General features: G+C 68.7%; 110 protein-coding genes (2 of these 110 only partly in view). 51 read left to right on the top strand and 59 right to left on the bottom strand.

Translation table 11 applies throughout. The features are described from left to right. The 3 genes in view from QTH86_RS09330 to QTH86_RS09320 are tightly spaced (at most 53 nt apart) and all read left to right on the top strand, a layout consistent with a single transcriptional unit that may run on beyond the window. Positions 1-612: the 3' portion of a hydroxymethylglutaryl-CoA lyase gene (locus QTH86_RS09330; RefSeq protein ID WP_286644953.1), read on the top strand. 336 nt of this gene lie to the left of the window's left edge; only the last 612 of its 948 coding nucleotides appear in the window; its start codon lies off the left edge, out of view; it ends in the stop codon at positions 610-612. Further along, the gene (locus QTH86_RS09325; RefSeq protein WP_286644954.1) at positions 609-1,805 is read left to right on the top strand and encodes a CaiB/BaiF CoA transferase family protein; all 1,197 of its coding nucleotides are present in this window, start codon (positions 609-611) and stop codon (positions 1,803-1,805) included. The genes QTH86_RS09330 and QTH86_RS09325 overlap by 4 nt, the downstream gene beginning before the upstream one ends. 53 nt (positions 1,806-1,858) lie before the next feature. Further along, on the top strand, positions 1,859-2,857 hold the full coding sequence (locus QTH86_RS09320; RefSeq protein WP_286644955.1) for a Bug family tripartite tricarboxylate transporter substrate binding protein: 999 nt from the start codon (positions 1,859-1,861) through the stop codon (positions 2,855-2,857). Between the two features lie 99 nt (positions 2,858-2,956). On the opposite strand, the gene QTH86_RS09315 is transcribed toward QTH86_RS09320, so the two are convergent. Continuing rightward, the gene (locus QTH86_RS09315) at positions 2,957-3,448 is read right to left on the bottom strand and encodes a beta/alpha barrel domain-containing protein (protein WP_286644956.1); all 492 of its coding nucleotides are present in this window, start codon (positions 3,446-3,448) and stop codon (positions 2,957-2,959) included. A 248-nt stretch (positions 3,449-3,696) separates the two neighbouring features. On the opposite strand from QTH86_RS09315, the gene QTH86_RS09310 reads away from it, so the two are divergent. Beyond that, entirely contained in the window at positions 3,697-3,984 is a 288-nt protein-coding gene (locus QTH86_RS09310; RefSeq protein ID WP_286644957.1) for a winged helix-turn-helix transcriptional regulator, read from the top strand. 241 nt (positions 3,985-4,225) lie between these two features. On the opposite strand, the gene QTH86_RS09305 is transcribed toward QTH86_RS09310, so the two are convergent. Beyond that, positions 4,226-4,747, bottom strand: a complete 522-nt coding sequence (locus tag QTH86_RS09305; protein ID WP_286644958.1) for a hypothetical protein — start codon at positions 4,745-4,747, stop codon at positions 4,226-4,228. 125 nt (positions 4,748-4,872) lie between these two features. Next, positions 4,873-5,790, bottom strand: coding sequence for an AEC family transporter (locus QTH86_RS09300; RefSeq protein WP_286646731.1), 918 nt, complete (start codon positions 5,788-5,790; stop codon positions 4,873-4,875). A 96-nt stretch (positions 5,791-5,886) separates the two neighbouring features. On the opposite strand from QTH86_RS09300, the gene QTH86_RS09295 reads away from it, so the two are divergent. The 9 genes from QTH86_RS09295 to QTH86_RS09255 all read left to right on the top strand — a co-directional run bounded on the left by QTH86_RS09295 (position 5,887) and on the right by QTH86_RS09255 (position 14,998). Then, positions 5,887-6,861, top strand: coding sequence for a tripartite tricarboxylate transporter substrate binding protein BugE (locus QTH86_RS09295; protein ID WP_286644959.1), 975 nt, complete (start codon positions 5,887-5,889; stop codon positions 6,859-6,861). A 64-nt stretch (positions 6,862-6,925) separates the two neighbouring features. Continuing rightward, the gene (xerD, locus tag QTH86_RS09290) at positions 6,926-7,861 is read left to right on the top strand and encodes a site-specific tyrosine recombinase XerD (protein WP_286644960.1); all 936 of its coding nucleotides are present in this window, start codon (positions 6,926-6,928) and stop codon (positions 7,859-7,861) included. After that, positions 7,858-8,604: a DUF72 domain-containing protein gene (locus tag QTH86_RS09285; protein WP_286644961.1), complete on the top strand. Its 747-nt coding sequence runs from the start codon at positions 7,858-7,860 to the stop codon at positions 8,602-8,604. The genes xerD and QTH86_RS09285 overlap by 4 nt, the downstream gene beginning before the upstream one ends. Positions 8,605-8,637: 33 nt before the next feature. Next, positions 8,638-9,612: a Bug family tripartite tricarboxylate transporter substrate binding protein gene (locus QTH86_RS09280; RefSeq protein ID WP_286644962.1), complete on the top strand. Its 975-nt coding sequence runs from the start codon at positions 8,638-8,640 to the stop codon at positions 9,610-9,612. Positions 9,613-9,649: 37 nt separating this feature from the next. Next, positions 9,650-10,642, top strand: coding sequence for a Bug family tripartite tricarboxylate transporter substrate binding protein (locus QTH86_RS09275; RefSeq protein ID WP_286644963.1), 993 nt, complete (start codon positions 9,650-9,652; stop codon positions 10,640-10,642). 62 nt (positions 10,643-10,704) lie between these two features. Next, positions 10,705-11,280, top strand: coding sequence for a TetR/AcrR family transcriptional regulator (locus tag QTH86_RS09270; protein ID WP_286644964.1), 576 nt, complete (start codon positions 10,705-10,707; stop codon positions 11,278-11,280). An 88-nt stretch (positions 11,281-11,368) separates the two neighbouring features. Next, positions 11,369-12,502, top strand: a complete 1,134-nt coding sequence (locus QTH86_RS09265; RefSeq protein WP_286644965.1) for a thiolase family protein — start codon at positions 11,369-11,371, stop codon at positions 12,500-12,502. A gap of 41 nt (positions 12,503-12,543) precedes the next feature. Further along, the gene (locus QTH86_RS09260; protein ID WP_286644966.1) at positions 12,544-13,020 is read left to right on the top strand and encodes a MaoC family dehydratase; all 477 of its coding nucleotides are present in this window, start codon (positions 12,544-12,546) and stop codon (positions 13,018-13,020) included. Positions 13,021-13,189: 169 nt separating this feature from the next. After that, a complete protein-coding gene (locus tag QTH86_RS09255) occupies positions 13,190-14,998 on the top strand; it encodes a methyl-accepting chemotaxis protein (RefSeq protein WP_353505983.1) in 1,809 nt (602 codons plus the stop codon). Here the strand turns inward: QTH86_RS09255 and QTH86_RS09250 are convergent. Further along, on the bottom strand, positions 14,985-15,788 hold the full coding sequence (locus tag QTH86_RS09250) for a ferritin-like domain-containing protein (RefSeq protein ID WP_286644967.1): 804 nt from the start codon (positions 15,786-15,788) through the stop codon (positions 14,985-14,987). The genes QTH86_RS09255 and QTH86_RS09250 overlap by 14 nt on opposite strands. Positions 15,789-15,825: 37 nt before the next feature. Here QTH86_RS09250 and QTH86_RS09245 point away from each other — a divergent pair, with 37 nt between their 5' ends. Beyond that, positions 15,826-16,350, top strand: coding sequence for a gamma carbonic anhydrase family protein (locus tag QTH86_RS09245; protein WP_286644968.1), 525 nt, complete (start codon positions 15,826-15,828; stop codon positions 16,348-16,350). Positions 16,351-16,367: 17 nt separating this feature from the next. Further along, on the top strand, positions 16,368-17,366 hold the full coding sequence (gene hslO, locus QTH86_RS09240) for an Hsp33 family molecular chaperone HslO (protein ID WP_286644969.1): 999 nt from the start codon (positions 16,368-16,370) through the stop codon (positions 17,364-17,366). A 10-nt stretch (positions 17,367-17,376) separates the two neighbouring features. On the opposite strand, the gene QTH86_RS09235 is transcribed toward hslO, so the two are convergent. The 8 genes from QTH86_RS09235 to pyrG are packed head-to-tail and all read right to left on the bottom strand — an operon-like array spanning position 17,377 to position 24,052. After that, positions 17,377-18,336 (bottom strand): hypothetical protein, encoded by a 960-nt coding sequence (locus QTH86_RS09235; RefSeq protein WP_286644970.1) that lies wholly within the window; start codon positions 18,334-18,336, stop codon positions 17,377-17,379. A 13-nt stretch (positions 18,337-18,349) separates the two neighbouring features. After that, the gene (locus QTH86_RS09230) at positions 18,350-19,012 is read right to left on the bottom strand and encodes an AAA family ATPase (RefSeq protein WP_286644971.1); all 663 of its coding nucleotides are present in this window, start codon (positions 19,010-19,012) and stop codon (positions 18,350-18,352) included. Beyond that, the gene (pnuC, locus tag QTH86_RS09225; RefSeq protein WP_286644972.1) at positions 19,009-19,626 is read right to left on the bottom strand and encodes a nicotinamide riboside transporter PnuC; all 618 of its coding nucleotides are present in this window, start codon (positions 19,624-19,626) and stop codon (positions 19,009-19,011) included. Before pnuC ends, QTH86_RS09230 begins: the two co-directional genes overlap by 4 nt. A gap of 10 nt (positions 19,627-19,636) precedes the next feature. Further along, a complete protein-coding gene (gene ftsB / locus QTH86_RS09220; protein ID WP_286644973.1) occupies positions 19,637-19,912 on the bottom strand; it encodes a cell division protein FtsB in 276 nt (91 codons plus the stop codon). A gap of 17 nt (positions 19,913-19,929) precedes the next feature. Continuing rightward, complete coding sequence (gene eno / locus QTH86_RS09215; RefSeq protein WP_286644974.1) at positions 19,930-21,213, bottom strand: phosphopyruvate hydratase; 1,284 nt, start codon at positions 21,211-21,213, stop codon at positions 19,930-19,932. 27 nt (positions 21,214-21,240) lie between these two features. Beyond that, positions 21,241-21,531 (bottom strand): DUF1330 domain-containing protein, encoded by a 291-nt coding sequence (locus QTH86_RS09210; RefSeq protein WP_286644975.1) that lies wholly within the window; start codon positions 21,529-21,531, stop codon positions 21,241-21,243. Next, entirely contained in the window at positions 21,528-22,385 is an 858-nt protein-coding gene (kdsA, locus tag QTH86_RS09205; RefSeq protein WP_286644976.1) for a 3-deoxy-8-phosphooctulonate synthase, read from the bottom strand. Before kdsA ends, QTH86_RS09210 begins: the two co-directional genes overlap by 4 nt. After that, a complete protein-coding gene (gene pyrG / locus QTH86_RS09200; protein WP_286644977.1) occupies positions 22,382-24,052 on the bottom strand; it encodes a CTP synthase in 1,671 nt (556 codons plus the stop codon). The genes kdsA and pyrG overlap by 4 nt, the downstream gene beginning before the upstream one ends. 132 nt (positions 24,053-24,184) lie before the next feature. On the opposite strand from pyrG, the gene coaBC reads away from it, so the two are divergent. The 4 genes from coaBC (at position 24,185) to QTH86_RS09180 (ending at position 27,019) form a co-directional block, all read left to right on the top strand. Continuing rightward, positions 24,185-25,411, top strand: a complete 1,227-nt coding sequence (gene coaBC, locus QTH86_RS09195) for a bifunctional phosphopantothenoylcysteine decarboxylase/phosphopantothenate--cysteine ligase CoaBC (protein ID WP_286644978.1) — start codon at positions 24,185-24,187, stop codon at positions 25,409-25,411. Continuing rightward, positions 25,408-25,890 carry a hypothetical protein gene (locus tag QTH86_RS09190; RefSeq protein WP_286644979.1) on the top strand — a complete coding sequence of 161 codons (483 nt, stop codon included), beginning with the start codon at positions 25,408-25,410 and terminating at the stop codon, positions 25,888-25,890. Before coaBC ends, QTH86_RS09190 begins: the two co-directional genes overlap by 4 nt. A 4-nt stretch (positions 25,891-25,894) precedes the next feature. Next, on the top strand, positions 25,895-26,341 hold the full coding sequence (dut, locus tag QTH86_RS09185; RefSeq protein ID WP_286644980.1) for a dUTP diphosphatase: 447 nt from the start codon (positions 25,895-25,897) through the stop codon (positions 26,339-26,341). Positions 26,342-26,515: 174 nt separating this feature from the next. Then, positions 26,516-27,019: a glycine zipper 2TM domain-containing protein gene (locus QTH86_RS09180; protein ID WP_286644981.1), complete on the top strand. Its 504-nt coding sequence runs from the start codon at positions 26,516-26,518 to the stop codon at positions 27,017-27,019. Positions 27,020-27,164: 145 nt separating this feature from the next. Here the strand turns inward: QTH86_RS09180 and QTH86_RS09175 are convergent, their stop codons facing one another. Then, on the bottom strand, positions 27,165-27,689 hold the full coding sequence (locus QTH86_RS09175) for an FKBP-type peptidyl-prolyl cis-trans isomerase (RefSeq protein ID WP_286644982.1): 525 nt from the start codon (positions 27,687-27,689) through the stop codon (positions 27,165-27,167). A gap of 14 nt (positions 27,690-27,703) precedes the next feature. Between QTH86_RS09175 and QTH86_RS09170 the strand changes: the two genes are divergently transcribed. The 3 genes from QTH86_RS09170 to QTH86_RS09160 all read left to right on the top strand — a co-directional run bounded on the left by QTH86_RS09170 (position 27,704) and on the right by QTH86_RS09160 (position 29,662). Beyond that, entirely contained in the window at positions 27,704-28,843 is a 1,140-nt protein-coding gene (locus tag QTH86_RS09170; protein ID WP_286644983.1) for a cupin domain-containing protein, read from the top strand. Further along, on the top strand, positions 28,833-29,345 hold the full coding sequence (locus tag QTH86_RS09165; protein ID WP_286644984.1) for a hypothetical protein: 513 nt from the start codon (positions 28,833-28,835) through the stop codon (positions 29,343-29,345). Before QTH86_RS09170 ends, QTH86_RS09165 begins: the two co-directional genes overlap by 11 nt. A gap of 77 nt (positions 29,346-29,422) precedes the next feature. Further along, a complete protein-coding gene (locus QTH86_RS09160; RefSeq protein ID WP_286644985.1) occupies positions 29,423-29,662 on the top strand; it encodes a hypothetical protein in 240 nt (79 codons plus the stop codon). Positions 29,663-29,751: 89 nt separating this feature from the next. Here the strand turns inward: QTH86_RS09160 and QTH86_RS09155 are convergent, their stop codons facing one another. From QTH86_RS09155 to QTH86_RS09140, 4 genes are all read right to left on the bottom strand, one after another. Then, positions 29,752-29,922, bottom strand: a complete 171-nt coding sequence (locus QTH86_RS09155; protein WP_286644986.1) for a hypothetical protein — start codon at positions 29,920-29,922, stop codon at positions 29,752-29,754. 100 nt (positions 29,923-30,022) lie between these two features. Then, the gene (locus QTH86_RS09150) at positions 30,023-30,979 is read right to left on the bottom strand and encodes an aldo/keto reductase (RefSeq protein ID WP_286644987.1); all 957 of its coding nucleotides are present in this window, start codon (positions 30,977-30,979) and stop codon (positions 30,023-30,025) included. Between the two features lie 18 nt (positions 30,980-30,997). After that, a complete protein-coding gene (locus tag QTH86_RS09145; RefSeq protein ID WP_286644988.1) occupies positions 30,998-31,597 on the bottom strand; it encodes a chromate transporter in 600 nt (199 codons plus the stop codon). Beyond that, positions 31,594-32,202, bottom strand: a complete 609-nt coding sequence (locus QTH86_RS09140) for a chromate transporter (protein ID WP_286644989.1) — start codon at positions 32,200-32,202, stop codon at positions 31,594-31,596. Before QTH86_RS09140 ends, QTH86_RS09145 begins: the two co-directional genes overlap by 4 nt. Before the next feature lie 101 nt (positions 32,203-32,303). Here QTH86_RS09140 and QTH86_RS09135 point away from each other — a divergent pair, with 101 nt between their 5' ends. Then, a complete protein-coding gene (locus QTH86_RS09135; protein ID WP_286644990.1) occupies positions 32,304-33,203 on the top strand; it encodes a YihY/virulence factor BrkB family protein in 900 nt (299 codons plus the stop codon). A 14-nt stretch (positions 33,204-33,217) separates the two neighbouring features. On the opposite strand, the gene QTH86_RS09130 is transcribed toward QTH86_RS09135, so the two are convergent. After that, positions 33,218-33,760, bottom strand: a complete 543-nt coding sequence (locus tag QTH86_RS09130; RefSeq protein WP_286644991.1) for a DUF924 family protein — start codon at positions 33,758-33,760, stop codon at positions 33,218-33,220. A 47-nt stretch (positions 33,761-33,807) separates the two neighbouring features. On the opposite strand from QTH86_RS09130, the gene QTH86_RS09125 reads away from it, so the two are divergent. Together QTH86_RS09125 and QTH86_RS09120 are read left to right on the top strand one after the other, a co-directional pair. Continuing rightward, complete coding sequence (locus QTH86_RS09125) at positions 33,808-35,007, top strand: DUF3734 domain-containing protein (protein WP_286644992.1); 1,200 nt, start codon at positions 33,808-33,810, stop codon at positions 35,005-35,007. A 99-nt stretch (positions 35,008-35,106) separates the two neighbouring features. After that, positions 35,107-35,889 (top strand): 3-hydroxybutyrate dehydrogenase, encoded by a 783-nt coding sequence (locus QTH86_RS09120; RefSeq protein ID WP_286644993.1) that lies wholly within the window; start codon positions 35,107-35,109, stop codon positions 35,887-35,889. 7 nt (positions 35,890-35,896) lie between these two features. On the opposite strand, the gene QTH86_RS09115 is transcribed toward QTH86_RS09120, so the two are convergent. Continuing rightward, positions 35,897-36,838 (bottom strand): bifunctional helix-turn-helix transcriptional regulator/GNAT family N-acetyltransferase, encoded by a 942-nt coding sequence (locus QTH86_RS09115; protein ID WP_286644994.1) that lies wholly within the window; start codon positions 36,836-36,838, stop codon positions 35,897-35,899. 170 nt (positions 36,839-37,008) lie between these two features. Between QTH86_RS09115 and QTH86_RS09110 the strand changes: the two genes are divergently transcribed. Both QTH86_RS09110 and fusA read left to right on the top strand, forming a co-directional pair. Further along, positions 37,009-39,411 carry a YgiQ family radical SAM protein gene (locus QTH86_RS09110; RefSeq protein WP_286644995.1) on the top strand — a complete coding sequence of 801 codons (2,403 nt, stop codon included), beginning with the start codon at positions 37,009-37,011 and terminating at the stop codon, positions 39,409-39,411. Between the two features lie 189 nt (positions 39,412-39,600). After that, positions 39,601-41,661: an elongation factor G gene (gene fusA / locus QTH86_RS09105; RefSeq protein ID WP_286644996.1), complete on the top strand. Its 2,061-nt coding sequence runs from the start codon at positions 39,601-39,603 to the stop codon at positions 41,659-41,661. Positions 41,662-41,958: 297 nt separating this feature from the next. Here the strand turns inward: fusA and QTH86_RS09100 are convergent, their stop codons facing one another. The 4 genes from QTH86_RS09100 to QTH86_RS09085 all read right to left on the bottom strand — a co-directional run bounded on the left by QTH86_RS09100 (position 41,959) and on the right by QTH86_RS09085 (position 44,765). After that, the gene (locus QTH86_RS09100; protein ID WP_286644997.1) at positions 41,959-42,708 is read right to left on the bottom strand and encodes a P-loop NTPase family protein; all 750 of its coding nucleotides are present in this window, start codon (positions 42,706-42,708) and stop codon (positions 41,959-41,961) included. Positions 42,709-42,768: 60 nt separating this feature from the next. Next, positions 42,769-43,197, bottom strand: a complete 429-nt coding sequence (locus QTH86_RS09095) for an energy transducer TonB (RefSeq protein WP_286644998.1) — start codon at positions 43,195-43,197, stop codon at positions 42,769-42,771. Positions 43,198-43,484: 287 nt separating this feature from the next. Next, a complete protein-coding gene (locus tag QTH86_RS09090) occupies positions 43,485-44,030 on the bottom strand; it encodes a DUF4256 domain-containing protein (RefSeq protein WP_286644999.1) in 546 nt (181 codons plus the stop codon). Positions 44,031-44,117: 87 nt separating this feature from the next. Continuing rightward, positions 44,118-44,765 (bottom strand): hypothetical protein, encoded by a 648-nt coding sequence (locus tag QTH86_RS09085; protein ID WP_286649354.1) that lies wholly within the window; start codon positions 44,763-44,765, stop codon positions 44,118-44,120. Between the two features lie 269 nt (positions 44,766-45,034). Between QTH86_RS09085 and QTH86_RS09080 the strand changes: the two genes are divergently transcribed. Then, positions 45,035-47,140: an esterase-like activity of phytase family protein gene (locus tag QTH86_RS09080; protein ID WP_286645001.1), complete on the top strand. Its 2,106-nt coding sequence runs from the start codon at positions 45,035-45,037 to the stop codon at positions 47,138-47,140. 3 nt (positions 47,141-47,143) lie between these two features. Here the strand turns inward: QTH86_RS09080 and QTH86_RS09075 are convergent, their stop codons facing one another. The 9 genes from QTH86_RS09075 to QTH86_RS09035 form a co-directional block, all read right to left on the bottom strand. Continuing rightward, complete coding sequence (locus QTH86_RS09075) at positions 47,144-47,833, bottom strand: DUF1294 domain-containing protein (protein WP_286645002.1); 690 nt, start codon at positions 47,831-47,833, stop codon at positions 47,144-47,146. Between the two features lie 103 nt (positions 47,834-47,936). Next, positions 47,937-48,188, bottom strand: a complete 252-nt coding sequence (locus QTH86_RS09070) for a hypothetical protein (RefSeq protein WP_286645003.1) — start codon at positions 48,186-48,188, stop codon at positions 47,937-47,939. Between the two features lie 147 nt (positions 48,189-48,335). Next, the gene (locus QTH86_RS09065; protein ID WP_286645004.1) at positions 48,336-49,238 is read right to left on the bottom strand and encodes a CoA transferase; all 903 of its coding nucleotides are present in this window, start codon (positions 49,236-49,238) and stop codon (positions 48,336-48,338) included. 7 nt (positions 49,239-49,245) lie between these two features. Continuing rightward, positions 49,246-49,635, bottom strand: a complete 390-nt coding sequence (locus QTH86_RS09060) for a DUF488 domain-containing protein (RefSeq protein ID WP_286645005.1) — start codon at positions 49,633-49,635, stop codon at positions 49,246-49,248. 23 nt (positions 49,636-49,658) lie between these two features. Then, positions 49,659-51,530 (bottom strand): PhoX family protein, encoded by a 1,872-nt coding sequence (locus QTH86_RS09055; RefSeq protein WP_286645006.1) that lies wholly within the window; start codon positions 51,528-51,530, stop codon positions 49,659-49,661. After that, positions 51,520-52,188 (bottom strand): nitroreductase, encoded by a 669-nt coding sequence (locus tag QTH86_RS09050; protein WP_286645007.1) that lies wholly within the window; start codon positions 52,186-52,188, stop codon positions 51,520-51,522. Before QTH86_RS09050 ends, QTH86_RS09055 begins: the two co-directional genes overlap by 11 nt. Before the next feature lie 203 nt (positions 52,189-52,391). Next, on the bottom strand, positions 52,392-52,595 hold the full coding sequence (locus QTH86_RS09045; RefSeq protein ID WP_286645008.1) for a hypothetical protein: 204 nt from the start codon (positions 52,593-52,595) through the stop codon (positions 52,392-52,394). 145 nt (positions 52,596-52,740) lie between these two features. Continuing rightward, positions 52,741-55,104 (bottom strand): hypothetical protein, encoded by a 2,364-nt coding sequence (locus tag QTH86_RS09040; protein WP_286649418.1) that lies wholly within the window; start codon positions 55,102-55,104, stop codon positions 52,741-52,743. 897 nt (positions 55,105-56,001) lie between these two features. Beyond that, positions 56,002-56,874, bottom strand: coding sequence for a LysR family transcriptional regulator (locus tag QTH86_RS09035; RefSeq protein WP_286645010.1), 873 nt, complete (start codon positions 56,872-56,874; stop codon positions 56,002-56,004). Between the two features lie 155 nt (positions 56,875-57,029). Here QTH86_RS09035 and QTH86_RS09030 point away from each other — a divergent pair, with 155 nt between their 5' ends. Next, on the top strand, positions 57,030-58,262 hold the full coding sequence (locus QTH86_RS09030; RefSeq protein WP_286645011.1) for a YbfB/YjiJ family MFS transporter: 1,233 nt from the start codon (positions 57,030-57,032) through the stop codon (positions 58,260-58,262). On the opposite strand, the gene QTH86_RS09025 is transcribed toward QTH86_RS09030, so the two are convergent. Then, entirely contained in the window at positions 58,259-59,536 is a 1,278-nt protein-coding gene (locus QTH86_RS09025) for an MFS transporter (protein ID WP_286645012.1), read from the bottom strand. The genes QTH86_RS09030 and QTH86_RS09025 overlap by 4 nt on opposite strands. Before the next feature lie 132 nt (positions 59,537-59,668). On the opposite strand from QTH86_RS09025, the gene QTH86_RS09020 reads away from it, so the two are divergent. Further along, on the top strand, positions 59,669-60,397 hold the full coding sequence (locus QTH86_RS09020; protein WP_286645013.1) for an ArsR/SmtB family transcription factor: 729 nt from the start codon (positions 59,669-59,671) through the stop codon (positions 60,395-60,397). Here the strand turns inward: QTH86_RS09020 and QTH86_RS09015 are convergent. The 9 genes from QTH86_RS09015 to apaG form a co-directional block, all read right to left on the bottom strand. After that, on the bottom strand, positions 60,387-60,695 hold the full coding sequence (locus QTH86_RS09015) for a GNAT family N-acetyltransferase (RefSeq protein ID WP_286645014.1): 309 nt from the start codon (positions 60,693-60,695) through the stop codon (positions 60,387-60,389). The two genes, QTH86_RS09020 and QTH86_RS09015, sit on opposite strands and share 11 nt — an antisense overlap. Before the next feature lie 20 nt (positions 60,696-60,715). After that, positions 60,716-61,204: a nuclear transport factor 2 family protein gene (locus tag QTH86_RS09010; RefSeq protein ID WP_286645015.1), complete on the bottom strand. Its 489-nt coding sequence runs from the start codon at positions 61,202-61,204 to the stop codon at positions 60,716-60,718. A gap of 13 nt (positions 61,205-61,217) precedes the next feature. Further along, entirely contained in the window at positions 61,218-61,715 is a 498-nt protein-coding gene (locus tag QTH86_RS09005; RefSeq protein WP_286645016.1) for a CinA family protein, read from the bottom strand. A 37-nt stretch (positions 61,716-61,752) separates the two neighbouring features. After that, positions 61,753-62,247 carry a phosphatidylglycerophosphatase A family protein gene (locus tag QTH86_RS09000; RefSeq protein WP_286646732.1) on the bottom strand — a complete coding sequence of 165 codons (495 nt, stop codon included), beginning with the start codon at positions 62,245-62,247 and terminating at the stop codon, positions 61,753-61,755. A gap of 87 nt (positions 62,248-62,334) precedes the next feature. Next, on the bottom strand, positions 62,335-63,309 hold the full coding sequence (gene thiL / locus QTH86_RS08995; RefSeq protein WP_286645017.1) for a thiamine-phosphate kinase: 975 nt from the start codon (positions 63,307-63,309) through the stop codon (positions 62,335-62,337). Between the two features lie 5 nt (positions 63,310-63,314). Then, the gene (locus tag QTH86_RS08990) at positions 63,315-64,481 is read right to left on the bottom strand and encodes a YbdK family carboxylate-amine ligase (RefSeq protein ID WP_286645018.1); all 1,167 of its coding nucleotides are present in this window, start codon (positions 64,479-64,481) and stop codon (positions 63,315-63,317) included. Beyond that, complete coding sequence (locus tag QTH86_RS08985) at positions 64,478-65,752, bottom strand: cation:proton antiporter (protein WP_286645019.1); 1,275 nt, start codon at positions 65,750-65,752, stop codon at positions 64,478-64,480. Before QTH86_RS08985 ends, QTH86_RS08990 begins: the two co-directional genes overlap by 4 nt. Further along, positions 65,749-67,716, bottom strand: coding sequence for a transporter-like protein TlpB (gene tlpB, locus QTH86_RS08980; RefSeq protein ID WP_286645020.1), 1,968 nt, complete (start codon positions 67,714-67,716; stop codon positions 65,749-65,751). Before tlpB ends, QTH86_RS08985 begins: the two co-directional genes overlap by 4 nt. A gap of 37 nt (positions 67,717-67,753) precedes the next feature. After that, positions 67,754-68,149, bottom strand: coding sequence for a Co2+/Mg2+ efflux facilitator ApaG/CorD (gene apaG / locus QTH86_RS08975; protein ID WP_286645021.1), 396 nt, complete (start codon positions 68,147-68,149; stop codon positions 67,754-67,756). Positions 68,150-68,197: 48 nt separating this feature from the next. On the opposite strand from apaG, the gene rpe reads away from it, so the two are divergent. Then, positions 68,198-68,899 (top strand): ribulose-phosphate 3-epimerase, encoded by a 702-nt coding sequence (gene rpe, locus QTH86_RS08970; RefSeq protein WP_286645022.1) that lies wholly within the window; start codon positions 68,198-68,200, stop codon positions 68,897-68,899. On the opposite strand, the gene QTH86_RS08965 is transcribed toward rpe, so the two are convergent. Then, positions 68,889-69,167 carry a hypothetical protein gene (locus tag QTH86_RS08965; protein WP_286645023.1) on the bottom strand — a complete coding sequence of 93 codons (279 nt, stop codon included), beginning with the start codon at positions 69,165-69,167 and terminating at the stop codon, positions 68,889-68,891. The two genes, rpe and QTH86_RS08965, sit on opposite strands and share 11 nt — an antisense overlap. Positions 69,168-69,254: 87 nt before the next feature. Between QTH86_RS08965 and QTH86_RS08960 the strand changes: the two genes are divergently transcribed. The 3 genes from QTH86_RS08960 to ligD all read left to right on the top strand — a co-directional run bounded on the left by QTH86_RS08960 (position 69,255) and on the right by ligD (position 73,852). Continuing rightward, positions 69,255-70,211, top strand: a complete 957-nt coding sequence (locus QTH86_RS08960; RefSeq protein WP_286645024.1) for a M14 family metallopeptidase — start codon at positions 69,255-69,257, stop codon at positions 70,209-70,211. A gap of 91 nt (positions 70,212-70,302) precedes the next feature. Further along, entirely contained in the window at positions 70,303-71,292 is a 990-nt protein-coding gene (gene ku / locus QTH86_RS08955) for a non-homologous end joining protein Ku (protein WP_286645025.1), read from the top strand. Between the two features lie 13 nt (positions 71,293-71,305). After that, positions 71,306-73,852 carry a DNA ligase D gene (ligD, locus tag QTH86_RS08950; RefSeq protein ID WP_286645026.1) on the top strand — a complete coding sequence of 849 codons (2,547 nt, stop codon included), beginning with the start codon at positions 71,306-71,308 and terminating at the stop codon, positions 73,850-73,852. 6 nt (positions 73,853-73,858) lie between these two features. Here the strand turns inward: ligD and QTH86_RS08945 are convergent, their stop codons facing one another. Next, complete coding sequence (locus QTH86_RS08945; RefSeq protein WP_286645027.1) at positions 73,859-74,680, bottom strand: transglutaminase-like domain-containing protein; 822 nt, start codon at positions 74,678-74,680, stop codon at positions 73,859-73,861. A 320-nt stretch (positions 74,681-75,000) separates the two neighbouring features. Here QTH86_RS08945 and QTH86_RS08940 point away from each other — a divergent pair, with 320 nt between their 5' ends. After that, the gene (locus QTH86_RS08940; protein ID WP_286645028.1) at positions 75,001-75,147 is read left to right on the top strand and encodes a hypothetical protein; all 147 of its coding nucleotides are present in this window, start codon (positions 75,001-75,003) and stop codon (positions 75,145-75,147) included. A gap of 53 nt (positions 75,148-75,200) precedes the next feature. Further along, positions 75,201-77,381: a catalase HPII gene (gene katE / locus QTH86_RS08935; RefSeq protein WP_286645029.1), complete on the top strand. Its 2,181-nt coding sequence runs from the start codon at positions 75,201-75,203 to the stop codon at positions 77,379-77,381. Positions 77,382-77,429: 48 nt separating this feature from the next. On the opposite strand, the gene QTH86_RS08930 is transcribed toward katE, so the two are convergent. From QTH86_RS08930 to QTH86_RS08900, 7 genes are all read right to left on the bottom strand, one after another. Further along, positions 77,430-77,681: a hypothetical protein gene (locus QTH86_RS08930; RefSeq protein ID WP_286645030.1), complete on the bottom strand. Its 252-nt coding sequence runs from the start codon at positions 77,679-77,681 to the stop codon at positions 77,430-77,432. A gap of 87 nt (positions 77,682-77,768) precedes the next feature. Continuing rightward, positions 77,769-78,857 (bottom strand): hypothetical protein, encoded by a 1,089-nt coding sequence (locus QTH86_RS08925; RefSeq protein ID WP_286645031.1) that lies wholly within the window; start codon positions 78,855-78,857, stop codon positions 77,769-77,771. Positions 78,858-78,965: 108 nt separating this feature from the next. Then, positions 78,966-79,670: a glutathione S-transferase N-terminal domain-containing protein gene (locus QTH86_RS08920; protein WP_286645032.1), complete on the bottom strand. Its 705-nt coding sequence runs from the start codon at positions 79,668-79,670 to the stop codon at positions 78,966-78,968. Positions 79,671-79,754: 84 nt separating this feature from the next. Beyond that, positions 79,755-80,333: a nucleotidyltransferase family protein gene (locus QTH86_RS08915; protein WP_286645033.1), complete on the bottom strand. Its 579-nt coding sequence runs from the start codon at positions 80,331-80,333 to the stop codon at positions 79,755-79,757. 55 nt (positions 80,334-80,388) lie between these two features. Continuing rightward, entirely contained in the window at positions 80,389-82,383 is a 1,995-nt protein-coding gene (locus tag QTH86_RS08910; RefSeq protein ID WP_286645034.1) for an ATP-binding response regulator, read from the bottom strand. Further along, entirely contained in the window at positions 82,380-83,258 is an 879-nt protein-coding gene (locus QTH86_RS08905) for an ABC transporter substrate binding protein (RefSeq protein ID WP_286645035.1), read from the bottom strand. The genes QTH86_RS08910 and QTH86_RS08905 overlap by 4 nt, the downstream gene beginning before the upstream one ends. Before the next feature lie 192 nt (positions 83,259-83,450). Beyond that, complete coding sequence (locus tag QTH86_RS08900) at positions 83,451-85,370, bottom strand: ATP-binding response regulator (RefSeq protein ID WP_286645036.1); 1,920 nt, start codon at positions 85,368-85,370, stop codon at positions 83,451-83,453. 126 nt (positions 85,371-85,496) lie between these two features. Between QTH86_RS08900 and phnD the strand changes: the two genes are divergently transcribed. Next, entirely contained in the window at positions 85,497-86,555 is a 1,059-nt protein-coding gene (phnD, locus tag QTH86_RS08895) for a phosphate/phosphite/phosphonate ABC transporter substrate-binding protein (protein ID WP_286645037.1), read from the top strand. Between the two features lie 22 nt (positions 86,556-86,577). Further along, complete coding sequence (locus QTH86_RS08890) at positions 86,578-87,624, top strand: phosphate/phosphite/phosphonate ABC transporter substrate-binding protein (RefSeq protein WP_286645038.1); 1,047 nt, start codon at positions 86,578-86,580, stop codon at positions 87,622-87,624. 37 nt (positions 87,625-87,661) lie between these two features. On the opposite strand, the gene QTH86_RS08885 is transcribed toward QTH86_RS08890, so the two are convergent. Next, positions 87,662-88,570 (bottom strand): LysR substrate-binding domain-containing protein, encoded by a 909-nt coding sequence (locus QTH86_RS08885; protein WP_286645039.1) that lies wholly within the window; start codon positions 88,568-88,570, stop codon positions 87,662-87,664. Between the two features lie 109 nt (positions 88,571-88,679). Here QTH86_RS08885 and QTH86_RS08880 point away from each other — a divergent pair, with 109 nt between their 5' ends. From QTH86_RS08880 to QTH86_RS08845, 8 genes are read left to right on the top strand one after another with little or no spacing between them, the layout of a single operon-like run. After that, entirely contained in the window at positions 88,680-89,657 is a 978-nt protein-coding gene (locus QTH86_RS08880; protein ID WP_286645040.1) for a tripartite tricarboxylate transporter substrate binding protein, read from the top strand. 5 nt (positions 89,658-89,662) lie between these two features. Then, positions 89,663-90,532 carry an HTD2 family dehydratase gene (locus tag QTH86_RS08875; protein ID WP_444813654.1) on the top strand — a complete coding sequence of 290 codons (870 nt, stop codon included), beginning with the start codon at positions 89,663-89,665 and terminating at the stop codon, positions 90,530-90,532. 4 nt (positions 90,533-90,536) lie between these two features. After that, a complete protein-coding gene (locus QTH86_RS08870) occupies positions 90,537-91,706 on the top strand; it encodes an acyl-CoA dehydrogenase family protein (RefSeq protein ID WP_286645042.1) in 1,170 nt (389 codons plus the stop codon). Positions 91,707-91,713: 7 nt separating this feature from the next. Beyond that, on the top strand, positions 91,714-92,895 hold the full coding sequence (locus QTH86_RS08865; protein ID WP_286645043.1) for a CaiB/BaiF CoA transferase family protein: 1,182 nt from the start codon (positions 91,714-91,716) through the stop codon (positions 92,893-92,895). Then, complete coding sequence (locus QTH86_RS08860; protein WP_286645044.1) at positions 92,895-94,250, top strand: MmgE/PrpD family protein; 1,356 nt, start codon at positions 92,895-92,897, stop codon at positions 94,248-94,250. The genes QTH86_RS08865 and QTH86_RS08860 overlap by 1 nt, the downstream gene beginning before the upstream one ends. Beyond that, complete coding sequence (locus QTH86_RS08855) at positions 94,247-95,110, top strand: HpcH/HpaI aldolase/citrate lyase family protein (protein ID WP_286645045.1); 864 nt, start codon at positions 94,247-94,249, stop codon at positions 95,108-95,110. Before QTH86_RS08860 ends, QTH86_RS08855 begins: the two co-directional genes overlap by 4 nt. A gap of 59 nt (positions 95,111-95,169) precedes the next feature. Next, a complete protein-coding gene (locus QTH86_RS08850; RefSeq protein WP_286645046.1) occupies positions 95,170-96,162 on the top strand; it encodes a tripartite tricarboxylate transporter substrate-binding protein in 993 nt (330 codons plus the stop codon). A 21-nt stretch (positions 96,163-96,183) separates the two neighbouring features. Continuing rightward, positions 96,184-97,164: a quinone oxidoreductase family protein gene (locus QTH86_RS08845; RefSeq protein WP_286645047.1), complete on the top strand. Its 981-nt coding sequence runs from the start codon at positions 96,184-96,186 to the stop codon at positions 97,162-97,164. On the opposite strand, the gene QTH86_RS08840 is transcribed toward QTH86_RS08845, so the two are convergent. The 5 genes from QTH86_RS08840 to QTH86_RS08820 are packed head-to-tail and all read right to left on the bottom strand — an operon-like array spanning position 97,161 to position 102,136. Then, positions 97,161-98,024 carry an endonuclease/exonuclease/phosphatase family protein gene (locus QTH86_RS08840; RefSeq protein WP_286645048.1) on the bottom strand — a complete coding sequence of 288 codons (864 nt, stop codon included), beginning with the start codon at positions 98,022-98,024 and terminating at the stop codon, positions 97,161-97,163. The two genes, QTH86_RS08845 and QTH86_RS08840, sit on opposite strands and share 4 nt — an antisense overlap. Further along, a complete protein-coding gene (locus QTH86_RS08835) occupies positions 98,021-98,857 on the bottom strand; it encodes a carbohydrate ABC transporter permease (protein WP_286645049.1) in 837 nt (278 codons plus the stop codon). The genes QTH86_RS08840 and QTH86_RS08835 overlap by 4 nt, the downstream gene beginning before the upstream one ends. Continuing rightward, positions 98,854-99,750 carry a carbohydrate ABC transporter permease gene (locus QTH86_RS08830; protein ID WP_286645050.1) on the bottom strand — a complete coding sequence of 299 codons (897 nt, stop codon included), beginning with the start codon at positions 99,748-99,750 and terminating at the stop codon, positions 98,854-98,856. Before QTH86_RS08830 ends, QTH86_RS08835 begins: the two co-directional genes overlap by 4 nt. A gap of 16 nt (positions 99,751-99,766) precedes the next feature. Beyond that, the gene (locus QTH86_RS08825; RefSeq protein WP_286645051.1) at positions 99,767-101,065 is read right to left on the bottom strand and encodes an ABC transporter substrate-binding protein; all 1,299 of its coding nucleotides are present in this window, start codon (positions 101,063-101,065) and stop codon (positions 99,767-99,769) included. Between the two features lie 51 nt (positions 101,066-101,116). Then, positions 101,117-102,136 (bottom strand): ABC transporter ATP-binding protein, encoded by a 1,020-nt coding sequence (locus tag QTH86_RS08820; protein ID WP_286645052.1) that lies wholly within the window; start codon positions 102,134-102,136, stop codon positions 101,117-101,119. A 133-nt stretch (positions 102,137-102,269) separates the two neighbouring features. On the opposite strand from QTH86_RS08820, the gene phbB reads away from it, so the two are divergent. Next, positions 102,270-103,007: an acetoacetyl-CoA reductase gene (gene phbB, locus QTH86_RS08815; protein WP_286645053.1), complete on the top strand. Its 738-nt coding sequence runs from the start codon at positions 102,270-102,272 to the stop codon at positions 103,005-103,007. Between the two features lie 127 nt (positions 103,008-103,134). After that, complete coding sequence (locus QTH86_RS08810) at positions 103,135-104,826, top strand: cation:proton antiporter domain-containing protein (protein WP_286645054.1); 1,692 nt, start codon at positions 103,135-103,137, stop codon at positions 104,824-104,826. A gap of 18 nt (positions 104,827-104,844) precedes the next feature. Here QTH86_RS08810 and QTH86_RS08805 read toward each other — a convergent pair whose 3' ends face one another. Next, positions 104,845-105,249: a hypothetical protein gene (locus tag QTH86_RS08805; RefSeq protein ID WP_286645055.1), complete on the bottom strand. Its 405-nt coding sequence runs from the start codon at positions 105,247-105,249 to the stop codon at positions 104,845-104,847. A 248-nt stretch (positions 105,250-105,497) separates the two neighbouring features. Between QTH86_RS08805 and QTH86_RS08800 the strand changes: the two genes are divergently transcribed. From QTH86_RS08800 to QTH86_RS08790, 3 genes are all read left to right on the top strand, one after another. Continuing rightward, on the top strand, positions 105,498-105,716 hold the full coding sequence (locus QTH86_RS08800; protein ID WP_286645056.1) for a hypothetical protein: 219 nt from the start codon (positions 105,498-105,500) through the stop codon (positions 105,714-105,716). 74 nt (positions 105,717-105,790) lie between these two features. Then, on the top strand, positions 105,791-106,789 hold the full coding sequence (gene dusA, locus QTH86_RS08795) for a tRNA dihydrouridine(20/20a) synthase DusA (RefSeq protein ID WP_286645057.1): 999 nt from the start codon (positions 105,791-105,793) through the stop codon (positions 106,787-106,789). Positions 106,790-106,896: 107 nt separating this feature from the next. Beyond that, complete coding sequence (locus QTH86_RS08790; protein WP_286645058.1) at positions 106,897-108,450, top strand: methyl-accepting chemotaxis protein; 1,554 nt, start codon at positions 106,897-106,899, stop codon at positions 108,448-108,450. 7 nt (positions 108,451-108,457) lie between these two features. On the opposite strand, the gene QTH86_RS08785 is transcribed toward QTH86_RS08790, so the two are convergent. Further along, a protein-coding gene (locus tag QTH86_RS08785) for a bifunctional protein-serine/threonine kinase/phosphatase (RefSeq protein WP_286645059.1) crosses the window boundary here: on the bottom strand, positions 108,458-109,897 show its 3' portion. It continues 297 nt past the right edge of the window; the window shows 1,440 of its 1,737 coding nt (coding positions 298-1,737); its start codon lies off the right edge, out of view — the gene reads right to left on this strand; it ends in the stop codon at positions 108,458-108,460.

Genomic DNA, 109,897 nt, shown 5'->3' with positions numbered 1-109,897 from the left:
AGCCATGCCCACAGCCTGGCCAACCTGAGAAAGACGCCGGACGAGGTGGTGCAGGACATCGCCCGCATCCGCGATGCACGCGACGCGCGCGGCGCCCGCACGCGCATCGAGGTCGGCATCAGCACCGCGTTCGGCTGCACGATCCAGGGCCGCGTCGAACCCGAGGAAGTCGTTCGGCTGGTCGAAACCGTGGTCGCCGAAGGCGTGGACGCGGTCAGCCTTGCCGACACGGTCGGCTATGCCGATCCGGCGATGGTGCAGGCGCTCTTCGCGCAGGTGCTGCCCGTGGCGCGCGGCAAGCTGGACTGCGGGCACTTCCACGACACGCGCGGCCTGGCGCTTGCGAACGTGTTCGCGGCCCTTGAACTGGGCATCACGCGTTTCGACGCCTGCATCGGCGGCATCGGTGGCTGCCCCCATGCGCCGGGCGCCAGCGGCAATGCCGCGACCGAGGACCTGGCCTACATGCTGGCGAGCATGGGCATCGAATCCGGACAGGACATCGAAGCGCTGCTCGCATTGCGCAAGCGGGTCGAGGAATGGCTGCCTGGCGAAACCTTGCACGGCACCCTCTGGCGTGCTGGCCTGCCGAAGACGATGGAGCCGGCATGAGCGGGCAGGCTGCACAGCCCCTGCAGGGCCTGCGGGTGGTCGAGTTCACCCACATGGTGATGGGGCCGACCTGCGGCATGGTGCTGGCGGACCTGGGCGCCGAGGTGATCAAGATCGAACCTGTGGCGGGTGAACACAGCCGCCGCCTCATGGGCGCCGGCGCGGGTTTCTTCCCGATGTTCAACCGCAACAAGAAGAGCATTGGCATCGACCTTCACACCGAGGACGGCGCCGAGACCGCGCGCCAGCTGACGGCGACGGCCGATGTCGTGGCGGAGAACTTCAAGCCGGGCACCATGGCGAAGTACGGCCTCGACTACGCAGCGTTGTCGCAGGTCAACCCGCGGCTTATCTACGCGAGCCACAAGGGATTCCTGCCCGGTCCCTACGACCATCGGACCGCGCTCGACGAAGTCGTGCAGATGATGGGCGGTCTGGCCTACATGACCGGACGTCCCGGCGATCCGCTTCGCGCGGGCACGAGCGTCAACGACATCATGGGCGGGCTCTTCGGTGCCATCGCCGTTCTCGGCGCGCTGATCCAGCGCGGCATCACCGGCCGGGGCATGGAGATCCAGTCGGCACTGTATGAGAACAACGTCTTCCTGATGGGCCAGCACATGCTGCAGTACGCGGTGACGGGCAAGCATCCCGCGCCGATGCCTGCGCGCGACAACCCGTGGGCGGTGTATGACGTGTTCACCGTCAAGGACGGCGAGCAGATCTTTCTGGCGGCGGTGAGCGACGCGCAGTGGCGCGTGTTCTGCGACGCGCTGGGTCTGGACGCATTGAAGGCCGAACCCGCGCTTGCCACCAACAACCAGCGCATTGCGCACCGGCCGCGCCTGCTTCGTTCGATCGGCGAGCACATCGGCGAGCGCAGTGCGGCCGAACTGGCCGCGATCATGGAGAAGGCCGGCCTGCCGTTCGCACCCATCCGCAAGCCCGAGGATCTCTACGATGACGAGCACCTGCTGGCGACCGGCGGTCTGGCGGACCTGCGCCTGTCCGACGGGCCGCAGGCCGGCAAGACGGTGAAGACCACGCTGTTTCCTTTCACGATGGAAGGCCGACGTCTCGGCGTGCGGCTCGATCCACCGCGCATCGGCGAACACACGGACGAATTGCTCCAAAGCCTGGGCTTCACCACCGACGCCATCACCGACCTCCGCGCGCGAAGCATCGTGGCCTAGACCGCGTGCGCCCCGGGCCACCATGGCCTCTTAGAACGATGGAGACAAACCACATGATCGAATCGCTACGCCCATCCCGTCGTGCGCTGCTGGCAGCGGCCGCTGCCACCACGCTCACGCTCGACCCCTTGGGTCTCTTCCGACAGCGGGCCCAGGCGCAGCACGGCACGGTTCGCCTCGTCCTGCCGAACGCCGCCGGCTCCGGCGTCGACGCCATCGCTCGTGCCGCGCAACCGGGGCTTTCCAAGGCGCTCAACACGGCCGTCGTGATCGACAACCAGCCCGGTGCCGGCGGTGTGGTCGGCCTGCAGGTGCTGGCGCGCTCGGTACCGGACGGCAACACGCTCTCGATGGTGTCGAACAATGTCGTGATCTTCCCGAGCGTGATCAAGTCACTGTCCTTCGACATGCCCGGAGACTTCACGCCGATCGCGATCGTCGGGTCGACGCCGATGGTGCTGGTGGTGAACCCGAGCAAGGTCGCGGCCATCAATTCCAAGGAGTTCGTCGCGCTGCTCCGGAGCAAGCCGGGCATGCTCAACTTCGCCTCGGGCGGGACCGGCACCATCCTGCACCTGGCCACGCAACTCTTTCTCGAGGAAGCCGGCGTGTCGGCCAGGCACATCCCTTACAAAGGGGTCGGACCGATGGTCAGCGATCTGATCGGCGGGCAGGTCGATTTCGGCACGGCTGGCCTTCCGAGCGTGCAGGCGCACCTCAAGAGCGGTGCCCTGCGTGCGATCGGCATGCTCGGCGCCCAGCGCTCGCCCGCCGCGCCTGAAATCCCGACCTTCGTCGAGCAGGGCCTGCCGAACCTGATTGTCGATGCATGGTTTGCGGTGATCGGTCCAAAGAACATGAGCACCGCAACGGTCAAGAAGACGCACGATGCGCTTGTCGTCGCGTTCGATGATCCGGCCGTCAAGGAAGCGATGGCCAAACAGGGCAACATCATCGCCATCACATCGCCGGAGCAGGCCAAGGCCGAGTTCCGCAGCGAACTGGCGAAGTACGCGAGCCTGGTGAAAAAGGCCGGCATCGAACCGCAGTGATATGCGGGCGCGCCGGACCGTCACGTCTATCCCTGGTGCGGAGAATCGGCCGTCAATGAAGGCGGCTGATCAGCGACGGGGGCCCCGCGTCGGGTTCGCTCAGACCAGTGCACTCAATGCTGCGGCGTCAAAGCCCTTCAGGTTGGTGTAATCACCCGATTGAATCTTGGAGATCCAGTCCGGATCGCCGAGCAATGCACGGCCGACGGCAATCAGGTCGAACTCGTTGCGTTCCATGCGTTCGACCAGTCGCTGCACGCTCGCCGCCTTCGATCCCTTGCCGGCAAAGGCGTTCAGGACGTCGCCATCCAGGCCCACGGAGCCCACGCTGATCGTGGTGGCACCGGTCAGCTTCTTGGCCCAGCCCGCGCAGTTCAGGCCGTTCACGCCGTCGAGTTCCGGAAATTCCGGCTCCCAGAAACGCCGCTGCGAACAATGCAACACATCCACGCCAGCCTCCACGAGGGGCAGCAGCCAATCCGTCATGTCCTGGGGGGGGGCGAGACGTACGGTCAGGTCCTGCTGCTTCCATTGGCTCACGCGCATGATGATCGGAAAGTCGGGACCGACCGCCTTGCGGGTGGCGGCCACGATCTCGCGGGCGAACCGCGAGCGCTCCCCTTGGCATCTGCCGCGGCTGCCGCGAACGCCGCCACGGTGTCCGCAATCGCTTCCTCGGTCATGGCTTCACCGCGCGGCTGGTCCGGTGCGTCCAGGCCCGACGGGCTTTCCACCGGCGAATCGGGTTCCACCGATCATGGTCGGTTTCCGCTTCAATGCTTTGCCGCCGATTGCCCCAGCCGTGCCTTGCTCGATCAGATTGCGGACAAGTGGTCGATATGGTGCTGCACGTGTTCGCAGACGGCCCGCTGCGCTTCAACGTGATCAAGCGGCAGCTCGAAGGCATCACGCAGAAAGCGCTCACCCAGTGCCTGCGGCGGCTCGAACGCAACGGGCTCATCTCGCGCCGCGTGATACCGGTGTCACCCGTCGCCGTGGAGTACGCAGTCACGCCGCTCGGCCGCACGCTGGAGCAGCCGTTCAAGGCGCTGCATGGCTGGACGCTGTCCAATATCACGGAGGTCGAGAAGGCACGGAAAGCCTTTGATCTTCGGCTGGAGGAGTGAGACGTCGAAAGTGACCCCGGCACTTTGCGCTTCGCAAAGCAGCACGCAGCAGCCCGTGAAATGCATGCCAAGGGGAGGCCGCCTGACGCTCTAGAGGAAGCCACACTTGCGACGTCTGAGTAATTTTCGGCCTGAATTTGAGCGTGGATACGCCCACGCCTAGCACGGGCTGCGTCGCAGGCCGGCATCCGGAGCGAGTATCCGGACTGCAACCGACGGGGAGGAGAGGGCGGGGAGCCGGCTAGATTTCGCCGCGCCGCCGGCGCGCGACCTTCACCGCGTCGACCCAGAAGTCGACGTTGAAGCGCTGCCCGGTATCGGCGATGCGCGCCGCCTTGATGGCGTGGAGCGGCACGACGTGCTGTTCGCCGGGCAGATCGCCGTAGCCGGCGAGGTAGCGCTTGCGCAGGTCGATCTTCTCGACCTTCATCGTGCATTCGGCCTTGCGGCCTTTCGGGTCGCGGTAGCGCAGGTGGATGCGCGGGTGCTCGTCGACCACCGCATGCTCGCCTTTGCCCTGAATGAACCACCCGGGCAGGGTGTCGGGCTCGCCGTCGTCGCCGATCGTTCCCAGGCCGCCGCGCACGGTCGGAATCTCGAGCGGGACGTGGCCGGAGCGCACGCGCGCGGCTTCGATGCGCCGACGGGCTTCGCGCCAGGCCGCGATGCGGCGCCATGCCATCCAGCAGACAGCGATCAGCAGCAGCAGACCCACGGTCCATGCCGCCGCCATCCCCTGGATTACGTCGAGACTGAAACCCATGCCATCTCCTGGTGCGCATGGACGCCGAACGGCGCCGCTCGATGTCGCCCGTCGATGCTAGGCCTTGGGTACCCAGGGGGCCATTACCAGAACGGCGTATGCCATGGCGCCGATCGTGCGCCGGTTCAGCGCGGCAGCGACAGCGCGAACGGCAGGCTGAGCACCCCCAGGATGGTCGAGAGCGTGACCAGCCCCGCCACGTACGGCCCGTTGTAGCCCATGCGCGCCGCCAGCACGTAGGCGCTCGATGCGGTGGGCACCGCCGCGAAGGCCATCAGCACGGCCGATTGCGCCGGGTCGAGGTGCAGCGCGCGCGCCAGGCCCCAGCCGATCAGCGGCAGGATCAGGTGCCGGATGGACAGCAGCGACACCGCCAGCACCTTGCTCTGCGCCAAAGTCGCGAACTGCATGCCCGCGCCTGCGGCCATCAGCCCCAGTGCCAACGACGCCGCGCCGATGCGGGTGAGCGAGGGCTCCATCCAGCCCGGCACCGTGATGCCGAGCAGGTTGACCACCAGGCCGGAGGCGGTCGCGATGATCAGCGGGTTGCGCAGCAGCTGCCGCACGAAGCCGGTCTGCGCATGCCGCGCCATGGGCCACACGGCGGCCACGTTCATCAGCGGCACGCACACCCCGATGAGCACCGCGATCAGCAGCAGGCCCTGCGCCCCGGCCAGCCGATCGGCCATGGCCAGGCAGATGAAGGAGTTGAAGCGGAAGGCAATCTGCGCGCCGCCCGCGTGCTCGCGCCGGTCGATGTGCCGGCCGAGCCACGGCAGGTGGGGCAGGGCGTACGACAGCACGACGCCGATCACGCTGACCCCCAGGCCCGCCGCCAGCAGGTTCGACGTGGCGCCGAAGTCGATCGGGCTGCGCACGATCGAATGGAACAGCAGCACGGGAAAGAGAAAGTAGTAGACCAGCGACTCGACCTGGTCCCACACGCGGCGGTCGAGGGCGGTGTAACGGCAGAGCAGCCAGCCGCAGGCGATGAGGGAAAAGTCGGGGAAGAGGAGTTGCGCGTAGTTCACCGCGTCGAGGATAAACCGGCGGTTCCGTGGGTAATCCTGGGAACGGCCGATGGGATGGACCCGCTAGCATCAGGGTTTCGTGTTTTTCGACTTACCAGGAGTTTGCAGATGCAACGTCGTCAATGGAATGCCCTCGCGGGTGCCGCTGCGCTGGTCGCTGTCGCCGGCCCGGCGCTGGCGCAGGGCTATCCGAACAAGCCGATCGAACTGAGCGTGCCTTTCGCACCCGGCGGCACCACCGACATCGTGGCGCGCGTCGTGGCCGATCCGCTGGGCAAGGTGCTGGGCCAGCCCGTGATCGTGGTGAACCGCGCCGGCGGCGGCGGCATCGTGGGGGCGGCCGAAACCGCGCGTGCCCCGGCCGACGGCTACAAGCTGGGCATCGCCACCGTGTCGAGCACGGCGGCCAACCCGGCCATCAACCCCAAGACGCCGTACGACCCGATCAACGACTTCACGCCGATCATCAACATCGCCGCGACGCCGAACATCATCGCGGTCAACCCAAACTTCCCGGCCAAGAACTACGCCGAGTTCGTGGCCGAGCTGAAGAAGAACCCCGGCAAGTACTCGTACTCGTCGTCGGGCACCGGTGGCATCGGCCACCTGCTGATGGAGCTGTACAAGAGCCTGACGAACACCTTCGTCACGCACATCCCGTACCGCGGTGCCGGCCCGGCACTCAACGACACGGTGGCCGGCCAGGTGCCGATCATCTTCGACAACCTGCCGTCGGCGCTGCCCTTCATCAAGGCCGGCCGCCTCATCCCGATCGTGGTGAGCGCGCCCAACCGCGTGGCCGCGTTGCCGAACGTGCCGACCTTCAAGGAAGTCGGCCTGGAGCCGGTGAACCGCATGGCCTACTACGGCATCCTGGGCCCCAAGGGCCTGCCGAAGGACGTTGTCGACAAGGTCAACGAAGGTGTGAAGAAGGCGCTGGCCGACCCGGCCGTGAAGAAGCGCATCGAGGACACCGACTCGATCGTCGTGGCCAACACGCCCGAGCAGTTCGCCGCGCAGATCAAGGCCGAGTACGAGATCTACAAGCAGGTCGTGGCCAAGCAGAAGCTCACGCTCGAGTAAGCGGCGCTGCCGTCTCGACAACGAGCCGCCTCCGGGCGGCTTTTTGTTTGTTATCTTGTGCGCGATGTCCGAGCCTGTTTCATCTGCCGCGCCTGCCACCCCCGAGATCGATGATTTCGTCGATGCGCTGTGGCTGGAGGACGGGCTGTCGAAGAACACGCTGGCCGCCTACCGGCGCGATCTGGCGCTGTTCGCGCAATGGCTGCAGGCCGAGCGCCATACCGGGCTCGACCGCGCCGCCGAGCATGACGTGCAGGCCTACATGGGCGCGCGGTTGGCGCGCGGCGGGCGCGAAGGCAAGACCGGCAAGGCCACGTCCGCCAACCGTCGGCTCACCGTCTTCAAGCGCTACTACCGATGGGCCTTGCGCGAGAACCGCATCACGGCCGACCCGACGCTGCGGCTGGCCCCGGCGCGGCAGGCGCCCCGCGCCATCAAGCTGCTGTCTGAGAAGCAGGTTGACGATCTGCTGAACGCACCCGACGTCAACACGCCGCTCGGCCTGCGCGACCGCGCGATGCTCGAGCTGATGTACGCGAGCGGCCTGCGCGTGAGCGAACTGGTGACGCTCAAGGTCTTCGAGCTGAGTCTGAACGACGGCGTGCTGCGCGTGACGGGCAAGGGCAGCAAGGAACGGCTGGTGCCCTTCGGCGGCGAGGCGCGCCGCTGGATCGAGCGCTACATGGACGAAGCCCGTCCCGAGATCCTCGGTGGACAGCAGACGCCCGACCTGTTCGTGACCGCGCGCGGCGCCGGCATGACGCGCGTGATGTTCTGGATCATCGTGAAGAAGCAGGCCGAGGCCGCGGGCATCCGCGTGCCGCTGTCGCCGCACACGCTGCGCCACGCCTTCGCGACGCATCTGCTCAACCACGGCGCGGACCTGCGCGCGGTGCAGCTGCTGCTGGGCCACGCCGACATTTCCACCACGACGATCTACACCCACGTGGCGCGCGAGCGGCTCAAGCAGCTGCACGCGCAGCACCACCCGCGCGGATGACGCTGCACCCCGGCCCACCCTCGTTGCGCATCGGCTGCGCCGGTTGGAGCCTGCCGCGCGACCAGTGGCCGCACTTTCCGGCCGAGGGTTCGCACCTCGAGCGCTACGCGACACGCTTCGATGCGGTGGAGATCGACACCTCGTTCTACCGACCCCACCGGCTCGAGACCTACGCGCGCTGGGCGGCCAGCACGCCGGCGCATTTCCGCTTCGCGGTCAAGCTGCCCAAGACCATCACGCACGAGCGGCAACTGGTCGATGCGATGCCACCGTTCGACGACTTCCTCGCGCAGATTGCCGGCCTCGGCGACAAGCTGGGCTGCCTGCTGGTCCAGCTCGCGCCCCGCTTGGGCTTCGATGCGGCCGTCGCGCGGCGCTTCTTCGACGGCGTGCGCCAGCGTTATCCCGGCCACGTGGCGCTGGAGCCGCGCCATGCCAGCTGGTTCACGGCCGACGCCGATGCGCTGCTCGCCGGCTATCGGGTTGGCCGCGTGCTGGCCGACCCGGTCTTGCACGACGGCGCAGCCGCACCCGGCGGCTGGCCCGGGCTGGTCTACGTGCGCATGCACGGCACGCCGCGCGTCTACTGGTCGGCTTACGACGATGCGCTGCTAGAGCGCGTCGCGCAGCGTCTGCGGCAGGCGCGTGACGCGGGGGCCGAATGCTGGTGCGTGCTCGACAACACGGCAGGTGGCGCGGCGGTGGGGAACGCGCTCACGCTGCAGCGGCTGGCGGCAGAATAAGTGCCACACAAGAACCATCGGAGACCGATCACCATGAGTTTCAAGCGCATCCCGGCCTTGCTGGCCTTCACGGCATTGACGGCCGCCGGACTTGCGTCCGCGCAGGGCTATCCCTCGACCAAGCCCATCCGCCTGATCGTCGGCTATCCACCTGGCGGCGGCATCGACTTCGCGGCGCGCACGGTGCAGGTGCCGTTGCAGGAGGCCCTCAAGCAGCAGATGGTGGTCGACTACAAGCCCGGTGCCAGCGGCATGATCGCCGCCACCGAGCTCACCCGGCAGGCGCCCGACGGCTACACGCTGCTGCTGGCCAACACCGGCCCCTTCGCCATCGCGCCGTACCTGCAGTCGAAGCCGCCCTACGACCCGGTCAAGCAGTTCACGTACATCGGGCAGATCAGCCAGGGCAGCTACATCGCGGTGACGCGGCCCGACCATCCGGCCAAGGACCTGAAGGCCTTCGTCGCCTGGGCCAAGGGCCAGCCGGGCAAGGTGAACTTCGCCTCGGGCGGCGCGGGCACCTCGACCCACCTCAACGGCGAATTGATGAACCAGGTGACGGGCCTCGACATGACGCACGTGCCCTACAAGGGCAGCGCGCCGGCCGTGCAGGACCTGATCGGTGGGCAGACGCAGATCCTCATCGACGCGGGCAGCGTGCTGCTGCCGCAGGTCAAGGGCGGCAAGCTGAAGGCGCTGGCCGTGACCGGCCCGAGGCGCGACCCGCAACTGCCCGACGTGCCGACCGTGAAGGAATTGGGCCTGGGCGGCATGGAATCGGTCGGCTTCCAGGGACTGGTCGGCCCGGCCGGGATGCCGAAGGACGTGGTCGACCGGCTGTCGACGGAGCTGGCCAAGGTGTTGGCGCAACCCGACATCCAGGCCAAGTTCGCCACGGCCGGTGCCGAGGTGCATTCGCTCGGCCCCACCGAGTTTTCTGCGTTCGTGAAGGCGGACAACGAGAAGTGGGCGAAGCTGATCCGGGAACGCAAGCTGCAACTGGACTGACCGCACACGACCCCCAACCCTGACTGAGAAAGATCGAATGGACTCCCGAATTTCGCGGCGCGCCGCGCTGGCCTGGTCCGCCGTGGCGCTCGCCGCTGTCGGCACGCTGTGCGGCACAACGGCGGTGGCGCAGACCCTTCCCAAAACCCTGCGCATCATCGTGGCCTACCCCGCCGGCGGCGTGAGCGACGCGGTGGCGCGTGCCCTGGCCGACAAGCTGGCGGCGCAGATGAACATCGCGGTCGTGATCGAGAACAAGGCCGGCGCGAGCGGCAGCATCGGCATGGACGCGGTCGCCAAGGCCGCGCCCGACGGCGCCACGCTGGGCTTCTCGGCGATCAGCCCGCTGGTGCTGAACCCGCACCTGGGCCGCTCGCCCTTCGATCCGCTCAAGGACATCCTGCCCATCGCCAGCGTCATGTATTCGCCCGTGCTGCTGATGGCGACTTCGGCCAGCACGAGCAAGGACTTCGCCGGCCTACTGGCCGACGCCAGGGCCAAGCCCGGCGCGATCCGCTGGGCCACCTCGGGCCAAGCCTCGCTCGGCCACATCATGCTGGAGCAGCTGCGTGCCGCCGCGCGCATCGAGGTGACGCACGTGCCGTACAAGGGCGGCGGCCAGCAGATGAACGACGCGCTGGGCGGTCAGTTCGAGGTGCTGTCGACCAATGCCGGTGCCACGCTGTCGCAGCACATCCAGGCCGGCAAGCTGCGGCCGCTGGCCGTCGGCGCACCGGCGCGGCTCGACAGCCTGCCCAACGTGCCCACGCTGGCCGAACTGGGTTACCCGGCCGCCAACCTGTCGTCGCTGTTCGGCGTGTTCGCGCCGGCCGGCTTGCCGCAGCCGCTGGCCGCGCGCTACAACGCCGAGATCAACAAGGCGCTCGCCACCCCCGACCTGCGCGCCAAGCTGACCGCCACCGACAACGTGCCGACCGGCGGTGCTGCGGCGGATTTCGCCAAGGCGATCGCCGCCGAGTACGAGGCCGACGGCCGGGTCATCAAGGCGGCCGGCATCAAGGCCGACTGAGGCGCAGGGGCATCGGCCGGCGACCGCTGGCGATCGACATCAGCCTACCTTATAGTAGGCTGATGTCCAGCGCCTCCCTGGCCGTTCCGGCCGAATCCACCCGCGCGCAGATCCTGCGCGTCGCGCGCCAGCTGATCCAGACGCGCTCGTACCTAGGCTTCAGCTTCCAGGACCTGGCCGACCAGATCGGCATCCGCAAGGCGAGCCTGTACCACCACTTCCCGACCAAGGAAGCGCTCGGCGTCGAGGTGCTGCGCGAGGCCGGCCAGGGCTTTCGCGACTGGGCCGCCAAGCCGCGTGCCGCCGAGGTCGCGCTCGAGGCTTACTTCCGCATGTATCGCCAGGCGATGAAGGCCGGAGCGGCTGTGTGCCCCGCGGGTGCCCTGGCGCCGGGCTGGGACTGCATCAACGAAGAGCTGCGCCAGACCGTGCGCGAACTGCGCAGCACGCAGGTGATGTGGCTCACCGGCGTGCTCGGTGCACTGGTGCACGACGCGAAGCCGCCGGTGTCGGCCGGTGCGCTGGCCGCATATGTGTTCGCAGCCTGTCAGGGGGCGCTGCTGTCGGCGCGGATGACCGGCCGTGTCGAGGATTTCGACGAGGCCATCGCGCAACTCAGGCAATCGATCCCGCGCTGATGTCGTCATTCCCGGCACGCTTCGGCGTGCTTTTGTTTGTCCCGTAAAACTACCGATGGGTCGGTAGGCTAGACCAAGGAGCGAATTCATGAAAGCCGTCATCGCCGCCTACGCGCGCACTCCCTTTCACTTTGCCCGCAAGGGCGCGCTCGCCGAGGTGCGGCCCGACACGCTCGCCGCGCAGGCAGTGAGTGGCCTGCTCAAGCGCACCGACCTCGACCCGGCGCTGATCGAGGACGTGATCCTCGGCTGTGCCTACCCCGAAGCCTCGCAGGGCAACAACCTAGCGCGCATCGTCGGGCTGCTCGCCGGCCTGCCGCAGGAGGTCGGCGGCATGACGGTCAACCGCTTCTGCGGCTCGTCGATGCAGGCGGTGCACATCGCCGCCGCGCAGATCGAGGCGGGCATGGGCGAGGCCTTCCTGTGCGTGGGCGTGGAGTCCATGACGATGGTGCCGCAGGGCGGTTTCAACTTCTCGCCCAACCCCGAGTTGCTGGCGAACACGCAGGCCTACATCTCGATGGGCGAGACCGCCGAGAACGTGGCCGCGCGATGGCACGTGAGCCGTGCCGATCAGGAGGCGCTGGCCGTCGAGTCGCACCGCAAGGCGACCGCGGCGCGCACCGAAGGTCGCCTGGCCGCAGAGATCATTCCGGTGCAGCTGGCCAACGGCGACGTGATCGACGCCGACGGCTGCATCCGGCCGGCCACCTCGCTCGAAGCGCTGGCGGGCCTGAAGCCGGCCTTCCGGCCCGACGGCTCGGTGACGGCCGGCACGTCGTCGCCATTGACCGACGGCGCGGCCGTGGTGCTGGTCACCAGCGACGCCTTCGCCGAGAAGCATGGGCTCGCGCCGATGGCGCGCGTCCGGTCCTTCGCGTCGGTCGGCGTCGATCCGGCCATCATGGGCATCGGCCCGATCCCCGCCACGCGCAAGGCGCTGGCACGCGCCGGGCTCACCGTCGCCGACCTCGACGTGATCGAGATCAACGAGGCCTTCTCGTCGCAGGCGCTGGCCTGCATCCGCGACCTCGGGCTGGACCCGGCCACCGTCAACCTCGATGGGGGCGGCCTCGCCATCGGCCACCCGCTGGGCGCGACCGGCGCGCGCATCACCGGCAAGGCGGCGTCGCTGCTGGTGCGCGAGAACGGGCGCTATGCCCTGTCGACCCAGTGCATCGGCGGCGGGCAGGGCATCGCGACGGTGCTCGAGCGCGTCTGATGCCAAGATAGGCGCAACTTCCAAACAAAAAGGAGACCTCCATGGCCGAGACGCATTCGCCCGCAGCGCCCCGCCGCAGCCTCTACCTCGACGACCTGTCGGTCGGCGACCGCTTCATCAGTGGCGAGCACGCGCTCGATGCGGCGCAGATCGTTGCCTTCGCGGCGCAGTTCGATCCGCAGCCCTTCCATACCGACCCCGACGCCGCCGAAGCCACCTTCTTCCGTGGCCTGGCCGCGAGCGGCTGGCACACGGCGGCGCTCACGATGAAGCTGCTGGTCGAGAGCGGCCTGCCGCTGGCCGACGGTGTGATCGGTTCCGGCGGCGAGTTGCAATGGCCGCAACCGACGCGACCGGACGACGTGCTGCACGTCGAAGCCGAGATTCTGGAGATCGTGCCGTCGCGTTCCAAGCCGGGGCGCGCCATGGTGCAGGCGCGCTGCGAGACGAAGAACCAGCGCGGCGAGGTGCTGCAGCGCTTCACGCCCAAGCTGGTGGTGGTCGGGCAGTCCGTTTAGCGGTTTCCTGGAACGAGAATTTCGCACGGTGCGTGAGTGCAGAAGCGCCACGTGACTTCAGTTTCCCTGAGGCGGTGCCGATAGCCATATGGGCCCCGGGCGCAGTGGATCTGCGTGCATGCCGGGCCCATCGCCGTCGCGGCAGCGCGCAAACCCTCAAAGGAAACGAATGTTCAAGAATCTGAAAGTGGCGACCCGGCTCACGCTGGGATTTGGTGCGGCAGTGGCGCTGGGGGTCTGCATCGCGGTCATCGCAGCGGTCCAGATGAGCAGTCTGAACAGCCAAATCGAGAAGATCGCCAACGACCGGATGGTCAAGGTCCAGAAGTTCACCGCGGTCAGGGACAACCTCAATGGCATCGCGCTCGCCATTCGAAACATGCTCCTGTCGGACGACCCGGTCTTCGAAGCGGCGGAGAAAAAGAAGATCGATGCGCTCGCGGCCCAGACCACCGAGATGCTGGTGTCTCTCGACAAGACGATGGCCGCGCCGAAACCGCGCGAGCTTCTCAAGATCATCCAGGACAACCGTCCCCGCTACAACGCGCAGATGAGCGAGATTGCGGCGCTTGACGCCAAGGGGGATCGCGAGGGCGCCGCGAAACTGCTCAACGAGACGCGCGCGCTGCAGGACACGATCTTCCGAGCCGTCGACGATTCGACCGAAATTCAGCAGCAGATCGCAAGCGCGGGGGCTGCGGACGCCAGGAGCGACGCAAAGCGAGCCATGCTGATGATGATCGCCTTGGCGGTGGCCCTGGCTGGCGTCGGCCTCGTCGTCACCTGGCTGCTGGTGCGCAGCCTGTCGCGCGCGCTCGGCGCAGAACCTGGAGAACTGGGCACGGCGGCACAGCGCGTGGCGAGCGGTGACCTGAGCCCGGTCCTGGGGGCCGACCGTGCACGTGAAGGCAGTGTCCTGCTGTCCCTGGGCGAGATGCAAACCAGCCTGGCCCGCATCGTCGGGCAGGTTCGCGCCAGCAGCGACAACATCGCCACCGGCTCAGCGCAGATCGCCAGCGGCAACCAGGACCTGAGCCAGCGCACGGAAGAGCAGGCCAGCAACCTCGAGCAGACAGCCGCCTCGATGGAAGAGCTGGCCAGCACCGTCAAGAACAGCACGGAAACCGCAGCACAAGCCAAGCAACTGGCCGCCCATGCATCGGCAGCGGCGGTGAGCGGCGGCGAGGTCGTGGGATCGGTGGTGAGCACGATGCAGGAGATCGCGGCCTCGTCGAAAAAGATCGCCGACATCATCGGTGTGATCGACAGCATCGCGTTTCAGACCAACATCCTGGCCTTGAACGCAGCGGTGGAGGCCGCGCGTGCGGGCGAGCAGGGTCGCGGTTTCGCGGTGGTAGCCAGCGAGGTGCGCAGTCTGGCCAGCCGCTCGGCCGATGCGGCCAAGGAAATCAAGCAACTGATCGGTGCCAGTGTCGAGAAGGTCGAGACCGGCTCGCGACAGGTCGATGCGGCCGGCATGTCGATGAGTGAGATCGTCTCGCAGGTTCAACGCGTGAGCGACCTCATCGGCGAGATCTCCACCGCCAGCGCTGAGCAGTCCACCGGGCATCAGCCAGATCGGCGACGCGGTGAACCAACTGGACCAGGTCACGCAGCAGAACGCGGCGCTGGTCGAGGAGAGTGCCGCTGCCGCCGAAAGCCTCAAGCAGCAGGCGGCCACACTGGTCGAGGTTGTCAGCATCTTCAAGGGCGTCGGCCAGCAGGACCGCCTCGACGCTCCAGCCATCGCGGCCGTCCCGGCCATCCCGGTTCGCGCGCGGGCCGTCGCGGCGGCGCCACGCACCGCGCGCCGGGCCTCGGGTGTGGTGCGCACGCCCGCCAAAGTCAAGGCCGCTCCTGGACGCGCGTTGGCGACGGCGGGCAGCGACGACTGGGAAAGCTTCTGAGAGACGACGGCCCCGGGGTGCGGGCCAAGGCGCCGCTGACCGTGTCGTCGCTGCGCGTCAGCCGGCGGTGAGGTCGGCCAGTTCTTGTTCGGTGAATCCGGCGCGGGCCCGCGCCTCGAGGTTGAACGGCGCTTTCAGCCGCGGCGCCTCGTGCCGGCGGTACAGCACGCGGTAGCGCGCGATCGGGTCGACGCCGTCGCGCGCGCACAGCCAGCGGTACCAGTGGTTGCCGATGGCCACGTGGCCCACCTCGTCGCGCAGGATGAGGTCGAGGATCGCGATGGCCGCGTGAGCATCGGGTGTGTTCACGCGCCGCAGCTTGGCCTGGATCAGCGGCGTGGCGTCGAGCCCGCGCGCCTCCAGCGTGCGCGGCACCAGCGCCATGCGGGCCAGCACGTCGTGCTTCGTCTTCTCGCACATCGACCACAGGCCGTCGTGGCCGGTGAAGTCGCCGTAGCGGAAGCCCAGCGTCTGCAGGTGCGCGTGCAGCAGCGTGAAGTGCTGCGCCTCCTCGTCGGCCACGCGTAGCCAGTCGCGGTAGTAGGCCTCGGGCATGCCGTCGAAGCGCCACACCGCGTCGAGCGCCAGGTTGATCGCGTTGAACTCGATGTGGCAGATGGAATGGACCAGCGCCGCGCGACCGTCGGGCGTGAAAGGCGAGCGCTTGCCCACGTCCATGGCCGACACCGTCAGCGGACGCTCGGGCCGGCCAGGCACGCCGTCGTCGTCACCGGGTTGCCGCACCGCGATGTCCGATATCGGCGCCGCCAAGCTGGCCGCGGCAAGCGCGCGCGTCGCCGCCACCTTGGCATCGGGGTCGGTGAGGCGAAGCGCGGCGAGGGCGCCGAGACGGGGGTGCATCCCTACAATTCTAGTTTTCGACCCACGGAGACACACGATGGCCTTGTACGAACTCGACGGCGTGGCGCCGCAACTGGCAGACGGCACCTGGGTGGCGGACAGCGCGCAGGTGATGGGGGCGGTCGTGCTCGGCGAGAACGTCAGCGTCTGGTTCGGCGCCGTGCTGCGCGGCGACACCGAGCCGCTCACCATCGGCCGCAACAGCAATGTGCAGGATCTGTCGGTGCTGCATGCCGACGTGGGCTGCCCGCTGACCATCGGCGAGAACGTGACGATCGGGCACCAGGTCATGCTGCATGGCTGCACGGTGGGCGACAACTCGCTCATCGGCATCCAGGCGGTGGTCTTGAATAACGCCAGGATCGGCCGCAACTCGATCGTTGGCGCCGGCAGCGTGGTGACCGAAGGCAAGGAGTTTCCGGACAACTCCCTCATCATCGGTGCGCCGGCCAAGGTGGTGCGCACGCTGGACGACGCCGCGGTCGCCAAGCTGCGCGCCAGCGCGGAACACTATGTGGACAACGGCCGTCGCTTCGCGAAGGGCCTCAAGAAAATCTCCTGAGGGAGCGAAGGACTGTTTTGAGCGAGCTGCACAAATTCCTGTTCGACGGCATGCCGGTGCGCGGCATGATCGTGCGTTTGACCGATGCCTGGCAGGAAATCCTGGCACGGCGCGCGGCGAACACGACGACCGGCGCCTACCCACCGCCGGTGGCCGAGCTGCTCGGCGAAATGACCGCCGCCGCCACGCTGATGCAGTCGAACATCAAGTTCAACGGCTCGCTCATCCTGCAGATCTTCGGCGACGGCCCGGTCAAGGTGGCGGTGGCCGAGGTCAGGCCCGACCTGAGCCTGCGCGCCACGGCCAACGTGGTGGGCGAGCTGCCCGCCGATGCGCGTCTGCCCGACATGGTCAACGTCAACAACAAGGGCCGCTGCGCGATCACGCTCGAGCCCAAGGGCCGCGTGCCAGGCCAGCAGCCCTACCAGGGTGTGGTGCCGCTGTTCGGTGACGACGGCGAGAAGCTGGGCAAGCTGAGCGACGTGCTGCAGCACTACATGCTGCAGAGTGAGCAGCTCGACACCACGCTGGTGCTGGCGGCCGACGACAAGGTGGCGGCGGGCCTCCTGATCCAGCGTCTGCCGGTCAAGGGCGAAGGCAACCTCGAAGGCACCTCGGGCGGCGACAGCAATCCGGCTAACGAAGACGAGATCGGCCTGAACGAGGACTACAACCGCATCTCGATCCTGGCCTCGACGCTCACGCGCGACGAGCTGCTGACGCTCGACGTCGAGACCATCCTGCGCCGCCTGTTCTGGGAAGAGAAGCTGCTGCGCTTCGAGCCGCAGAAAGGCCTCTTGGGCCCGCACTTCGCCTGCACCTGCGGGCGCGAGCGCGTGGCCCAGATGATCCGCGGCCTGGGCGTGGAGGAGGCCGAGGGCATCCTTGCGGAGCGGGGCGACATCGAGGTCGGCTGCGACTTCTGCGGCAAGCAGTACCGCTTCGACGCGATCGACGCTGCGCAGATCTTCCGTCCGCCGGGCGACCAGCTGCCGGGGACGCCGACCGTCCAATAGCTTTTGCCGCTCAGCGTCCGGCCGCTTCGAAGTCGTGGAAGCGAAGGTCGGGCGCGCTGGTGTTGTGGCGCGACGGGATGCTGCGGCCGAAGCGCACGTCGGTCGCCTCGATGCGCTGCACGGTTTCCAGCGGCTGGACTTGCAGCGCTGCATTTGCATCCTGTCGCCAGCGGATCTCGCTCACATCGGCGTTGTCCGGTGCGACATGCATCGAGCGCAGGGTGGCGAACGGCGTCGCGCGATGCCATGGAGGCGCAAACGACACGTCCAGCGCCGTGCGCTCCCGACTGGCTTCCGCCACCGCGACGCGCGCTTGTCCGCCATCGGCGAAGCGCAGACGAAGAACTAGCGGCCGTGTCTCGATTCGGATCGATGCGATGTTCACCACCGGTCGGCCGTCGTCCACCACCGGCCCGAGCAGGAACGACGAGCCGTAGACCCCGTCGCCGAAGCGCGGCGCGGGCACCGGCTTGATGCGCCAGTAGCCATCGGCCGGGTAGAGCACCAGCACCTCGCGCGGCGACGACGCGTCGCCGGTCTTCGCGAACACCTGCAGCAGATGGATGCCGCGCACCGTGCGCTGGCCGAGGCGCACCGGCACCCGCTGCGGGCGCCAGAAGGTCGGCAGCGTGAGCCCGACGATGCGCCATCGCGGGCCGTCGTGCAGCACGACTCTGCCCTCGCGAAAGCGGTAGGCCGGGTCGGTCGGATGCGCGCTGCCGTCGAAGGTGCAGCCCGAGAAGTCGGGGGTGGTGATGTCGCGATCGACCCGGTCGAGGTAGGGGGGTGGCAGCGCCTCGACGCGCAAGCGCGTGATGCCTGGCGCCCACAGGTGCAGCGAGACGTTGTCTTCCTCGGCGCAGGCCGTGGCGCGGCTGTGGTTGCTGACCGTGACCGATGCCGGCGCCGCGATGCCCTGGGACATGACGACGGCCAAGGACAGCAGGAAGAGGGTGCGACCGCAGACCATGGCGGCGGCGCCCTCAGCTGCGCCGCGACAGCAGATCGGTGAACAGCCGGTGCTCGCACACCGGATCGGAGCATTTCTCGCAGGACCAACCCCAAGCCTCGCCCGCTGTCCGGCGCGCTGCCGTTGCTTCGGCATCGCTGGCGAGATTCAACGCCGTCCAGGCACTGGCGAGGCGTTCGGGCCCGCGGCCATGCACCACGGCGTACGAGACGCCGGCGCGCGCCAGCGCGGCACGCACCAGCGCGTCGACCGGCTCGCGCACATGCGGCCCGTCGCGCTGCAGGCCGTCGGCCACCCAGGGCAGGTCGAGCGCCGTCAGCAGCGTCATCGCGTAGCCGGCCTGCGCGGCGAGCGCGTCGGGGTAGAGGGCTCGATCATCGAACAGCATGTCGCTGTAGACAGCGGTCATCAGCGCCGTCGTGTCGGCTACCACCACGCCGTGGCGTGCGGCCTCGGCGATGCGGCGCGTCTGCTCGTCGGCGATGGCCGCCTGCTCGTGCGGGCGCGGTGTGCGGCCTTCGCGCACGCACCAGTCGCGCAGCACCTCGGGCACGAGCGTTGTCGCAATGCCGCGCTGCGTCAGCCGCTCGGCCAGCAGGCGTGCGAGCTCCGTCTTGCCGGTGCTTTCGGCACCGACCACGGCGATCACATTTCCAGAGATGAGCGACGGCGTCATGCGGCCGAGGGCGCCAGCCGCCGGCGCCAGGCGAGGTAGCCCGCCACGCTGAGCACGGCGAACACCGCGTACAGGCCGACCGTGAGCCACAGGCCCTTGTGGATGAAGAGGCCGATGCTCACCAGATTCACGGCGAGCCACACCCACCAGTTCTCGATGAACTTGCGTCCCAGCAGGAACTGGCCGACCAGGCTCAGCCCGGTGGCGAAGCCGTCCCACCAGGGCACGTCGGTGTCGGTGAAGCGGCGGAGAAAGAGGGCGACCGCCGGCCAGGCGATGGCGCAGGCCAGGAGCGCCAGGGCGAGGCCGTTCGGGGAAAGCCGGGCGACGCGCAGGGGGCCGCCGTCACCGCGGTGTCCGCGCAGCCACTGGAACCAGCCCCAGAAGGCGACGACGGCGAAGAAGATCTGCAGCGAGGCGTCGCCGTAGATGCGTGCCTCGAAGAACACGAAGCCGTAGAGCAGCGAGCTGACGATGGCCAGCGGCCATCCCCAGTGGATCTCGCGCATGTTGCAGCCGACCATGGCCAGGGCCAGCGACGCGGCGATCACTTCGAGCCAGCTGGTCGGGGCGCCCCACAGCACGAAGGCCGGCGCCGAAAGGAGCTCGGGCATCCTGGCCCGGTCAGTGCGTGATCTGGACGAAGACCTCGTCCGGCTTGACCATGCCCAGTTCCTGCCGGGCACGTTCCTCGACCATCTCCAGACCTTCCTTGAGGTCGTTGACCTCGGAGGCCAGCCGGTCGTTGGCTACGGCGGCGCGCGCGTTCGATTCCTTCTGCGCGCTCAGCTTGTCTTCCAGCTTGGACACCTCGGGCACGCTCCCGCGCCCCGTCCACAGCTGCCACTGAAGGATCAGCAGCAGCAGGGCCAGGACGATGGGAACGACGCGCGAGCGCATGCCTCAGAGGCCGAGGATCAGCGCAGGTTGTAGAACGCGCCGCGGCCAGGGTAGCTGGCGATGTCGCCGAGGTCTTCCTCGATGCGCAGCAGCTGGTTGTACTTGGCGATGCGGTCCGAACGCGACAGCGAGCCGGTCTTGATCTGGCCGGCGTTGGTGCCCACGGCGATGTCGGCGATGGTCGAGTCCTCGGTCTCGCCCGAGCGGTGCGAGATGACGGCCGTGTAGCCGGCGCGCTTGGCCATCTCGATGGCGGCGAAGGTTTCGGTCAGCGTGCCGATCTGGTTGATCTTGATCAGGATCGAATTGGCGATGCCCTTGTCGATGCCTTCCTGCAGGATCTTGGTGTTGGTGACGAACAGGTCGTCGCCCACCAATTGCACGCGCTTGCCGAGGCGCTCGGTCAGGTGCTTCCAGCCGTCCCAGTCGCCTTCGTGCATGCCGTCTTCGATGCTGATGATCGGGTACTTGTCGACCCAGGTGGCCAGCATGTCGGTCCAGCTCTCGGCCGACAGCGAGAGGTTCTCGCCGGCCAGCACGTACTTGCCGTCCTTGTAGAACTCGCTGGCCGCGCAATCCAGGCCCAGGGCGATCTGCTCACCGGCCACGTAGCCGGCCTTGTCGATCGCTTCGAGGATCAGCTGGATCGCCGCTTCGTGGCTCTCGACGCTGGGGGCGAAGCCGCCTTCGTCGCCGACCGCCGTGCTGATGCCGCGGTCGCCCAGGATCTTCTTGAGTGCATGGAACACCTCGGCACCGTAGCGCACCGATTCGCGGAAGCTCTTGGCGCCCACGGGGATGATCATGAATTCCTGCAGGTCCAGGCTGTTGTTGGCGTGCGCGCCGCCGTTGATGACGTTCATCATCGGCACCGGCAGCTGCATGCCGCCCATGCCGCCGAAATAGCGGTACAGCGGCAGGCCGGACTCTTCGGCGGCGGCGCGGGCCACGGCCATCGACACGGCCAGCGTGGCGTTGGCACCCAGCCGGCCCTTGTTGTCGGTGCCGTCCAGGTCGTTCAGCGTGCGGTCCAGGAAGGCCTGCTCGCTGGCGTCGAGGCCCAGCACCGATTCGGAGATCTCGGTGTTGATGTTCTCGACGGCCTTGAGCACGCCCTTGCCGAGGTAGCGGCCCTTGTCGCCGTCGCGCAGCTCGATGGCTTCGCGCGAGCCGGTGGACGCGCCCGAAGGCACGGCCGCGCGGCCCATGGTGCCGCTTTCCAGCAGCACGTCGCATTCGACGGTGGGGTTGCCGCGGCTGTCGAGGATTTCGCGCCCGACGATGTCAACGATTGCACTCATTGCGTCTCTTTCTCAAAACAAAAAAACTTAAACGCCTTCGACCACGATCATCCGCATGATCGCGGCGCCCTGGCGCGCCGCGCGCGCCTTGCCGTATTCGGGGGAACTGTCGAATGCCTTGGCGGCTTCAACGGAGGGGAACTTGAGGATCACCAGGCGCTGCGGCGCCCAGTCGCCTTCCAGCACTTCGACCTTGCCGCCGCGCACGCACACCTCGGCGCCGTGCGCCTGCATGGCCGCGGTCGACCACTTCTTGTAGTCCTCGTACTGCGTCGGGTTGGTGACTTCGACGTTGGCGATGATGTAGGCGCTGGTCATGACTGAAAGATGTCCTCGAGGAAAGCGTTCTTCTTGGTGACGCGATCGAGCGCGACGAGCGTCTCGAGCAGCGCCTTCATGTGCCTGAGCGGCACGGCGTTGGGGCCGTCGCTCAGGGCTTTCGACGGATCGGGGTGGGTCTCCATGAAGAGGCCCGCCACGCCGACCGCCACCGCGGCCCGCGAGAGCACCGGCACCATCTCGCGCTGGCCGCCGGATGTCGTGCCCTGGCCGCCCGGCAGCTGCACCGAGTGCGTGGCGTCGAACACCACCGGCGCCTTGGTCTCGCGCATGATTGCCAGCGAGCGCATGTCGGAGACGAGGTTGTTGTAGCCGAAGCTCGCACCGCGCTCGCAGGCCATGAAGCTGTCTTCGTCGAGGCCGGCTTCCCTGGCGGCCGCGCGCGCCTTGTCGATCACGTTCTTCATGTCGTGCGGCGCGAGGAACTGGCCCTTCTTGATGTTTACCGGCTTGCCCGACTGCGCCACGGCGCGGATGAAGTCGGTCTGGCGGCACAGGAAGGCGGGCGTCTGCAGCACGTCGACCACCTTGGCGGCCTCGGTGATGTCCTCGTTGGTGTGGACGTCGGTCAGCACTGGCAGGCCCAGCTCGCGCTTGACCTTCGCCAGGATCTCCAGGCCCTTGTCGCGGCCGGGGCCGCGGAAGCTGGTGCCCGACGAGCGGTTGGCCTTGTCGAAGCTGCTCTTGAAGATGAACGGGATGCCGAGCGCCGAGGTGATGTCCTTCAGCGTGCCGGCGGTGTCCATCTGCAGCTGTTCCGACTCGACCACGCAGGGGCCGGCGATCAGGAAGAAGGGCTGGTCCAGGCCGATGTCGAATCCGCAGAGTTTCATGCAACGACCTTCAGTGCTTTCTTGTCGGCGCCCTGGTGGTCCAGCGCCGCCTTGATGAATGCGTTGAACAACGGATGACCACTCCAGGGCGTGGACTTGAATTCGGGGTGGAACTGCACGCCCATGAACCACGGGTGCACGTCCTGCGGCAGTTCGACGATTTCGGTGAGGTGCTCGCGCTGCGTCAGCGCCGAGATCACCAGGCCGGCGCGGCGCAGCTCGTCGAGGTAGTTGACGTTGGCTTCGTAGCGGTGGCGGTGGCGCTCGGTCACCACGTCGCCGTAGATGCTGTGCGCCAGCGTGCCCGGGGCCACGTCGGAGCTTTGCGCGCCCAGGCGCATGGTGCCGCCCAGGTCGGACTTCTCGTCGCGCGTCTTGATGCTGCCGTCGGCGTCCTTCCACTCGGTGATCAGCGCGATCACGGGGGTCGGGGTCGTCGGGTCGAACTCCGTGCTGTTGGCGTTCTTCAGGCCCGCCACGTTGCGGGCGTACTCGATGGTCGCGACCTGCATGCCCAGGCAGATGCCCAGGTAGGGCACCTGCGTCTCGCGGGCGAACTTGGCGGCGGAGATCTTGCCTTCCACGCCGCGCTGGCCGAAGCCGCCCGGCACCAGTACGCCGTCGTACTTCGACAGGCGCGACACGTCCTGCGGCGTGATGGTTTCCGAATCGATGTAGTCGATCTTCACGCGGGCGTGGTTCTTCATGCCGGCGTGGCGCAGCGCCTCGTTCAGCGACTTGTAGCTGTCCGACAGGTCGACGTACTTGCCGACCATGGCGATAGTGACTTCGCGCTGCGGGTGCTCCACCTCGTACACCAGGTCGTCCCAGCGCTGGAGCTTGGCGGGCGGCGTGTTGATGCGCAGCTTGTCGCAGATCAGGCCGTCCAGGCCCTGCTCGTGCAGCATGCGCGGCACCTTGTAGATGGTGTCCACGTCCCACATCGAGATCACGCCCCATTCGGGCACGTTCGAGAACAGCGAGATCTTGGCGCGCTCGTCGTCGGGAATGGGCCGGTCGGCGCGGCACAGCAGCACGTCGGCCTGGATACCGATGGCGCGCAGCTCCTTGGCGGTGTGCTGGGTCGGCTTGGTCTTGAGTTCGCCGGCCGCGGCGATCCACGGCACGTACGACAGGTGCACGAAGGCCGAGTTGTTGGGGCCGTTGCGCAGGCTCATCTGGCGCACCGCTTCGAGGAAGGGTAGCGACTCGATGTCGCCGACCGTGCCACCGATCTCGACGATGGCCACGTCGACCTCGTGCGCCGTGCCGATGCCGGCGCCGCGCTTGATGTATTCCTGGATCTCGTTGGTGATGTGCGGGATCACCTGCACCGTCTTGCCGAGGTAGTCGCCGCGGCGTTCCTTCTCGAGGACCGATTTGTAGATCTGGCCGGTCGTGAAGTTGTTGGCCTTGCGCATCCGCGTGTTGATGAAGCGCTCGTAGTGGCCGAGGTCGAGGTCGGTCTCGGCGCCGTCGTCGGTGACGAACACCTCGCCGTGCTGGAACGGCGACATCGTGCCGGGATCGACGTTGATGTACGGATCCAGCTTGATGAGGGTGACTTTGAGGCCGCGCGATTCGAGGATGGCGGCGAGAGAGGCGGAGGCGATTCCCTTGCCCAGGGAAGACACCACACCGCCGGTGACGAAGACGAATTTGGTCATGCCATTTCCAGACTTTCAAGTCCGGTCAGTGGGAAATGAGGATTATAGGTGGCGCCAGCCCCCCGGCCGACGCTGGGGGCATCCCGGAATCTGCGCGGGTGCGCGGGATTCGGCCTGAGCAACAATACCGGCATGCAAGACCTCGCCGGCAAACACATCGTTCTGGGACTCACGGGCGGCGTCGCCTGCTACAAGTCGGCCGAGCTCTGCCGGCTCTTCGTCAAGGCCGGCGCGACGGTGCAGGTGGTCATGACCGAGGCGGCGACGCAGTTCATGACGCCGGTCACCATGCAGGCGCTGTCCGGCCGCCGGGTCTACACCTCGCAGTGGGACCCGCGCGAGGACAACAACATGCCGCATATCAACCTCAGCCGCGAGGCCGACGCGATCGTGCTGGCGCCGTGCAGCGCCGACTTCATCGCACGGCTGGCCGAGGGGCGCAGCGACGAGCTGCTGAGCCTGATGTGCCTGGCCCGGCCCACGGAGCGCGTGCCGCTGCTGATCGCCCCCGCCATGAACCGCGAGATGTGGGCCCACCCCGCCACCCAGCGCAACCTGCAGCAGGTGGCGGCCGACGGCGCCACGATGCTGGGCGTGGGCAGTGGCTGGCAGGCCTGTGGCGAGACCGGCGACGGGCGCATGCTCGAGCCGGCCCAATTGCTCGAGGACATCACGGCCTTCTTCCAGCCCAAGCTGCTGGCGGGCCACCGGGTGCTGGTCACGGCCGGCCCGACCTTCGAGGCCTTGGACCCGATCCGCGGCATCACCAACCATTCATCCGGAAAGATGGGTTTCTCCATCGCCCGCGCCGCGCGCGAGGCCGGCGCCGAGGTCACGCTGATCGCCGGCCCGGTGCACCAGACCACCCCGCGCGGCGTGCGGCGCATCGACGTGATGTCCGCGCTGGAGATGCGCGACGCGGCCGAGCGCGAGGCCCGCAGTGCGTCGGTCTTCGTCGCCACGGCGGCGGTGGCGGACTGGCGGCCGGCCTCGCACAGCGAGCAGAAGATCAAGAAGGATGGCAGCGGCCAGCCGCCGGTGCTGCATTTCGTCGAGAACCCGGACATCCTGGCGACGATCGCGCAAAGCGCCCGCGGACGCAGCGGCGAACTGTTCTGTGTCGGCTTCGCGGCCGAGAGCGAGAACCTCGCCGAACATGCCAAGGCCAAGCGCGCGCGCAAGGGCATCCCGCTGCTGGTAGGCAACATCGGCCCGCTGACTTTCGGGCAGGACGACAACAGCCTGCTGCTGGTCGATGCCGACGGCGTGCGCGAGTTGCCGCGCGCCCCCAAGCTGCAACTCGCGCGTGAGTTGATCGCCGAGATCGCCGTGCGCCTGCCGGCGACGAAGCCGACATGAACCCGCAATGGAACACGCCGCCGGACGGCGACTTCGCGCGCTACGTCGAGCAGCTGTCCGCCCGTTCGGCCACGGCCCGTCGTGCCGCCGAGGCCGATGGCGACCATGCGCTCGACGTCGGCATGGCGCCGACGAACGAGCCGTCCGATGGCCTGTCGCCGCAGCGCGGCGTGGCGCGAGCGCGCCCGGTCGTCGTGCGCACGACGGCAGGGGACGGAGCCCCTGGCGCCGCTCGCCCGGCGGCGGTGGACCTGATCCGCGGTGCCGTCCTCGTCTGGGTCGGCCTGCTGGTCGCGATGATCGTGGCCGACCTGCCCTTCGGCCTGGTGCTGCTCGTTCTCGGGGGCGGCCTCTGGCTGGCCCACCGGTTCCGCCGGCGCCTCCTGCCGCCCGGCATCGATACATGGCGCACCTGGCTGGAAGACATGGCCCGCCAGGCCGCCGAGAAACAGCAACAGCAACGACCCAAAGGCAAGTGAATCCGTGAACGTCGACGTCCGCATCCTCGATCCGCGCATGGCGGACCAACTCCCCGCCTATGCCACGCCCGGCAGCGCCGGCCTCGATCTGCGCGCCTGCCTCGATGCGCCGATCACGCTCGAGCCCAACGCGTGGCAACTGGTCGGCACCGGCATCGCCATCCACTTGGCCGACCCCGGCTACGCGGCCCTGATCCTTCCGCGCTCGGGCCTCGGCCACAAGCACGGCATCGTGCTGGGCAACCTGGTCGGGCTGATCGACAGCGACTACCAGGGCGAATTGAAGGTCAGCGCCTGGAACCGCAGCGACACGGCCTTCGTGCTGCAGCCCATGGAGCGGCTGGCCCAGCTGGTGATCGTGCCGGTGGTGCAGGCGCAGTTCAATGTGGTGGCCGAGTTCCCGCCGAGCGAGCGCGGCGAGGGCGGCTACGGCTCCACCGGGCGAAGCTGATTCGCACCGCGCGCTGCGAATGTGTCCCTGGTGCAAAGCCGGGAACTCCTTACAAAGCGGTCTCCTCGAACTCTCCATGATCCGCCAGCAGAATGAGCGGTCATCGGACCGCACGCCGGCGCGTTAAGAGAAGCCGAGAGTGTCCCGTTCAACAGGTTTCGTGGAGTAACACACATGAAGAAACAACTTCGCATCCTTTCACTCACTGCAGCCGTGGTGGCCCTCGCCACCTTGACCGCCTGCGTGGCACCGCAACCGGTCTACGAGACCGCCCGCTATCCCTACCACCCGCATGCGCAGCCGGCGTACGCGGCACCCCAGGGCCCGTACGCCGAATACGGCCAGATCGCCAACATCGAGGTGGTTCGCAGCGAAACACGCGGCGCGGCACCCGGCGGCGGCGGAGCGGTGGCCGGCGGCGTGATCGGCGGTGTGCTGGGCAACCAGATCGGCCACGGCGGTGGTCGCGCGGCGGCCACGGCTCTGGGCATCGTCGGCGGTGCGCTGCTGGGCAACAACATCGAGGCCAACAACAATGCGCCGCGTGCCTACGAAAGCTACCGGATCTCGGTGCAGATCGATCGCGGCGGCTACCGGGCTTTCGACGTGCCGACGCCGGGCGACCTGCGGATCGGCGACCGGGTGGTGATCAACGGCGGGCAGATTTCTAGATATTGACCCACCCCCGAAGCGGCGCACTGCGTGTCGCCGCCTCCCCCTCAAGGGGGCGATACCAGTGGCCCGGCAGAGCCGGTTCCACGGTATCCCTGGAACAAGAAAGCCCCGCATCGCGGGGCTTTCTGTTGGGGCGTTTCTTGTCGGTTCAGTGCAGCGTGTCGCTGCCGGGCGTGGCCGAGGCCAGTTTGAAGAAGCCGGTCCCGGCGGAGCCGCGGCCGATCTCTTCCTCGGTGGCTTCGCGCACGGAGCGCACGGTCATGTCCAGGCGCAGGGCGATGCCGGCGAGCGGGTGGTTGCCGTCGAGCACGAGGTGGCCGGGGTAGATCTCGGCGACGGTGTAGATCACGTCCTTGGGCATGTCGGGGTTCACGCCGTCGGGCAGGGCGGCACCGTCGAAGGTCATGCCTTCCTCGGTGCCTTCGGGGAAGAGCGTACGCGGTTCGAGGAAGAGCAGCTGGTCGTTGAAGTCGCCGAAGGCCTGCTCGGGTTCGAGTTGCACCTGCACCCGCGCGCCGGGTTCGTGGCCCTGCAGCACCGCTTCGATCGCGTAGAAAAGATCGTCGCCGCCGACGAGGAACTCCACCGGTTCATCCAGCACGTCGAGCACGTCGCCGAGGGTGTCTTTGAGCGTCCAGGTCAGGCCGACCACGCATTGTTCAGAAATTTCCATTGCAGAATTCTCCCATGGACATTCATTCCCCTCTCGCGCTCCTGGGCGGACTCACGGCGGCGCAGTTCATGCGCCGCCATTGGCAGAAGAAGCCGCTGCTGGTGCGACAGGCCGTGCCGCAGATGGTGCCGCCGGTACCGCGCAGCGCGCTGTTCGAGCTCGCCGCACAGGAAGATGTGGAGTCGCGCCTGATCCGGCAGAGCCCGAAGGGCTGGTCGCTCAAGCATGGCCCTTTCGCGCGGCGCGCCGTGCCGTCGCTGCAGCAGCCTGGTTGGACGCTGCTGGTGCAGGGTGTCGACCTCCACCATCCGGGCGCCCATGCGCTGATGCGCGAGTTCCGCTTCCTGCCCGATGCACGGCTGGACGACCTGATGATCAGCTATGCCAGCGACACCGGCGGCGTCGGCCCGCACTTCGACAGCTATGACGTGTTCCTGCTGCAGGCGAGCGGGCGTCGCCGCTGGTCGATTGGCCGGCAGCGCGACCTGCGCCTTCAGCCCGACGTGCCGCTCAAGATCCTCGAACACTTCGAGCCGGAAGATAGCTTCGTGCTCGAGGCCGGCGACATGCTCTACCTGCCGCCGCGCTATGCGCACGACGGCGTGGCGGTCGGCGGCGACTGCATGACGTACTCCATCGGCCTGCGCGCCCCGGCCGCGGCGCCGCTTGGCGCCGACCTGCTGGCGCGCATGGCCGAGGCGCAGGCCGATGCCCTGCAGGACGCGGCGGACCGTCCGTCGCTGCACTACCGCGACCCCGGTCAGGCGGCGGTCGAGCATCCGGCCGCCATGCCCGGCGCGCTGCAGGCCTTCGCGCGGCAGGCCGTCGAAGCGGCGCTGCGCGACCCCGACGCGATCGACCGCGCGCTGGGTGAATCGATGACCGAGCCCAAGTCCAACGTGTGGTTCGACGCAGGCGAGGCCCCCGACGCGCAGCAGGGCGTGCGGCTCGACCGCCGCACCCGCATGCTCTATGACGCGCGGCACCTCTACATCAACGGCGAGAGCTTCCGTGCCGGCGGCCGCGACGCGACCCTGATGCGCCGCCTGGCCGACCAGCGCGCCCTCGATACGCGAGACCTGGCGCGTGCCAGCGACGACGCGCGGGCCCTCCTGAGCGACTGGTGCGAGGCCGGGTGGGCCCATGCCGACTGACACGCCGCCCGTCGATGGGCCTGCCTTGCCCGACGGCCCCTTCGATGGCCGCGTGGCCTTCGATGCGCACCTGCGCAGCGCCTTCGACGCGGCGGCGCAGCAGGGCTGGCGCGAGATCGTCTTCAGCGATCCCGGCTTCGCCGACTGGCCCCTGGGCGAGCGCCGCAGCATCGCCGCCCTGCAGGCCTGGGCGGCGAGCGGCCGCAGCCTGCTGCTGCTGGCCGAGAACTTCCAGGTCTTCGACCGCTCGCATGCGCGCTTCGTCGAGTGGCGCCGGCTGTGGAGCCACGTGGTCGATGCACGCGCCTGCAGCGGTGCGGGCGCGCCCTCGGTGCCGAGCCTGATCCTCACGCCGACTTGGTCGCTGCACCGCATCGACCCCGAGCACAGCCGCGGCGTGTGCAGCCACCAGGCCGACAGCCGACGCGCCTTGCGCGAGCGGATCGACGAATGCCTTCGCCATGCGCGGCCGGCCTTTCCAGCCACCACGCTGGGCCTGTAAGCCGAGGCCGCGCTCACGTTTTGATGCAGGAATGCGCTCCTAGAATTTTTGTTCATGCATTCATTCAAGGAGACGCCATGAACAAATCCGTCCTGATCGCCGCTGTCATCGCCGCGGCCGCCCTGGTCGCCTGCGGCAAGAAGGAGGAGCCGGCGCCCGCGGTGGTGACGCCGCCGCCGGCCTCGGTCTCGCCGGCACCGGCAGCACCGGCTTCGTCCGAGCCAGCGGCTGCGCCCTCGTCGTCTGCCTCGTCGGCCCTCGACGCGGCCAATGCCGCCACCGAGGCGGCACGCAACGCCGCCTCCGCGCCCAAGTAAGTCGGCGTTCTGGCACCCAAGAAAAAGCCCGCCCGGGTCGAACCGGGCGGGCTTTTTCTTGGGCGAGCGTCAGCCGCGTGGGCCGATGATCAAGACGGGTCCTTGCCGCGTGTGCGGCCCACGCCGCTGAAGATGCCGATCCCCAGCAGGACGAGCGCGCCGATCCCGATGTACAGGGTCGGCACCCCGGCGACCGAAGCGCCCCAGGCGAGGCCGGCCAGGAAAATCACGAAACCGATCATGTAAAGCGCGAAGGACATGGTTCTCTCTCCTAATTTTTGGATGAAGGAACTATGAGCCTTCGCGACCGTCTCCGGCAGGCGCCGGAAGCGCCAACCCGTGTCGGAGCGAGCCTACTGGTCAGCCTTCCCGACTGGCGGCGTCCAGGGCCGCAATGGATGCATCGTCGAGCTTCAGCGTGGCGGCTTTCGTCAGCTCGTCGAGCTGCGCGGTCGAGGTGGCGCTGGCGATCGGTGCCGTCACCGCCGGCTGCGCGATCTGCCAGGCGATGGCGACCTGGGCGGGTGTCGCGCCATGCGTGGCCGCCACCGCATCGAGCGCGGCGAGGATGCGGAGGCCTCGCGCGTTCAGGTACTTCTTGGTGGTGTTGGCGCCGCGTGCGCTCTTGCCCGCGTCGGCCTCGCTGCGGTATTTGCCGGTCAGGAAGCCGGCGGCCAGCGCATAGAAATTGATCACGCCCACACCGCGCTCCAGGCACAGCGGCGCCAAGGCGTCTTCGAACACCGCGCGGTCGTACAGGTTGTAGAGCGGCTGCAGGCTTTCGTAGCGCGGCAGGCCGAGGCGCTCGGACACGTCCAGCGCTTCGGCCAGGCGCGGCGCGCTGTAGTTCGATGCGCCGATTGCGCGGACCTTGCCCGCCTTGATGAGGCCGGCGAAGGCTTCCATCGTCTCTTCGAGCGGCGTGCCCGCATCGTCGTCGTGCGACTGGTAGAGGTCGATGTGGTCGGTCTTGAGCCGCATCAGCGACGCATCGACCGCCTCGCGGATGTACGCCGCCGACAGCCCCACCTTGCCGTCCCCCATCGGCTTGCCGACCTTGGTGGCGAGCACGATGCGGTTGCGCTTGCCGCTCTGGCGCAGCCACTTGCCGATGATCGTTTCCGACTCGCCTCCCACGTGGCCCGGCACCCAGCGGGAATAGACGTCGGCCGTGTCAACGAAGTTGAAGCCCGCATCGAGCCAGGCATCGAGCAGGCGGAAGGACTGGGCCTCGTCGACGGTCCATCCGAAGACGTTGCCACCGAAGGCCAGCGGGGACACCTGGAGGCCGGAGCGGCCGAGTTCGCGAAGTTGCATGGGTTTCTCCTGAGAAGGTCAGACAAGTCCGAAGGCGCCCAGCAGTGCTCCGGCGCCGAGCAGCCAGAGCAGGTGCACGCGGGTGCGCCAGACGATGAGGGCGGTGACGGCGGTCAGCAGCCACAAGCGCCAGGCCGGCACGCCGGCGGTGACGTTGCCGGCGGCCAGCACCCAGCCGGTGGCGATCAAGAGGCCGACCACCACCGGCGCCATGCCCTGCTTGAAGGCGCGCACCTCGCGCCGCTCGCGGTTGCGATGGCCCCAGCGGGTGGCGAAGTAGGTGAGGGTGGTGCTCGGCACCATGATGCCGACCATGGTCACGGCCAGGCCGAACAGGCCCAGCAGCCAGGCGTGCGGACCGGCGCCGATGCCGCCGCCCGCGTTCAGCCCGACGTTCCAGCCCATCAGGCCGACGAACAGCACGTTGGGGCCGGGCGCCGCCTGCGCGATGGCGACCGACGAGGTGAACTGCGCCTCGGTCAGCCAGCCGTGCTGGTCGACCAGGTAGCGGTGCATGTCGGGCACGGTGGTGATCGCGCCGCTGACCGAGAGCATCGACAGCATCAGGTACTGCGCGAGCAGCGCCAGCCAGTCGTGCCAGTGCATCGTGATGGTCATGGCGCGGGCCCTTTCACGGGCCGCAGGCGCCGCCAGGTTTCACCGCAGGCCACGCCGCCCACCACGATCAGCACCCAACCGAGCGGAATGCGCAGCCAGGCAATGGCGGCGAGGACGACCGCGACGATTGCCAGCGACAGCCCGAAGCCGAGCGGCAGTCGGCGCAGCGCCGGGATCAGCTTGATGCCGGTGGCGGCGATCAGCCCCGCGGCCACGGCGCCCATGCCGCGCAGCGCGCCCGCCACCTGCGGGTTACCGGCGAAGTGCGCGTACAGCACCGCCAGCGCGAGGATCACGACCAGCGGCACCGTGAGCATGCCGGCCAGTGCCGCCGCGGCGCCGCGCACGCCGAAATAGCGGTCGCCGATCATCACCGACAGGTTGATCACGTTGGGCCCCGGCAGCACCTGGGCGACGGCCCAGTCCTCCAGGAATTCCTCGGGCGTGAGCCACTTCTTCTTCTCGACGACCTCGCGCTGCACGATGGCCAGCACGCCGCCGAAGCCCTGCAGGGCCAGCCAGGTGAAGGAGACGAAGAGATCGCGTGGCGATCGGGGGCGGGGGCGGTCGGTGGCCGTGGCGGCGTCCGGGGCGAGCAGCTGCATAGGCGATCGATTATGGGCGGGCCGGGGTGGTCGTGCTGCCGTCGGTGGCACGGGCACTGCGCCGACAGGCCCGCGCCCGGCGCGCTGCCACACTGGCGGCCATGCAACTGCGTGCACTCATCGATCTCTCCCAGCAGGCCTTCCTTTCCTGGAAGAAGGACTACGCGCCCAGCATGGGGGCCGCACTGGCCTACTACACGGTGTTCTCGGTGGCCCCGCTGCTGCTGATCGTGATCTCGGTGGCCGGCCTGGTGTTCGGCCAGGAGGCAGCGCGTGGCGAGATCTTCGCGCAGCTCTCGGGGCTGATGGGTGCCCAGGGCGCGCTGGCGGTGCAGGGCATGCTCGAGGCGGTCAACAAGCCGCGCGAGGGCATCATCGCCACCGTGATCGGCCTGGCGCTGCTGGTGGTCGGCGCTACCACCGTCTTCGGCGAACTGCAGGACGCGATGGACCGCATCTGGCGGGCGCCGGCACGCGACACCGGCGGCGGAGTCTTCGGCCTGCTGCGCGTGCGCCTGCTGTCCTTCAGCATGATCATGGGCATCGGCTTCCTGCTGATCGTGTCGCTGGTCGCGAGCGCGGCCATCGCGGCGCTGGGCAAGTGGTGGGCGCCGGTCTTCGGCGGCTGGGAGGTGCTGGCGCAGGGCGTGAACTTCGTCGTCAGCTTCGGCATGGTCACCGTCATCTTCGCGATGATCTACAAGCTTATGCCGCGGGTGAAGGTCGAATGGCGCGACGTGTGGGTGGGCGCGGGCGTCACGGCGCTGCTCTTCACCGTCGGCAAGCACCTCATCGGCCTGTACATCGGCAAGAGCAGCGTGGCCTCGGGCTATGGCGCGGCGGGTTCCCTGGTGGTGGTGCTGGTGTGGGTCTACTACTCGGCCCAGATCTTCCTGCTGGGGGCGGAGTTCACCTGGGTCTATGCCCATAAGTACGGCTCGCTGCGGGGCAAACCGCAGCCCCAGGAACACGTGCCGCAGCAGCCCACGCCGTTGCGGTGAAGGGGTGAAGGCCGTCAGCCCGCGAAGCCGCCCTCGTCGAGAAAGCGCTGTTCCTCCGGCGTCGTCGTTCGCCCGAGCGCGGCATTGCGGTGCGGAAAGCGGCCGAAGCGCCGGATGATGTCGCGGTGCAGGATGGCGAAGCGAAGGTTGTCCGGCAGGTCGGCGCAGAGCTCGACGCAGCGTTCCTGGTCGGCGAGCGACTCGGAATGCATGAAGGGCATGTAGAAGAAGGCGCGCAGCGCATCGTCGATCCGGCGGTCGAAACCGGCGTCGACGGCGGCACGGGCCACGGCCAGTGCCTTGCCGTCGGTCGCGAACATGTGGCCGCTGCCGCGCCAGGCATTGCGCGGCAGCTGGTCGAGCAGGATCAGCAGGGCGAGGGCGCCATCAGGCGCCGACGCCCAGTCGTCGAACGCATCGGTCGCGGCCGCGTGGTGCGCCCCTTCGAAGCGCGCCTTGAAATCCGCGTCGAAGGCGGCGTCTTTCTTGAACCAGCGCTGGGGGCCGGCGTCTCGCCAGAAGCGCGTGACATCGTCGGGGGAGGGCTGTGGGTTCATGCGCGGGATGATGCCATCGGCAGGCGGCTTGGTGTCCAATGTCAGGCATGACCTCCACCCCCCGCCCGAAGACCCGCCGATCGGCCTCGCGCCTGGACATCACGAAGGCGCGCCGCGCCCTGGTGCTGCAGGGCGGTGGCGCACTCGGTGCCTACCAGGCCGGCGTCTATGCCGGCGTCACCGAAAAGCACAAGCAGCTCGACTGGGTGGCCGGCGTGTCGATCGGTGCGGTCAATGCGGCGCTCATCGCCGGCAACCCGCCGGAGAAGCGCGTCGAGCGGCTCAAGGAGTTCTGGCACCTGGTGTCGTCCGGTCCGGCGCAGCGCCTGCCGAGTTGGGCCGGCGAGCGCACCTGGCGCAACCAGTGGAGCGCGAGCGCGGCCACGCTGTTCGGCATTCCCGGCTTCTTCGAGCCGCGGCGTTCTCCGGCCCTGCTGCTGGGCAGCGCGGCACCGGTGCTCAGTTACTACGACACCGCGCCGCTGCAGGCCACGCTCGAGCGGCTGGTCGACTTCGACCGCATCAACGACGGCGGCATCCGCTTCAGCGTGGGCGCGGTCAACGTGCGCAGCGGCAACTCGGTCTACTTCGACAACACGGTGCAGCGCATCGGGCCCGAGCACATCATGGCCAGCGGCGCGCTGCCGCCGGGCTTCGCGCCGGTGCACATCGACGGCGAGGACTACTGGGATGGGGGCATCGTGTCGAACACACCGCTGCAGTACGTGCTCGACACCCACCCGCGCACCGAGCCGCTGATGGTGCTGCAGGTCGACCTCTTCAGTGCCCATGGCGATATGCCGCGTACGTTGGCCGAGGCGATGGAGCGGCAGAAGGACATCACCTATTCGAGCCGCACCCGCATGAACACCGATGCGATGGCCGCCAACATGAACCTGCAGCAGGCCATCGCCGACCTGATGGCCAAGATGCCGGAGCGCCTGCGCAAGGACCCGGCGGTGGCCGCCATCTGCGCCGAACTGACGCATCAGCCGATCGAGATCGTCCACCTGATCTACCGCGACAAGCACTACGAGCTGGAATCGAAGGACTACGAGTTCTCGCGCGCGTCGGTCGAAGACCACTGGGAGGCCGGCCTGCGCGACATCCGCAACACGCTGGACCACCCGGAACTGCTGCAGGAAGCCTCCCAGGTCAACGGTGTCACCACCTTCGACCTGACCGAGCCGAACGCCCACCGTGTGCGCCGTCCGCTCCAGCTGCCAGCCGTGCGTGCGGCGCGCTGAGCCGGTCAGCTTCGTCAAAGGCACGCCGCGTAGGCTCTCTCATCCCCGGCACGCGGCTTGCACGCTGGCCACACCCTTTCACGTCAACAAGGACATCCCATGCAACTCAAGGACAAGGTCGCCTTCATCACCGGCTCGGCCAGCGGCATCGGCAAGGAAATCGCGCTCCTGTTCGCGCAGGAAGGCGCGAAGATCGTGATCGCCGACCTCAACAAGGCCGCGGCCGATGCCACGGCGTCCGAGCTTCAGGCCAAGGGTGCGCAGGCCATCGGCGTGGCGGTCGACGTCACCAGCGAAGAGCAGGTCGACGCGGCCGTCGAGGAGGCGGCCAAGGCCTTCGGCGGCATCGACATCCTGGTGAGCAACGCCGGCATCCAGATCGTCCACCCGGTGGAGGAATTCAGCTTCGCCGACTGGAAGAAGATGCTCGCCATCCACCTCGACGGTGCCTTCCTCACGACCAAGGCCTGCCTCAAGCACATGTACGCGCAAGGCCGCGGCGGCAGCGTGATCTACATGGGCTCGGTGCATTCCAAGGAAGCGTCGGTGCTGAAGGCGCCTTACGTGACGGCCAAGCACGGCCTCATCGGCCTCTCGAAGACCGTGGCCAAGGAAGGCGCCAAGTACGGCGTTCGCTCCAATGTCATCTGCCCGGGCTTCGTGCGCACGCCGCTGGTCGAGAAGCAGATTCCCGAGCAGGCCAAGACCCTCGGCATCACCGAGGAACAGGTCGTCAAGAACGTGATGCTCAAGGACACGGTCGATGGCGAATTCACGACGACCGACGATGTCGCGCGCGTGGCCTTGCTGTTCGCCGCGTTCCCGACCAATGCGTTGACGGGCCAGTCGCTCATCGTGAGCCACGGGTGGAGCATGGAATAAGCCTGCGCTACAGCCGCAGTTCCCAGGTCTCGCCGACGAGCTGCTGTCCGAAGCCCTCGTAGGGCTCGGACTTGACCAGCCGGAAGCCGCGCTTCGCGTAGATCGCGCGCGCCGCCGTGAGGCAGCTGTTGGTCCACAGCACCATCTTCCGGTAGCCCTTGGCGCGCGCGAAGGCGATGCATTCATCGGTCAGCCGGGCCCCCAGGCCCAGGCCGCGCGCCTGGGGCGTGAGGATGAGCATCCGCAGCTGCGCCGTGGTGGCCGATTTGCGCACCAAGAAAATCGCGCCGACCCGCTCGCCGTCGAGCTCGGCGATCCAGCACTTCTCCCAGTCGGGCTGGAACTTGCGCACGAAGTCGGCCGCGATGCCGGCAACCAGTGCCTCGAAACGCATGTCCCATCCGTAGTCGCGGGCGTAGAGCGCGCCGTGCTGCTGCACGACCCAGCCGATGTCGCCCGGCACCGGATCGCGCAACATCACTTGGCGGGAGGCCGTCGGCGCGTCGGCGAGCAGTGCTTCGACCCGGGCCATGGCGTCGACCAGTTGCTGCCGCGGGCCGGCCGGCAGGGGCCGGAGCAGGGCGGCCGCTTCGTCGCGGGAGCGCTGCTGCAGCGGTGCGAAGGCGGCGTGACCGGCCTCGGTCAGCGCCAGCAGGCTTTGGCGCGCATCCGCGGGGCTGGGGTTGCGCGTGAGCCAGCCGTCGGCCTCGAAGCGCTTGAGGATGCGGCTGAGATAGCCCGCGTCCAGCCCCAGCTCGTGCATCAGGTCGCGTGCCACGACGCCCGGCCGGTGGGCCAGTTCGTACAGCACGCGGACATCGGTCAGCGACAGCGCGCTGCCCAGGTACGGCTCGAGCACGCCGATGCGGCGTGTGAAGAAGCGGTTGAAGCGGCGCACCGCCTTGACGGCTTCGGGTGCGACAGAGGCGGGCAGGGTGGCGTCGGACATCGGCGATTCTGTGGTCAGAAAGTTGACAAAGTCAAACAAATCAAGACCTGTGTCGGCGCGGGACACTCGGTCAGGGGCGACAGAAACGACCCGGCCGCCTACAATCGCGGGTTGCCCTCCGCAGGCCCGAAGGCCGAGGCCGCCTTCCAGGTCTCACAGAACACTCCCCGATGAACGCCCCCGTCGACGTCTCCTTTTTCGCGCGCGCCGCCAAGCCGCTGACCAGCTACCGCAAGTACTGGGCGGCGCGGTTCGGCACGGCGAAATTCCTGCCGACCTCGCGCCAGGAAATGGACGCGCTCGGCTGGGACAGCTGCGACATCATCGTGGTCACCGGCGATGCCTACGTCGACCACCCGAGCTTCGGCATGTCGGTGATCGGCCGCATGCTGGAGGCGCAGGGCTTTCGCGTCGGCATCATCGCCCAGCCCGACTGGCAGAGCGCGGACCCCTTCAAGGTGTTGGGCAAGCCGAACCTGTTCTTCGGCGTGACCGCCGGCAACATGGATTCGATGATCAACCGCTACACGGCGGACCGCAAGATCCGTAGCGACGACGCCTACACGCCCGGCGACGTCGGCGGCGCGCGGCCCGACCGTGCGGCCATCGTCTACTCGCAGCGCTGCAAGGAGGCCTGGAGCGACGTGCCGATCATCCTCGGCGGCATCGAAGGCAGCCTGCGCCGCATCGCGCACTACGACTACTGGTCGGACAAGGTCCGCCGTTCGATCGTGGTCGATTCGAAATGCGACCTGCTGCTGTACGGCAACGCCGAGCGCGCCATCGTCGAGATTGCGCACCGCCTGGCCGCCAAGGAGCCCGTGCAGCAGATCACCGACGTGCGCGGCACCGCCTTCGTGCGGCGCGAGACGCCGGAAGCCTGGTTCGAGATCAACTCGACCAGCGTCGACGAACCCGGCCGCGTCGAGGCGCATGTGAACCCCTACCTGATGGTGTCGGACCAGGCCAAGGCCAATGGCGCCACCTGTGCGAAGGAAGACGAGGCCCAGGTCGTGGCCGCCACGGCCGAAGCGGCCGGTGCCCAGGCCCTTGCTGCGGTGCGTGCGCGCACGGCCGATGTGAACCCGGCCATCAAGCCCATCACCTTCGTCGCCAACCCCTCGGTCAAGCTCAAGGTGCCGCCGCGCGACCGCTCGGTGATTCGCCTGCCGTCGTACGAGCAGGTGCGCGCCGACCCGGTGCTCTACGCCCACGCCAACCGCGTGCTGCACCTCGAGACCAACCCCGGCAACGCGCGCGCGCTGGTGCAGGCGCACGGCGAAGGCCACACGGCGCGCGATGTGTGGATCAACCCGCCGCCGATCCCGCTGACCACGGCAGAGATGGACCACGTGTTCGACCTGCCGTATGCGCGCAGCCCGCATCCGCGCTATGCGGACGAGAACGGCAGCCACGACGGCGCGACCAAGATCCCGGCCTGGGAGATGATCCGCTTTTCCGTGAACATCATGCGCGGCTGCTTCGGCGGCTGCACCTTCTGCTCGATCACCGAGCACGAGGGCCGCATCATCCAGAGCCGCTCCGAGGAATCGATCATCAAGGAGGTCGAGGCCATCCGCGACAGCGTGAGCGGCTTCACCGGCACCATCTCCGACCTGGGCGGCCCGACGGCCAACATGTACCGGCTCGGCTGCAAGAGCCCCGAGATCGAGGCCGCCTGCCGCAAGCCCAGCTGCGTGTACCCAGGCATCTGCTCGAACCTCGGCACCAACCACGACCCGCTCATCAAGATCTACCGCCGCGCGCGTGCGCTCAAGGGCATCAAGAAGATCCTGATCGGCTCCGGCCTGCGCTACGACCTGGCCGTGCAGAGCCCCGAGTACGTCAAGGAACTGGTGCAGCACCACGTCGGCGGCTACCTCAAGATCGCGCCCGAGCACACCGAGCAGGGCCCGCTCACCAAGATGATGAAGCCCGGCATCGGCAGCTACGACAAGTTCAAGCAGATGTTCGAGAAGTTCTCGGCCGAGGCGGGCAAGAAGCAGTACCTCATCCCGTACTTCATCGCGGCACACCCGGGCACCAGCGACGAGGACATGATGAACCTCGCGATCTGGCTCAAGAAGAACGGCTTCCGTGCCGACCAGGTGCAGACCTTCTACCCGTCGCCCATGGCCACGGCGACGACGATGTACCACACCAACAAGAACCCGCTGCGCAAGATCACGCGCGAGAGTGAAACGGTGGACATCGTGCGCGGCGACAAGCGCCGCCGCCTGCACAAGGCCTTCCTGCGCTACCACGACGCCAACAACTGGCCGCTGCTGCGCGAGGCCTTGAAGAGCATGGGCCGCGCCGACCTGATCGGCAACGGCAAACACCACCTGATCCCGACCTGGCAGCCGCTGACCGACGGCGGCTACACCAGCGCGCGGCGCAAGAACTCGACCGCCGTCCCGCCTGCGGCCAAGGCCGCGCCGGTCAAGCTCACGCCGGTGAAGCCGTCGAAGGGCCGCATCCTCACGCAGCACACCGGCCTGCCGCCGCGCGAGACCGGCGCTGCACGTGCGCCGAGCGGCGTGCCTGGCAAGGGCTTCCGCAAGGCGCGTTGAGCGCGCGGCGGCTTGCGAGGGCGCCACTGCGGCGCGCGACCTTTGTGAGGGCTGTCGAAAGCTTGCGCGGTCACTGTGATGACTTGCATCGGCGAGGCCAATCCCGTACGCTGGTCCGGCGTTAGCGCGCAACACCCGAGCCCTTGGGGCCGCCGGGCCGACCTTGCGAACGCGCAAAGGAGTCCTTCCATGCCAAGCCGATCGAACGGCCTCACGGCCGAAATGGAAGCAGTGCGAACGCTGGCGCTCGTCGGCGCCGCGGCCGCCGGCAAGAGCTCCCTCGCCGAGGCCTTGCTGTACAAGGCGGGCGCCATCGGGGCCTGCGGCAGCATCGAGCGCGGCAGCACCGTCAGCGACCACGACCCGCTCGAGCGCCGCATGCAGCACTCGCTCAACGCATCGGTGATGCACCTCACGCATGCCGGCACGCGCATCCACTTCATCGACACGCCCGGCGGCGCCGACTTTCTCGGCCAGAGCCTGCCGGCGCTGGAGGCGGTCGAGACGGCGGCGGTGGTCGTCAATGCCGCCACCGGCATCGAGCCGATGACGGTGCGCATGATGGCGTACGCGGCCTCGCGCCACCTCGCCCGCGTGATCATCGTCAACAAGATCGACTCGCAGGGCGTCTCGCTGGCGGGACTGCTGGCCGACATCCAGGCCACCTTCGGCCGCGAATGCCTGCCGCTGAACCTGCCCGACGGGGTCGGCAGGCAGGTGGTGGACTGCTTCTTCAACCGCTTCGGGCAGTCCGACTTCGGCCCCGTCGAAGTGGCGCACCGCGCGCTGGTGGAGCAGGTGGTGGAGGTCGACGCGGCCTTCGTCGACCGCTACCTCGAGGAGGGCGACGTGGACCCGGCCGAGCTGCACGCACCGCTCGAGCAGGCGCTGCGCGAAGGCCACCTGATCCCCGTGTGCTTCGTCTCGTCGCGCAGCGGCGCCGGCGTGGCCGAGCTGCTGGACGTGATCGTCAAGCTCCTGCCCGACCCGACCGAGGCCAACCCGCCGGACTTCATCGTCGGCGAGGGCGCGGAGGCCAAGCCCATGCAGGCCTCGCCCGACCCGGCGCTGCACGTGCTGGCGCACGTGTTCAAGGTCACGATCGACCCTTATGTCGGCAAGATGGGCATCTTCCGCGTACACCAGGGCACGCTCACGCGCGACAGCCAGCTCTACATCGGCGACGGCCGCAAGCCTTTCAAGGTGGGGCACCTGTTCATGCTCCAGGGCAAGGACCATGTGGAGGTGTCGCACGCGGTACCCGGCGACATCGTGGCGGTGGCCAAGGTGGAGGAGATCCATTTCGACGCCGTGCTGCACGACGCGGCGGAAGACAGCCATGTCCATCTAGCGCCGCTGGCGTTCCCGGTGCCGGTGTATGGCCTGGCCGTGGAGCCCAAGCGCCATGGCGACGAGCAGCGCGCCTGGGAGATCCTCGGCAAGCTCACCGCCGAGGATCCGTGCCTGCGCATCGAGCACGTGGCCGCGACCAACGAAACGGTCCTCTACGGGCTTGGCGAGCTTCACCTGCGCATCGTGCTCGACCGCCTGCGCGAGGTGTACCGCTTCGAGGTCCAGACGCGGCCGCCGCGCATTGCCTACCGCGAGAGCGTGACCGTGCCGGCCGAAGGCCACCACCGGCACAAGAAACAGACCGGCGGCGCCGGCCAGTTCGGCGAGGTCTTCCTGCGCATCGAGCCGCTGGCGCGCGGCGCGGGCTTCGAGTTTGCCGACGAGGTCAGGGGCGGCGCGATCCCGGGCCAGTTCATCCCCGCGGTCGAGAAGGGCGTGCGCGAGGTGCTGATGTGCGGCGCAATCGCCGGCTACCCTGTGGTCGACGTGCGCGTCGTGGTGCACGACGGCAAGCACCACAGCGTCGACAGCAAGGACATCGCCTTCGCGACCGCCGGCCGCAAGGCCTTCATGGCCGCGATCCGCGAGGCCCGGCCGGTCGTGCTCGAGCCGATCGTCCAGATTGAGATGGACGTGCCGGAGTATTCCGTCGGCGATGTCACGAGCGACCTGTCGTCGCGGCGCGGCCTGGTCACCGGCACGTCGGCCCTCGGGGGCGGCACCGTGACCGTCGGCGGGCAGGTGCCCATGGCCGAGCTGGCCAACTACCAGTCGCGGCTCAATGCGATGACCAGCGGCCAGGGCCGCTACACCATCGCGTTGTCGCACTACGAAGCGGTGCCGCCGACCGTTCAGCAGACGCTGGTGGGCCAGTACCGGGTGCGCGAAGACGAGTAGGAGAAGCTCAGAGCAATTCGAGCGCGATGCCCTGTGCGCCCCACAGCACCTTGTTGCCGAGCGAACGCAATTGTTCTTTGCACTGTGCCTCTCGCTACGACCCGCAGATGACGCAGACGCGATTTTGCTGAACTGGCTGACCAGGCAGCCCTGTCGCTCTTCTTGCACGCGCGCCGCCGAGCAATCGGCCAGGGCGTACCGTGAGGTCAAATGCTTCCTCACTCGTGCTATTGAGATCACTCTAATTTTTGTGGCTCGTGTCCGGTATGCAGCGGATTCTGCCTTTGAACATGCACCTCAACTGGCGCTTTGTGCACCGTCCAGACCGAGCCGTTCGCAGACCTGCTGGTTGTACCGCGCCCAGTCGCGCGCCGAGTTCTCGATGACCATCGTTTCCAGCGTCAGTCGGTCGAACAGCGCGTCCGTCATGCGTCGATAGTCTTGGTACAGCGTGATGAGGCCCTCGAGACCGACCAAATTCCGGCGCACCGCGTACGGCCCCTTCAACTTCCAGTCGACCTGGTACCGCACCCAAGCTTCCCCCCGCTCGGCGGAAATGGTGCGCACAGCGAGCTCCACGTTCTCCTGCCGCAGGTAGACGACGAGCGGGCGCAAGGGCCTGATGAGCTGGGCCAAGCTCTCGCAATAGGCCGCGAGTTCGTCAAAGCCTGCCTCCATCAAGAAGAGATTTGTCAGGTCGCCGTGGAAGAGCTGGCCGTCCAGCACTGGCACCGAAGTGCCAGGTTGAACCTCCTCAACAAACGAGCGCCACTTTGAAATGGCTCGACTCGCTAGCTGTTCAGCCGTGGATTCGCGCCAAGGTTCGAACCAGTGCTGGAGCTCATCGGTCGCTCGGACAGGATGTGGGTCAGCGCGCTCGTGCACACCGAGTGCCGGTCGGCCGGCCTCTTCAAGCGTCTTCGCGACGAACCTCATGGTCGTCGACTTTCCGGAGCCCATGATGCCCTCGATGACGACGAGTCCATGGTGCTCGGAGGACCGTTGGGCGGGCCATGCGACGGGGTTCATGCGGATGTTGTAGCTCATTCAGGCGGCGGTCCCGACCGTCCGCTCCTGGCCGCGTGTGGTCACAGGCTCATCCTGTACTCAGCAATCCAAAGGGCTCAATCCACGGCACTGCGCAGAAGCCTTGACGCCCATCGGCATCAGTGTGGTCACGGCCACTGCCTCTCCCGCTTCACGGTACGGAACGAACTTGGCACCGACAAGTGCTCGCGCTGCTGCGCTATCTAAGACGGCGTCTCCACTGCTACTGACAAGCAGAGTCTTGCGCACGATGCCGCGTTCGTCCACATGTAACCGAAGAACGGCAGTACCGCTGGGCATTGGGTCGTTCATGTTTCGCCGGGGCATCTTCAGCTGCAGCGGTTCGGCCGGTCGTAACTGGTTTGCAGATACGACTTTGGCCGGCCAAGCGTCCGACTCACCGCCACCGCCAGTCGCGCAACCTTCCATGCCGAGCATGCAGCAGAGAAGAGCGGCGATAGCAAAACCTTTTATGTGCTGAGTTTTCATTGTTGTACGAATCCTCACTTGTGTCGCCTACACCGGCTTACTGCTCCCTGTCCTTTCGGGTTGCCAGCAACTGCTGAGCCAGCGAACTCAACAACAGTCGACAGACCCAGAGCGACGACTACGGCACCGGGTACTCCGACAGCGAACAGGCATAGGACAACGACACAAGTTATCGAAAGCCGTGAACGAATGTCAAGTGCTGTCTCCGACGGAATGCGACACCACCATTATTCCGGAACGAAGCTCTTTCCCCAACTTCCGCTTCTGGCCGTCTCCAGCCCTTCGCCTCAGACACTGATCGAGCCTCTGAAGCCTCGCGCGGCGTAGTACGACTCAGCGCCGTTGTGATACACGAAAACCTTGCCGTACCGTCTGTCGCAAAACAGGGCGCCGCCCAGCTTTCGGACCTCAGGCGGCGTTGCCACCCAGCTGGATGTCTTCAAGTCGAACTCACCGAACTGCTGAAGGGCGCGATATTGCGCCTCCGTCAGCAGCGAGATGCCCATGACGGCAGCCACGTCGATCGCGCTGCCTGTCGGCTTGTTCTGTTTCCGGGAATGCAGAGCTTCTGCGTCGAAGCAAAGGCTCCTGCGCCCCTGCGGACTTTCGACCGCGCAATCGCAGAAGAGGTAGGTGCCGCCATCGTCCGCTGCCCCGGTGACATCCGGTTCTCCTCCTGTCGTCTCCATCACATGGAGCGACTTCAGCTTCTGCGGGCTGCCTTGCAAGCGCACATGAACATCGGCCCAGTCGACGCCTGGGTGTCGGTGCGTGTGTTGTTCGAAGCGCAGTTTCAAAGTACCGATGAACACTTCGCGTTGTTCTGCCTTCATGTCGCTTGCTCCTATTCCTCGAATCGGATGCGTTGGCGGAATTGTGCAGCCGCTCGAATGTCCGTTGCTGGCCGAGCGGCGCCACTTCTAAAGGCTCATGCGCTCCCAACGCTTGGTGCGAGCCCATTCGTAGCTGCCAAACGCGTAGGAAACAAGCGTGTCAGCCGCATCCTCAGGACCCACCACCGACGTGCAGCGGTAGTGGGCGCCAGTGGTCACCAGTTGATGCTCCAAATGAAAGCCCTGCTCATCGGCGTACACCTGCATGTAAGTCCCACCGCGCAACGCCAACACGACGAACGATTCTGAGCTGGCGGGCAGTTGCGGAACCACTCGACGGATGTCTGTCTCCGTGGCCTCTTGCTCAAGTCCAAATGCGGGGCAGAAAATGGTCGCGGACGTGTACTGGGAACCGATATCGAACAGAAAGTAGGCAAGTGGTGCCGCCGACTCGTTGAAGACGACGACCAGAAAGCAGTCTTCGATTCCTGCCGGAATGTGAACAAGAGTTTGACCGTGCACCTTGTTGCGCCAGGCATCGATACGGGCAGGGTTGATTTCTTCCCAGGCGCCCAGCGCAAGCGATTGCCAGACATCGCGGGCGAGAGCAAGAGCAGCCACCTTCTCGACACCCGATGCCTCATGCGCTTCCATTCCTCCGTCCAGAAGCGCCAGATACTGGTGCAGCTGCAAGTGCTCGACGGAGCGCTTCTTGGGCCTGTTGAAGAAGAGCATCCTGTGATGGGTCGATAGGTTGGTCAAACGGTCAAGCATGAAGCGAGGTCTGCGTCACTTGCGAAGACCTGCTGCGGGCCGCTTGCCGTCGACCGGAGGATGCCACAGAGGCGCTATGGCGGGAAAGGCTCCGCACGCCGATCCTGGGGGCTCAACACACTGTGCCTCTCCATGACGCTGCCCCTCCGGGCGTCACAGTCCTGTCACAAGGCTCGGGGTTAATCCCCGCAGTCGCGCGGGTGCGCCGCGCCTTTGTCCAGGAACTGCACATGACACAACAACAATCGATCTCGGGACGGCCTCTGCTGGCGTCCATCGCCGCGGCCCTTCTCGTCGCGGCCTGCGGTGGTGGAGATGGCGGAGGAACCGCCACTGCGGGCAGCGGTGGCGACCCCGGCACAGCGCCCGTCGCGAAGACCGTCAACGGCGTCTTCCTCGATGCCGCCGTCGAGGGACTGGACTACGTGGCTGGCAACGGCGCAAAGGCCCAGACCGGCGCGAAGGGCGACTTCGTCTGCGAAGAGGGCCAGACCGTGCAGTTCAGCATCGGCGCGCTGGTGCTCGGCAGTGCGACCTGCGGCGCCACCGTGACGCCGCTGACCCTCACCGCCGGCACCGACGTGAAGGCCGATGCCGTGGTCAACCGGCTGCTCGCATTGCAGAGCTTCGACGAGGACCGCGACCCGGCGAACGGCATCCGCCTGACGGCGGAACTTCGCGCCGCGCTGAAAGCCGGTGCGCTGGACTTCTCGGCGTCTGCCGCGTCGTTCGACACCGCCCTCAACGGCCTGCTCGCCGCCTTGCCGGCGACCTACGCCAACCGCACCGTGGATGAAGGCCGCCGCGCCCTGGCACTCGAACACTTCCAGAACACGCTGGCCGCGCAGCTCAATACGGTCATCCAGGAATCGGCCACGCAGACCAACGCGCTCGGCACGCTGGCGCTGAAAGTCTCGCGTTACCAACTGCAGGCCGACGCCAAGTACTACGTCCCGTACGAAGGTGACAACGCCAAGACGCGCGCCGACTTCCCGAACGGATTCCTGCCGGCCTACGGTTCCGGCCTGGCCTTCAAGGGCACGGCGGCCGACGGCGCGCTGGAGTTCTACGCCATCACCGACCGCGGTCCGAACGGCGACGGCCCGAACGCACCGGTGCCGGGTGCGGCGGCCGGCACGCTCAACATCAGCAAGGTGTTCCCGGCGCCGTCCTTTGCGCCAAGCTTTGGCGTGGTGCGGGTGGGTGCGAACGGCGCGGTGCTGCAGTCGAGCACGCCGCTGCGCCTGAACGCCGACAAGAAACTCACGGGCCTGCCGCCGCAGACCGGCGTCGGCGCGACCGGCGAGACGCCGTTGACCGACAAGTACGTCTTCGACGCCACCAAGGCCAACTTCGATGCCAACGGCCTCGACCCCGAGACGATGGTGCTCGACAAGGCGCGCAAGGTGCTGTGGACCAGCGACGAGTACGGCCCCTTCGTGGCGCGCATTGCCATCGACACGGGCATCGTCGAGAAGCGCTATGGCCCCGGCAACGGCGCGGCCGACCTGCCGATGGTGCTGGCGCTGCGCCGGCCGAACCGCGGCATGGAAGGCCTGGCGCTCGATGTGGCCAGCGGCAAGCTGCACGGCTACCTGCAGAGCCCGATCGATCCGCGCGACAGTGTGGGCAAGTCGATCCAGGCGAAGCCACCGGGCGGCAAGAACACCGACGTGCGCCACATTGCGAAGTTCGCGCGCTGGCTCGAGTTCGACCCGACGACGGAGACCTCGAAGCTCTACGCCTACCCGATCGATGGCAGCCTGTACGACAAGGACCGCACCGGCAACGCCAAGCTCGGCGACCTGGTGAGCCTGGGCAACGGCCGCTTCATCGTGATCGAGCAGGGCGCGCGCAAGAGTGACGGCAAGGTCATGAACAAGCTGTTCCTGGTCGAGGTGCCCGCCGATGCGACCAACATCGCCGCCATGGACCAGAACCTGGAGATCAGCAGCATCACGCAGGCCGCCTCAAACGGCGTCGACTATGCGGGCGTCGTCACGCTGCGCAAGACCGAACTGCTGGACCTCAACGCGCTCGGCTGGCTGGCCGAGAAGGCCGAAGGCCTCGCGCTGGTCGACGACCACACGCTCGCGCTGGTCAACGACAACGACTTCGGCGTGAGCACCATCCTGCTCGACGCCAACGGCAAGACCGTGGCGGGCAGCATGGAAGACTGCACGGTCGATGCGGCCGGTGCCATCGTCTCGGGCTGCCCGGCCGGCGTGGTCGGCGCGCGCATCGCACGCGGGAGCGACCTCGAGCGGCCGACGCGCTTCTGGATGCTTCGCTTCGACACGGCCTTGTCGGCGCTGCGCGTGCCCGCCGCGCGTTGAAGTTCAAAGCGCCATGAGGGCGGTCGGTAGAAACCGGCCGACCCAGGCCGCGACGGCGGCGATGTGTGCCAGCGCCGTCGCCCAGTAGACCGTCATGAAGCTCGCCTTGCGCACCTTGTGGCGGAACAGGCGCTGCGCGCACCAGGCCCCCGGCCAGCCGCCGATCAGCGCGAGCAGGTGCAGGGTGCTTTCCTGTGTGCGCCAGCGCCCGGTCTCGGCTGCGTGCTTGTCGAAGCCGTAGACGAAGAAGGTGAGAAGGCTGAGCAGCAACAGCCCGCCCACGGCGATCGCTGGAATGCGCGACACCCAGATGCCATAGCCGACCAGCGCTGCGTAGCCGGCAGCCAGCACGACGAAGGGCAGGACGGACGACGAAGAAGGTGCGGCGTCGCGACGACGGCCGGATTCCGGTGCCGCGGGGCGCTGGCGGCGGGCTGTGGCCGGCATCGTTCGCGGCGGGCTGCTGCCCGGGCGGCGGGATGTGGCCCCGATCGCCTCGACCGCCACCGCGCGCGGCCCCTTGCCGCCCACATGGATCTCCTCGAAGCGCAGCGCCATGCCGACCTGCGGCGCCACGCCGCGGTCGACGAAATCGCGCAGGTGCACGAACACATCGGCGGAGATGTCGGGCGAGCGGATGAAGCCGAAGCCTCGCGTGCTTTCCCATCGGACGAGTTGGCCTTGGCGCTTCATCGGCGACGGCGGAAGTGAAGGAGCGGACATTTTCTCCGCGCGCCGAAATGCAAAGAGCCCGCCGGGTGGCGGGCTCTTCGAAAGGTGGTGGTGGCTGCGCGACTCAGCTTGGCAGGCCCGTCACCTGCACCGACAGGTCGAACAGCTTCGCCTTGCCGGCGTAGTAGCGGTCGATGCGCCATTCCTTGAGGATGTCGATGGCGATGTCGAAGGTCTCGAGGTCGAGCTTGTAGAGCTCGGCGACGTTGAACTGCGTTTCGGATTCGAGCGCGAGCACGAGTTGTGCGAGCGTGCGTGCCGACTCGCTCGAAGGGTTGGCGACGATGAATTTGCGGGCAGATTTGATGGCGTTCACGAGTGATCCTTCAAAGGGGATGGCGGCAGACCCGGGGCCGTGGTCTCCGGGTTTGTCCGGTTGAATGACGACGCTTGCGACGGCCGGGAATCGAAGGATTGTCGCAACTCTCATGTGACAGTTTTGTGACGGTTCGACACTTTGGGCTTACCCCGGTTCGGCCTCGTAGCGCAGCACGTGCAGCGGCAGGTCGTGCTGCCTGGCGAGCGCTTCGATCTCGTCGCAGTCCCGCCCTTGCACGAAGGCCGCGATCGCGGCATGCGTGGACGACCGGAACATGGCGTTGCCCGCCTCGGCGCCCAGGCCCACGGCCGCGCACAGGCGCTGCGCGAAGTGCGGCTCGAGCGCGGCGAGGGCAACGCGCCCGTCACGGCAGGGATACACGCGGTAGCCCGCATGCGCGCCGCCGACCGAACCACCGGGCGTGGTGAGTCCCCATTGGCGCGGCAGCGCGAGGTAGTGCGCGGCGGCCGACAGCGCCACCTCGATGCGGGTGCCGCTGCCGTACATGCCGCGGTGCAGCAACGCCTGCAGCACGGCCTCGCTCGCCATCAGCGACCCCGCCATGTCGGCGTAGAGCGTGGGCGGCAGCGTGCAATCGGTGACCAGGCCGCTCTCGGCCAGGTAGGTCAGGTCGTGGCCGGGCTCTTCGGCGCGGTCGCCCGGGGCGCCGACGATGGCGACCATCGACAGGCGCGGATGGCGGGCGTGCAGCGCCTCCCAGCCGAGCCCGAGCTTGTCGAGCGCAGAGGGCCGGAAGGAGGTGATCAGCACGTCGGTCCGTGCGAGCTCGGCGTCGAGCCGGGCACGACCTTCTGCGGTCTTGAGGTCGCCCTGAACGTGCGCGATGCCTTCGTGCATCTGGGCATAGGCGACGGGTGCGTAAAGGCTCATCGGGTCGGCCGAACGCCCGGGCGCTGCAGGCGGCTCGAACTTGACGCATTCGGCGCCCATGGCGCGGCAGCGCATCAGCGCTGCGGGGCCGGGCAGGTTGAGCGCGAGGCTCAGCACGCGGGTGCCGGCAAGGGGTGCGAGGGAAGGCGTGGTCACGGCGAGCTCAGTCGATGACCTCAGCGCCGCGCTGCACCAGCAGCTCGCGCAGCAGCGAGCGGTGGCAGCGGGCGGCGTCTTCGCAATAGCAGCCGACCGCCATCGCGCCGTGGTGCGACAGCGCGGCCAGCAGGTCGAGGTTGCGGCTGGCATCGGGCTCGGCCATCTCGCGCTGGTAGAGGCGCGTGAAGGCGGCCCACTGCGCAGGCGTTTCGGCGGCTTGGCCGAGCTTCATCGTCTCGGCCGAGGGCGCGAGGTTGGGGTACCACACGTCGTACCAGTCCTGGGCGGCGAACTCGGTCTTGGGCACGCCGCGCGGCGGGCGCCGCACGGTGCCGATGCGCAGGCCCTCGCCGGGCGCGCGTGGACTGCCGAGGCGGACGATGCGGATGGCCATGGATGTCTCCTTGAGGTGCGTGTTCAGGTGCCGATGATGCCGCCGTCGCGCCGCTGAACGACCACGGTGGCCGAGCGCGGGCGCGTGCTGGCGGGCAGCGTGCCGTCGGGCCAGGCGCTGTTGAGGGCGCCGGTGCCGTCGTCGCGACGCTCGCCCGGGTGCTGCACGTTGACGAACAGCGTGCGGCGGTCGGGCGTCACGACGCAGCCGGTGATCTCGCAGCCGTTCGGCCCGACCAGGAAGCGGCGGATGCGTCCGCTCGCCGGGTCGGCGCACAGCAGCTGGTTGTTGCCCAGGGCGGCATGGGCGCCGGTGCCGATGGCCTGGCCGCTCATGTCGGTCTGGATCCACAGCAGCCCGCCGCTGTCGAAATGCAAGCCATCGGGCGAGCCGAAGGCGTCGTCGTCGGCCCGCGGGTAGCGCGCGCCGATGTCGGGCAGGGCCGGGTCGCCGGCCTGCACGAAGTGATCCCACGCGAAGCCGTTGCTGGCCGCGTCGCCGCCGTCCTCGCGCCAGCGCAGGATGCCGCCGAAGAGGTTGGGGCCGCGCGGGTTGGCGGCGTCGGTCGCAGGCTTGCCCGCGGTGCCGCGCTGGCTGTTGTTGGTGAGCGTGACGTAGACCTCGCCGGTGCGCGGGTGCACCGCGATCCATTCGGGGCGGTCCATCTTCGTGCCGCCGACGACATCGGCCGCGAGCCGGGCGTGCAGCAGCACCTCGTCGGGGCCGGCGAAGCCGTGTGCCGCATCGAGCCCGCCGCGGCCGTGCACGAGTTCGAGCCAGCGGCCGCGGCCATCGGCATCGAAGCGCACGACATGGAGCGTGCCGTCGTCGAGCAGCGTGCGGTTCGCGGCGCGCGCCGCGGCGTCCTGCCCAGGGCGGACCTTCTCGCGGCTGACGAACTTGTAGATGTACTCGAAGGCCGCGTCGTCGCCCATGTAGACCGCGACGCGGCCGTCCTTCGTCAGCGTGCAGGTCGCGCTCTCCTGGCGCTTGCGGCCGAGCGCGGTGCGCTTGACCGGCGTGCTGCCCGGGTCGAAGGGGTCGATCTCGACGACCCAGCCGAAGCGGTGCGCTTCGTTCGGCTGCTTCGACAGGTCGAAGCGTTCGTCGAAGCGCCAGTACTCGACCCACTGCGCGCCCGGCACCGTGCCGTAGCGGCGCTGCGCCGTCGTCATGCGTGCGGCCGCATCCGCCGGGCCGCCGAAGTAACCGTGGAAGTTCTCCTCGCAGCTGAGGTAGGTGCCCCAGGGCGTGACGCCCATCGCGCAGTTGGCGAAGGTGCCGAGCACCTGCGTGCCCGCCGGGTCGGCGGCGGTGCGCAACCAGGGCGAGCCGGCGGCCGGCCCGGCGATGCGCATCGGCGTGGCACCATGGATGCGTCGTGCATAAGGTGACGGCAGGACCTGCCGCCAGCCGTCGGCCGTGCGCTCGATCTCGATCACCGAGACGCCCATCGCATGCAGCGACTTGCGGACCTTCTCGGCCGTCCAGCGTTCGACGCCGTTGGTGTGCAGCAGGCGCTCGTCGGTGTACTCGTGGTTCATCACCAGCAGGCCGCGTGTGCCGTCGTTGCCGAGCGGAAAGAAGTGCATGCCGTCGTGGTGCATGCCGGCCTGCACCGCCTGGTCGGCGGCGCTGTTGCTGGCGTCGGGCGCGAAGGCCGGCATGGCGCCGGCGATGCCGGTCGGTGTGCCCCAGGGGTACAGCACCTGCGCACGGTATTCGGGCGGCAGCGTGATGCCGTCGTGCAGCGTGGGCGGCACGGCGCCGAAGCCCATCAGCACGGGGTCGTTGCGGCCCGGCACGGCGCAGCCCACGCCCATCAGCGCGACCGTGGCAGCGACTCCCGCCTGCAGAAAGCCGCGGCGGTCGAGCGCGAGGTCTTCAGACGCCATGCAAGCGCACCGTTTCCTCGAGCGGGGCGCGCTCGCTCGCCAGGCCATTCAATGGATGCGCCGTATCCGCGACGCCGATCGCCATGCCCGAGAAGAGCATGCGCCCGGGCGGCAGGGCGATCGCCTGGCCGACCGTCTCGGGGTACATCGCCCAGCATTCCTGCGCGCAGCTGTCGAGCCCCTCGGCGCGCAGCAGCAGCATCACGGTCTGCAGGTACATGCCGAGGTCCGCCCATTGCGGCGGGCCCATGACGCGATCGACCGAACAGAACAGCGCCATTGGCGCGTCGAAGAAGGCGAAGTTGCGCGCGAACCAGCGGCGCCGCGCCGCCTTGTCCTCGCGCGGGATGCCGAGCCGCGCGTACATCTGCTCGCCGATCCGGAAGCGGCGCTCGCGCCAGGGCGACGGCAGATCGGGCGGGTAGACCGCATAGGCGGGCGTCTCCTGCGTGCCCGCCGCGAGCAGCGCCTGCATGCGGGCCTTGAGCGCGGCCAGCGGTTCACCGGCGAGCACATCCACGTGCCAGGGCTGCAGGTTGCCGCCGGAGGGTGCGCGCGCGGCGCGTTCGAGCACGCGGCGGACGGTGTCGGCCGGCACCGGGTCGGGGAGAAAGGCGCGGACCGAGCGGCGGGAGGCGATGGCGTCGTGGAGATGCATGCGCCGATGATGCCGCGCCCGTCCGTCGGCCGTCGTCGCCGGGGCGATATATGAGCTTCGAGCGCGTCTCCAGACGGACCTCAAGGACGTGCGCTGAGAGGACAACGCGCTCGCCGAGCTAGACCACAATTCGACGTCACCCCCGTAGGCCCGAGGGGCCGACACGGGTCCGTCTGGAGTGCCGGGCGACCGAGCACGACAGATCAGTTGGTGCGCTGCTCGAGCGGATCCTTGCCGCTGGCCGGCGCCGAGGACGGTGAGGCCTGGCCGACCGGCTCGGTCACGGTCGGGGAGCTGGCCCCCGCCGCATCGTTTCCGTCTCCGTCTCCGTCGCTGCCGCCGCCACCGCAGCCGCCGATCAGGGCGGCGATGGACAGGAGGACGAGCGCGTTGAGTTTGGCTGACATGTGATTTCTTTCTTGAATGAGGGGTGAGGGGGTGATGGCCGCCGTCGCGGCCCGGCCGCGAGCCCGCTAAGCGGCCGAAGGGCGCCTGGCAGGGAGGACGGTGTGCAGCGTCGGGGAAGGGTGGTGTGTGCACTACCCGGCGACATCAGTTGATGTTCGCGCCCATCGCGTGGAAGGGCTTGCCCGGGACCTTGAACGTGCCGCCGTATTCGAAGGCCGCGTTGTTCAGCAGCTTGCAGCCGCCTTTCTCCTTCGAGCAAGCCGATGAGGCTCCGTAGGTGTGCCAGACCATCGTGCCGTACAGGAAGTTGTGGATGCCCTTGCCGCCGTAGTCGGCCACGCTGAGCACATAGCTTTCGGTGCCGTGGTTGTCGGTGTCTTCCGTCGAGATCGGATCGACCATCCGGCTTTCCTGCAGCGTGCGTGCCACGGAACCCGCGTTGATGTTCGCATCGAAGCGCACCCACTGGACCTTGCGGTCGCCGCGCGAGGTCACGATCACCTCGCGCTCCACCGTGTTGGGGTAGGTTTCCGTCGCGACGACGAACCCCTTTTCCTTGGCGTAGGTGATGCCGGTCGGGTTGCGACCGACGGCGACCGAGAAGCGCTCCACGATGTCCGACGGCGTGCCGCCGGCCTGCTGGTTCAGGTAGCCCGATCCGAGGTCGAACACCCGCAGCTTGCCTTCTTGCGTGGCGATGAACGCGCGGAACGGTGCGGCCAGCGCCACCTTCACGGCCGTCGGGCGGTTGTCCAGGTCCATCACCTTGATCACCGACGGCTTCTGGCTCGGCGCCACGTCGAAGGTGTACGGCCACTGCGAGGGCTGCGTGCCGCGGTTGGCGATCATGCTGTTGAAGCCCGACTGCGATTGACCGAAGTACTGCTGCTTGTAGTACGCCAGGAGCGGGCGCAGGTCCACGAACGCGGCGCGCTTTTCCGACTTGGAGATCACCACCGCCATGCCGGTGCGGGCGTAGGCGTTGGACAGGTCGCCATTGAAGTAGCGGGCGCGAACGCTGGAATTGTCCAGGTCGGTGTCGAAATAGCGGCGAACGAGCTGGTAGTCGTTGTTGGCCAGACCGGTGGACACGGAGATCTCCGTCGGCGCTCTCATGCTCTCGGGCAGGTCCACGAAGCCGATGAGCTTGATGAAGTTGTAGTTGCCCAGCCCGGGCAGGCCCGGGTAGGAACGCTTCCAGTTGCCCCAGTTGCCGCTCCACTGCGATTCGTTGGCCATGGTGCAGTTCTGGCAACCGTCACCCAGCGCCAGCACGGCGACCTGTCCGCGCATGGCGGCCGTGTCCCACACGGTCACCAAGGCGAACTCGCCGCTGTTGGTGATGGTGATGGCCGTGGGTACCTTGCCCGAGGGCAGCTGCGTGCTCATCATCGTGCTGGCGGTGTTGCTGCCGACGCTCACGATGCGGCCGTCGGCGTAGACCGCCAGGGTGCTGGTGCACCAGCCGCCGCGGCCATAGCACTTGCCCAACGCCACCGGCTTGTCGAGCGGGAAGCTCTTGAGGTAGGAGACGATGCTCGCGTCGAGCGCGCCGCCGTCGTTAGCGGGGCCGTCGTAGCGCGTCCAGCTCGGCTCGGGCTCGATCGACATCGTGTTGTGCGCCACGTTGATGGCCTGCACGGAGCCCAGGCCCGGGGCATAGGACTTCTTGTAGAAGCTGGCGTCGGGCGTGGCGTCGGCGATGTAGCCGAAGTTCAGGATGCTCGAGCTGTAGTCGCCCGGTTCGTAGTCGAGCGGCCCGCCGACTTGCCAGTTGCCGCACCAGCCCGTCCAGCCGCAACCGCGGTTGCCTCGGCCGTTGGGGTTCTGGATCGACACCATGTTCATCGACTGGCTGGGGCGCTTGCCGTAGGTCGGCAGGCCGCTCTGCGTGGCGGTGCCGTATTCCGTCGAGGACGGGCCGTAGCGGTAGGCGATGGCCGCGTCGGTGCCCATCTTCTGGGCCATGGCCTGGTATTCCGCATTCGACACTGCGCCGTTGACCATCACGTCACCGGAAATGCCCAGCACGTTCGGGCTGGAGGGTGCGGGTGCAGGCGCCGGTGTGGGGCTCGGCGCAGGGGCCGGAGCAGGCGCCGGCGCCGGCGCCGGCGCGCTCGCGATGGCCGTGTAGCAGGACTTGCTCGCGCCCGGTGCCGGGTCGCCGAACAGCTGGTCGCCGCAGGTGTAGGTGCCCGCAGCGAGCACCTTGGTCACCGTCTGGGTGCCCCGCCCGTACACGACGCTCGTCGTCGTCGTCAGCGTGAAGCTGCCACTTTGACCGGTGATCTCCTTGAGCTGCGTGGTGGAGGTGCCAGGTACCGGGGCCGCTGGGGTTGCGACTGCGTAACAGGCCTTCGGCTTGCCTGGTGCGGGATCACCGAAGAGTTGGTCACCACAGACATAAGTGCCGCTGGCAAGCGACTTCTGGGTCATGAGGGCACCCCAGCCGTAGGCAACGGCGGCGGTTGAAGTCAGCCTGAACGAACCGCTTTGTCCGGTCAGCATCGTGAGCGCTGTGGAACCGGAAGTTGAAGCTGGCTCGGAGCTTGGCGGTGCCGATACATAACAGGCTTTCGGTACGCCCTTTGCCGGGTCGCCGAACAACTGATCGCCGCAAACATAGGTTCCTGCGCCCAGCGTCTTGCTGTTGAACATGCCATTCGCACCGTAGCTCACCACAGTGGCGGAAACCAGCGTGAAAGAGCCGCTTTGGCCAGCCAACGTTGGTGTTTGTGCAGAGGCAGAAAACGGCATGCCAATCGCAAACGCAACGAGAGTGCCTAGGCGTGCGTCAATTAATTTTTTTGACAAAACAATTTCCTAAATAAAGTATTAAAAAAATTGCGCGCAAGGCGCGGCCAACAGCTGATCTAAAGCCGTTTAGGAAACACCCGGCTTCACGCCTGGGCTGGAGGAAAAAAGTGCGGGCGAAGCGAGGTCAGGCGAGCCCTGACGCAGCGCCCGAAGGGGTAGAGCGCCTATGCGACCGAAGGCGTCCTTTTCCTACTTCACAGAACGTGAAATAGGCACTGTCGTGACATGAACCCAAAGTAGTTACATTCATGCCGGATGCGAGGAATTTGCATTACTCTCACTGGGGATCTTGTCCTACAGACAGGCTGATTCTGAACCGAACCTGATATCTCGGCAACAAAAATGCAAATATTTAAAATATTTAAATATTTATTAAATGGCTATTTAGTACTATCGGGAGGTAATTCGTATTACTTCGACGATTAACTAATTGCTTAATCAGGAGCTGCCGGCGCTTCGCCGCCCCAATTCATGGCGCTCAGCGGGTGAGACCGCCGTCGCTGTCCGGCGCCCGACAGGCCCTGGCCGCGTTATCGATCCAGGCGCGGCGTGCCAAGCGACGGACGCCACTGCGGCCTTTTGCACGCGTCACGCGTTCTGCCTGAAGGCGGCCACGATCTCGTCGATCAGCGCCCGGATGCGCGCCGTGTGCCGCAGGTCCTGGTGGGTGACGAGCCACACGTCGTAGGGCACGGCGGTGCTGCGCTCGGGCCACACGCGCACGAGGCCGTCCCGCTCGCCGAACGGCAGCGGCAGCTCGCCCATGCCGATGCCGGCCTTGATCATCGCGCGCAGCATCAGGCTCGAATAGACGCCCGACACCATGCGCCCGCCCTGCAGCGGTTCTCCGACCAGCGTGTGCGCCCGGTTGGCGCTCAGGTGCGGCTGGTAGACCACGAGGTCGTGGCCGGCGAAGGCGGTGCCCGCCACCGGCTCGCCGTGCCGCTTCAGGTAGGCCTTGGACGCGAACAGGCCGATGGGCCAGCGCGCCAGGCGGCGCGCGATCAGGTCGGGGTTCTCCGGCTTCGCGGTGCGCACCGCGACGTCGGCCTCGCGCTTGGCCAGGCTCAGCAGCTGCGTCGTCGTGTTCAGCATCACCTTCACCTCGGGGTGCACTGCGTGCAGGCGGCCGATGGCGGGGATGAGGAACTCGACGGCGATCGAGTCGGTGGTGGTCACGCGCACCTCGCCGGCGAGCCGGTTGTCGACACCCTGCGACTGGCGCACCAGGTCGTTGGCGAACTGCTCCATCTTCTCGGCCGACTTCAGCGCGGTTTCGCCGGCGGACGTGAGTGCATAGCCGTCCGAGGCGCGCAGGAAGAGCTTGGCGCCCAGCGCCAGCTCCAGCGCGGCGATGCGGCGGCCCACCGTGGCCTGGTCGAGGTCCAGCGTCTTGGCGGCGCGCCGCAGCGTGCGTTCGCGTTGGACCGCCAGAAAGATGCGGGTGTCGTCCCAGTTCATGAAGCGCCTCGAAGTGATGCAAATCTGCATTGCTCAGCGGCAATCATGCCGCACTTTTGCATGCATCCGATGCCTACACTTTCCTCAACCTATCACCGCGCGATTCAACGATCCCTTCTCGATCGATCGCGCGGTGCTCCGAAGGAATCGGGACCATGTCCACCCCCTCTCTCGCACCGGCCCGGACCGATCCGCGCGCGGCCTGGCGCCACATCTTCGCGGGCCTGTGCGCCAGCCTCGTGGGCATCGGGCTGGCCCGCTTCGGCTACACCCCGCTGATCCCGCCGCTGATCGAGGCCCACTGGTTCGCGGCGGCCGACGTCGTCACTCTCGGCGCCGCGAACCTCGCGGGCTACCTGGTGGGCGCCTTGCTGGGCCGGCCGATCGCCGCGCGCATCGGCCACACCGCCACGCTGCGCTGGATGATGGTGGGGGTCACGCTGGCCTTCGTCGGCTGCGCGTTCCCGCTCTCGCTGGCCTGGTTCTTCGCATGGCGCCTGGTGTCCGGCGTGGCCGGTGGCGCGATCATGGTGCTGGTGGCGGCCACGGTACTGCCCCACGTTCCCCCGGCGCGCAAGGGCCTGGCGAGCGGCGCGATCTTCCTGGGCGTCGGCCTGGGCGTGGCGGCGTCCGGCACGCTGGTGCCGCTGCTGCTGCACCTGGGCCTGCGCGGCACCTGGCTCGGGCTGGCGGGCGTGTCCGGCCTGCTCGCTGCGGCCAGCTGGTTCGCGTGGCCCGCGTCCGGCCCTACCGACAGGGCCGCACTGGCCCCGGCGGCCGCGCCCCCTGCGCCCGCCCGGCCCGGCTTGCGCGTGCTGTACGCGCAGTACGCCTTGATGGCCGTTGGCCTGGTGGCGCCGATGGTGTTCCTGGTGGACTTCATCGCGCGCGGGCTCGGCGCCGGCGCGCATCTGGGGTCCTTGTTCTGGGTGCTCTACGGCGTGGGCGCGATCGTCGGCCCGCCGCTCTACGGCCTGCTGGCCGACCGGATGGGCCCGCGCCCGGCGGTGCGGCTGGCGCTGGCCGTGCAGGCGCTGGTGCTGGCCGGTGCGTACGGCACCAGCAACCTCGTGGTCCTGGCCGCGCTCACGGTCGTCATCGGCACCTTCCCGCCGGGCATCGTGCCACTGGTGCTGGCGCGGGTGCACGAGTCGATGCCGCACAGCGCGGCGCGGCAGAACCTGGTCTGGAGCCGCGCCACCACGGTCTTCGCGGCTTTCCAGGCGGCGGCCGGCTATGCCTTCTCGGCCCTCTTCAATGCGAGCGGCGGCAATCACCGGCTGCTGTTCATCCTCGCGGCGGCCGCGCTGGTCGTCGCACTGCTGGCCGACCTGGGCCGCCCGTTCGCGGCGCGCCGCAAGGCACCGCACCAGGCCTGCCAGGGCTAGGAGCCGATGCGGTTCGTCCGGGTCGCCCCGGTCCGCAGACGCACCGGGCGCCTCCCGGTCCAGACGCACCCTGCAGCGAGGACCTGCAGCGCGACGATCACGAAGAAGTAGGCCCCGGTGTCGACGCCCCACGACGGCGCTGCGCGAGAGCCGCCGACCATCAATCCCGCCAGCGCGGCCGGCGCGAACGCGTAGAGCGCTTGCGAAAGCGCCACGCTCCGCGCCACCACGCGTGGCACGTCGACCGGCGCGAACTCTGCTTGCGCAATGAGCGGCGGCAGCGAGGTGGCGTTGCCGATGCCGAGCCCGAAGAGCACGATGCCCAGCAGGAAGAGCGCGAGGTGTTCTGGTCCCGCGATCCACAGGAGCAGCGTGCCGAGGGCCTGCATGGCGTAGCTGGCCGCTGCAGCGAGGCGCCGGTCGGTGTGTGCGCCCAGCAGCCGCGCCATGAGCAGCCGGCCACCCATGCCGCAGCCGGTCGCCAGCGCCATGACCGCGCCCGCGAGTCGAGGTCCCATGTCGGGCGCCATCAACGCGAAGAGCTGGGCGATCAGCCCGATCTGGGCGAAGAGGCCCATCGACATCGCGGCGGCGAGCGTCAGGAATCGGCGGTCTCGCCAGAGCGCCGGATGGGGCGCGGCAGCCGGTGCCAGGTAAACGCCGGCATCCGCGGGCTGGTCTTCGCTCGTGGGCGTTCGTGCGAGTTCACGTGTCGCGATGGACATCACCACAGTGACCATGGCCAGCCCCACCATCATGGCCGCGGCCGGGAAGCCGACACGGTCGATCAGGACGGCCCACAGCGGCGAGAACACCATGCCGCCCACACTGGCGCCGTTGTAGGCCTTGGCCAGGGCGAGTGGCCGTCGGTCGGCGAACCAGGGCGAGACGATCGCATTGATGCCCGCCGCACCCAGCGGCACCCAGCCCCCGCCGGTGAGCAGGGCGGCGACGAAGAGCTGCCACGGCTCGTCGGCCGCTGCCCAGCCCAGGACGCCGATGGCCAGCGCGATGGCGCCGGCCAGGGTGGTGGTTGCAACGCCAAATCGCCGGTGGATCCGCGGCAGCAAGGCGACGACACCTGCACCGAACAGGAAGTGAAAGGTGACGGCGGCGGACACCAGCGTCAGCGACCAGCCCGTGCGCACAAGCACTGCATGCAGGAAGACCGGCGGGCCGTAGAACCCGACACCCCAGCCGAACAGCGCGACGACGAAGGCCGCGCGAACGACCGTGTTGCCGTAGAAGTGAAAGGTGGGCGGAGAGGGTGACATGGTGCGAGCGTCTCGAGAGGCGGCGTGTGCCGCGATGCGCTCGATGCTGCGGCGCTGGCCCTGCTGGACACTTCGCTGCGGAACGAAGTGTTGCCGTGTCCGTCTGCCGTACGCTTGGACCCGAGGCCACCCATGAACACCAACCACATTGCCCGCATCGCTTCCCTGGTCGGAGAACCCGCGCGCGCAGCGATGCTGCTGCAACTGATGGACGGCCGCCTGCTGACCGCCACGGAGCTGGCCCGGGCCGGGCACGTGTCGCCGCAGACCGCCAGCCGTCATCTGGCGCAAATGGTGGAGGCGGGCCTCATGGGTGTCGAACAGCGCGGGCGGCACCGCTACCACCGGCTCGCATCCGCCGAGGTGGCCAAGATGCTGGAAAGCATGATGCAAATCGCGGTCGAGTCGCCGGTGCGGCGCCGGGTGATCGTCGGGCCGCGCGATGACACGGTGCGCATGGCCCGCATGTGCTACGACCACGTTGCCGGCCGGCTTGGGCTCGCCATGGCCGAATCCCTGTTGGTCGAGCGGGCGATCGAGTTCGATGGCGAAGGCGGGCAGGTCACCGATCGACTGGGGGAGGTGCTCCAGCGCTGGGGACTGGCGCTCGATCCCGCGCCGCCGCCAGCGCGCAGCGCCCGGCCTTATTGCCGGCCCTGCCTGGATTGGAGCGAGCGAAAGATGCACCTGGCCGGGCGGCTCGGCGCGATGCTCTGCACGCATTGCCTGGAGAAGGGATGGCTGACCCGCGCGGCGTCGAGCCGGGCGTTGACGATCTCGCCCGAAGGCGCTCAGGTGTTCAGAGCCCGCCTGGGGCTCGATGCGTGGCGTCGCGTGACGGACGCGGACGCTAGATCTTGAACGCCCGCTGGATGTCCGGCCGCACCAGGTCCGCGTAGTCGCGGTGCTTGCGGATGTAGCCGGCGATGAACTGGCACACCGGGATCACGTGCTTGCCTTCGCTGCGCGCGGTGTCGAGCACGTGCTTGGCGAGGGTCGAACCGACGCCTTTTCCTTCATGCGCCTCGAGCACTTCGGTGTGCGTGAACATGATGGCGTCGGTCAGCAGGTTGTACTCGCAGTAGCCGGCGAGCTCGGTGCCGATGAAGGCCTCGTAGCGGTGCTTCTCGGCGTTGTTCGTGATCTGGATGTCGGGCATGGTGGGCTCGTGACGTAGGTTCAGGGGTTGCGGGAGAGGAAGGCCTTCAGGTTCGACGCGGCCGTGGCGCGCACCTTGCGCCGCAGGCTCGGCGACCAGCCCAGCAGCAGGCCCGGCAGGCCGAGCGCCTGGCGTGCCCAGGTCCAGAAGGCGAAGCGGTCGCGGTGCGTCGCGATCAGGCCGTCGGGCGTGAAGGTGAAGCGTGCATCGATCGCGTTGTCGACGATGCGGCCGGTGGCGCTGAAGAGGTAGTGGGCGTCCCAGTGCGCCCGGCCGCCGGTGGCCTCGGCCTGCACGTCGCGGTAGCGCAGCTGCCAGACGTGCGCGCCCTTGGCCTGCGTGCCGGCGCACAGCATCTTCCACATGCCGCCGATCTCGCGCGCGCCGCGCAGGTCGAAGACCTCGTCGCGGAAGCTCGCGTCCGGCGCGTAGCAGGCGGCCATGGTGTCGGCGTCCAGGCGCGCGAAGGCGTCGTAGAAGCGGCGGATCGTCTGTTCGCTGGCGTGCATGGTCCGTCCTTCTTCAGGGCTGGTCGAGCAGGGTGACCAGCGTCTGCAGCGCATGGGCCACCGTGGCCTGGCGCACCGTCGCGCGGTCGCCGTCGAAGCGCCGGCGTTCGGTGCGCGTGGCACCGCCCACCGACCAGCCGAACCACACGGTGCCCACCGGCTTGTCCGGCGAGCCGCCGGTCGGCCCGGCGATGCCGGTGACCGAGAGCGACACCTGTGCATGCGAATGGGCGAGGGCGCCCTCGGCCATCGCACGCGCGACCGGCTCGCTGACGGCGCCGTGTGCGGCGATCAGCGCGGCATCGACGCCGATCGACTCGTGCTTCGCCTCGTTGGAGTAGGTGACGAAGCCGCGTTCGAACCAGGCGCTGGAGCCGGCGCGTTCGGTGCACGCGGCGGCGATCAGCCCGCCGGTGCAGCTCTCGGCGGTGACGAGCATGGCGCCGCCTCGTTCGAGCAGCGCGGCCACGCGCGCGACCAGGTCGGGGAGGGAATCGTTGGCGTCGTTCATCGCCGGCGAGTATGCCGCGACCGACCGCCGGCTGGGTCTACCAGGCGCGCCACAGCGCGATGACGACCAGCGTGCAGAAGGCCGCCACCAGGTCGTCGAACAGAATGCCGAAGCCAGCGATGGCCCAGCGCATGTCCTCGGCCGCGGCACCCTTCTGCTTGCACAGGGCGTCGGCCCAGGCGATGGGGCCGGGCTTGGCCGCGTCGAAGATGCGGAACAGCACGAAGGCCGCGAACTGCGCCCACAGCCCGGCCGGCGTGACCAGCCAGAGGATCAGCCAGAAGGCGACCACCTCGTCCCACACGATGTGGCCCGGGTCGGCCACGTTCATGTGGCGCGCGGTCACGGTGCAGGCCCACCAGCCGATCGGCAGCGACGCGAGGATCACCCAGCCGATGGCGGCCGGCGACAGCCACAGCTGCATGACCACGAACGCGGCCCAGGCCCACAGCGTGCCGACGGTGCCCGGCGCCACCCGGGGCAGGCCGGAGCCGAAGCCCAGGGCGATCAGGTGCGCCGGATGCGAGAGCATGAAGCGGACCGTGGGATGCGCCACGGTAGCGAGAGGAGGAGAGGCGGACAAGGGCAAGGTCTCGTCAGGCAAAAGTTCAGGCAGCCATCAGGCGAAGTGGTCGAAGGCGCCGAAGCGCTGCGCGACCGGCGCGCCACCGGCATCGACGATGCGCAGGCCGCGCTCGGCCTTGATGCGGCCGATGCGCGCCACCGGCGTGTCGGCCCGTTGCGCGGCGGCGGCCACCGCGTCGCGCCGCTCGGCCGGTGCGGTGAAGAGCAGCTCGTAATCGTCACCGCCCGACAGCGCACACAGGCGCAGCAGCTCGGGTGTCAGACCAGCCGTCGCGGCGAGCGGATGGGCCGGCAGCCGCATGCGCGCCACCGCGGCATCGGCGTCGACCTGCGCCCCGACGCCGCTGGCCCGCAGGATATGGCCCAGGTCGCCGACCAGGCCGTCGCTCACGTCGACCGCAGCGGTCGCGATGCCTTGCAGCGCCTGGCCCAGCGCGGTGCGTGGCGTCGGCGTTTCCATGCGCTGGCGCGCGATGTCGAACAACTCGGCCGGCAGCCCCAGCGTGCCGCGGAAGACTTCGAGCGCCAGCCGCGCGTCGCCCAGCGTGCCGCTGACCCAGAGGTCGTCGCCGGCGCGCGCGCCCGAGCGCAGCAGCGCGGCGCCTGCAGGCACTTCGCCGAACACGGTGATGCAGATGTTGAGCGGGCCGCGCGTGGTGTCGCCGCCCACCAGCTCGCAGTCGTGCGCCTCGGCCAGCGCGAACAGCCCGCGCGAGAAGCCCTCGAGCCAGCCTTCGTCGACCGCCGGCAGCGAGAGCGCGAGGGTGAAGGCCAGCGGCTTCGCGCCGCACGCGGCCAGGTCGCTGAGATTCACCGCCAACGCCTTGTGGCCGAGGCGGGCCGGGTCCACGGTCGACAGGAAATGCCGGCCTTCGACCAGCATGTCGGTCGACACGGCCAGCTGCATGCCCGGTGCCGGGGCCAGCAGCGCGCAGTCGTCGCCCGTGCCCAATGGCGAGCGCCTCGCGGGCCGCGCGAAGTAGCGCGCGATGAGATCGAATTCGCCCATCGCGCTCATTTGGTCGGGTTCCTGAAACGCAGCGCCGCCTGCCGCACCACCTCGGCCAGCAGGTTCTCCTTGGCCTGCTTCTCGCGCAGCCAGCGCGCGTCGTTGCGGCTGGCCTCGACGTCGGTGCGCAACTGCGCGATCGACGAGGTGGCGTTGATCGCTTCGCTGTGCCATTCGAGCTGCGTCATCGTCATCAGGATGTGTTCGCGCAGCGGCATGTGCTCGCCGGTCGCCGGGTCGACGTACACCGCGTCCAGCCCGAAGCGGCAGGCCTGGAAGCGGTTGTAGGTGTAGACCAGGTAGTCGTCCTCGGTGGGCGTGAAGGGCTGCTCCTGCAGGAACCACGCCCCCAGCGACTGCACGTAGCCGGCCAGCGCGGCGGCGCGCTCGACGGTCAGCGGCGTGTCGAACACGCGGATCTCGATGGTGCCGAACTCGGGCTTGGGCCGGATGTCCCAGTAGAAGTCCTTCATGCTGCGGACCACGCCGGTGCGGGTCATCTTCGCGAAATAGGCCTCGAACTCGCGCCACGAGAGCGTGAAGGGCGCGCGGCCCGACAGCGGGAAGGCGAACACCGAGTTCAGCCGCGCCGAGTCGAACTGCGTGTCCTGCCCCTGCACGTACGGCGACGAGGCCGACAGCGCGATGAAGTGCGGGATGTAGCGCGACATGCGGTGCAGCATCAGCAGGGCCGCGTCGGCATCGGGGCAGCCGATGTGCACATGCTGGCCGAAGATGGTGAACTGCTTGCTCAGGTAGCCGTACAGCTCCGACAGCTCGCGAAAGCGCGGCTTGTCGTAGATGCGCCGCTCGTGCCATTGCTGGAAGGCATGCGTGCCGCCGCCGACCACCGCGATGTTGAGCTTGTCGGCGTTCTTCACCAGCGCGTCGCGGATCGGCGTGAGCTGGTCGATCACGTCCTGCGCCGAATGGCAGATGTCGGTCGAGATCTCGATCATGCTCGAGGTCATCTCGGGCACCACGCTGCCGGGCAGCGGGGTCTGCGCCATCAGGCGCAGCATGTCCTCGGCATAGGGCGCGAGGTCGTAGTCGTTGGTGTTGACCAGCTGCAGCTCGAGCTCCACGCCGAGCGACAGCGCCTCGGACTTGTTGAAGGGCTCGAGCGCGACGCTGCGGTCGCCCGGCCGCTTGGGCAGGTTGGCGATGCTCATCGTTGCGTCTCCCGGTCGTCGGTGCCGCGGAACACATCGGGCAGCCAGGGCTTGAGGCTTTCGCCGGAAGCATGGATGGCGACGGTGGCGAGCACCGCGCCCACCACCTCCATCACCAGGATGGCCGGCAGCGCGATCTGCGAGATCATCGCGCCGAGCAGCGGCGAAGCGGTGGCGAAGTTCGACGCGATCAAGAGCGCGATCGACGACAGCGGCGACATCGCGCAGCCGACCCAGAAGGCCTGCTTCCAGCTCGCGCCGCTGCCGGGGTTGGCGATGGCCACGCCGGCGATCTTGGCCAGCAGCCGCACGCCGATCACCGCCAGCACCAGGCTCGCCACCGGCAGGCTCCAGTCGCCCTGCGCGGCAACGATCGACACCAGCACGAACATCAGCATGGTCAGCAGCGATGCCGCCGTGCCCAGCTGCCGCGGCCAGGCCCAGGGCTTGGGGTTGAGCTGCTTGAGCAGGATGCCGCCGATGAGCGCGGCCAGCGGCGCGGCGCCGCCGAAATGCGCCGCGAGCGCCGCACCGACACCGATCAGCGCCAGCAGCAGGATCGAGGTGTTTTCGCTCGTCGGGCTCATCACGCGCAGCGCCGAACGCAGCGCCAGCGCCAGCACCGCGCCCACCACGAAGGACACGCCCAGCACCACCAGCACCGGGTAGAGCTTGTTCATGAGCCCGGCGGGGCCGCGCTCCAGCAGGCCGGCCTGTGCATAGCCGAGTGCGAGCGCGTAGAAGGTGTTGAGCGTGGCCAGCGTGAGCGCGCGTTCGGTCACGGGGCCGGAGCCGCGCGTGTCCATCACCACGCGGCTGAGCACCGCGGGCGAGGCGACGATGGCCATCAGCGCGACCGGGTTGGCCACGGGGTTGGGCACGCCCAGCCAGTGCAGCGTCCAGAACACGCCGAAGTAGGTCAGCGCCGATTCGAGCAGGCTCTGCAGCAGCACCATCGGGTTGTGGCGGAACCAGCGCAGCGGCAGCCGGCCGCCGGCCTCGAACAGCACGATGGCCACGCCCAGCTCCAGCAGGAACAGCGGAATGCCCTGCAGCGGCCACAGCGCGCCCTCGAAGCCGGCCAGGCCGACGACGGTGCCGACGATGGAATAGCCCACCACCTTGGGCATGCCCATGTAGCGCTGCACCAGATGGCCGGAGGCGGCCGCGGCCGCCAGCAGCAGCGACCACAGCACGGTGGGCAGGCCTGCGGACGGGCGCACCCAGTCGGCCCAGAAGCCGAGGAGGTCGGCGGGAATGAAGGACGTCATCGGGAAGGCAGGAAGAAGCTGGCCGGCCGGCTGCGCATGCGCGCCCAGATGGCGCGGCGGATGCGGGCCCGGTCGAGCCCGCTCACGCTGTGCGCGCGCAGCGCCAGGCGGAAGGCGAAATAGAAGCTCACGCCGACGTTCAGCGCACCGATGGCCGGCACGGCGGCCACGGCCCACCAGAGCGCAGGCTCGTGCAGCACGGCCGGGCCGAGCGAGGCGGCGGCCGCGCCGATCTGGCCGGCCGACAGCGTGACGTGGCGTACGTCGAGCCCGAGCCCGAAGAAGGCGGCGAACGCCGGCACCAGGCCCAGCATCAGGCCCAGCGAGATGTTCGACGCGAAACCGGAGACGTGTGTGCGCATGAAGTCGGCCCATCGGCGGGCGCGTTCGGCGCCGAGCATGGCACCGATGCGGGGGTTGTAACGCATGGCGGAGTCGAGGCGATGCAGGACGAAGGCATTTTCGGTCCAGCCCGCCACGATGCTGGCGGCGAACAATAACAGGCCGGTGAAACCGGCATAGAACAGCGTCGGGCCTGCCAGGGACAGCCCGTGCAGCACCTCCCGCGCATGCGCCGCGTCGATCAGCGGCCGGCCCAGCGCCCACTGGGTGCCGGCGCCGATGGCCAGCATCACCGGCACCACCGTGCCCACGTTGCCGAACACCGCCGCCACCTGCGAGCGCACCAGGTGCGTGACCTCGTCGACGAAGTCGTCGATGGCGCCGTCGGCCTTCAGGTCGCGCAGCTTGGCGGCCATCGCCGGCGCCGTCATGGCCGGCTGCTTGGTGGCGAGCGTCAGGTGCAGCAGCTGGATCGCGACGAAGCTGGCCGCGTACATCAGCCCCGACCCAAGGCCGGCCCAGAAGGCCGACAGGCCCAGCGCCAGGATGCCGAACTTCAGCAGCACCGTGATCGCCGTCAGCGCGCCGCCGCCGGCCGCCTTGCGCACCATCTGCAGGTAGGCGCCGCGGTCGCGGGTGATGTAGTGCTCGCCGGCTTCTGCGCTGCGCTCGGTCACCTTGGCCGCGAGCATCGACGAGTTGGTCGCGACCAGGGCGCGCAGGCTGTTGCGCTCGCCGCCGGCCGCCACCAGCCGCCCGATCAGGCGCGCTACGCTGGCGTGCGGCGCGGGCGCCATCAGGCAGTCAAGCAGCTCGCGGATGCGCAGCACGCGCTCGCGCAGCTGGCGCACGCGGAACACCAGGCCGACCGAGATGCCATGGTCTTCGAGGTGGGTGTACACCGACGAGGCGCCGGCGCGGCAGGCGTCGAGCCGGTCGCGGAAAGCGATGAAGGTGGCCTGCAGCTCGGTCTCGTCGAGGGTTGGGCGGAACATGGCGTCGCGCAGGTCGTCGAGCTCGGCCATGAGCGCGTGGAAGGGGCGCGCTGCGCGCGCCGCGTCGCTCATGCGCAGCCGCAGCTCGGGCGAGAAGCCGGCCGCGACCACCTGGCTGCTGCAGTAGGTCACGGCGTCCATCACGGTGTGGCGCCAGCGGGGCGTGTCGTGGTCCGGTGCGTCGGCCAGCACCGCGCCGATGCGTGCCAGCGCGGCGTCGTCGAGCAAGGCGATCCAGCGCGCATCGAAGTCGCCCGGCAGCACCATGCGGAACAGCTCCGACGCATCGGTGGTTTCGGGCGTGCCCGGCAGCAGCTTGCGGCGCAGGCGGTCGGTCAGCTCGCTCAGGAAGGCGGTGCGCGGGGCGAAGCCGTAGTCGGCCAGCAGCGTGGTCAGGTCCACATCGCGAATGAATGCGGCCCACCAGGCCTGCGCCTGGGCGCGCAGCGCGGGCCGGGCGTCGATGGCGTCGAGCAGCAGGCCGACGCGCGCCGCCGCGGCGCTGGGCGTGCTGCGGTCGCCGCGCAGCCAGTCGAAGAACTGGATCAGCCAGACGTGGCGCGCGGCCACGTCCGCCGCCGGGTCGAGCCGGGCGAGCAGGGTCGACAGATCGCGCGGGGCGCTCATCCGTGGGGGCGTGCGAAAACGTGCGAGAGCGCGAGCGTCAGTGCAGCACGCGCGAAGCGGGGGCGCCCGGGGCGTCGGCTTCCAGCAGGAACATGGGGACGGGCACGTCGAAGCGGTCGCCCGCCTCGCTCACGAAGAAATAGCTGCCGTGCATGGTGCCGCTGGGCGCCTGCAGGCGGCATCCGCTGGTGTAGCGGAAGGATTCGCCCGGCGCCAGCAGGGGCTGCTGGCCGATCACGCCGAGGCCCTTGACCTCCTGCGCGTGGCCCGAGACGTCGTTGATGAGCCAGTGGCGCGCGATCAGCTGCGCCGGCACCTTGCCCGTGTTGGTCACGGTGATGGTGTAGGCAAAGGTGTAGACGTGGTCCTCCGGGGAGGACTGGTCGGCGAGGTATCGCGGCTCGACGGCGATGTGCATGGCGGGCTGGGACATGCGGGGATGGTAACGGCTGCGCCCGGCCGCGCTGCGACAATGGCCGCCATGAGCAGCCCCACCTACCGCATCGCGCCCTCCATCCTCTCCGCCGACTTCGCGCGCCTGGGCGCCGAGGTGACCGACGTGATCGCCGCCGGCGCCGACTGGATCCATTTCGACGTCATGGACAACCACTACGTGCCGAACCTCACCTTCGGCCCGATGGTCTGCCAAGCCCTCAAGCCGCACGCCAAGAAGGCCGACGGCACGCTGGTGCCGATCGACGTGCACCTGATGATCCAGCCGGTCGACGCGCTGGCCGCCGCCTTCGCGCAGGCCGGCGCCGACTACATCAGCTTCCATCCGGACGCATCGCCCCATGTGCACCGCAGCATCCAGGCGATCCGCGCCGCAGGCTGCAAGCCAGGGTTGGTGTTCAACCCCGGCGCCGGGCTCGAAGCGCTCGACTGGGCGATCGACGACATCGACCTGATCCTGATCATGAGCGTGAACCCGGGCTTCGGCGGCCAGAGCTTCATCGATTCGGCGCTGCGAAAGATCGAGCAGGCACGCAAGCGCATCGAGCAGAGCGGGCGGGACATCCGCCTCGAGGTCGACGGCGGCATCAAGGCCGACAACATCGCCCGCGTGGCGTCCGCCGGTGCCGACACCTTCGTGGCGGGCAGCGCGATCTTCAACGCGAAGGACTACGCCAGCGTCGTCTCCGCGATGCGCGCCAACCTCGGCACGGTCGCCGTCAAGGCTTGACCTTGTCGTTGTAGACGCGGTCGGTCTCTTCCCCGCGGCTGGTGTCGACCACGCCGCGCTCCACATCGTCGTGGGCCCGCTTGCCGAGTTCGGTCGCCGCTGCGGAGCCGTCCTGGTTTTGCTGACTGCCGGACGATTCGTCGCGTTCGTGCGGCAGCTTCGGCGCCGACTCGCCGCCTTGCTCGACCTTGGTCTTGCCGTCCTGCTCGGGGCGCACGGCGTCGGTGTCGCGCGGCTGGTTGTCTTTGTTGTGGGGGGTGGTGGCCATGGCTTGCTCCTGTAGTTCCTTCTTGTGCCATGCGCTGCGGAAAAGCCCGGTAGGACCGCCGGGCCGGCCCCTGTAGGATCGTCGGCGATGGCCGATACACCGATTCACGACACCCTGCGCATCCACAGTTTCGCGTCCACCGAGCCCGGCCCGCGGCTCATCGTGCTGGGGGGCGTACACGGCAACGAGACCTGCGGCACCGTCGGCATCGAGCGCGCCGTCGCCGAACTCGACAGCGGTGCGCTGACCTTGCTGCGCGGCCAGCTCACGCTGGTGCCGGTGGCCAATCCGCTGGCGCGGCGGCTGATGCAGCGCGAGGGCGAGCGCAACCTCAACCGCTCGTTCCGCCCGAGCGCGGCGCCGGCCGACTACGAGGCGCGCATCACCAACCTGCTGTGCCCGCTGCTCGACCGCCACGAGGTGCTGCTCGACCTGCATTCCTTCCAGAGCGCGGGCGAGGCCTTCGCGATGATCGGCCCGCGCGACAACGCCGGCATGCTCGAACCCTTCGCACGCGCTGCCGAAGAGGGCCGGCTGGCGCTGCACATCGGCACGCCGCGCGTGGTCGAAGGCTGGCTCGACATCTACGCCGCCGGCCTGGCGCAGCGCGCGGGCGGCGCACCGGCCGACGACGCGGCGCTGGCCTTCGGCTGGGGCACCAACGAGTACATGCGCAGCCGCGGCGGCTACGGCGTGACGCTCGAATGCGGCCAGCATGCCGACCCGGCCGCGCCCGACGTGGCGCACGCAGCCATCCACTCGGCGCTGCGCCTGCTGGGCATGGTGGCGGGCGAAGCCGTCGCACCGCCGCAACCCGCGCTGCTGCGCCTGGTCAGCGTGACCGACCGCGACGACGACGACGACCAGTTCGTGCGCGAATGGGCCACCTTCGACCCGGTGGCCAAGGGCGAGCCCATCGCCGTACGCGCCGACGGCCGCGTGCTGCACGCCGAACGCGATGGCTTCGTGATCTTCCCGAACACCGAGGCGCAGCCGGGTGCGGAGTGGTTCTACTTCGCGGTGGAGAGCGACCGGCGGCTTTAGGCGCCTGCTCCTAAGCCGACGGCCGCCGAGGCGGCGTTCCTACATCGACCCGAAGCAGGGCGACGTAGTGTCGAAGACTGGAGGATTCCGCATGCCCGCTTCGCATTCACCCGCCCCCCGCGTCCTGTGGAAGGGCGCCATCAGCTTCGGCCTGGTGCACATCCCGGTCGCGCTCTATTCGGCCACGACCGACCACAGCATCGACTTCGACTGGCTCGACAAGCGGACCATGGACCCGGTCGGCTACAAGCGTGTCAACAAGAAGACCGGCAAGGAAATCGCGCGCGAGCAGATCGTCAAGGGCATCGCCTATGAAGACGGGCAGTACGTGGTACTCACCGACGCCGAGATCGCCGCCGCCTATCCGCGGACCACGCAGACCGTCGAGATCGAAACCTTCGTTCCGGCCGACAGCATTCCCTTCGTCTACCTCGAGCGGCCCTACTACGTCGCGCCGATCAACCGCGGCGCGAAGGTCTATGCGCTGCTGCGCGAGACGCTGCAGCGCACCGGCCGCGTGGGCGTGGCCCGCGTCGTGATCCAGACCAAGCAGCACCTCGCCGTGCTGGTGCCCTCCGGCCCCGGGCTGGTGCTGAACCTGCTGCGCTGGGGCGCGGACATCCGCCCGTGGAAAGACCTGCCGCTGCCCGCCGAAGGCGCCAAGGCCGCGGGCCTGTCGGAGCGCGAGCTCAAGATGGCCGGCGAACTGGTCGAGGACATGAGTTCGGAGTGGGACCCGGACGAATTCAAGGATTCGTTCAAGGACGAGATCATGCGGCTGGTCGACCAGAAGGTCGCGGCCGGCGACACCGAGTCCGTGACCCAGCCCGAGCCGTCGGAAGAGGGCGGCAGCAGCGGCGGCGCCAAGATCATCGACCTCACCGAGCTGCTGCAGCGCAGTCTGCGCAAGGGCGGCAAGGCGGCGAAGGGCTCGGATGCGGCGGAGGACGACGAGGCGCCAGCCAGTGCCAAGAAGTCCAAGCCTGCGGCCAAGTCGAGCGCCAAGGCCCGGAAGACGCCCGCACGCAAGGCGGCTTCGAAGGCCCCGGCCAAGGCGCCCGCGAAGCGCCGCGCCGCCTGAGGCGGGCCGCACCATGGGCGCACGCGAGGCACTCGCCCCCTACCACCGCAAGCGCGACTTCGCCAAGACGCCGGAGCCGCACAGCGGTGGAATGCCCGGCAAGGGCGTGCTGACCTTCGTGGTCCAGAAGCACCACGCGAGCCACCTGCACTACGACTTCCGGCTCGAGTTGGACGGCACCTTGGTGAGCTGGGCCGTGCCGAAGGGACCCTGCCTCGATCCGCAGGTCAAGCGCATGGCGGTGCATGTCGAGGACCATCCGATTTCCTACGGCGGCTTCGAAGGTACCATCCCGCCCGGCCAATACGGCGCCGGCACCGTGATCGTCTGGGATCGCGGCGAATGGCGGCCCGAGGGTGATGCGCGCCAGGCGCTCGCGGCCGGCAAGCTCAAGTTCGAGCTGCGCGGCGAGAAGCTGCGCGGCCACTGGACGCTGGTGCGCATGCGCGGCAAGGGCGAGAAGCAGGAACCCTGGCTGCTGATCAAGGAAAAGGACGCCGAGGCACGCGCGCTCGACGACTACGACGTGACCGAGGCGCTGCCGGACAGCGTGATCTCCGGCGCCTCCGTCGATGCGCCCAGGGCGGCGAAGAAGCCATCGGCAAAGACAGCCACCCGAAAGCCCGCAGCGCGCAAGCCGTCCACCCGCGCTGTCGCGCTTCCGGCGACCTTCGCGCCGCAGCTCGCCACCCTCGCCACATCGCCGCCGGGCGCCACCGACGATTGGCTCTGGGAACTCAAGTTCGACGGCTACCGGCTCCTCACGCACATCGACAAGGGCCGCGTGCGCTGCTTCACCCGCAACGGCCACGACTGGACCGACAAGCTGCCCGAATTGGCCGGCGCGCTGGCGCAGCTCGACATGACATCGGCCTGGCTCGACGGCGAGATCGTGGTGCAGGGCGAGAAGGACGCGCCCGACTTCCAGGCCCTGCAGAACGCCTTCGAACGTCATGCGACTGCGTCGATCGTCTACTGGATCTTCGACCTGCCCTTCCTCGACGGCGAGGACCTGCGCGAGCAGCCGGTCGAGGCGCGGCGCGAACGCCTGGCCGCCTTGCTGACGGACGATCTGGCGCCGCGGCTGCGCTTCAGCGAAACCTTCGATGCGCCGCCGCGTGACCTGCTGGCTTCCGTCAGCGCCCTGGGCTTCGAAGGCCTGATCGGCAAGCGCAAGGGGTCGGCCTACGTGTCGCGCCGCTCGTCGGACTGGATCAAGCTCAAGAGCCACCAGCGGCAGGAGTTCGTGATCGGCGGCTACACGGCACCCAAGGGTTCGCGGGCCGGCTTCGGCGCCTTGCTGCTGGGCGTGCACGACGACCAGGGCGCGCTGCACTACTGCGGCAACGTGGGCACCGGCTTCGACGGCAGCCGCCTGGCGGACATCAAGGCGCGCCTGGACAAGCTGGCCACCGACCGCTCGCCCTTCGTCGAAGGCGATGCCGGCGTGCCGCGTTCGGTGAAGGCGCAATGGGTCCAGCCGAAGCTCGTCGCGGAGGTGAGCTTCGGCGAATGGACGCGCGAGAACCGCGTGCGCCACAGCGTGTTCCAGGGGCTGCGCACCGACAAGCCGGCGCGGGAGGTCACCCGCGAGAAGGCGGTGGCCGTGGGCCACGCGGCCAAGGCCTCGGTTGTTCGAAAGAAGACTTCCATGAAGAAAACCAGCTCGACGGCCACGCCCCGCATCACGAACGCCGACCGCGTGATCGACACCAACAGCGGCGTCACCAAGGGCGAACTGGTCGAGTACTACGTGCAGGCGACCGAACTCATCCTGCCGCACCTCAAGGGCCGACCAGTGTCGCTGGTGCGCGCGCCCGAGGGCATTGGCGGCGAGCTGTTCTTCCAGAAGCATGCCAAGGGCACCGACATGCCCGGCATCACGCTGCTCGACCCGTCGCTCGACCGCGACCATGACCCGCTGCTCCAGATCGACCGTGCGCAGGGCCTGGTCTCGGCCGCGCAGATGAACGTGGTGGAGCTGCACACCTGGAACGCGACCTCTAGCGCGATCGATCGCCCCGACCGCATGACCTTCGACCTCGACCCGGGCGAGGGCGTCGACTGGGCGCACATGCAGGAGGCGGCGCTGCTGATGCGCACGTTGCTCGACGAACTGGGCCTGGTCGGCTTCCTCAAGACCAGCGGCGGCAAGGGGCTGCACGTGCTGGTGCCGATCCGCCGCCACTACGGCTGGGACGACGTCAAGGGCTTCTCGCAGGCGGTGGTGCAGCACCTGGCGCAGACCATTCCCGAGCGCTTCGTCGCCAAGAGCGGCCCGCGCAACCGCGTGGGCAAGATCTTCGTGGACTACCTGCGCAACGGCTTCGGCGCGACCACGGTGAGCGCCTGGTCGGTGCGCGCCCGCCCGGGGCTGGGCGTGTCGGTGCCGGTGGCGTGGGACGAACTCCCGTCGCTCAACTCGGGTGCGCACTGGACCTTGCAGACCGCACCTGGACGCTTCACCGTCGGCAACAAGCCCTGGAGCGACTGGGAGAAGGGGCGCAAAGGTCTGGCCAACCCGATGAAGCGGGTCGACTTCACGCCCGCAGGCGACTGAGCCTGCTCAGACGTTCGTCACCTCGTTCGTCACCACCTCGAAGTGGTTCAGCGTGTTGGCACCGAACACCATCGTGATCGGCACGTCCGCCGCGTCGCGCCCACGCGCGATCACGATGCGGCCGATGCGGGGCGTGTTGTGGCGCGCGTCGAAGGTGTGCCAGCGGTCGCCCAGGTAGACCTCGAACCAGGCGCTGAAGTCCATCGGGTAGGGCACGGGCGGGATCCCGATGTCGCCCAGGTAGCCGGTGACGTAGCGCGCCGGGATGTTCATGCAGCGGCACAGCGTGATCGCCAGGTGCGTGAAGTCGCGGCACACGCCCACCCGCTCGCGAAACCCTTCGAGGGCGGTGCGTGTCGCGCGGGCCTGCTGGTAGTCGAAACGCAGGTGGTTGTGCACGAAATCGCAGATGGCTTGCACCCGGTGCCAGCCCGGCGTGACATTGCCGAACTGCGACCAGGCGAAGGCCAGCAGTTCGCTGTCGACCTCGCAGTACCGGCTCGGCAGGACGAAGGCGAGTGTGGAAACCGGCAGATCGGCGGCGGCGTGCTCGATGGCGCCGTAGTCGACCGGATCGGGCCAACCGCTGTCGTAGACGACGGCGTTGTTGCGCAGCCGAACGCTGTTCACGCCGTAAGGCACGTGCACGCGGGCGCAGAAGTTGTCGAAGCTGTCCTGGTAGTGGTCCGTCTGCAGCGGCGGGCTGATGGTGATGTTCTCGCCGCCGTGGATGTCGCCGCTGCGTGACGGGTGCACGCGAAGCATGTAGATGAGCGCGGTGGGCGCGGTGACGCCGATTTCGATGTCATAACCGATCTGGATGAGCATGGCGTCGCTTCGCAAGAGTGAGGTGGAGAGGTAAAGCAGGTTCGGTGCCCGGTGTCGTCGAAGGTGCGGGCGGTGCGCCGATCCTAGGCCCGCATCGGCGACGCGGGCGCGTCAGCGCGCCGCAAGCGCGCGTAGGCCGAGGCTGATGCGTCGGCCCGCTCCTACCGGGATCGGCCACGCCCTCCCACAAGCGCGAGCGCGCGACCACTACGGCGTGGGGGTCGGAGACACCCTAGCCTCTCTGGGCACCCGAAAGACAGGCGCAGCTGGCCGACGACATCGGCCACGCCATTGCCCATCCCATCTTCCCGAAGGCCACCATGGATCTCTCCCCCCTGGTCAATTTGCTGAACAGCCCCCTCGTGGACGGGGTTCTGCTCTGGACCGTGGCTGCGGTGGCGAGTGTCGTCGGCCTCGTGGGGCTGGTGAATGCGCTGGACATGTACCTGGACACCGAGACGAGCTGAGCTTCCCCGGTGTCCGCGGGGCACCGTTTTACCGATCGATTCCAAGGACAAGAATGACCCCACGTAACAGGGCAGCGGCCGGACGCCGCCCGAAGGCCAGCGACGGCCCGAACAGCAAGCAACTGCAGCTGGCGGGCTTTACTCAGGAGACCACGTCGCAACTGACCACGAATCAGGGCCTGCACATCCCGGACAACCACAACTCGTTGAAGGCAGGCGTGCGCGGGCCGACGCTGCTCGAGGACTTCATCCTTCGCGAGAAGATCACCCATTTCGACCACGAGCGCATTCCCGAGCGCGCGGTGCACGCACGCGGGGCGGCTGCGCACGGCTATTTCCAGGTCTACAAGTCGATGTCGCAGTTCAGCTGCGCCGACTTCCTGCAGGACCCGGCGCAGAAGACGCCCGTTTTCGTGCGCTTCTCGACCGTCGCCGGCTCCCGCGGGTCGGCCGACACGGTGCGCGACGTGCGCGGCTTCGCGGTCAAGTTCTACACGCAGCAGGGCAACTACGACCTGGTGGGCAACAACATCCCGGTGTTCTTCATCCAGGACGCGATGAAATTCCCCGACCTGATCCATGCCGTGAAGCCCGAGCCGCATCACGAGATGCCGCAGGCCGCGAGCGCGCACGACACCTTCTGGGACTTCGCGTCACTGATGCCCGAGAGCACCCACATGCTGATGTGGGCCATGAGCGACCGCGCCATCCCGCGCAGCTACCGGATGATGGAAGGCTTCGGCGTCCACACCTTCCGCTTCGTCAACGCGCGCGGCGAGTCGCACTTCGTCAAGTTCCACTGGAAGCCCAAGCTGGGCATCCACGGCCTGGCCTGGGACGAGGCCCAGAAGATCGCCGGCAAGGACCCGGACTTTCACCGCCGCGACCTGTGGGAAGCCATCGAGAACGGCGACTTCCCTGAATGGGAACTGGGCGTGCAGATGATCCCGCAGGACAAGGAGCATTCGCTCGGCTTCGACCTGCTCGACCCGACCAAGCTGATCCCCGAGGAGCTGGTGCCGGTGCAGCGCATCGGCCGGCTGGTGCTCGACCGCAACCCCGACAACTTCTTCGCCGAGACGGAGCAGGTGGCCTTCCATCCCGGCCACGTGGTGCCGGGCATCGACTTCAGCAACGACCCGCTGTTGCAGGGGCGGCTCTTTTCGTACACCGACACGCAGATCTCGCGCCTCGGTGGGGCGAACTTCCACGAGCTGCCGATCAACAAGGCGGTGTGCCCTTTCCACAACTTCCAGCGCGACGGCATGCACCGCCAGACCATCGCGCGCGGTCAGGTCGCCTACGAACCGAACACGCTGGGCAGCGGTGCGGAGTACCGGGTCGACGGCGAAAGCGGGGGTTTCCAGTCCTTCCCCGAAGAGATCGAGACGCCGAAGATCCGCCGCCGCAGTGCGTCCTTCGACGACCACTTCACGCAGGCGCGCCTGTTCTTCAACAGCCAGACCATGGCCGAGAAGGAACACATCGTCGCGGCCTTCCGCTTCGAGCTGTCGAAGCTCGAGGTGCCCGCGATCCGCCAGCGCATGGTCGACAACCTGGCGCACGTCGACGAGAAGCTGGCACGCCGCGTGGCTGAGCCGCTGGGCATCGGTGCGCCCGACGCCAGGGCGGCGGCGGGACGGCCGGGCTTTCGCGACCACCGCATGGCCTTGGCCATCGAAGAGTCGCCCGCACTGCGCATGGCCGACACGGGCGACGGTTCCGTCAAGACGCGCAAGATCGCAATCCTCGCCGCTGACGGCGTCGATTCGGCCTCGCTCAAGCCGATCCGCGAGGCGCTCGAAGCGGCCGGTGCGCAATGCAAGGTCATCGGGCCGCGCCTGGGGACCGTGGCGAGCGCGTCGAAGCGACAGATCGAGGTCGACGCGACCTTCGCGGCCATGCCCTCGATCATGTTCGACGCGGTGCTGATCCCGGCCGGCAAGGACGGTGCGGCGGCGCTGCGCCAGAACGGCGAGGCGCTGCACTTCGCCCTGGAGGCCTTCAAGCACTGCAAGGCCATCTGCGCGGTGGGCGAGGGCGTGGCGCTATTGTCGCTGGTGGGCGTGAGCCCCGACCCGGCGTCCGCGCCCGCGGGGGTGGTGGTGGCCGACACGCCGGTCACGAACCTCGGCGACACGACCGCGGCGACGGACATCGCCACGGCTTTCATCGCAGCCATCGCCAAGCATCGGCACTGGGATCGCGCGAACATCGACGCCGTGCCGGCCTGAGGCCTCGTCCCGATGCGCACCGCGCGGTGCGCGTCGGGGAGAGCCAAATCACCCCGCGTTCTTCAGCGCCTTCTTGGCCTTTTCGCCCGAGTTCTGCGCGCGGTTCTTGTGGTAGCCGGACTTCACGTTGTTGACGGCCTTGCCCACGGGGCCGCTCTTTTTCGCTTCGTTGTCCGCGCGTTTCTCGTCGATCTTGTGCTTGGCCGCGTCGGTCGCCTCCGAGGCGGCCTTGCCGACCTGTGCGTGGGCGCCGCCCAGCAACGCGAGCGAGGTGATCGTGGCGAAAAGAATCTTCTTCATGGATGCTCCGGGGATGTGAACGATCCCTGATCTTTGCACCGCAGGCCGAGGCGCGTTGTCAGTCGGCGCCGCGACGGGCCGCGCGCCTCAGGAGCGCGTTCGGAAGTCGAAGCGCTGGTGAAAGTTCGCGCCGTTCGCCGTGCCCTGAAGGTCGACGCTGTAGCGCGCGTCGGGCGTCAGTTGGCCCCGCGGGACCATGAAGAACTCATGGCCGCTCTGCGGCACCGCATTGGTCCGAACGGGCACGACGGTGCCCGCACTGTCCTTGAGCGTGTAGCTCGTGACGTGGAGCTCGGCGCCCTCGTCGGCGCGCAGGTAGATCGGCGGCCCCATCTGCACGGTGGGGTCGGTGATCCGCGGGAAGGGGTTGGGTTCCTCGGTCGCCGGCGCAAAGGCGTAGTCGATGTCGACGCTGCCCTCGCAGGGGTAGCTCGCCACCTTGCCGGCACCGAGCAGCGGAAGCGTTTCCTGGCGGCCCAGGAGCACACCCAGACGCTGGTTGACCACGAGCGTCGTCAGGCCGTCCGACCCGATCTTCCGTTCTTCCTTCGTGACCGCTGCCAGCCCGCCGACGCGCGCGGCCACCATCGCGCCGCGCAGGTGCGCGACCGAGTTGAGCAGCGAACGCATGTCGCGCTCGCCGCGCTCTGCTGCCGTCGGCTGGGGCATGGGGTTGGCCGAGACGTAGGTCTCGGTCGATGCGGTCAGGAGCTCGACGACGGAGGGGCCATAGCCCGCGAACTGGGCGCGGTCGGTCGCCAGCGCGCCGGTATAGAACGGGTTGTTGACGTTGGCTTCGTCGTGGCCGGTGGCATACCTGCCGTCGCTGCCTTCGGCCAGCAGGTAGTTGCCGTGGGCACGCGAGGCTGCGTCGAGCCGGGTGTTCTGTTCGAGCGCACCGAAGCCGCATTGCGTGCGTGCCGCCTGGACATAGGTCCACGCGGCAAGCTCGCCCGAGCCTGCGGGATAGCTGGATGAGGGAAGTTCGTCGACCGACGACTGGACGGTGGCTTCGACCGTGGGCGCCACGGGCGAAGCAGCGGCTGGGCTGTCTCCCCCGCCACCACCGCCGCCTCCACCGCAACCGCCCAGGCCGAGCAGCGTGCCGATCAGCACGGCATACAGGGGGAGCGGCCGCGCGATCGACGCGGGGGGAAAACAACGGGATGGGCGCATGGACATACAACGAAAGCAATCAGAAGCGGCAAGCGTGCCCGCCGCATGCGAACTAAATTGCTAGCGGTTCGCGCTTTGCCGTGTAGGCCAAGGCGCACAGAACAGGCCCTAGCCGCGCTTGGGAATCAGCAGCCCGCGCGCCACCGCCGGGCGCGCGACAAAGGCGGCGAGCACGCGTGCGACATGGGGGAAGTCATCGAATCCCACCAGCTCACGCGCGTCGTAGAAGCCCACCAGGTTGCGCACCCACGGGAAGATCGCGATGTCGGCGATCGAATAGTCCGCGCCCATCATCCAGTCGCGTCCGGCCAGGTGCTTGTCGAGCACGCCGAGCAGGCGCTTGGACTCGGCCACGTAGCGGTCGCGCGGACGCTTGTCCTCGTAGTCCTTGCCGGCGAACTTGTGGAAGAAGCCGAGCTGGCCGAACATCGGACCGATGCCGCCCATCTGGAACATCACCCACTGCAGGCATTCGTAGCGGCCGGCTGCGTCCTGCGGGATGAAGCGGCCCGTCTTCTCAGCCAGGTACACCAGGATGGCACCCGATTCGAACAGCGCCAGCGGCTGGCCGCCCGGCCCGTGCGGATCGAGGATGGCCGGGATCTTGTTGTTCGGGTTGAGCGACAGGAAGGCCGGCGACATCTGGTCCTGCGTCTCGAAGCTCACCAGGTGCGGTTCGTAGGGCAGGCCCAGTTCTTCCAGCAGGATCGACACCTTCACGCCGTTGGGCGTGGGCAGCGAGTAGAGCTGGAGACGGTCGGGGTCTTGCGCAGGCCACTTCCGGGTGATGGGGAAGGCGGAGAGATCGGTCATGGATGTCCTTGGGAAAACGGGGTGTGGCGTCGAGCGTCGAATGCAACGGCGCCGGTCGGAACGGTGAATTCTGCCGTCCGTCCTTCAAGCTGGTGCCGCATCGGGCGCGATGACCTGGAGCCACGGCCAACGCGCCTGGTAGCTCGCGGCCTTGGCGCGGAACAGGTCGGGCAGCGCATGACGCGGGTTGATCCGCAGAATGCCGTCGGCCAGGTCCTGCAGGCTGTCGGGCACGTACAGCGCCCCATCGGCGACGTCGATGCCGACGCAGGTGCAGGCCACGAGGTAGCGGTCGATCCCGTCGCGCGCCGAGCGCAGTGCCGGGTAGGCCGCACCGAAACGCGCCGCATACCATCGGTGCACCCGCGCCTGGTTCCTGACCTCGACCGTCACGCCCAGGTCGGCGGTCGCTGCCTGCACGCGCCGGATCGCGGCGTCTTCCGCCTCCCACGACAGGTCGCTGTCGTCGAAGTAGAAGACGTCGTAGTCCTTGACGCCGGCGTCCGCCGCACGGCCCGTGCGCAGGTTCCACACGGCCTGGAACAGGCAGCCGGCCGTCAGGTGGCACTGGGGGAGGGCGAGCGCGCGCAGCCGCGCCAGCAACGCGACGTTGACGGGGTTGCGCCGGGCCATGGCCAGGAAGTCGTCGGAATCGAAAGACATGGCGGCAGAGTGTGCCTCGCGCGAGCGCGCGCCGCCGCCCCTGCCCTCACGGTGCTTACCCCACCCGCCGCCTTGTCGACAGCAACGCCCGCAACTTGGCCGGTGCGACCGGCTTGGTCAGCAGCGTCACGCCGCCGTGGCGGATGCGGCGCAGCACCTCGGGGCCGGTGGCGCCCGAGACCAGCACCGAGAGCGCGTCCGGCTGCAGCTGGCGCGCGGCGTCGATGACGGCCATGCCGTCGTCCTCGTCGGCGAGCTGCAGGTCGCACAGCACGGCGTCGTAGGCCACGCCGGGCATGTCGAGGCAGGCGATGGCGGCGGCCACCGAGTCGGCCGTGTCGACATGGCAGCCCCACTGCGTGAGCAGCGCGCGGCTGCCGTCGAGGATGGCCGGGTCGTCGTCGACCACCAGGCAGCGCAGGCCCGCCATGGGGGCCGGCGCCGCCGGTTCGGGCGCGGGCGGCGCGACATGGGCGAGCGGGACTTCGGGCAAGAGCAGCGCGAAGGTGCTGCCGGCCTGCAGCCCCGAGCGCAGCGTGATGCGCGTGCCCAGCAGGGCCGCGATGCGCGCGCAGATCGCCAGGCCGAGGCCGAAGCCCTGGCGGCGGTCGCGTTCGGTGTTGGCCACCTGGTAGAACTCTTCGAAGATCCGCGCCTGGTGGATGGGCGCGATACCCACGCCGTTGTCGCGCACCTCGATGCGCACGCCGCCGGCCCGTCGGCGCGCCGTCACCAGCACGGTGCCGCCGGGCGGTGCATGGCGGATCGCATTGCTCACGAGGTTGCTGACGATGCGCTGCAGCAGTGCCGCGTCGCTGCGCACGGCCAGGCCGCGGTCGTCCCAGATCAGCCGCACCTGTGCTTCGGTCGCTGCGGCGGCGTGCTGCGCGGCGACCGGGTCGAACAGCGCTGCGAGCGACAGTGCGGAGATGGCCGGCGTGAGCACCTGCGCATCGAGGCGCGAGATCTCCAGCAGGTCGTCGAGCAGCACACCCATGAAGGCGGTGCCTTCCTGCAGCCGCAGCACGGCGGGGCGCTGCGCCTCGCTCGCGCTCGGGAGCAGGCCGTCGATGAAGAGGCCCATCGCATGCAGCGGCTGGCGCAGGTCGTGGCTGGCGGCGGCAAGGAAGCGGGCGCGCGACAGGGCGGCCTGCTCGGCTTCGGCCATGCGCTGCAGCGCGACGGCCGTGGCTTCGCGCACGCGTTCTTCGCTGACCTGCTGGTTGTGCTGCAGCCGCTCGGCCAGCCGGTTGATGTCGCCGGCCAGCGCAGCGAGTTCGTGCTGGCCCGCAGCGGACGTCACAGGGATCGGCTCGCCCACCACGTCGCAACGCGCCTCGAAGTGCCCGGCTTCCAGCGCAGCCACGGTGCGCGAGATGCGGCGCAGCGGCTGGGCCACGGCGCGGGCCATGTGCCGCACGGCCGCCCAGGCCGCCAGCAACGCGATCAGCGCGATGCCGATGCCGGCCATCAGCGATCGGGTGCGTTCCCGTGCATGCGCGGTCGAGTCGCGGAAGGCCTGCACCAGGCCGATGGGCGTGGCGCCGGCGGTGGAGCCGGCCGGCGCGAAGGCACTGGCCCGCGAGGCCTCGCGCAGCGTGACCGGCGCGGTGAACACCCGCAGCGCGGTGCCGGCGGTCGCGGCCGGTGGACCGGCCGTGACATACACGCCGGCGCTGTTGCTGATCTCGATGCGCGCCACCTGGCTGCCGCGCAGTGCGGCGTTGGCCACGTTTTGCAGGGCGGGCAGGTCGCCGGCGTAGAGGCTCAGGTCGGACATCGCCGCCACCTGCTGCGCCACGGCCTGGCCTTCCGCGTCGAAGGCGGCGTCGAGCGTTGCCAGGCGTCCATGCGTGAACCACGCCGTCAGCGCCACGGCCAGCACGGCGCACGGGCCGATGCCCAGGCGCAGCAGGTCGCGCCGAAGGCTGCCGCGCACCTGCAGCGGGCGCACGGTGTCGGGCAGCGAGGCGCGTTCGGACGGACTGTCGACCATCGCGTGCAAGGGCACTCGCACCGGTGGCAGGAGGCGGCTGCTGGTGCGCATCATCGCGGTGCCGTCACCCGTTCGGTCAGTTCGCGTTCGTCGGGCAGGCGCAGGCCCAGCCCGCGCGCCACCGTGATGTTGACCCGCACGGTCGCCGGCGTCGCCGCCTCCACCAGCACGACGCCCCCGGCGCCGCGCTGGAGCTTCTGCACGATGGCGCGCGCCTGCGTGGCCAACTGGGTCGGCGTCGACACCGCTGCCGCGAGCCCGCCGGAGCGCACCAGCCCGTCGCTCGCGCCGAACACCGGCAGCGTGGCGCCGGCGCCGGCGTGCAGCACGGCGAGCGTTGCGGCCTGGCTGTCGCCGATGCGGTCGGGCAGCACCATCAGCGCGTCGCTGCGGGCCACCACCAGGCGCAGCGCGGCCGCCAGCGCTGTCGGGTCGGGGGCGTACTGCACCTTCAGGTCCCAGCCTGCGGCGGCGCGTTCGAGCTCGCGCACCAGCGGCGCGGATTCGACCGTGGCGACCACACCGAGGCGCCGCTTCTGCGGCAGCACCGCGTCGATCAGCGCCAGCTGGTCGGCCATTGCCGGGTCGCGCAGCAGCACGCCGACGCGGCGGTCGGCCCGCAGCAGGCCGGGGTCGCCGCGCAGGCTTTCGTAGTCGAGCTGGGTCAGCATCGCCAGCAGCAGCGGCTCGACGCCCGGCCGGGCGATGGCCGCGCGTGCCGCCGCCATGCCGACGGCGATGGTGACGGGTGCATCGTCGATCGTGGCGCGCATCTGGCGCGCGAACTCGGCGTGCGGCGCCGAGTCGTCGGCCAGCAGCACCGTGAGGCCGACCGCCGTCGCGTGGTGGGCGAACAGCACGGCACACATTGGCCCCAGGCACCACAGGGCCACGCGCAGCGCGCGAAGGCAGGGGAGAAGAAGGGTCACGAAGGGGACTGCATGCGCAGCGAAGAAGGGACTGCCCAATGTACGGAGCCGTCTCTTGCGGCGCGATAAGGCAGAGGGCTTATGTCCGCCCCCGGCACCGGTCCGTACTGTGATGCTGTTCACAGACGGTCGGCCGATCGGCCTAGCGCGAACGGCATAGCCGGTGGTGGGTGGCCGGCACGGGCCCAGCCCCTAGAGGTTCTGCCGCGCCCGGGCCAGCTGTGCGTGCATCGCCTGGCGCAGCACCCGGGGCGAGACCGGCTTGTAAAGCACGGCCACGCCCGAGGCCGCCACTTCGCGCAGGCGGTCGGGCTTGGTCTCGCCGGTCACCAGCAGGCGCGCGGTGGTGGCCCCGATGCCGCGCGGATGGCGCTGCAACGCAGCCAGCACGTCCAGCCCGTTGTCGCCACCTTGCAGCAGCAGGTCGCTCACCACCACGTCCGGCGGCTGGGTCCAGGTGTCGGCCAGCGCCAGCGCCTCGGCCCGGCTCTGCGCCGCCATCACCTCGGCTCCCCAGCTCGACAGCGCGACCTGCAGGCCCTCGAGGATGGTGCGCTCGTCGTCGATGACCAGCACGCGCACGCCCTCCAGGCACGGCCCGGCCTCGTCGACGAGGCCGGGCGTCGCGATCACCGGTGGCGTGAGGACCGGTGCGATGCGGCGCACCAGCACGCGTACGCAGGTGCCGCGACCCGGCCGCGAACTGAGCTCGACGCAGGTGTTGAGCAAGCCCGCGAGCCGCTGCACCGTGGCCAGGCCCAGGCCCATGCCGCGGCCGCCGCGCTCGCCAGACCGGTTGTGCGCATCGATCTGGAAGAACTCCTCGAACACCCGCGACTGGTGCTGCGCCGCGATGCCCACGCCGGTGTCGGCCACGTCGATGCGCACGCCGTTGCCGCGCAGGCGCGCGCCGATCAGCACGCCGCCTTCGTGGGTGTGGCGCAGCGAATTCGACACCAGGTTGTTGAGGATGCGCGAGAGCATCACGTAGTCGCAGCGCACCCACACGTCGGTCTTGCGCACCACCAGCCGCAGGTTCTGCGCCTCGGCCACCGCGCGGAAGTTGCGGCTGATCTCGTCGAACAGCCGGTCGAGCGGAAAGTCCGACCACTGCGGCTGCAGCACGCCGGCGTCGAGCTGCGACAGATCGAGCAGTTCGGAGAAGAGCCGGTCGAGCGATTCCACGCATTCGCGGATGTGGCCGATGCGCTGCAGCCGCACCGGATCGGTTTCGCCGTTGGCCAGGCCGTCGGAAAACAGCGTGAGCGCGTGCAGCGGCTGGCGCAGGTCGTGGCTGGCCGCAGCCAGGAGGCGCGTCTTGGCCTGGCTCGCCACCTCGAGTTGCTGGTTCTTGTGCGCGAGCTCGGCGATGGCATCCGCAATGCGGCTTTCCAGCAGGCGCCGGCTCTCGGCCAGCGCGCCGGCCGCCTGGTTGAAGCCGCTCTGCAGGCGCCGTACCTCGGCCGTGCCCTCGACCGCCACGCTCGCTTCCTCGCCCGCGCCCAGGCGGTCGACCGCTTCGCCCAGCGCGCCGATGGGCGCGCTGATGCGCCTGGCGGCCCACCAGCCGGACAGGCCCACACCGAACAGCGCCGCCGCCAGCACCAGGATCACGTTGATGCCGACCGAACGCCGGGCACGCTCCACCGCGTCCAGGCTGATCTCGACCATCACCTGCCCGGCACGGCGGCCGTCCTCGGCCGGGACCGGCACCACCACCTGCAGCCCCTCGGCGCGGGCGCGGTCGGTGGTCTCGGAATTGGCGACGATCTCGCCGTCGTCGGACCAGATCTGCACCTGCTGCACGTGGGGCTGGTAAGTGCCCGACTGGGCGATGCGCAGCAGCGCCCGGCGGTCCATGTGCACCAGGGGCCCCTGGGCCACGGTGGCCACCTGCAGCGCCACCGTCTGGGCATTGGCGCGCATCAGTTCGGTCACGTTGTCCAGGTGCTGGCGCGTGAGCACGGCGATCGCGGCCAGCGTCGCGACGGTGGCCGGCAGCACCGCCAGCAGGATCAGCTGCTGCGCCAGCGACAGGTGCGCCAGGCAATGCAGGACGCGCCAATGCCAGGGCGGCGGGTGCGCGCTGTCCGGGGCGGTTTCCGTGTTCAATGGATGAACGGCGGCCATGACGCAGTGAAAAAGGTCACAAAACTGGCGCAGAGTTGGTTTCTAATTGTGTTCCTGACACTCTGCATTGACCAGTCCGCCGTTTGGCGGACCCCGTCTTCCCGTCCGATGTCTGCAGATTCCCTCCGCTTCACGACCTCTGGGGGCCGCCGCGACGGTTCGCAAGCGGTGTGGCGCGCGCTCGCTACCGTACTGCTGGCGGTGGCGTGTCAGGCCGGCGCCTGGGCGCAGGGTGGCAGTGCGGCACCGGTGCCGCTGCGCTTCGGGATCCTGCCGCTGGGCGGCGCCTTCGAATCGCGCAACGACTGGGACCCGGTGCTGGCCGATCTCAGCCGCGCCGTCGGGCGGCCGATCCGGGTGCTGTCGGTCACCTCGTACGAGGCGCTGGAGCAGGCGATCCAGCGCAACGAGGTCGACATGGCCTTCCTGTCGGGGCGCATGGCGCTCGATGCCGTCACCCAGCGCGGCATGCGTGTGGTGGCGCAGGTCACGCGGCACGATGGCTTGCCGGGCTACCGTGCGCTGCTGCTCACGCGCAAGACCGGCCCCTTCACCACGCTCAAGGGACTGCTGGCCGAGCCTGAGCGCTGGCGCCTGGCGCGGGGCGAGAGCCGCTCGGTCTCGGGTTTCATCGTGCCGCAGCTTCAGCTCTTCCTGCCCAACCACATCGCGATGGAAACCCGCTTCCTGAGCGAGGTGGTGGGTACGCACCAATTCACCGCCCTGGCCGTGGCCAACGGCGAGGCCGACGTCGCCACCAACAACTCGGCCGATTTCGAACGCTTCCGGTTGCAGTTCCCGGCGGAGGCCGCGCGCCTGCAGGTGATCTGGGAGTCGGACATCATTCCGCATGCGCAGATCGTGGTGCGGCGCGACGACCCACCCGAGTTCCGGCGCAAGGTGCAGGCCTTCCTGGTCGACTACGCGCGCAGCGCCGGGCCGCGCGGCGACACCGAACGTGGCTACCTCAAGGCCCTTCACGACCTCGCCGGCTTCGTCGCCGCCGACAACAGCTCGCTGCTGCCCGCGGCGACGCTGGCCTACCAGCTGGCCAAGCAGAACGCGAACACCGCGCAGTGGGTCAACGAGGCGGCCAAGCAGGCGCGCCTGCAGCGCATCGAGAGCAGCTATGCCGAGCAGCGGGAAGCCTTGCGTGCCGAGCGCTAGCCGCCCGGCCTCGCGTCACACCATGCCGACCCGGCGCATCGCGCTGTGCCGATGCGCGTGCGCGTTGTCGCTGGCGTGGGCCGGCGCCGCGTGGGCGCAAGGCGGTGCGCGGCCGGTGGCGTCGTCGCCGACCCCGCTGCGCTTTGGCATCCTGCCCTTCGGGGGCGCGGTCGAGTCGCGCGACCGGTGGGCGCCGCTGCTGGCCGACATGGGCCGCGCCATCGGACGGCCGGTCACGGGGTTCTCGGTCACATCGTACGAATCGCTCGGCCAGGCGCTCCAGCGCGACGAGGTCGACATCGCCATGCTCACCGCCAAGATGGCGCTCGACGCGGTCACGCAGGGGCGCATGCGCGTGCTGGCGGAGGTGCGGCGGCATGGGGGCGATGCGGACCATCGCGCGGTCCTGCTGGTGCGCAAGGATGGCGCACTCACCAACCTGGCCGACCTGCTGGGGAACCCCGGCCGCTGGCGACTGGCCCGCGGGGACAGCCGTTCGGTCTCCGGCTTCATCCTGCCGCAGGTGGAGCTGTTCCTGCCGAACCGGATCGCCATCGAGACGGCGTTCCGCAGCGAGCTGGTCGACACGCATCAGGCCACGGCGCTGGCCGTGGCCAATGGCGATGCCGACGTGGCGACCAACAACACCACCGACCTGGAACGCTTTCGCGAGCAGTTCCCGGTCGAGGCCGCACGGTTGCAGGTGATCTGGACATCGGCCCCCACGCCGCAAGCGCAGATCGTCCTGCGACGAGACGCCCCCCCCGAACTCCATCGGCGGCTCCAGGCCTTTCTCGCCGGCTATGGCCGCGCCAGCGGGCCGCGTGGCGATGCCGAGCGCGTCGTGCTCAAGTCGCTGCACGCCTCGCTCGGCTACGAAGCCGAGGACGACACCGCGCTGCTGCCCGCCGCCGAGCTGGAATACCAGCTGGCCTGGCAACGCGCCATGAATGCTTCCTGGGTGAGCGACGCCGCGAAGCAGGCAAGGCTGCAGCTCATCGAGCAGACCTATGCGCGGCAGGTCGCGCTGCTCAAAGGCGAAGGCGGGGCGGTGGCTGCGGGGAAGTGATGCGCCGAGCGGCCCCGGTCGCGATGCATTCAGGCGGTCACGGATGAACGGCCGGCTGCGCATAGTGCGCACACAGTGCATCGACCAGCGCAGCCGCATAGATGGGCAGGCTCGCGCGATCGCGCATCAGCAGGTAGCGCTCGCGCACGCTCCAGGCGTCGCTCAGCTCGATCAGCGCCAGCTGCATGCTCTGCTGGTTGCGGCGCACGGCCGACTCGGGCACCACGCCGATGCCGACGCCGCTGCCGATCATCCGGCACATGGCGTCGAAGCTCGCGAGCTGGATGCGCAGCTTCTGGCGGCGGCCGAGATGTTCGGTGATCTGCGCCAGGAAGGCCTGCAGCGTGCTGCCTGGCTGCATGCCGACCGCGTCTTCGTCCAGCGTCTCGGCGAAGGCGATGCGCCGACGCCGCGCGAAGCGGTGCTTGCGTGAGGTGGCGAGCACCAGCCGGTCGGTGCTGAAGTGGATCGCCTCCAGGCCCAGCGTGTCCACATCGCCGGCGACGATGCCGATGTCGGCCCGTCCCTCCAGCACGCCGCGCGGGATCTGAGCATTCGGTTTTTCCTGAAGGTCGACGTTGATGCGCGGGTGGGCGGCAAGAAAGGCGGGCAGCAGCTCGGGCAGAAAGTCGGTCACCGCCGTGGTGTTGGCGAACACCCGCAGATGGCCGCGCAACCCGCCGCCGTAGGCCAGCAGTTCGTCGCGCAGGCGATCGGTCTGGTTGAGCATCAGCCGCGCGTGGTGCAGGAAGGCCTCGCCCTGCGGCAGCAGCCTGACGCCGCGCGCCTCTCGCGTGAGCAGCGGCAGGCCGCACTGCGCTTCCAGCGCCTTGATGCGCGCGCTCGCCGCGGCCAGCGACAGGTGCTGCCGTTCGGCCGCCCGCGTGAGGTTGCCCAGCTCGGCCGTGGCGACGTACAGCCGCAGGTCGTTCATGTCGAAGTGCATGCGGCATCGTAGTCGAGCCTTCGGAATCTCCGAAGACTCGGTTCCGAATTCGCAGATTGCGCCGCGCCATCGCAGCGGCCACCATGCAAAGCATTCAGGAGACAAACACATGCAACTTCGCGCCCTCGCGCTGGGTCTGGCCGTCAGCGCCAGCCTGCTGCAAGCCGCCCCGGCCACGGCCCAGGCCGCCTACCCGTCGCGCCCCGTCACGCTGGTCGTGCCGCAGGCCGCCGGCGGCACCAACGACATCGTCGGCCGGCTGGTTGGACAGAAGCTGGGCGAGGTGATGAACGCCAGCGTGGTCGTCGACAACCGGCCCGGTGCGGGCGGCAACATCGGCACGCAACTGGTGGCCAAGGCGCCGAAGGACGGCTACACGCTGCTCATGACGATCAGCAGCAGCCAGGCCATCAACCCGGCGCTCTACAAGAACCCCGGCTTCGACCCGGTGAAGGACTTCCGGCCGGTCGGCCTGATCGGTGCGGTGCCCAACGTGCTGCTGGTCAACCCGGCGTTCCCGGCGAAGACGCTCAACGAGTTCCTCGCACTGGCCAAGCGCAAGGACGCCAACTACCAGTACGCCTCGGCCGGCAACGGCACGCTCAACCACCTGCTGGGCGAGATGCTCAACAACATGGCCGGCATCCAGCTGCAGCACGTGCCCTACAAGGGCGTGGCGCCGGCCATCAACGACGTGCTCGGCGGCCAGCTGCCGATCGTGTTCGCCAGCCTCCCGTCGGCGCTGCCGCACATCAGGAGCGGCAAGCTGCGCGCGCTGGCCGTCAGCGGCGAGAAGCGCTCGCCATCGCTGCCCGATGTGCCGCCCATCGCCGAGTCGGTGCCGGGCTACAACGGCACGCTCTGGATCGGCCTGTTCGCGCCCGCAGGACTGCCGGCCGATGTGCAGACCACCTTGCAGGACGGCACGCGCAAGGCGCTCGCCATGCCCGACCTGCGCGAGAAGCTCGAGCAGCAGGGCGTCGAGATCGCGGCGCCGACCACGCCCGAACAGTTCGCCGCGCTGCTGCAGACCGACCTCGCGAAGTGGGCGCGCATCGTGAAGTCGTCCGGCGCGGCGGTGGACTGATGGCCATGCTGACCCCCGACGACATCGCCGCGCTGCAGGCGTGGCAAGGCCGCAGCGAGACGCTGCACGACGACATCACCGCCGCCCCCGTGCGCGCGCTGTCGGCCACGCTCGACCGCGACGATGCGGCGCCTGCCGCCGGCACGCGGCTGCCCGAGCTCTGGCACTGGCTCTATTTCCTGCCGCACCACCGCCAGTCGGAGATCGGTGCGGACGGCCATGCGAAGCGCGGCGGCTTCCTGCCGCCGGTGCCGCTGCCGCGCCGCATGTGGGCCGGCGGGCGCCTCGCGTGGGAGCCGGCCAATCCGTTGCGGGTGGGCGAGGCGGCGACGCGCACCTCGACGATCGTCTCGGTGACGCACAAGGTCGGCCGCACCGGCGAGCTGGTCTTCGTGCTGGTGCGCCACGAGGTGTGCAACGCGCGCGGCCTGGCGCTGACGGAGGAGCACGACATCGTCTACCGGGCCGCTGCTGCACCCGACGAGGTGCCGCCGTCGCCCACGTCCGCACCGGGCGATGCCGCTTTCAGCCGTGAGATCGTGCCCGACGACGTGCTGCTGTTCCGCTACTCCGCGCTCACCTTCAACGGCCACCGCATCCACTACGACCGGCGCTACGTGACCGAGGTCGAGGGCTATCCGGGCCTGATCGTGCACGGCCCGCTGATCGCCACGCTGCTGGTCGACCTGCTGCGCCGCCAGCGGCCCGGCGCGACGCTCTCGCGCTTCGAATTCCGCGCGCTGCGGCCCACCTTCGACATCGCCCGCTTCAGCCTGCACGGCCGGCCCGACGCCGACGGCAAGGCCTTCCGCCTGTGGGGCGAGGACGCCGACGGCTGGCTCACGATGCAGGCGAGCGCCACCCTCCACGATTGACCGCATGAAAACCCAGATCCCGACACCCGACACCCACCAGCCCATGCGCGAGGCCTTGCGCGACCTGTGCGGCCGCTTCGACGCCGCCTACTGGCAGAAGGTCGACCACGAGCGCGGCTACCCCGAGGCCTTCGTCGACGCGCTCACCCAGGCCGGCTGGCTGGCCGCGCTGATCCCCGCGGACTACGGCGGCTCCGGCCTCGGCCTGACCGAGGCTTCGGTGATCATGGAAGAGATCAACTTCTCCGGCGGCAACGCGGGCTCGTGCCACGGCCAGATGTACAACATGGGCACGCTGCTGCGTCACGGCAGCGAGGCGCAGAAGCGCCAGTACCTGCCGAAGATCGCAACCGGCGAGCTGCGCCTGCAGTCGATGGCCGTGACCGAGCCGACCACCGGCACCGACACCACGCAGCTCAAGACCACCGCGGTGCGCCAGTGCGACCGCTACGTCGTCAACGGCCAGAAGGTGTGGATCTCGCGCATCCAGCATTCCGACCTGATGATCCTGCTGGCGCGCACCACGCCGCTGGCCGAGGTCAAGAAGAAGTCCGAGGGCATGTCGATCTTCATCGTCGACCTCGCGCAGGCCATCGGCCGTGGGATGACGGTTCGCCCTATCCAGAACATGGTGAACCACGAGACCAACGAGGTGTTCTTCGACAACCTCGAGATCCCGGCGGAGAACCTGATCGGCGAAGAGGGCAAGGGCTTCAAGTACATCCTCGACGGGCTCAACGCCGAGCGCACCTTGATCGCGGCCGAGTGCATCGGCGACGCCTACTGGTTCGTCGACCGCGCGCGGCGATACGCGAGCGACCGCCAGGTGTTCGGCCGGCCCATCGGCCAGAACCAGGGCGTGCAGTTCCCCATCGCGGCCGACTACATCGAGACCGAAGCGGCCAACCTCATGCGCTGGAAGGCCTGCGCGCTGTTCGACGCCGGCCAGCCCTGCGGTGCCGAGGCCAACATGGCCAAGTACCTCGCGGCCAAGGCGAGCTGGGAGGCCGCCAACACCTGCCTGCAGACGCATGGCGGCTTCGGCTTCGCCTGCGAATACGACGTCGAGCGCAAGTTCCGCGAGACGCGGCTCTACCAGGTGGCGCCGATCTCGACCAACCTGATCCATTCCTACGTGGCCGAGCATTTGCTGGGCCTCCCCCGATCGTTCTGAGGCTGCCATGACCCGACCGCTCGACGGCATCACCGTCATCTCCCTCGAACACGCCATCGCGGCGCCGTTCTGCACCCGCCAGCTCGCCGACCTGGGCGCGCGCGTCATCAAGGTCGAGCGCCCCGGTGTCGGCGACTTCGCGCGTGCGTACGACCAACGCGTCGATGGCGAGGCCTCTCACTTCGTCTGGGTCAACCGGTCGAAGGAAAGCCTCACGCTCGACCTCAAGCAGCCGGCCGCGCTGGCCGTGCTGCAGGAGCTGATCGCCGGCGCCGACGTGCTGGTGCAGAACCTCGCGCCGGGCGCCGCGGCGCGCATGGGCCTGGGCTACGACGTGCTGCAGGCCCGGCACCCGTCGCTCATCGTCTGCGACATCTCGGGCTATGGCGGCGACGGCCCGTACCGCGACAAGAAGGCCTACGACCTGCTGATCCAGAGCGAGGCCGGCTTCCTCTCGGTCACCGGCACGCCCGACGAGCCCTGCAAGTCGGGCAACTCGATCGCCGACATCGCCGCGGGCATGTACGCGTACACCGGTGTGCTCGCCGCGCTGCTGCAGCGGGGCAAGACCGGCCAGGGCTCGCACGTCGACGTGTCGATGCTCGAATCGCTCGCCGAGTGGATGGGCTTCCCGATGTACTACGCCTACCAGGGCGCGACGCCGCCGCCGCGCAGCGCCGCATCGCACGCGACCATCTACCCCTACGGCCCCTTCGCTGCTGGTGATGGCGGCACCGTGATGCTGGGTCTGCAGAACGAACGCGAGTGGCGCGTCTTCTGCGAGAAGGTCTTGCTGCGGCCGGCGCTCGCGAGCGACCCGCGCTTCAACGCCAACGCAAAGCGCAACGAACACCGTGACGCGCTCAAGGCCATCATCCTCGACACCTTCTCTGTCATGAGCAGTGCGCAGGTGCTGGAGCGGCTCGACGCCGCGCAGATCGCCAACGCGCGCATGAACGACATGGCCGGGCTGTGGGCGCACCCGCAGTTGCAGGCACGCGAGCGCTGGCGCGAGGTGGGCTCGCCGGCCGGCGCCATTCCGGCGCTGTTGCCGCCCGGCCGGCAAAGCGCCTTCGACTACCGCATGGACCCGATCCCGGCGGTGGGTGAGCACACCGAGGCGATCCTGCAGTCGCTGGGGCGCAGCGCGGCCGACATCGCGGCACTGCGCGCGACGGAGGCGATCTGATGACGACCGCATCGCTGGCCCGCTTCGCTGCCGAACTTCGCTTCGAGGACATCCCGACGCCGGTGGTGCGCCGCGCCGAAGACCTGCTGGTCGACTGGTTCGGCTCGGCCATCGCCGGCCACGGCACGCGCCCGGTCGAGACCATCGCCGCCTTCGCGCGTGCCATGGGCCCGGCCGAAGGTGCGAGCGAGGTGCTGGTCGGCCGCGGCACCAGCAGCCCGTACTTCGCGGCGATGGTCAATGCCGCCGCCTCGCACGTGGCCGAACAGGACGACGTCCACAACGGCTCCGTCTTCCACCCGGCCACGGTGGTGTTCCCGGTGGCGCTCGCCTGGGCGCAGGCGCTGGGCGCGAGCGGCCAGCAACTGCTGACCGCCGCGGTGGCCGGCTACGAGGTGGGCATTCGCGTCGGGGAATTCCTCGGGCGATCGCACTACAAGGTCTTCCACACCACGGGCACCGCCGGCACGCTGGCCGCGGCGGCCACCGCCGGCCATCTGCTGGGGCTCGACGCGGTGCGCATGCAGCACGCCTTCGGCTCGGCCGGCACGCAGGCGGCGGGCCTGTGGGAGTTCCTGCGCACCGCCGCCGATTCGAAACAGCTGCACACCGCACATGCCGCCGCTGCGGGCCTGATGGCCGCGAGCCTGGCGCGCGATGGTTTCACCGGCGCCGCGCAGATTCTCGAAGGGTCGCAGGGCATGGCAGCCGGCATGTCCAGCGACGCCGATGCGCGGAAGTTGACCGACGGCCTGGGCACCCGCTGGGCGCTCGCCGAAACCTCCTTCAAGTACCACGCCTCGTGCCGCCACACGCATCCCGCGGCCGACGCGCTGCTGGCGGTGATGCAGGCGCACGACCTGCGCGCCGACGACATCGCCGAGGTGCAGACGCAGGTACACCAGGGCGCGATCGATGTGCTGGGGCCGGTGGTCGACCCGGCCACGGTGCATCAGTCGAAGTTCTCGATGGGCACGGTGCTGGCGCTGGTCGCGCGCTTCGGCCAGGCGGGGCTGGCCGAGTTCGACGCGCACTTCCGCGACGACGCGACCCGCGCCTTCCACGACCGCGTGCGCATGGCGCTCGATGCCGAGGTCGATGCCGCCTACCCCCGCCGCTGGATCGGCAAGGTGACGGTGCGCACGCGCGACGGCCGCGTGCTCGAAGGCCGCGTGGACGAGCCGAAGGGCGACCCGGGCAACACGCTCAGCCGCGACGAGATCACGGCGAAGGCGCTGCGCCTCGCAGCGTTCAGCGGTGGCGCCAGCGAGGCCGAGATGCGCGATGCCATCGGCGCGCTGTGGCGCGTGGCTGACGCGGCGAAGGTCGGGCGGTTGCTGGGCGCCCAGGCATGAGCGACGCGACCTCGCCGCTGGCGCTGGCCCGCACCTTCCTGTTCGTGCCGGGGGACCGGCCTGAGCGCTACACGCGCGCACTGGCGAGCGGCGCGGGCGCCGTGATCGTCGATCTCGAAGACGCGGTGGCGCCGGACCGCAAGGACGCGGCCCGCACGCAGATCGCCGAGGGCTTCGCCGCGTTGCCGGGCGACGCGCACGGTCGCCTGCTGGTGCGCATGAACGCCGCCGACACGCCGTGGCATGCAGACGATCGCGCGCTGGTCGCACGACTCGCGACGCAGCGCTTGCTCGCCGGCGTCGTGTTGCCCAAGGCGGAGCGCGCCACCGACCTCGTGGCGCTGGCGCAGGCTATCGGGCCGGCCACCGCGCTGCTGCCGCTGATCGAATCGGTCGCCGGCCTCGATGCCGTCGATGCCCTGGCCGCATCGCCGCAGGTGTTGCGCCTGGTGTTCGGCCATCTCGATTTCCAGGCCGACGCCGGCATGGCCTGCGGGCCGGACGAGGCCGAACTCGTGCCGGTGCGGCTCGCACTGGTGCTGGCTTCGCGCCGGGCCGGGCTGGCACCGCCGGTCGACGGCATCACGCCCGACTGGCGCGATGCGGCGCGTCTCACGGCCGAGGCTTCGCGCGCACGCCGCGGCGGCTTCGGCGCCAAGCTGTGCATCCATCCGGAGCAGGTCGCCGGCGTGGCCGCTGCCTTCACGCCCGGCGCCGACGAACTGGCCTGGGCGCGCCGCGTGCGCGATGCGGTGCGCGTGGCGGGCGGCGGTGTCGTCAACGTCGACGGCCGCATGGTCGACGGGCCGGTCGTCAAGCTCGCCGAGCGCCTGCTGGCGCAGGAGGTTCGCACCGGCTGAACAACAACGCACCGATCACCTGCGCTTTATTTCCCTCATCAGAACCATCCGGAGACAACATGACATCGAAGATCAAGACATGGCTGGGCATCGCATTCGGCGCGGCCCTGCTGCCACTGCACGCACCCGTCCTGGCGCAGGCCGCCTTCCCCGATAAGCCGGTGACGCTCGTCGTGCCGTACTCGGCCGGCGGGCCGACCGACGTGGTGGCGCGCATGCTCGCCATCCCCATGGGAAAGTCGCTGGGCCAGACCGTGGTCGTGGAGAACACCGTGGGCGCAGGTGGCACCATCGCGCCGGCACGCGTGGCGCGCGCGGCGCCCAACGGCTACACCATCCTCATCCACCACATGGGCATGGCGACTGCGCCGGCCCTCTACAAGAAGCTGTCCTTCGACCCGCTGAAGGACTTCGAGTACATCGGCCAGGTGCTCGACGTGCCGATGACGCTGCTGTCGCGCAAGGACTTCCCGGCCAACAACTTCCAGGAACTGCTGACGTACGTGAAGGCCAACAAGGACAAGGTGTCGCTGGCCAACGCCGGCATCGGCGCGGTGTCGCAGCTGTGCGGGCTGCTGTTCGCGAACCAGATCGGCGTCGACCTCACGACCGTGCCGTACAAGGGCGCTGGCCCGGCGCTCAACGACCTGATGGGCGGGCAGGTCGATCTGTTGTGCGACCAGACCACGCAGACCGCGCCCGTCATCAAGGACGGCACGCGGGTCAAGGTGTTCGGCGTGACCACGCCCAAGCGGCTGGCGTCGATGCCGAACATTCCGACGCTCGACGAGCAGGGGCTGAAGGGCTTCGACGTGAAGGTGTGGCACGGCGTCTATGCGCCCAAGGGCACGCCGCCCGATGTCACGGCCAAGCTCAACGTCGCGCTGCGCGCCGCGCTGCAGGACGACGCGGTGAAGGCGCGCATCGCCGAACTCAGCTCGGAGATCGTGTCGATGGACAAGGTCACGCCGGAATCGCTGCGCACGCTGCTGACCTCGGAGACCGCCAAGTGGGGCAAGGTCATCAAGGCCTCGGGCGTGCAGGCGGAATGAGCGGCTGCTAGATTCGACCGCATGACCCTCGCCCACGCCATCCGCCTCGCCGAGTTCGGCGGCCCCGACGTCATGCGTCTCGAAACGATCGAACAGCCCGCGCCTGCGGCTGGTGAGGTGCAGCTGCGCCAGACCGCGGTCGGCTTCAACTACCTGGACATTTCGCAGCGCAGCGGCAAGGTGCCGCTGCCTGCACCCACCGGCCTGGGCCACGAGGCCGCGGGCGTGGTGGAGGCGGTGGGCGAGGGCGTGACTGACTTGGCCATCGGCGACCATGTCGTCTACATGAACGCCGGCATCGGCGCCTATGCCGACCGGCGCAACGTGCCGGCGGTGAAGTTGGTGAAGATACCGGACGGCATCTCCGACGAAGCCGCGGCCGCGGTGTTCTTCAAGGCGATGACGGCGCAGTACCTGGTGAAGAAGACGCACGCGGTGCAGCCCGGCGACATCGTGGTGGTGCATGCGGCGGCTGGCGGCGTCGGCCAGATCCTCAGCGGCTGGGCTAAGGCGCTGGGCGCGACGGTGATCGGAACGGCCGGCTCGGCCGCCAAATGTGACGTCGCGCGTGCGGCCGGGTGCGACGTGGCGGTCGACTATTCGCAGCCGGACTGGGTGGCGCAGGTGATCGATGCGACGGGCGGGCGCAAGGCGCGGGTGGTCTACGACTCGGTGGCCAAGCACACCTTCCTGGGTTCGCTCGACTGCACCGCGCCCTTCGGGCTGGTCGTGCTGTTCGGCGCGGCGTCGGGGCCTGCCCCGGAGATCCAGCCGGAACTGCTGAACAAGAAGGGCTGCCTGTTCCTGACGCGGCCTTCGGTCTTCCCGCACAACACGGACCCGGCGACCTTCCGCGCCAACGCGGCGGACGTGTTCGACGCGATCAAGAGCGGGGCGGTGCGCGCGACCATCGGGGCACGCTTTCCGCTCGCCAAGGTGGCGGACGCGCACCGTGCCGCCGAAGGGCGCGCCACCACGGGCGCCATCGTGCTGCTGCCTTAGGCCTGGGCCTGACCGAACTCGACCACCACCGGCTGGTGGTCCGACGCCTGTGTCTGCAGGTCGACCTCGATGCGGCGCACCTGCGGCGCCAGGCCATCGCTCACGAAGACGAAGTCGCACGCCACCGGCTCGGGGCCATAGGTGCGGTCGAACAGGCGGAAGGTGGGCGCGTGCGGCGTCTCGCCATGGCAGGCGCGCCAGGCGTCGTGCAGGTGTCTGGCGCGGTCGGTGACGAAGGGTTGCTGGATCGCGCCGTACTCGGGTTCGGTCGGCCCGAGGTTGAAGTCGCCGCACAGGATCGCGTGCGGCGTATGAACCTTGGTCTGGAAGGGCGAGCGGCTGTCGTCGTCGAGCGGCGGCGCGGTCGCATGCCCGCAGGCCTCGATGTGCAGTTCGCGCAGCGCGCGGGCCTGCGCCATGCGCTGCGTCTTGGAGTAGTACTCGAGGTGTGTGGTCATCACCCGCACCGCACCGAGCGCCGGACTCTGCACCGTCACCACCGTGCACATGCGCGGCATGCTGCGCACCCCGCCGTCGGCCGGCCAGGGCAGCGCGTGATGCTGCACCTGCATCACCGGCAGCCGCGTGGCGATCAGGTTGCCGAAGCGCATGCGGCGGCCAGCGGCGTCGAACTCGTCGACCGCGGCGCCGAAGAACAGCTGGTAGCCGGGCAGCAGCGCCTGCAGCTCGGCCGGCTGGTCGCCTGGGGCGCCGGGCATGTCGGCGTAGCCCTGCGCGATCTCCTGCAGGCACAGCACGTCGAAGTCGGCCATCGCACGCGCGCCGTCGACGATGCGCTGCACGCTCACGGTGCCGTCGAGGCCGCGGCACCACTGGGTGTTCCAGGTGACGAGTTTCATTTGATGCCTGCGCGCATGAAGCTTTGGACGAACTGCCGCTGGAACAGCAGGAAGGCGATCAGCAGCGGCGCCGAGGTCATCAGCGTGGCGGCCGTGATGATCGACCAGTCGATGCCCTGGTCGACCGAGGAGAACACCTGCAGCCCGACGGTGAGCGGCCGCGCGTGCACGCTGTTGGTCACGATCAGCGGCCACAGGAAGTTGTTCCAGTGGTAGCTCACCGACACCAGCCCAAAGGCGACGTAGATCGGCCGGGCCAGCGGCACGTAGACGCGCCACAGCGTCTGCAGGGCGCTCGCGCCTTCCATGCGCGCGGCCTCGTCGAGCTCCTTCGGGATGCCGAGGAAGGTCTGGCGCAGCAGGAAGATGGCGAGCGCCGACGCGAAGTAGGGCAGGCCGATGGCGAACAGGCTGTCGATGAGTCCCAGCGACGCCATGGTGCGGTAGTTCTCGACCAGCAGCAGGTCGGGCATCACCGTGAGCTGCACCAGCACCAGCGAAAAGGCGAGGTCGCGGCCGCGGAATTCGTAGCGCGCGAAGGCGTAGGCGGCCAGCGTGCTGAGCACCAGTTGCGCGGCCAGGATCATCACGACCAGCAGCGTGGTGTTGAGGAAGTAGCGGGCGAACGGCGCCGCTTCCCATGCGCGGGCGAAGTTGGCCAGCGTGAGCGGCGCGTTCCAGGTGAAGCGTGCCGCGTACTCGGGTGCGTGGAAGGCGGTCCACACCGTGTAGATCAGCGGCAGTACCCACAGCAGCGCGAGCAGCCAGGCGGCCAGCGTGTCGAGCAGCGTCGGCGCGTTGTAGGCCAGGCGTTGCGACGGCGCGCGGGTCATCGGTAGTGCACCCGGCGGTCGAGCACGAAGAACTGCAGCAGCGTGGCGCCGACCAGCACGACGATGATGACCATGGTGAGCGCCGACGCGTAGCCGGTGTCCCAGAAATTGAAGCCGACCTCGTACAGGTGGTAGAGCAGCAGGGTCGACGCGTTGTCGGGCCCGCCGCGCGTCAGCACGAAGAGGTGGTCGACCATGCGGAAGGCGTTGATCACGCAGTTGATCAGCACGAACAGGGTGGTCGGCATCAGCAGCGGCCATTGCACGCGCCGGAAGAAGTACCAGCGCGATGCACCCTCGATGGCCGCCGCTTCGCGCAGGCTCGGGTTGAGCGACTGCAGCGCGGCCAGGTAGAAGATCATGAAGAAGCCGGCTTCCTTCCACACCGCCACCAGCGTGACGGCGCCGAGCGCGGTGCTCGGGCTGCCCAGCCAGTTGTGCGAGCCGAAGCCCAGCGCGCTGCTCACCTGCTCCAGCAGGCCGTACTGCGGCGTGTAGAAGAAGAGCCAGATGTTGGCGACCGCGATCATCGGCAGCACGGTCGGCGTGAAGTAGGCCATGCGCAGGAAGGTGCGGCCGGCGATGCGTTCGTTGACCCACAGCGCCATGGCGAGCGCCAGGCCGATCGACAGCGGAATGGTGGCGCCAGCGAACCACAGGTTGTTCGCGAGTGCCTTCCAGAAGACCGGGTCGTCGACCATGACCTGGTAGTTCTCCAGGCCCACCCACACCGCCGGCCGCCCACCCTTGGGCGTCGACTGGAAGCTGTGCCACAGCGTGCCGATGACCGGCCAGTGCGTGAAGGCCATCAGCACGAGCAGGGCGGGCATGAGCAGCAGCCACGCCTGCCCGGCGGGGTGGCTGGGGCGATGGGCTGAAGGACTGCCGCGCATGCTCGGACCGCCCTGCTTACTTGTAGGCCCTGAGGATGCGGTCGGCTTCCTTCTGCGCATCCTGCATCGCCTGCGCCGGCGTCTTGGTGCCGGTGAGCGCGGCCTGCAGGCCGTCGTTCAGCGCCTTGGTCACGCGCTGGTTGTCGTGCGTGGAGAACTCCGCCACCGACACCGGCAGCTGGTCACGCGCCACCAGGGCGGCCGGGAAGTCCTGGCCGTACTTCTTGAGCGCCGGCGTCTCGTAGGCGGCCTGCGAGACGGCGACATAACCGGTCTCCATGCTCCATTGCGCGGCGCGTTCGGGTTGCGTCACCCACTTGGCAAACTTGAAGGCGGCTTCCTGCTGGGCCGGCGTCGACTTCTTGAAGATGTAGAAGTTGCCGCCCCCGGTCGGCGAGCCCTTGCGCTTGTTGCCGGGGATCATGCCGACGCCGAAGTCGAACTTCGCGTTGGCCTTGATGTTGGTCAGGTTGCCGGTGGTCGTGTAGATGATGGCGGCCTTCTTCTCGAAGAAGTCCTTCGGCGTGGTGCCCCACTCGACGACGCCCGGCGGGTGGATGCCGGCCTTGCCCAGGTCGACCCAGAACTGCAGCGCCTCGATGACCTTCGGGTCGTCGAACTTCACCTGCGTGCCGGCGTCGTTCGCGAGGATCGCGTCGTTGGGCGTGGTCAGCGTCTGGAACAGCCAGTAGGGGAAGCCGCTCGACGGGATCTGAATACCGTATTGCGTGGTCTTGCCGCTCGCGTCCTTCTTCGTCAGCTTGGTGGCAGCGTCCTTCAGCTCGGCCCAGGTCGTCGGCGCCTTGTTCGGGTCGAGGCCGGCTTCCTTGAAGAGCTCCTTGTTCCAGTACATGACCACGGTCGAGCGCTGGAACGGGATGCCCCAGGTCTTGCCACCGGTCTGGCTGTTGGCCATGAAGGCCTTGTAGAAGCTGGCCATCCACGCCTTGTCCTCGGGCGTCTTGGCGAAGTTGTCGAAGGGCGCGATGGCGTCTTCGTCGATCAGCGTGAACATGTCGGTCGACAGCAGCACCGAGGTGACCGGCGGCGTGCCCGACTTGTGCGCGGTGAGCGCCTTCACGATGGTCTCCTGGTAGGTACCGGCGTAGATCGGCGTGACCTTGATGCCCGGGTTCTCCTTCATGAAGCCCTCGGCGAAACCGTCGATGGTCTTGGCGATCGGGCCGCCGACCGCGACCGGGTAATAGAACTGCAGGTCGACGGGGGCCTGGGCCTGCGCGAAGCCACTGAATCCGGCAATGCCGGTGAGCAGGGCGGTGGCGGCCAGCGTCTGGACGAAGGTGTTGCGTCGCATGGTGGAACTCTCTCCTCGGATGAAAAACGTTGTGTGTGTCGGTGCTCGGGCTCAGGGGATGCGCCGGCCGTCGGCGCCGAAGCCGTGGGCCTCGTCGGCCGCCCAGCGCAGGTGCACGCGTTCGCCCGGCGTGGCCACGTGGCCGCCGGCGGCGCGCACCAGCAGCACCTCGCGGCCGACGGCGCAGCGCAGCACCAGGTCGGCGCCCAGGTACTCGACGCTCCGCACCACGGCGGGGATGCCGTCGGCGGCGAGCGTGATCGCCTCGGGGCGCACGCCCAACTGCGCCGCCTGCACGCCCGACGCGACATCGCTGCCCGCGATGCGGCCATCGGCCTCGAGCGCGACCAGGTTCATGGGCGGCGTGCCGATGAAGCGCGCCGCGAAGGTGGTGGCCGGGCGCGCGTACAGCTCGCGCGGGGTGCCGGCCTGCTCGACCCGGCCCTGGTTCAGCAGCACGACCTGGTCGGCCATGCTCATCGCCTCGGTCTGGTCGTGGGTGACGTAGACGACCGTGAGGCCCAGTTTCTGCTGCAGCTCGCGCAGTTCGCGCCGCATGTCCTGGCGCAGCTGGGCGTCGAGGTTGGACAGCGGCTCGTCCATCAGGCAGACCTTGGCCTGCGCGACCAGCGCGCGGCCGAGCGCGACGCGCTGCTGCTGGCCGCCGGAGAGCTGGCCGGGTTTGCGGTCGAGGAGATTTGTGAGCCCGAGCAGCGCCGCGGCATTGCGCAGCCGTTCGGCGCTTTCGGCAGCCGGCACCTTGCGCACCGACAGGCCGAAGCCGATGTTGTCGGCCACGCTCAGGTGCGGGAAGAGGGCGTAGTTCTGGAACACCATCGCGATGCCGCGCTGCGCCGGCGGGAGGTCTGTCACGTCCCTGTCATCGATCAGCACCTGGCCCTGCGTGGCCGTTTCCAGGCCCGCGACGATGCGCAAGGTGGTGGATTTTCCGCAGCCCGAGGGCCCGAGAAGCACGCAGAAGGAACCGGAGGCGATCTGGAGGCTGACGGCGTGCAGGGCAGTGCTGTCGCCCCATGATTTGGCGACTCCGTTCAGGGCAATCGAAGACATGCCGCAGTGTAGGAACGAGATGTGACAGTTGTGTTGCTCTTGCGGGTCAGTGTTTTCCTGGGCCGGAGGCCGTGAGAAACTTCGCTACAGTGGTCCGGCCTGTCCGGGCGTCGTACCAATCCAAGGAATATTCATGAGCAAGAAAGTCGCCTACGTCACCGGTGGGATGGGGGGAATCGGAACCGCCATCTGCCAGCGCCTCCACAAGGACGGGTTCACGGTCATCGCGGGTTGCGGTCCGACGCGCGACTACGGCAAATGGCTGGCCGAGCAGAAGGCGCAGGGCTTCGACTTCCACGCCTCGGTCGGCAATGTCGGCGACTGGAATTCCACCGTCGACGCCTTCAGCAAGGCCAAGGCCGAACACGGCAGCATCGACGTGCTGGTCAACAACGCCGGCATCACCCGCGACCGCATGTTCCTCAAGATGACGCCGGAGGACTGGAGCGCCGTCATCGAGACCAACCTCAACAGCATGTTCAATGTCACCAAGCAGGTGGTGGCCGACATGGTGGAAAAGGGCTGGGGCCGCATCATCAACATCAGCTCGGTCAACGGCGCCAAGGGCCAGGCCGGCCAGACCAACTATTCCGCCGCCAAGGCCGGGATGCACGGCTTCACCATGGCGCTGGCGCAGGAAATGGCCAACAAGGGCGTGACGGTCAACACCGTGAGCCCGGGCTACATCGGCACCGACATGGTCAATGCGATCCGCCAGGAAGTGCTGGACAAGATCATCGCCACGATCCCGGTCAAGCGCCTGGGCAAGCCGAGCGAAATCGCCTCGATCATCTCGTGGCTGGCCACCGACGAAGGCGGCTACTCCACCGGCGCCGACTTCTCGGTCAACGGCGGCCTGCACATGCATTGAGCGCCCACGCGCCCGCACGAAGGAACCCGCTGCGGCGGGTTTTTTCTTGGGCGCGCCGGTGCTTTGGCACCTGGAGGCTAAAGTGCGCCAAGCTCCTTCAGCGACCTCCACGCAGCAACACCGCCGGATGCCCCACAGCGTTTCCCTGATCAACACCATCGCCGCCGGCCTCGGGCTCGCGCTCGTGCTCGGCTTCCTGGCGGCGCGGGTGCGGCTGCCGGCCCTGGTCGGCTACCTGCTCGCGGGCGTGATCATCGGGCCGTTCACGCCCGGCTTTGTGGCCGACGCCGAGATCGCCGCGCAGCTCGCCGAGATCGGCGTGATGCTGCTGATGTTCGGCGTCGGCCTGCATTTCTCGCTGGACGACCTGCTGGCGGTTCGCAAGATCGCGGTGCCCGGCGCGCTGGTGCAGATCGCCGTGGCGACGCTGATGGGCGGCTCGCTGGCGCTCTGGTGGGACTGGCCGCTGGGCGCGGCGCTGGTGTTCGGCCTGGCGCTCTCGGTGGCGAGCACGGTGGTGCTGCTGCGCGCGTTGGAAAGCCTTGGGCTGCTCGACTCCTACACCGGGCGCATCGCGGTCGGCTGGCTGGTCGTCGAGGACCTGGCCATGGTGCTGGTGCTGGTGCTGTTGCCGCCGCTGGCGACTACGCTGGGCGGTTCGGCCGACGGCGCCGATGCCGGCGCGATCTGGACCACGCTGGGCGTCACGCTGCTGCAGGTCGGCGGCTTCGTGGCGCTGATGCTGGTGGTCGGCCGCCGGGCCTTTCCGTGGATCCTCTGGCAGGTCGCGCGCACCAATTCGCGCGAGCTGTTCACGCTGTGCGTGGTGGCGGCGGCCGTGAGCATCGCCTTCGCTTCCGCGGCGCTCTTCGGCGTGTCCTTCGCGCTGGGGGCCTTCTTCGCCGGCATGGTGATGCGCGAATCCGAATTCAGCCAGCGCGCGGCCGAGGAATCGCTGCCGCTGCGCGACGCCTTCGCGGTGCTCTTCTTCGTTTCGGTCGGCATGCTGTTCGACCCGTCGGTGCTCATCGACCGGCCGCTGCAGGTGCTGGCGGTGGTGCTGGTCATCGTGGTGGGCAAGTCGATCGCCGCCTGCGTGCTGGTGCTGGCGTTCCGCTATCCGCTGAACACGGCGCTGACGGTGAGCGCCAGCCTGGCGCAGATCGGCGAGTTTTCCTTCATCCTGGTCGGCCTGGGCGTGTCGCTCAAGCTCATGCCGACCGAAGGGCAGAGCCTGATCCTGGCGGGTGCGCTGATCTCCATTGCGACCAATCCGCTGTGGTTCAGCCTGATCGCGCCTCTGCAGAAGTGGCTGCATGCCCATTCGTCCTTCGCGCGCGGCCTCGAGGCACGCGACGACCCGTTGGCGGAACTGCCGACGACGACCGAGGCGCGCTACCTGTCGCGCCAGGTGGTGCTGGTGGGCTATGGGCGCGTCGGCCGGCGCATCGCCGCGGCGCTGACGGCGCACCGCATTCCCTTCGTGGTGGCGGAACAGAACCGGGAACTGGTCGAGAAACTGCGGGCGGATGGCGTGGCTGCCGTGTGGGGCGATGCCTCGGAACCCTCCGTGCTGATCCAGGCGCACATCGCACGGGCCAGGGTGCTGGTGATTGCGGCACCCGATGCGATGAACGTGCGCCAGATGGTCGAGACGGCACGCACGCTCAACCCGGCCATCGAAACGGTCATTCGCAGCCACAACGAAGACGAGGCCCGGCTCCTGACGCAGGAGGCCGCCGTGACGGTCTTCCTCGGCGAGCACGAGCTGGCGCAGGCCATGGCGCGCGACGTGGTGCGCCGGGCGACGCCCGCCTGAGTCAGCGGCGGCTGCCGGTCAGAGGTCTTCGATCACCAGCATCCGGTAGCGTTGCGCGATGGAGTAGGGCACCGTGCGTACGACGTCCATCAGCCGTTTGGCAGCGTCCTCGTCCTTGGTCTTCACCAGCAGCGCCCCGTGGCCCTCGCGGGCGAGCTTGGTGTAGGCGCGCACGGTCGCACCCTCGGTGCCGGCGCTGGGCAGTGGGTTGTCGCCACCGCTGGTGGTCGGCGTGATCTGCGACAGCAGGATGTCGGGCGGAATCAGGTAGATCGCGTCGGCGCTGAATCCCTTGTCGGCCAACTGCTGGCCCACGCGCTTGGCATCGTCGGGATCGGGAAACATCACCATGGAATAGCCCGTGGGGTAGAAGGCGCCGCCGATGGCGGCCGTCATGCTGGAGTCGAGTGAAAAGTTTTTCATGGCGCGTTTCTCCATCGCGGTGGTTCATCGGGTGCTTGAAGCGCTGCGAGCGTAGGCCGACATCCGCACGCGGCGATGTAGGAGAAGCAAGCGAGCCAAGTGTGCAAAATGCCCGTTGTTGTCGGCAACGACGGGCATTTCAGCGCCATCGATTGACATTTGTAATAGACCGTGACTTTCTCCGCAGGCGTTTTCAGGTGCCGTGCCTACGATGCACGGGTGCCCTTGATTCATCACTTCCCCAGCCAATGTCCCCATTGCGAAACATCGCGTTGACGGTGCACGAGCTCGAGGAGGGCGAGTTCTATTGGGTCCTGATGGAGGCCACCGACTACGCCATGGAAGAGGCGCTGCCCTACCTCCCCGTCGAGTCCTCCGCCGACCCGTACGCCACGTACGCCAACGCCCTGGTGGCCGGGCTCGCCGCGATGCGGCGCATGTTCGGTAACGGCGGCCCGCGCGACTGACGGCCAGGCGTCGCAGGGGGGGCGGACCCCTGCAAAGCGCTGCTCATCGAAAAGGCGGGAAAATCGCGGGCTCCATGGAACCCACTGCCTACGCCGCCGACCGGCTGTCCGTCGCCCCGATGATGGACTGGACCGACCGCCACTGCCGATTCCTCCACCGCCTGCTGACGCACCGTGCCCTGCTCTACACCGAGATGGTCACGACCGGTGCGCTGGTGCACGGCGACGTGCCGCGCCACCTGCGCTTCAACGCGGAGGAGCATCCCGTGGCCCTGCAGCTCGGCGGCAGCGAGCCGGCCGACCTGGCGCACTGCGCCAAGCTCGGTGAGGACTGGGGCTACGACGAGATCAACCTGAACTGCGGCTGCCCGAGCGAGCGCGTGCAGCGCGGGGCCTTCGGCGCCTGCCTGATGGCCGAGCCGCAGCTGGTGGCCGATGGCGTGAAGGCGATGGTCGACGTGGTCGACGTGCCGGTCACGGTCAAGCACCGCATCGGCATCGACAAGACCGAGAGCTACGCGTTCGTGCGCGACTTCGTGGGCACGGTGAGCGAAGCGGGTTGCATCACCTTCATCGTCCATGCCCGCAATGCCTGGCTCCAGGGCCTGTCGCCCAAGCAGAACCGCGAGGTGCCGCCGCTGCGCTACGAGCTGGTCCATCGGCTCAAGCACGACTTCCCGGCGCTGCGTTTTTCCATCAACGGCGGCATCGCGCGGACCGAGCAGGTGCACCAGCAGTTGCGGCTGCTCGACGGCGTGATGGTCGGCCGCGAGGCGTACCACAACCCCTGGTGGCTGGCCGAATGGGATGCGGCCTTCTTCGGCGAGCCGGCGCGCGCGCTGTCGCGCGAGGACATCGAGCGGCAGATGTGCGACTACATGGTGCGCGAAGCTGCCGAGCACGGCACGCCCTGGTCGAACATCGCACGCCACATGCTGGGCCTGCGCAACGGCCTGCCCGGCGCACGCCGATGGCGCCAGGTGTGGAGCGACCACCGCCTCAAGGGCGAGGCACCCCATGCGGTGATGGCGCTGGCCCATGCGCAACCGGTGGAGCCGGCGCTGGCCGACTGACGGGTTCAAGTTTCGGCCGCCATGGTCGATAACCCTTGATCGGGACCTTGTCCGGATCGGTCCACCCCTCCAGGACCGGTCGGGCGCGCCCATTTCAAGGATCTCCCATGGCTTCCCTTCTCTCTCGTCTGCGCCTCGCACCCCGGCTGGCGCTGGCTTTCGGGCTGGTGATGCTGGTCACCTCGCTGGCCGCCGGCATCGGCATCTGGCGGCTCGACAAGCTGCAGGACATCGCCAATGACCTGGGCGGCGCGTCGGCCCAGCGTGCCTTGCTGGCCCGCGAGCTGCATGCCATCGTCGTGCTGAGTTCGGCGCGTGCCGAGGCCCTGATGCACACCGACGATGCCGGCTTCACCGCCCGTGTCAACGCCGACCGCAAGGCGACCTCGGCGCGTTCGGAGGTCGTTCGCAAGACCCTGGAAAGCCTGGCCGACAACGAGCGCACCAAGGAACTCTTCGCCGCGATCGACGAGGCCGGCGGCAAATTCCGCGTCGTGCGCGACGGGCTGGTCAAGCAGAAGGCGGCCGGTGAGACCGTCTCGAGCGACGAGATCGGCAAACGCCTGCGCCCGGCCGCCGAGGCCTACGCCAAGGCGGTCGACGACCTGGCGGCCTACCAGGCCGACCGGGTCGAGGTGGCGCGTGCCGCCGCCCAGCGCAGCGAGCGCGAAGGCATCACGATGCTGGCCGCGGGCATCGCGCTCGGCCTGCTGGTGAGCATCGCCTGCGGCTGGGCGCTGGCGCGCTCGATCGTCCATCCGCTGCAGGAGGCCTCGCGCATGGCCGAGCGTGTCGCGGCTGGCGACCTCAGCATCGCGCCGATCGCCGCCACCGGCCGTGACGAGGTCCAGCTGCTGGTGTCCGACATGGGCGCCATGCAGGGCAAGCTGGCCGAACTGGTCGCCAGCGTGCACGACGCGAGCGGTTCCATCACGACCGCCAGCACCGAGATCGCCATGGGCAACCGCGACCTCTCGACGCGCACCGAGCAGACCGCCTTCAACCTGCAGCAGACGGCGGCTAGCGTCGAGCAGCTGACCGCCACCGTACGCGAGAGCGCCGAGGCGGCGCGCCAGGCCAATGCGCTGGCGCTGTCGGCGTCGGGCGTGGCGACGCGTGGCGGTGACGTGGTGGCCGACGTGGTGACCACCATGGAAGCCATCGCAGGCGCCTCGCGCAAGATCGGCGACATCATCGGCGTGATCGACGGCATCGCCTTCCAGACCAACATCCTGGCGCTCAATGCCGCGGTGGAAGCCGCGCGTGCCGGTGAACAGGGCCGCGGCTTCGCGGTGGTGGCCGGCGAGGTGCGCAGCCTGGCGCAGCGCAGCGCGGTGGCGGCGCGCGAGGTGAAGGAACTGATCGGCGACAGCATGAGCAAGGTCGAGTCCGGTGCCCGGCTGGTCGACACCGCCGGTTCGACGATGAAAGAACTGCTCGGCTCGGTCGGCCGCGTGACCGACATCATCAGCCAGATCAGCACCGCCGCCGGCGAGCAGAGCGAAGGCGTGGGCCAGGTCAACGAGGCGATCACGCAGCTCGACCAGATGACGCAGCAGAACGCGGCCCTGGTGGAGCAGTCGACCGCCGCGACGGAAAGCCTGAAGGATCAGGTCCTGAAGCTGTCGGAGGCGGTCGGCACGTTCAAGCTGACCGCTTGACGCGGGTTCAGCGGCCCAGCACGCGCAGTCCGGCCAGCAGCAGGGTGGTCAGTGCCAGGAGCAGGGCGACACCCTGCCAGAAGCGCACCGGATGGCGCTCCACCAGGGGCGCGGCCCGCGAGCGATGGAACGACGGGCCGGGCGACTTCAGGTCGTGCGCGAACTCCGACACGGCTTCCTGCCGCTTGGCCGGATCGGGGTGCAGTGCCTTGCCGAGCACCGCGTCCAGCCAGCCGGGCAGCTCCGGCCGGATGGGGCGCAGCGGCACGTAGTGCAGGCCACGCACATCGCGCGGCGTGCGAACCCGCGCCGCCTGCAGGCCGTAGGGCAGTTGGCCGCTGAGCATCTGGTAGGCGATGGCGGCCAGCGAGAACAGGTCGGCGCGCGGGCTGCCGCCATGGCCCAGCAGGTACTCCGGCGCCATGTACTGCAAGGTGCCCGGTGCGGCGGCCGTGTGCGGGTCGTGCCGGCCTTCGGCCAGCCCCGCCACATGCACGGTGCCCAGGTCGATGAGCTTCACCGTGCCGTGCCGGTCGATCATCACGTTCTCGGGGCGCAGGTCCTGGTGCAGCATCTCGCGCCCGTGCAGCGCCTGCAGGCCCCGGGCCAGCTGCGACACGATGGCGCGCACGCTGTCGAGCGACGGCCGCGGGTGGTCCACCATCCATTGCGCGAGGGTCTGGCCGTCGATGTACTCCATCGCCACGAACAGATGGCTGCGCGGGCGGTCCCCGGTCCAGGCCTTGAGCACGTGCGGGCTGTCGATGCGGCGCGCGACCCATTCCTCCAGCACGAAGCGGTCGAGCGCCTCGGCGTCGTCCCGCAGGTCCGTCGACGGTGTCTTGAGCACGACCTGCTGCTGGGTGTCGCTGTCCAACGCGAGATACACGTGGCTGCGCGCGCTGATCTGCAGCTCGCGCACGATGGTGAAGCCCTCGAACACGGTGCGCGGCGCCAGCGGCGGCGGCAGGGCCAGGCCCTCGCGGGTGAGTTGCGGGTGAGGCGCATCGGCGTCGGGCAATTCGTCGATGCGAAGCAACTGCAGCGTGGCGTCGTCGAGGCTGCCGCGTTCCCGCGCCCGCGCCACCAGCCAGGCCGCCGCGGCGTCGAAGTCGTCGGCATGGCGGGTCAGCGCGTCATGCACCGCCGCGGCATCGAGGTGCGCGTAGGCACCGTCGGTCGCCAGCAGGTAGACCTCGCCGCGCTCGGCCTCCCAGGTGCGGTAGTCGATCTCGACATTCGGGCCGGTGCCCAGGGCGCGGCCCAGGTAGGACTCGGCCGAGGACAGGCGGACGCGGTGGTCTTCCGACAGCTGCTCCAGCGCGTGGGTATGCAGGCGGAACAGACGGGCATCGCCGACATGCAGCAGGTGCAGGTCGCGACCCTTGAGGACCAGCGCACTGAAGGTGCAGACATGGCCGCGGTCGCGGTCGAAGCGCGCGTCCCC

This window comes from Variovorax sp. J2L1-78 (assembly GCF_030317205.1).
GTDB lineage: Bacteria > Pseudomonadota > Gammaproteobacteria > Burkholderiales > Burkholderiaceae_C > Variovorax > Variovorax arabinosiphilus.
The sequence above is the reverse complement of the archived record's forward strand: the minus strand, read 5'-3'. Positions and strand labels throughout refer to the sequence as shown.

What these genes read in the sequence shown, in the direction of transcription:
- ftsB (WP_286644973.1), bottom strand. Translation starts at nt 19,912, where the DNA reads ATGCGCTCGCGCGTCGTTCCCATCGTCCTGGCCCTGCTGCTGCTGATC.
- QTH86_RS09050 (WP_286645007.1), bottom strand. Translation starts at nt 52,188, where the DNA reads ATGCATCTCCACGACGCCATCGCCTCCCGCCGCTCGGTCCGCGCCTTT.
- ligD (WP_286645026.1), top strand. Translation starts at nt 71,306, where the DNA reads ATGGGCGCACGCGAGGCACTCGCCCCCTACCACCGCAAGCGCGACTTC.
- kdsA (WP_286644976.1), bottom strand. Translation starts at nt 22,385, where the DNA reads ATGAAACTCTGCGGATTCGACATCGGCCTGGACCAGCCCTTCTTCCTG.
- QTH86_RS09110 (WP_286644995.1), top strand. Translation starts at nt 37,009, where the DNA reads ATGAACGCCCCCGTCGACGTCTCCTTTTTCGCGCGCGCCGCCAAGCCG.
- QTH86_RS09060 (WP_286645005.1), bottom strand. Translation starts at nt 49,635, where the DNA reads ATGGCCATCCGCATCGTCCGCCTCGGCAGTCCACGCGCGCCCGGCGAG.
- QTH86_RS08860 (WP_286645044.1), top strand. Translation starts at nt 92,895, where the DNA reads ATGACGACCGCATCGCTGGCCCGCTTCGCTGCCGAACTTCGCTTCGAG.
- QTH86_RS09320 (WP_286644955.1), top strand. Translation starts at nt 1,859, where the DNA reads ATGATCGAATCGCTACGCCCATCCCGTCGTGCGCTGCTGGCAGCGGCC.
- QTH86_RS09250 (WP_286644967.1), bottom strand. Translation starts at nt 15,788, where the DNA reads ATGCACCCCCGTCTCGGCGCCCTCGCCGCGCTTCGCCTCACCGACCCC.
- eno (WP_286644974.1), bottom strand. Translation starts at nt 21,213, where the DNA reads ATGAGTGCAATCGTTGACATCGTCGGGCGCGAAATCCTCGACAGCCGC.
- QTH86_RS08835 (WP_286645049.1), bottom strand. Translation starts at nt 98,857, where the DNA reads ATGACCCGCGCGCCGTCGCAACGCCTGGCCTACAACGCGCCGACGCTG.
- QTH86_RS09150 (WP_286644987.1), bottom strand. Translation starts at nt 30,979, where the DNA reads ATGCAACTTCGCGAACTCGGCCGCTCCGGCCTCCAGGTGTCCCCGCTG.
- xerD (WP_286644960.1), top strand. Translation starts at nt 6,926, where the DNA reads ATGTCCGAGCCTGTTTCATCTGCCGCGCCTGCCACCCCCGAGATCGAT.
- QTH86_RS09055 (WP_286645006.1), bottom strand. Translation starts at nt 51,530, where the DNA reads ATGGCGTCTGAAGACCTCGCGCTCGACCGCCGCGGCTTTCTGCAGGCG.
- QTH86_RS08890 (WP_286645038.1), top strand. Translation starts at nt 86,578, where the DNA reads ATGCCGACCCGGCGCATCGCGCTGTGCCGATGCGCGTGCGCGTTGTCG.
- QTH86_RS08880 (WP_286645040.1), top strand. Translation starts at nt 88,680, where the DNA reads ATGCAACTTCGCGCCCTCGCGCTGGGTCTGGCCGTCAGCGCCAGCCTG.
- QTH86_RS09040 (WP_286649418.1), bottom strand. Translation starts at nt 55,104, where the DNA reads ATGCTGACCGGACAAAGCGGTTCGTTCAGGCTGACTTCAACCGCCGCC.
- QTH86_RS08830 (WP_286645050.1), bottom strand. Translation starts at nt 99,750, where the DNA reads ATGCGCGGCAGTCCTTCAGCCCATCGCCCCAGCCACCCCGCCGGGCAG.
- QTH86_RS08930 (WP_286645030.1), bottom strand. Translation starts at nt 77,681, where the DNA reads ATGAAGAAGATTCTTTTCGCCACGATCACCTCGCTCGCGTTGCTGGGC.
- QTH86_RS08790 (WP_286645058.1), top strand. Translation starts at nt 106,897, where the DNA reads ATGGCTTCCCTTCTCTCTCGTCTGCGCCTCGCACCCCGGCTGGCGCTG.
- pnuC (WP_286644972.1), bottom strand. Translation starts at nt 19,626, where the DNA reads ATGCCCGAGCTCCTTTCGGCGCCGGCCTTCGTGCTGTGGGGCGCCCCG.
- QTH86_RS09115 (WP_286644994.1), bottom strand. Translation starts at nt 36,838, where the DNA reads ATGTCCGACGCCACCCTGCCCGCCTCTGTCGCACCCGAAGCCGTCAAG.
- QTH86_RS09325 (WP_286644954.1), top strand. Translation starts at nt 609, where the DNA reads ATGAGCGGGCAGGCTGCACAGCCCCTGCAGGGCCTGCGGGTGGTCGAG.
- QTH86_RS09140 (WP_286644989.1), bottom strand. Translation starts at nt 32,202, where the DNA reads ATGCAGCTGCTCGCCCCGGACGCCGCCACGGCCACCGACCGCCCCCGC.
- QTH86_RS08820 (WP_286645052.1), bottom strand. Translation starts at nt 102,136, where the DNA reads ATGTCTTCGATTGCCCTGAACGGAGTCGCCAAATCATGGGGCGACAGC.
- QTH86_RS09295 (WP_286644959.1), top strand. Translation starts at nt 5,887, where the DNA reads ATGCAACGTCGTCAATGGAATGCCCTCGCGGGTGCCGCTGCGCTGGTC.
- katE (WP_286645029.1), top strand. Translation starts at nt 75,201, where the DNA reads ATGACCCCACGTAACAGGGCAGCGGCCGGACGCCGCCCGAAGGCCAGC.
- QTH86_RS08965 (WP_286645023.1), bottom strand. Translation starts at nt 69,167, where the DNA reads ATGGCCACCACCCCCCACAACAAAGACAACCAGCCGCGCGACACCGAC.
- QTH86_RS09125 (WP_286644992.1), top strand. Translation starts at nt 33,808, where the DNA reads ATGACCTCCACCCCCCGCCCGAAGACCCGCCGATCGGCCTCGCGCCTG.
- QTH86_RS08800 (WP_286645056.1), top strand. Translation starts at nt 105,498, where the DNA reads ATGTCCCCATTGCGAAACATCGCGTTGACGGTGCACGAGCTCGAGGAG.
- QTH86_RS08910 (WP_286645034.1), bottom strand. Translation starts at nt 82,383, where the DNA reads ATGATGCGCACCAGCAGCCGCCTCCTGCCACCGGTGCGAGTGCCCTTG.
- QTH86_RS08855 (WP_286645045.1), top strand. Translation starts at nt 94,247, where the DNA reads ATGAGCGACGCGACCTCGCCGCTGGCGCTGGCCCGCACCTTCCTGTTC.
- apaG (WP_286645021.1), bottom strand. Translation starts at nt 68,149, where the DNA reads ATGTCCCAGCCCGCCATGCACATCGCCGTCGAGCCGCGATACCTCGCC.
- QTH86_RS09080 (WP_286645001.1), top strand. Translation starts at nt 45,035, where the DNA reads ATGACACAACAACAATCGATCTCGGGACGGCCTCTGCTGGCGTCCATC.
- pyrG (WP_286644977.1), bottom strand. Translation starts at nt 24,052, where the DNA reads ATGACCAAATTCGTCTTCGTCACCGGCGGTGTGGTGTCTTCCCTGGGC.
- QTH86_RS09175 (WP_286644982.1), bottom strand. Translation starts at nt 27,689, where the DNA reads ATGGAAATTTCTGAACAATGCGTGGTCGGCCTGACCTGGACGCTCAAA.
- QTH86_RS09265 (WP_286644965.1), top strand. Translation starts at nt 11,369, where the DNA reads ATGAAAGCCGTCATCGCCGCCTACGCGCGCACTCCCTTTCACTTTGCC.
- QTH86_RS09305 (WP_286644958.1), bottom strand. Translation starts at nt 4,747, where the DNA reads ATGGGTTTCAGTCTCGACGTAATCCAGGGGATGGCGGCGGCATGGACC.
- QTH86_RS09090 (WP_286644999.1), bottom strand. Translation starts at nt 44,030, where the DNA reads ATGAAGGCAGAACAACGCGAAGTGTTCATCGGTACTTTGAAACTGCGC.
- QTH86_RS09095 (WP_286644998.1), bottom strand. Translation starts at nt 43,197, where the DNA reads ATGAAAACTCAGCACATAAAAGGTTTTGCTATCGCCGCTCTTCTCTGC.
- QTH86_RS09130 (WP_286644991.1), bottom strand. Translation starts at nt 33,760, where the DNA reads ATGAACCCACAGCCCTCCCCCGACGATGTCACGCGCTTCTGGCGAGAC.
- QTH86_RS09035 (WP_286645010.1), bottom strand. Translation starts at nt 56,874, where the DNA reads ATGAACTGGGACGACACCCGCATCTTTCTGGCGGTCCAACGCGAACGC.
- QTH86_RS08915 (WP_286645033.1), bottom strand. Translation starts at nt 80,333, where the DNA reads ATGTCTTTCGATTCCGACGACTTCCTGGCCATGGCCCGGCGCAACCCC.
- QTH86_RS09120 (WP_286644993.1), top strand. Translation starts at nt 35,107, where the DNA reads ATGCAACTCAAGGACAAGGTCGCCTTCATCACCGGCTCGGCCAGCGGC.
- QTH86_RS09000 (WP_286646732.1), bottom strand. Translation starts at nt 62,247, where the DNA reads ATGCTCTCGCATCCGGCGCACCTGATCGCCCTGGGCTTCGGCTCCGGC.
- QTH86_RS09165 (WP_286644984.1), top strand. Translation starts at nt 28,833, where the DNA reads ATGCCGACTGACACGCCGCCCGTCGATGGGCCTGCCTTGCCCGACGGC.
- dusA (WP_286645057.1), top strand. Translation starts at nt 105,791, where the DNA reads ATGGAACCCACTGCCTACGCCGCCGACCGGCTGTCCGTCGCCCCGATG.
- QTH86_RS09160 (WP_286644985.1), top strand. Translation starts at nt 29,423, where the DNA reads ATGAACAAATCCGTCCTGATCGCCGCTGTCATCGCCGCGGCCGCCCTG.
- QTH86_RS09045 (WP_286645008.1), bottom strand. Translation starts at nt 52,595, where the DNA reads ATGTCAGCCAAACTCAACGCGCTCGTCCTCCTGTCCATCGCCGCCCTG.
- QTH86_RS09280 (WP_286644962.1), top strand. Translation starts at nt 8,638, where the DNA reads ATGAGTTTCAAGCGCATCCCGGCCTTGCTGGCCTTCACGGCATTGACG.
- QTH86_RS08990 (WP_286645018.1), bottom strand. Translation starts at nt 64,481, where the DNA reads ATGAGCATCGCCAACCTGCCCAAGCGGCCGGGCGACCGCAGCGTCGCG.
- QTH86_RS08870 (WP_286645042.1), top strand. Translation starts at nt 90,537, where the DNA reads ATGAAAACCCAGATCCCGACACCCGACACCCACCAGCCCATGCGCGAG.
- QTH86_RS09270 (WP_286644964.1), top strand. Translation starts at nt 10,705, where the DNA reads ATGTCCAGCGCCTCCCTGGCCGTTCCGGCCGAATCCACCCGCGCGCAG.
- QTH86_RS09005 (WP_286645016.1), bottom strand. Translation starts at nt 61,715, where the DNA reads ATGAACGACGCCAACGATTCCCTCCCCGACCTGGTCGCGCGCGTGGCC.
- rpe (WP_286645022.1), top strand. Translation starts at nt 68,198, where the DNA reads ATGAGCAGCCCCACCTACCGCATCGCGCCCTCCATCCTCTCCGCCGAC.
- QTH86_RS09030 (WP_286645011.1), top strand. Translation starts at nt 57,030, where the DNA reads ATGTCCACCCCCTCTCTCGCACCGGCCCGGACCGATCCGCGCGCGGCC.
- QTH86_RS09075 (WP_286645002.1), bottom strand. Translation starts at nt 47,833, where the DNA reads ATGAAGCGCCAAGGCCAACTCGTCCGATGGGAAAGCACGCGAGGCTTC.
- thiL (WP_286645017.1), bottom strand. Translation starts at nt 63,309, where the DNA reads ATGGGCGAATTCGATCTCATCGCGCGCTACTTCGCGCGGCCCGCGAGG.
- QTH86_RS08945 (WP_286645027.1), bottom strand. Translation starts at nt 74,680, where the DNA reads ATGCTCATCCAGATCGGTTATGACATCGAAATCGGCGTCACCGCGCCC.
- QTH86_RS08840 (WP_286645048.1), bottom strand. Translation starts at nt 98,024, where the DNA reads ATGAAACTCGTCACCTGGAACACCCAGTGGTGCCGCGGCCTCGACGGC.
- QTH86_RS09025 (WP_286645012.1), bottom strand. Translation starts at nt 59,536, where the DNA reads ATGTCACCCTCTCCGCCCACCTTTCACTTCTACGGCAACACGGTCGTT.
- coaBC (WP_286644978.1), top strand. Translation starts at nt 24,185, where the DNA reads ATGCAAGACCTCGCCGGCAAACACATCGTTCTGGGACTCACGGGCGGC.
- QTH86_RS09135 (WP_286644990.1), top strand. Translation starts at nt 32,304, where the DNA reads ATGCAACTGCGTGCACTCATCGATCTCTCCCAGCAGGCCTTCCTTTCC.
- QTH86_RS09020 (WP_286645013.1), top strand. Translation starts at nt 59,669, where the DNA reads ATGAACACCAACCACATTGCCCGCATCGCTTCCCTGGTCGGAGAACCC.
- QTH86_RS08920 (WP_286645032.1), bottom strand. Translation starts at nt 79,670, where the DNA reads ATGACCGATCTCTCCGCCTTCCCCATCACCCGGAAGTGGCCTGCGCAA.
- QTH86_RS08960 (WP_286645024.1), top strand. Translation starts at nt 69,255, where the DNA reads ATGGCCGATACACCGATTCACGACACCCTGCGCATCCACAGTTTCGCG.
- QTH86_RS09210 (WP_286644975.1), bottom strand. Translation starts at nt 21,531, where the DNA reads ATGACCAGCGCCTACATCATCGCCAACGTCGAAGTCACCAACCCGACG.
- QTH86_RS09310 (WP_286644957.1), top strand. Translation starts at nt 3,697, where the DNA reads ATGGTGCTGCACGTGTTCGCAGACGGCCCGCTGCGCTTCAACGTGATC.
- QTH86_RS08885 (WP_286645039.1), bottom strand. Translation starts at nt 88,570, where the DNA reads ATGCACTTCGACATGAACGACCTGCGGCTGTACGTCGCCACGGCCGAG.
- QTH86_RS08875 (WP_444813654.1), top strand. Translation starts at nt 89,663, where the DNA reads ATGCTGACCCCCGACGACATCGCCGCGCTGCAGGCGTGGCAAGGCCGC.
- QTH86_RS09255 (WP_353505983.1), top strand. Translation starts at nt 13,190, where the DNA reads ATGTTCAAGAATCTGAAAGTGGCGACCCGGCTCACGCTGGGATTTGGT.
- QTH86_RS09275 (WP_286644963.1), top strand. Translation starts at nt 9,650, where the DNA reads ATGGACTCCCGAATTTCGCGGCGCGCCGCGCTGGCCTGGTCCGCCGTG.
- QTH86_RS09230 (WP_286644971.1), bottom strand. Translation starts at nt 19,012, where the DNA reads ATGACGCCGTCGCTCATCTCTGGAAATGTGATCGCCGTGGTCGGTGCC.
- QTH86_RS09170 (WP_286644983.1), top strand. Translation starts at nt 27,704, where the DNA reads ATGGACATTCATTCCCCTCTCGCGCTCCTGGGCGGACTCACGGCGGCG.
- QTH86_RS08825 (WP_286645051.1), bottom strand. Translation starts at nt 101,065, where the DNA reads ATGCGACGCAACACCTTCGTCCAGACGCTGGCCGCCACCGCCCTGCTC.
- QTH86_RS08925 (WP_286645031.1), bottom strand. Translation starts at nt 78,857, where the DNA reads ATGCGCCCATCCCGTTGTTTTCCCCCCGCGTCGATCGCGCGGCCGCTC.
- QTH86_RS09085 (WP_286649354.1), bottom strand. Translation starts at nt 44,765, where the DNA reads ATGCTCTTCTTCAACAGGCCCAAGAAGCGCTCCGTCGAGCACTTGCAG.
- QTH86_RS09260 (WP_286644966.1), top strand. Translation starts at nt 12,544, where the DNA reads ATGGCCGAGACGCATTCGCCCGCAGCGCCCCGCCGCAGCCTCTACCTC.
- QTH86_RS09155 (WP_286644986.1), bottom strand. Translation starts at nt 29,922, where the DNA reads ATGTCCTTCGCGCTTTACATGATCGGTTTCGTGATTTTCCTGGCCGGC.
- ku (WP_286645025.1), top strand. Translation starts at nt 70,303, where the DNA reads ATGCCCGCTTCGCATTCACCCGCCCCCCGCGTCCTGTGGAAGGGCGCC.
- fusA (WP_286644996.1), top strand. Translation starts at nt 39,601, where the DNA reads ATGCCAAGCCGATCGAACGGCCTCACGGCCGAAATGGAAGCAGTGCGA.
- QTH86_RS09245 (WP_286644968.1), top strand. Translation starts at nt 15,826, where the DNA reads ATGGCCTTGTACGAACTCGACGGCGTGGCGCCGCAACTGGCAGACGGC.
- QTH86_RS09190 (WP_286644979.1), top strand. Translation starts at nt 25,408, where the DNA reads ATGAACCCGCAATGGAACACGCCGCCGGACGGCGACTTCGCGCGCTAC.
- phbB (WP_286645053.1), top strand. Translation starts at nt 102,270, where the DNA reads ATGAGCAAGAAAGTCGCCTACGTCACCGGTGGGATGGGGGGAATCGGA.
- QTH86_RS09100 (WP_286644997.1), bottom strand. Translation starts at nt 42,708, where the DNA reads ATGAGCTACAACATCCGCATGAACCCCGTCGCATGGCCCGCCCAACGG.
- QTH86_RS09285 (WP_286644961.1), top strand. Translation starts at nt 7,858, where the DNA reads ATGACGCTGCACCCCGGCCCACCCTCGTTGCGCATCGGCTGCGCCGGT.
- phnD (WP_286645037.1), top strand. Translation starts at nt 85,497, where the DNA reads ATGTCTGCAGATTCCCTCCGCTTCACGACCTCTGGGGGCCGCCGCGAC.
- tlpB (WP_286645020.1), bottom strand. Translation starts at nt 67,716, where the DNA reads ATGAGCGCCCCGCGCGATCTGTCGACCCTGCTCGCCCGGCTCGACCCG.
- QTH86_RS09010 (WP_286645015.1), bottom strand. Translation starts at nt 61,204, where the DNA reads ATGCACGCCAGCGAACAGACGATCCGCCGCTTCTACGACGCCTTCGCG.
- QTH86_RS09015 (WP_286645014.1), bottom strand. Translation starts at nt 60,695, where the DNA reads ATGCCCGACATCCAGATCACGAACAACGCCGAGAAGCACCGCTACGAG.
- QTH86_RS08940 (WP_286645028.1), top strand. Translation starts at nt 75,001, where the DNA reads ATGGATCTCTCCCCCCTGGTCAATTTGCTGAACAGCCCCCTCGTGGAC.
- QTH86_RS08845 (WP_286645047.1), top strand. Translation starts at nt 96,184, where the DNA reads ATGACCCTCGCCCACGCCATCCGCCTCGCCGAGTTCGGCGGCCCCGAC.
- QTH86_RS08805 (WP_286645055.1), bottom strand. Translation starts at nt 105,249, where the DNA reads ATGAAAAACTTTTCACTCGACTCCAGCATGACGGCCGCCATCGGCGGC.
- QTH86_RS08810 (WP_286645054.1), top strand. Translation starts at nt 103,135, where the DNA reads ATGCCCCACAGCGTTTCCCTGATCAACACCATCGCCGCCGGCCTCGGG.
- QTH86_RS09145 (WP_286644988.1), bottom strand. Translation starts at nt 31,597, where the DNA reads ATGACCATCACGATGCACTGGCACGACTGGCTGGCGCTGCTCGCGCAG.
- QTH86_RS08865 (WP_286645043.1), top strand. Translation starts at nt 91,714, where the DNA reads ATGACCCGACCGCTCGACGGCATCACCGTCATCTCCCTCGAACACGCC.
- QTH86_RS09235 (WP_286644970.1), bottom strand. Translation starts at nt 18,336, where the DNA reads ATGGTCTGCGGTCGCACCCTCTTCCTGCTGTCCTTGGCCGTCGTCATG.
- QTH86_RS08985 (WP_286645019.1), bottom strand. Translation starts at nt 65,752, where the DNA reads ATGACGTCCTTCATTCCCGCCGACCTCCTCGGCTTCTGGGCCGACTGG.
- QTH86_RS09180 (WP_286644981.1), top strand. Translation starts at nt 26,516, where the DNA reads ATGAAGAAACAACTTCGCATCCTTTCACTCACTGCAGCCGTGGTGGCC.
- QTH86_RS08850 (WP_286645046.1), top strand. Translation starts at nt 95,170, where the DNA reads ATGACATCGAAGATCAAGACATGGCTGGGCATCGCATTCGGCGCGGCC.